98 protein-coding genes, 1 tRNA gene and 4 pseudogenes (2 of these 103 only partly in view) are annotated in these 114755 nt (G+C 61.5%); 53 read left to right on the top strand and 50 right to left on the bottom strand.

Annotated elements, in window-relative coordinates; all coding sequences use genetic code 11:
* Positions 1 to 1267 carry the 3' portion of an MFS transporter gene (locus tag ACSHT2_RS07030; RefSeq protein WP_440640949.1) on the top strand. Its footprint begins 98 nt before the window's first position, so 1267 of the gene's 1365 nt are visible here — the last part of the coding sequence; the start codon falls outside the window, past its left edge; the stop codon is at positions 1265 to 1267.
* Positions 1268 to 1313: 46 nt separating this feature from the next.
* On the opposite strand, the gene ACSHT2_RS07025 is transcribed toward ACSHT2_RS07030, so the two are convergent.
* From ACSHT2_RS07025 to ACSHT2_RS07010, 4 genes are all read right to left on the bottom strand, one after another.
* Positions 1314 to 1550, bottom strand: a complete 237-nt coding sequence (locus tag ACSHT2_RS07025; protein ID WP_061881312.1) for a hypothetical protein — start codon at positions 1548 to 1550, stop codon at positions 1314 to 1316.
* Between the two features lie 123 nt (positions 1551 to 1673).
* The gene (locus ACSHT2_RS07020) at positions 1674 to 2924 is read right to left on the bottom strand and encodes an arsenic transporter (RefSeq protein WP_440640948.1); all 1251 of its coding nucleotides are present in this window, start codon (positions 2922 to 2924) and stop codon (positions 1674 to 1676) included.
* A gap of 26 nt (positions 2925 to 2950) precedes the next feature.
* Positions 2951 to 4234 carry an MFS transporter gene (locus ACSHT2_RS07015; protein WP_440640947.1) on the bottom strand — a complete coding sequence of 428 codons (1284 nt, stop codon included), beginning with the start codon at positions 4232 to 4234 and terminating at the stop codon, positions 2951 to 2953.
* A gap of 153 nt (positions 4235 to 4387) precedes the next feature.
* Positions 4388 to 6865 (bottom strand): PAS domain S-box protein, encoded by a 2478-nt coding sequence (locus ACSHT2_RS07010; protein ID WP_440640946.1) that lies wholly within the window; start codon positions 6863 to 6865, stop codon positions 4388 to 4390.
* 215 nt (positions 6866 to 7080) lie between these two features.
* Between ACSHT2_RS07010 and ACSHT2_RS07005 the strand changes: the two genes are divergently transcribed.
* The 4 genes from ACSHT2_RS07005 to ACSHT2_RS06990 all read left to right on the top strand — a co-directional run bounded on the left by ACSHT2_RS07005 (position 7081) and on the right by ACSHT2_RS06990 (position 11661).
* Complete coding sequence (locus ACSHT2_RS07005; protein WP_440640945.1) at positions 7081 to 8172, top strand: zinc-binding metallopeptidase family protein; 1092 nt, start codon at positions 7081 to 7083, stop codon at positions 8170 to 8172.
* Between the two features lie 165 nt (positions 8173 to 8337).
* A complete protein-coding gene (locus ACSHT2_RS07000) occupies positions 8338 to 10353 on the top strand; it encodes an acetyl-CoA carboxylase biotin carboxylase subunit (RefSeq protein WP_440640944.1) in 2016 nt (671 codons plus the stop codon).
* Positions 10354 to 10498: 145 nt separating this feature from the next.
* Positions 10499 to 11365, top strand: coding sequence for an isocitrate lyase/PEP mutase family protein (locus ACSHT2_RS06995; protein WP_440640943.1), 867 nt, complete (start codon positions 10499 to 10501; stop codon positions 11363 to 11365).
* A complete protein-coding gene (locus ACSHT2_RS06990) occupies positions 11362 to 11661 on the top strand; it encodes an acylphosphatase (RefSeq protein WP_440640942.1) in 300 nt (99 codons plus the stop codon). Before ACSHT2_RS06995 ends, ACSHT2_RS06990 begins: the two co-directional genes overlap by 4 nt.
* Positions 11662 to 11801: 140 nt before the next feature.
* Here the strand turns inward: ACSHT2_RS06990 and ACSHT2_RS06985 are convergent, their stop codons facing one another.
* Entirely contained in the window at positions 11802 to 13319 is a 1518-nt protein-coding gene (locus ACSHT2_RS06985) for an ATP-binding protein (RefSeq protein WP_440640941.1), read from the bottom strand.
* A 124-nt stretch (positions 13320 to 13443) separates the two neighbouring features.
* Positions 13444 to 14298 (bottom strand): LysR family transcriptional regulator, encoded by an 855-nt coding sequence (locus ACSHT2_RS06980; protein ID WP_440640940.1) that lies wholly within the window; start codon positions 14296 to 14298, stop codon positions 13444 to 13446.
* Positions 14299 to 14412: 114 nt separating this feature from the next.
* Between ACSHT2_RS06980 and ACSHT2_RS06975 the strand changes: the two genes are divergently transcribed.
* Positions 14413 to 14835 carry a tautomerase family protein gene (locus tag ACSHT2_RS06975; RefSeq protein ID WP_440640939.1) on the top strand — a complete coding sequence of 141 codons (423 nt, stop codon included), beginning with the start codon at positions 14413 to 14415 and terminating at the stop codon, positions 14833 to 14835.
* 50 nt (positions 14836 to 14885) lie between these two features.
* On the opposite strand, the gene ACSHT2_RS06970 is transcribed toward ACSHT2_RS06975, so the two are convergent.
* Both ACSHT2_RS06970 and lipB read right to left on the bottom strand, forming a co-directional pair.
* Complete coding sequence (locus tag ACSHT2_RS06970; protein WP_440640938.1) at positions 14886 to 15599, bottom strand: DNA helicase; 714 nt, start codon at positions 15597 to 15599, stop codon at positions 14886 to 14888.
* A 198-nt stretch (positions 15600 to 15797) separates the two neighbouring features.
* Positions 15798 to 16544, bottom strand: a complete 747-nt coding sequence (gene lipB, locus ACSHT2_RS06965) for a lipoyl(octanoyl) transferase LipB (RefSeq protein ID WP_440640937.1) — start codon at positions 16542 to 16544, stop codon at positions 15798 to 15800.
* A 68-nt stretch (positions 16545 to 16612) separates the two neighbouring features.
* Here lipB and ACSHT2_RS06960 point away from each other — a divergent pair, with 68 nt between their 5' ends.
* Together ACSHT2_RS06960 and ACSHT2_RS06955 are read left to right on the top strand one after the other, a co-directional pair.
* A complete protein-coding gene (locus ACSHT2_RS06960) occupies positions 16613 to 16855 on the top strand; it encodes a FliM/FliN family flagellar motor switch protein (protein ID WP_011088012.1) in 243 nt (80 codons plus the stop codon).
* Between the two features lie 178 nt (positions 16856 to 17033).
* Positions 17034 to 17118, top strand: a tRNA-Leu gene (locus ACSHT2_RS06955).
* 23 nt (positions 17119 to 17141) lie between these two features.
* Here ACSHT2_RS06955 and ACSHT2_RS06950 read toward each other — a convergent pair.
* A complete protein-coding gene (locus ACSHT2_RS06950) occupies positions 17142 to 18602 on the bottom strand; it encodes a hypothetical protein (protein WP_440640936.1) in 1461 nt (486 codons plus the stop codon).
* 629 nt (positions 18603 to 19231) lie between these two features.
* Here ACSHT2_RS06950 and ACSHT2_RS06945 point away from each other — a divergent pair.
* Complete coding sequence (locus ACSHT2_RS06945; protein WP_440640935.1) at positions 19232 to 19825, top strand: hypothetical protein; 594 nt, start codon at positions 19232 to 19234, stop codon at positions 19823 to 19825.
* Positions 19826 to 20055: 230 nt separating this feature from the next.
* Here ACSHT2_RS06945 and ACSHT2_RS06940 read toward each other — a convergent pair whose 3' ends face one another.
* On the bottom strand, positions 20056 to 20433 hold the full coding sequence (locus ACSHT2_RS06940) for a hypothetical protein (RefSeq protein ID WP_440640934.1): 378 nt from the start codon (positions 20431 to 20433) through the stop codon (positions 20056 to 20058).
* On the opposite strand from ACSHT2_RS06940, the gene ACSHT2_RS06935 reads away from it, so the two are divergent.
* The 3 genes from ACSHT2_RS06935 (at position 20426) to ACSHT2_RS06925 (ending at position 22428) form a co-directional block, all read left to right on the top strand.
* The gene (locus ACSHT2_RS06935) at positions 20426 to 20920 is read left to right on the top strand and encodes a hypothetical protein (protein ID WP_440640933.1); all 495 of its coding nucleotides are present in this window, start codon (positions 20426 to 20428) and stop codon (positions 20918 to 20920) included. The genes ACSHT2_RS06940 and ACSHT2_RS06935 overlap by 8 nt on opposite strands.
* A gap of 204 nt (positions 20921 to 21124) precedes the next feature.
* Positions 21125 to 21595 (top strand): hypothetical protein, encoded by a 471-nt coding sequence (locus ACSHT2_RS06930; RefSeq protein ID WP_440640932.1) that lies wholly within the window; start codon positions 21125 to 21127, stop codon positions 21593 to 21595.
* 269 nt (positions 21596 to 21864) lie between these two features.
* Positions 21865 to 22428 (top strand): hypothetical protein, encoded by a 564-nt coding sequence (locus ACSHT2_RS06925; protein WP_440642792.1) that lies wholly within the window; start codon positions 21865 to 21867, stop codon positions 22426 to 22428.
* A 26-nt stretch (positions 22429 to 22454) separates the two neighbouring features.
* Here the strand turns inward: ACSHT2_RS06925 and ACSHT2_RS06920 are convergent, their stop codons facing one another.
* From ACSHT2_RS06920 to ACSHT2_RS06910, 3 genes are all read right to left on the bottom strand, one after another.
* Positions 22455 to 23459 (bottom strand): DUF7064 domain-containing protein, encoded by a 1005-nt coding sequence (locus ACSHT2_RS06920; protein WP_440640931.1) that lies wholly within the window; start codon positions 23457 to 23459, stop codon positions 22455 to 22457.
* A gap of 207 nt (positions 23460 to 23666) precedes the next feature.
* Positions 23667 to 24959 (bottom strand): MFS transporter, encoded by a 1293-nt coding sequence (locus ACSHT2_RS06915; RefSeq protein WP_440640930.1) that lies wholly within the window; start codon positions 24957 to 24959, stop codon positions 23667 to 23669.
* Between the two features lie 142 nt (positions 24960 to 25101).
* Positions 25102 to 26196, bottom strand: coding sequence for a phosphotransferase (locus ACSHT2_RS06910; RefSeq protein ID WP_440640929.1), 1095 nt, complete (start codon positions 26194 to 26196; stop codon positions 25102 to 25104).
* Between the two features lie 135 nt (positions 26197 to 26331).
* Between ACSHT2_RS06910 and ACSHT2_RS06905 the strand changes: the two genes are divergently transcribed.
* Positions 26332 to 27234: a LysR family transcriptional regulator gene (locus tag ACSHT2_RS06905; RefSeq protein ID WP_440640928.1), complete on the top strand. Its 903-nt coding sequence runs from the start codon at positions 26332 to 26334 to the stop codon at positions 27232 to 27234.
* Between the two features lie 733 nt (positions 27235 to 27967).
* Here the strand turns inward: ACSHT2_RS06905 and ACSHT2_RS06900 are convergent.
* The 3 genes and pseudogenes from ACSHT2_RS06900 to ACSHT2_RS06890 form a co-directional block, all read right to left on the bottom strand.
* The gene (locus tag ACSHT2_RS06900) at positions 27968 to 28105 is read right to left on the bottom strand and encodes a hypothetical protein (protein ID WP_440640927.1); all 138 of its coding nucleotides are present in this window, start codon (positions 28103 to 28105) and stop codon (positions 27968 to 27970) included.
* A 370-nt stretch (positions 28106 to 28475) separates the two neighbouring features.
* A pseudogene (locus ACSHT2_RS06895) lies at positions 28476 to 28772 on the bottom strand (helix-turn-helix domain-containing protein); the annotation flags it as partial.
* A gap of 449 nt (positions 28773 to 29221) precedes the next feature.
* The gene (locus ACSHT2_RS06890) at positions 29222 to 30118 is read right to left on the bottom strand and encodes a helix-turn-helix domain-containing protein (protein ID WP_440640926.1); all 897 of its coding nucleotides are present in this window, start codon (positions 30116 to 30118) and stop codon (positions 29222 to 29224) included.
* 176 nt (positions 30119 to 30294) lie between these two features.
* Here ACSHT2_RS06890 and ACSHT2_RS06885 point away from each other — a divergent pair, with 176 nt between their 5' ends.
* The 10 genes from ACSHT2_RS06885 to ACSHT2_RS06840 all read left to right on the top strand — a co-directional run bounded on the left by ACSHT2_RS06885 (position 30295) and on the right by ACSHT2_RS06840 (position 43091).
* On the top strand, positions 30295 to 31998 hold the full coding sequence (locus tag ACSHT2_RS06885) for an FAD-dependent oxidoreductase (protein WP_440640925.1): 1704 nt from the start codon (positions 30295 to 30297) through the stop codon (positions 31996 to 31998).
* A 66-nt stretch (positions 31999 to 32064) separates the two neighbouring features.
* A complete protein-coding gene (locus ACSHT2_RS06880) occupies positions 32065 to 33297 on the top strand; it encodes an ABC transporter substrate-binding protein (RefSeq protein WP_440640924.1) in 1233 nt (410 codons plus the stop codon).
* Between the two features lie 26 nt (positions 33298 to 33323).
* A complete protein-coding gene (locus tag ACSHT2_RS06875; RefSeq protein WP_440640923.1) occupies positions 33324 to 33662 on the top strand; it encodes an NIPSNAP family protein in 339 nt (112 codons plus the stop codon).
* 37 nt (positions 33663 to 33699) lie between these two features.
* Positions 33700 to 34494 carry an SDR family NAD(P)-dependent oxidoreductase gene (locus ACSHT2_RS06870; RefSeq protein WP_440640922.1) on the top strand — a complete coding sequence of 265 codons (795 nt, stop codon included), beginning with the start codon at positions 33700 to 33702 and terminating at the stop codon, positions 34492 to 34494.
* A 33-nt stretch (positions 34495 to 34527) separates the two neighbouring features.
* A complete protein-coding gene (locus ACSHT2_RS06865) occupies positions 34528 to 35271 on the top strand; it encodes an SDR family NAD(P)-dependent oxidoreductase (protein ID WP_440640921.1) in 744 nt (247 codons plus the stop codon).
* A 367-nt stretch (positions 35272 to 35638) separates the two neighbouring features.
* Positions 35639 to 37234: a flavin-containing monooxygenase gene (locus ACSHT2_RS06860; protein ID WP_440640920.1), complete on the top strand. Its 1596-nt coding sequence runs from the start codon at positions 35639 to 35641 to the stop codon at positions 37232 to 37234.
* Positions 37235 to 37602: 368 nt separating this feature from the next.
* Positions 37603 to 38472 (top strand): branched-chain amino acid ABC transporter permease, encoded by an 870-nt coding sequence (locus ACSHT2_RS06855; protein WP_440640919.1) that lies wholly within the window; start codon positions 37603 to 37605, stop codon positions 38470 to 38472.
* Entirely contained in the window at positions 38469 to 41012 is a 2544-nt protein-coding gene (locus ACSHT2_RS06850; RefSeq protein ID WP_440640918.1) for a branched-chain amino acid ABC transporter ATP-binding protein/permease, read from the top strand. The genes ACSHT2_RS06855 and ACSHT2_RS06850 overlap by 4 nt, the downstream gene beginning before the upstream one ends.
* 24 nt (positions 41013 to 41036) lie before the next feature.
* Complete coding sequence (locus ACSHT2_RS06845) at positions 41037 to 42296, top strand: ABC transporter substrate-binding protein (RefSeq protein WP_440640917.1); 1260 nt, start codon at positions 41037 to 41039, stop codon at positions 42294 to 42296.
* A 63-nt stretch (positions 42297 to 42359) separates the two neighbouring features.
* A complete protein-coding gene (locus tag ACSHT2_RS06840; protein WP_440640916.1) occupies positions 42360 to 43091 on the top strand; it encodes an SDR family NAD(P)-dependent oxidoreductase in 732 nt (243 codons plus the stop codon).
* A gap of 43 nt (positions 43092 to 43134) precedes the next feature.
* Here ACSHT2_RS06840 and ACSHT2_RS06835 read toward each other — a convergent pair whose 3' ends face one another.
* Positions 43135 to 43617 (bottom strand): MarR family winged helix-turn-helix transcriptional regulator, encoded by a 483-nt coding sequence (locus tag ACSHT2_RS06835; protein ID WP_440640915.1) that lies wholly within the window; start codon positions 43615 to 43617, stop codon positions 43135 to 43137.
* A gap of 263 nt (positions 43618 to 43880) precedes the next feature.
* Between ACSHT2_RS06835 and ACSHT2_RS06830 the strand changes: the two genes are divergently transcribed.
* Positions 43881 to 44810, top strand: a complete 930-nt coding sequence (locus tag ACSHT2_RS06830; RefSeq protein ID WP_440640914.1) for an alpha/beta hydrolase — start codon at positions 43881 to 43883, stop codon at positions 44808 to 44810.
* 173 nt (positions 44811 to 44983) lie between these two features.
* On the opposite strand, the gene ACSHT2_RS06825 is transcribed toward ACSHT2_RS06830, so the two are convergent.
* From ACSHT2_RS06825 to ACSHT2_RS06815, 3 genes and pseudogenes are all read right to left on the bottom strand, one after another.
* Positions 44984 to 45151: a hypothetical protein gene (locus ACSHT2_RS06825; protein WP_440642791.1), complete on the bottom strand. Its 168-nt coding sequence runs from the start codon at positions 45149 to 45151 to the stop codon at positions 44984 to 44986.
* A 372-nt stretch (positions 45152 to 45523) separates the two neighbouring features.
* Positions 45524 to 46362, bottom strand: a pseudogene (locus ACSHT2_RS06820) (IS630 family transposase); the annotation flags it as partial.
* Positions 46363 to 46738: 376 nt separating this feature from the next.
* Entirely contained in the window at positions 46739 to 47965 is a 1227-nt protein-coding gene (locus tag ACSHT2_RS06815) for an MFS transporter (protein WP_440640913.1), read from the bottom strand.
* Between the two features lie 289 nt (positions 47966 to 48254).
* Here ACSHT2_RS06815 and ACSHT2_RS06810 point away from each other — a divergent pair, with 289 nt between their 5' ends.
* Complete coding sequence (locus ACSHT2_RS06810) at positions 48255 to 49292, top strand: zinc-dependent alcohol dehydrogenase family protein (protein WP_440640912.1); 1038 nt, start codon at positions 48255 to 48257, stop codon at positions 49290 to 49292.
* 261 nt (positions 49293 to 49553) lie between these two features.
* On the opposite strand, the pseudogene ACSHT2_RS06805 reads toward ACSHT2_RS06810, so the two are convergent.
* From ACSHT2_RS06805 to ACSHT2_RS06790, 4 genes and pseudogenes are all read right to left on the bottom strand, one after another.
* Positions 49554 to 50726, bottom strand: a pseudogene (locus ACSHT2_RS06805) (acetate/propionate family kinase).
* Positions 50723 to 52129, bottom strand: a complete 1407-nt coding sequence (locus tag ACSHT2_RS06800) for a bifunctional enoyl-CoA hydratase/phosphate acetyltransferase (RefSeq protein WP_440640911.1) — start codon at positions 52127 to 52129, stop codon at positions 50723 to 50725. Before ACSHT2_RS06800 ends, ACSHT2_RS06805 begins: the two are co-directional and overlap by 4 nt.
* A gap of 6 nt (positions 52130 to 52135) precedes the next feature.
* Complete coding sequence (locus ACSHT2_RS06795) at positions 52136 to 53884, bottom strand: PHA/PHB synthase family protein (protein ID WP_440642790.1); 1749 nt, start codon at positions 53882 to 53884, stop codon at positions 52136 to 52138.
* A gap of 72 nt (positions 53885 to 53956) precedes the next feature.
* A complete protein-coding gene (locus ACSHT2_RS06790; protein ID WP_440640910.1) occupies positions 53957 to 54544 on the bottom strand; it encodes a TetR/AcrR family transcriptional regulator in 588 nt (195 codons plus the stop codon).
* A gap of 147 nt (positions 54545 to 54691) precedes the next feature.
* Between ACSHT2_RS06790 and ACSHT2_RS06785 the strand changes: the two genes are divergently transcribed.
* From ACSHT2_RS06785 to ACSHT2_RS06755, 7 genes and pseudogenes are all read left to right on the top strand, one after another.
* The gene (locus tag ACSHT2_RS06785; RefSeq protein ID WP_440640909.1) at positions 54692 to 55024 is read left to right on the top strand and encodes a phasin family protein; all 333 of its coding nucleotides are present in this window, start codon (positions 54692 to 54694) and stop codon (positions 55022 to 55024) included.
* A gap of 141 nt (positions 55025 to 55165) precedes the next feature.
* Positions 55166 to 56236, top strand: coding sequence for an HlyD family secretion protein (locus ACSHT2_RS06780; protein WP_440642789.1), 1071 nt, complete (start codon positions 55166 to 55168; stop codon positions 56234 to 56236).
* Positions 56233 to 59043 (top strand): ribosome-associated ATPase/putative transporter RbbA, encoded by a 2811-nt coding sequence (rbbA, locus tag ACSHT2_RS06775; protein WP_440640908.1) that lies wholly within the window; start codon positions 56233 to 56235, stop codon positions 59041 to 59043. The genes ACSHT2_RS06780 and rbbA overlap by 4 nt, the downstream gene beginning before the upstream one ends.
* Positions 59044 to 59045: 2 nt before the next feature.
* Positions 59046 to 60158, top strand: a complete 1113-nt coding sequence (locus ACSHT2_RS06770) for an ABC transporter permease (protein ID WP_440640907.1) — start codon at positions 59046 to 59048, stop codon at positions 60156 to 60158.
* An 88-nt stretch (positions 60159 to 60246) separates the two neighbouring features.
* A pseudogene (locus tag ACSHT2_RS06765) lies at positions 60247 to 61270 on the top strand (MlaE family ABC transporter permease).
* A 2-nt stretch (positions 61271 to 61272) separates the two neighbouring features.
* Positions 61273 to 62052, top strand: a complete 780-nt coding sequence (locus tag ACSHT2_RS06760; protein WP_440640906.1) for an ABC transporter ATP-binding protein — start codon at positions 61273 to 61275, stop codon at positions 62050 to 62052.
* A 3-nt stretch (positions 62053 to 62055) separates the two neighbouring features.
* Positions 62056 to 63159: an ABC-type transport auxiliary lipoprotein family protein gene (locus ACSHT2_RS06755; RefSeq protein ID WP_440640905.1), complete on the top strand. Its 1104-nt coding sequence runs from the start codon at positions 62056 to 62058 to the stop codon at positions 63157 to 63159.
* Positions 63160 to 63686: 527 nt separating this feature from the next.
* On the opposite strand, the gene ACSHT2_RS06750 is transcribed toward ACSHT2_RS06755, so the two are convergent.
* The 6 genes from ACSHT2_RS06750 to ACSHT2_RS06725 form a co-directional block, all read right to left on the bottom strand.
* Positions 63687 to 64907, bottom strand: coding sequence for an ABC transporter substrate-binding protein (locus tag ACSHT2_RS06750; RefSeq protein ID WP_440640904.1), 1221 nt, complete (start codon positions 64905 to 64907; stop codon positions 63687 to 63689).
* Between the two features lie 92 nt (positions 64908 to 64999).
* The gene (locus ACSHT2_RS06745) at positions 65000 to 65932 is read right to left on the bottom strand and encodes a 3-keto-5-aminohexanoate cleavage protein (RefSeq protein ID WP_440640903.1); all 933 of its coding nucleotides are present in this window, start codon (positions 65930 to 65932) and stop codon (positions 65000 to 65002) included.
* Between the two features lie 120 nt (positions 65933 to 66052).
* Positions 66053 to 66916 (bottom strand): efflux RND transporter periplasmic adaptor subunit, encoded by an 864-nt coding sequence (locus ACSHT2_RS06740; protein ID WP_440640902.1) that lies wholly within the window; start codon positions 66914 to 66916, stop codon positions 66053 to 66055.
* Positions 66913 to 67125, bottom strand: coding sequence for a DUF1656 domain-containing protein (locus ACSHT2_RS06735; protein WP_440640901.1), 213 nt, complete (start codon positions 67123 to 67125; stop codon positions 66913 to 66915). Before ACSHT2_RS06735 ends, ACSHT2_RS06740 begins: the two co-directional genes overlap by 4 nt.
* 4 nt (positions 67126 to 67129) lie before the next feature.
* Positions 67130 to 69214: an FUSC family protein gene (locus tag ACSHT2_RS06730; RefSeq protein ID WP_440640900.1), complete on the bottom strand. Its 2085-nt coding sequence runs from the start codon at positions 69212 to 69214 to the stop codon at positions 67130 to 67132.
* On the bottom strand, positions 69211 to 69690 hold the full coding sequence (locus ACSHT2_RS06725) for a MarR family winged helix-turn-helix transcriptional regulator (protein ID WP_440640899.1): 480 nt from the start codon (positions 69688 to 69690) through the stop codon (positions 69211 to 69213). The genes ACSHT2_RS06730 and ACSHT2_RS06725 overlap by 4 nt, the downstream gene beginning before the upstream one ends.
* A gap of 1099 nt (positions 69691 to 70789) precedes the next feature.
* Here ACSHT2_RS06725 and shc point away from each other — a divergent pair.
* Positions 70790 to 72910, top strand: coding sequence for a squalene--hopene cyclase (gene shc, locus ACSHT2_RS06720; protein WP_440640898.1), 2121 nt, complete (start codon positions 70790 to 70792; stop codon positions 72908 to 72910).
* 222 nt (positions 72911 to 73132) lie between these two features.
* Positions 73133 to 73909: a TetR/AcrR family transcriptional regulator gene (locus ACSHT2_RS06715; protein WP_440640897.1), complete on the top strand. Its 777-nt coding sequence runs from the start codon at positions 73133 to 73135 to the stop codon at positions 73907 to 73909.
* 216 nt (positions 73910 to 74125) lie between these two features.
* Here the strand turns inward: ACSHT2_RS06715 and ACSHT2_RS06710 are convergent, their stop codons facing one another.
* The 5 genes from ACSHT2_RS06710 to ACSHT2_RS06690 all read right to left on the bottom strand — a co-directional run bounded on the left by ACSHT2_RS06710 (position 74126) and on the right by ACSHT2_RS06690 (position 77065).
* A complete protein-coding gene (locus ACSHT2_RS06710) occupies positions 74126 to 74503 on the bottom strand; it encodes a hypothetical protein (RefSeq protein WP_440640896.1) in 378 nt (125 codons plus the stop codon).
* Between the two features lie 100 nt (positions 74504 to 74603).
* Positions 74604 to 74882 carry a hypothetical protein gene (locus tag ACSHT2_RS06705; RefSeq protein ID WP_440640895.1) on the bottom strand — a complete coding sequence of 93 codons (279 nt, stop codon included), beginning with the start codon at positions 74880 to 74882 and terminating at the stop codon, positions 74604 to 74606.
* Between the two features lie 65 nt (positions 74883 to 74947).
* On the bottom strand, positions 74948 to 75670 hold the full coding sequence (locus ACSHT2_RS06700; protein WP_440640894.1) for a hypothetical protein: 723 nt from the start codon (positions 75668 to 75670) through the stop codon (positions 74948 to 74950).
* Between the two features lie 52 nt (positions 75671 to 75722).
* Positions 75723 to 76331, bottom strand: coding sequence for a hypothetical protein (locus tag ACSHT2_RS06695; RefSeq protein WP_440640893.1), 609 nt, complete (start codon positions 76329 to 76331; stop codon positions 75723 to 75725).
* A gap of 53 nt (positions 76332 to 76384) precedes the next feature.
* Positions 76385 to 77065, bottom strand: coding sequence for a CerR family C-terminal domain-containing protein (locus ACSHT2_RS06690; RefSeq protein WP_440640892.1), 681 nt, complete (start codon positions 77063 to 77065; stop codon positions 76385 to 76387).
* A 111-nt stretch (positions 77066 to 77176) separates the two neighbouring features.
* Between ACSHT2_RS06690 and ACSHT2_RS06685 the strand changes: the two genes are divergently transcribed.
* From ACSHT2_RS06685 to ACSHT2_RS06665, 5 genes are all read left to right on the top strand, one after another.
* Complete coding sequence (locus tag ACSHT2_RS06685) at positions 77177 to 77776, top strand: TetR/AcrR family transcriptional regulator (protein WP_440640891.1); 600 nt, start codon at positions 77177 to 77179, stop codon at positions 77774 to 77776.
* Position 77777: 1 nt separating this feature from the next.
* Positions 77778 to 78854 carry an efflux RND transporter periplasmic adaptor subunit gene (locus ACSHT2_RS06680; RefSeq protein WP_440640890.1) on the top strand — a complete coding sequence of 359 codons (1077 nt, stop codon included), beginning with the start codon at positions 77778 to 77780 and terminating at the stop codon, positions 78852 to 78854.
* A complete protein-coding gene (locus ACSHT2_RS06675; RefSeq protein ID WP_440640889.1) occupies positions 78851 to 82159 on the top strand; it encodes an efflux RND transporter permease subunit in 3309 nt (1102 codons plus the stop codon). The genes ACSHT2_RS06680 and ACSHT2_RS06675 overlap by 4 nt, the downstream gene beginning before the upstream one ends.
* Before the next feature lie 132 nt (positions 82160 to 82291).
* Entirely contained in the window at positions 82292 to 82933 is a 642-nt protein-coding gene (locus ACSHT2_RS06670; protein ID WP_440640888.1) for a hypothetical protein, read from the top strand.
* Between the two features lie 75 nt (positions 82934 to 83008).
* Positions 83009 to 83353, top strand: a complete 345-nt coding sequence (locus tag ACSHT2_RS06665; protein WP_440640887.1) for a hypothetical protein — start codon at positions 83009 to 83011, stop codon at positions 83351 to 83353.
* A 132-nt stretch (positions 83354 to 83485) separates the two neighbouring features.
* On the opposite strand, the gene ACSHT2_RS06660 is transcribed toward ACSHT2_RS06665, so the two are convergent.
* Positions 83486 to 83704 carry a hypothetical protein gene (locus ACSHT2_RS06660; protein WP_440640886.1) on the bottom strand — a complete coding sequence of 73 codons (219 nt, stop codon included), beginning with the start codon at positions 83702 to 83704 and terminating at the stop codon, positions 83486 to 83488.
* A 203-nt stretch (positions 83705 to 83907) separates the two neighbouring features.
* On the opposite strand from ACSHT2_RS06660, the gene ACSHT2_RS06655 reads away from it, so the two are divergent.
* Together ACSHT2_RS06655 and ACSHT2_RS06650 are read left to right on the top strand one after the other, a co-directional pair.
* On the top strand, positions 83908 to 85002 hold the full coding sequence (locus tag ACSHT2_RS06655; RefSeq protein ID WP_440640885.1) for a LysR family transcriptional regulator: 1095 nt from the start codon (positions 83908 to 83910) through the stop codon (positions 85000 to 85002).
* Positions 84962 to 85228 (top strand): LysR substrate-binding domain-containing protein, encoded by a 267-nt coding sequence (locus ACSHT2_RS06650; RefSeq protein WP_440642788.1) that lies wholly within the window; start codon positions 84962 to 84964, stop codon positions 85226 to 85228. Before ACSHT2_RS06655 ends, ACSHT2_RS06650 begins: the two co-directional genes overlap by 41 nt.
* A 388-nt stretch (positions 85229 to 85616) precedes the next feature.
* Here ACSHT2_RS06650 and ACSHT2_RS06645 read toward each other — a convergent pair whose 3' ends face one another.
* Together ACSHT2_RS06645 and ACSHT2_RS06640 are read right to left on the bottom strand one after the other, a co-directional pair.
* Entirely contained in the window at positions 85617 to 86327 is a 711-nt protein-coding gene (locus ACSHT2_RS06645) for a TetR/AcrR family transcriptional regulator (RefSeq protein ID WP_440642787.1), read from the bottom strand.
* Between the two features lie 19 nt (positions 86328 to 86346).
* Complete coding sequence (locus tag ACSHT2_RS06640) at positions 86347 to 87012, bottom strand: TetR/AcrR family transcriptional regulator (protein WP_440640884.1); 666 nt, start codon at positions 87010 to 87012, stop codon at positions 86347 to 86349.
* A gap of 130 nt (positions 87013 to 87142) precedes the next feature.
* On the opposite strand from ACSHT2_RS06640, the gene ACSHT2_RS06635 reads away from it, so the two are divergent.
* The 3 genes from ACSHT2_RS06635 to ACSHT2_RS06625 all read left to right on the top strand — a co-directional run bounded on the left by ACSHT2_RS06635 (position 87143) and on the right by ACSHT2_RS06625 (position 92976).
* Positions 87143 to 88297 (top strand): efflux RND transporter periplasmic adaptor subunit, encoded by a 1155-nt coding sequence (locus ACSHT2_RS06635; RefSeq protein WP_440640883.1) that lies wholly within the window; start codon positions 87143 to 87145, stop codon positions 88295 to 88297.
* Positions 88298 to 88300: 3 nt separating this feature from the next.
* Positions 88301 to 91432, top strand: a complete 3132-nt coding sequence (locus tag ACSHT2_RS06630) for an efflux RND transporter permease subunit (RefSeq protein WP_440640882.1) — start codon at positions 88301 to 88303, stop codon at positions 91430 to 91432.
* A 161-nt stretch (positions 91433 to 91593) separates the two neighbouring features.
* Positions 91594 to 92976, top strand: coding sequence for an MFS transporter (locus ACSHT2_RS06625; protein ID WP_440640881.1), 1383 nt, complete (start codon positions 91594 to 91596; stop codon positions 92974 to 92976).
* Positions 92977 to 93354: 378 nt separating this feature from the next.
* On the opposite strand, the gene ACSHT2_RS06620 is transcribed toward ACSHT2_RS06625, so the two are convergent.
* The 11 genes from ACSHT2_RS06620 to ACSHT2_RS06570 all read right to left on the bottom strand — a co-directional run bounded on the left by ACSHT2_RS06620 (position 93355) and on the right by ACSHT2_RS06570 (position 103302).
* Entirely contained in the window at positions 93355 to 94587 is a 1233-nt protein-coding gene (locus ACSHT2_RS06620) for an ABC transporter substrate-binding protein (protein ID WP_440640880.1), read from the bottom strand.
* A 74-nt stretch (positions 94588 to 94661) separates the two neighbouring features.
* On the bottom strand, positions 94662 to 95876 hold the full coding sequence (locus ACSHT2_RS06615) for an FAD-dependent oxidoreductase (RefSeq protein ID WP_440640879.1): 1215 nt from the start codon (positions 95874 to 95876) through the stop codon (positions 94662 to 94664).
* 38 nt (positions 95877 to 95914) lie between these two features.
* Positions 95915 to 96694, bottom strand: a complete 780-nt coding sequence (locus tag ACSHT2_RS06610; protein WP_440640878.1) for an SDR family oxidoreductase — start codon at positions 96692 to 96694, stop codon at positions 95915 to 95917.
* A gap of 53 nt (positions 96695 to 96747) precedes the next feature.
* Positions 96748 to 97608: a VOC family protein gene (locus tag ACSHT2_RS06605; RefSeq protein WP_440640877.1), complete on the bottom strand. Its 861-nt coding sequence runs from the start codon at positions 97606 to 97608 to the stop codon at positions 96748 to 96750.
* Between the two features lie 19 nt (positions 97609 to 97627).
* The gene (locus ACSHT2_RS06600; protein WP_440640876.1) at positions 97628 to 98506 is read right to left on the bottom strand and encodes a VOC family protein; all 879 of its coding nucleotides are present in this window, start codon (positions 98504 to 98506) and stop codon (positions 97628 to 97630) included.
* The gene (locus ACSHT2_RS06595; RefSeq protein ID WP_440640875.1) at positions 98503 to 99186 is read right to left on the bottom strand and encodes a TetR/AcrR family transcriptional regulator; all 684 of its coding nucleotides are present in this window, start codon (positions 99184 to 99186) and stop codon (positions 98503 to 98505) included. Before ACSHT2_RS06595 ends, ACSHT2_RS06600 begins: the two co-directional genes overlap by 4 nt.
* A 1-nt stretch (position 99187) precedes the next feature.
* The gene (locus ACSHT2_RS06590; RefSeq protein WP_440640874.1) at positions 99188 to 99502 is read right to left on the bottom strand and encodes a non-heme iron oxygenase ferredoxin subunit; all 315 of its coding nucleotides are present in this window, start codon (positions 99500 to 99502) and stop codon (positions 99188 to 99190) included.
* A gap of 10 nt (positions 99503 to 99512) precedes the next feature.
* Entirely contained in the window at positions 99513 to 100274 is a 762-nt protein-coding gene (locus ACSHT2_RS06585) for an SDR family oxidoreductase (RefSeq protein ID WP_440640873.1), read from the bottom strand.
* Between the two features lie 13 nt (positions 100275 to 100287).
* A complete protein-coding gene (locus ACSHT2_RS06580; RefSeq protein WP_440640872.1) occupies positions 100288 to 100773 on the bottom strand; it encodes an aromatic-ring-hydroxylating dioxygenase subunit beta in 486 nt (161 codons plus the stop codon).
* Between the two features lie 14 nt (positions 100774 to 100787).
* Positions 100788 to 102059, bottom strand: coding sequence for an aromatic ring-hydroxylating oxygenase subunit alpha (locus tag ACSHT2_RS06575; protein ID WP_440640871.1), 1272 nt, complete (start codon positions 102057 to 102059; stop codon positions 100788 to 100790).
* A 31-nt stretch (positions 102060 to 102090) separates the two neighbouring features.
* The gene (locus ACSHT2_RS06570) at positions 102091 to 103302 is read right to left on the bottom strand and encodes an NAD(P)/FAD-dependent oxidoreductase (RefSeq protein WP_440640870.1); all 1212 of its coding nucleotides are present in this window, start codon (positions 103300 to 103302) and stop codon (positions 102091 to 102093) included.
* 178 nt (positions 103303 to 103480) lie between these two features.
* Here ACSHT2_RS06570 and ACSHT2_RS06565 point away from each other — a divergent pair, with 178 nt between their 5' ends.
* The 6 genes from ACSHT2_RS06565 to ACSHT2_RS06540 all read left to right on the top strand — a co-directional run bounded on the left by ACSHT2_RS06565 (position 103481) and on the right by ACSHT2_RS06540 (position 111580).
* The gene (locus tag ACSHT2_RS06565; RefSeq protein ID WP_440640869.1) at positions 103481 to 104464 is read left to right on the top strand and encodes an amidohydrolase family protein; all 984 of its coding nucleotides are present in this window, start codon (positions 103481 to 103483) and stop codon (positions 104462 to 104464) included.
* A complete protein-coding gene (locus ACSHT2_RS06560) occupies positions 104461 to 104952 on the top strand; it encodes a hypothetical protein (protein WP_440640868.1) in 492 nt (163 codons plus the stop codon). Before ACSHT2_RS06565 ends, ACSHT2_RS06560 begins: the two co-directional genes overlap by 4 nt.
* Positions 104953 to 104989: 37 nt before the next feature.
* Complete coding sequence (locus tag ACSHT2_RS06555; RefSeq protein WP_440640867.1) at positions 104990 to 107317, top strand: indolepyruvate ferredoxin oxidoreductase family protein; 2328 nt, start codon at positions 104990 to 104992, stop codon at positions 107315 to 107317.
* Positions 107318 to 107884: 567 nt separating this feature from the next.
* The gene (locus ACSHT2_RS06550) at positions 107885 to 109033 is read left to right on the top strand and encodes a DUF6537 domain-containing protein (RefSeq protein WP_440640866.1); all 1149 of its coding nucleotides are present in this window, start codon (positions 107885 to 107887) and stop codon (positions 109031 to 109033) included.
* Positions 109034 to 109200: 167 nt separating this feature from the next.
* Positions 109201 to 110412, top strand: a complete 1212-nt coding sequence (locus ACSHT2_RS06545) for an ABC transporter substrate-binding protein (protein ID WP_440640865.1) — start codon at positions 109201 to 109203, stop codon at positions 110410 to 110412.
* A 289-nt stretch (positions 110413 to 110701) separates the two neighbouring features.
* Entirely contained in the window at positions 110702 to 111580 is an 879-nt protein-coding gene (locus ACSHT2_RS06540; RefSeq protein ID WP_440640864.1) for a DUF7064 domain-containing protein, read from the top strand.
* 26 nt (positions 111581 to 111606) lie between these two features.
* On the opposite strand, the gene ACSHT2_RS06535 is transcribed toward ACSHT2_RS06540, so the two are convergent.
* Positions 111607 to 112473 (bottom strand): MaoC/PaaZ C-terminal domain-containing protein, encoded by an 867-nt coding sequence (locus ACSHT2_RS06535; protein ID WP_440640863.1) that lies wholly within the window; start codon positions 112471 to 112473, stop codon positions 111607 to 111609.
* 338 nt (positions 112474 to 112811) lie between these two features.
* Here ACSHT2_RS06535 and ACSHT2_RS06530 point away from each other — a divergent pair, with 338 nt between their 5' ends.
* The 3 genes in view from ACSHT2_RS06530 to ACSHT2_RS06520 are tightly spaced (at most 41 nt apart) and all read left to right on the top strand, a layout consistent with a single transcriptional unit that may run on beyond the window.
* The gene (locus ACSHT2_RS06530) at positions 112812 to 113669 is read left to right on the top strand and encodes a branched-chain amino acid ABC transporter permease (RefSeq protein WP_440640862.1); all 858 of its coding nucleotides are present in this window, start codon (positions 112812 to 112814) and stop codon (positions 113667 to 113669) included.
* A 41-nt stretch (positions 113670 to 113710) separates the two neighbouring features.
* Positions 113711 to 114715 carry a branched-chain amino acid ABC transporter permease gene (locus ACSHT2_RS06525; protein ID WP_440640861.1) on the top strand — a complete coding sequence of 335 codons (1005 nt, stop codon included), beginning with the start codon at positions 113711 to 113713 and terminating at the stop codon, positions 114713 to 114715.
* Positions 114716 to 114717: 2 nt separating this feature from the next.
* Positions 114718 to 114755 carry the 5' portion of an ABC transporter ATP-binding protein gene (locus ACSHT2_RS06520; RefSeq protein WP_197968787.1) on the top strand. Its footprint extends 661 nt past the window's final position, so only the first 38 of its 699 coding nucleotides appear in the window; it begins with the start codon at positions 114718 to 114720; its stop codon lies off the right edge, out of view.

The raw sequence follows: 114755 nt of genomic DNA, 5'->3' as shown, positions 1-114755 counted from the left end.
GATGATGGCCTCGATCCTGGTCGAGGCCTGGGATCTCTATTCGATCGCCTTCGTGCTGATCTTCATCAAGGAGCAGTACAATCCCGATCCGCTGATGCTGGGCCTTGCGGCGGCCGGCACGCAAGGCGGCGCCCTGATCGGCGCGCTGCTCGGCGGCTGGCTGTCCGACAAGATCGGCCGCCGCGTGATGTTCCTGGTGACGATGGTGATGTTCATCGTGCTGGCGCTGGCGCAGGCCTTCGTGCCTGATGTCGCCTGGCTCGTCGTGATCCGCTTCCTGCTCGGCATCCCGCTCGGCTCCGACATCTCGACCGGCTACACCTACATCATGGAATCCATGGCGAAGGGCGAGCGCGAGGTCATGGGCAACCGCTGGCAGTTCATGTTCGCCGTCGGCGAGGTCCTGACCATCGGCGTCATCGTGATCTTCCTCCTGATCGACATGAACCACGAGATGCTGTGGCGCGTGACGCTCGGTCTCGGTGCGGTGCCGGCGTTGATCATCCTGATCATGCGCCATGACGTGCCGGAGACGGCGGTGTGGCTGGTGCAGAAGGGGCGTTACCGCGAGGCCAAGCAGGTCGCGCGCGAGATGTTCAACGACAATCTCGAGATGCTGCCGGATCGGGACGTCCAGGTGCCGAAGGTCTCGACCCGCGCGTTCCTCGCCGACCTCAAGAAGGACCCGATCCGCTGGCGTGCGACGATCTACGGCTGGATCGCCTGCTTCGCGCAAGGCAGCGAATTCTCGACCTTCGCGTTCTACCTGCCGGTGCTGTTCGTGATGGTCGGCGTGTCGAGCGTGCTCGGCAACAACCTGGTGACGATGGGACTGTTCTGCTTCGCCGCGTTGTCCGGCTGGGTCGGTCCGCTGCTGACGCCGAAGATCGGCCATCGCGGTATCGCCATCGCCGGTTTCGGCATCGTCCTGGTTTCGCTTCTGGTCGCGGCCTTCGCGCTCTACACCGACAACAAGATACTGCTGCCGTTCGCGGCCGCCGCCATGCTGTGGGGCCATTATTGGGATGCGTCGAACTGCATGACGATCCCGACCATGGTCGCCAAGCCGAGATATCGCGGCACCGCCAGCGGCTTCGCCTACATGTTCGTGAAGCTGCCGTCGTTCCTGGCGATCTTCCTGTTCCCGTCGCTGTTCGCGGCGATCGGGCAGGCCAACGCCACGCTGTTCGTCGCGATCTTCCCGCTGATCGGATTGCTCGCCGCGATCTTCATCCTGCCGGAAGTCTACGGCTACGAGAACGACTGACGTGTGACCCGGTCGCGGCCTTGTGGCCGCGATCGGGCTCCTTCCGCTACGGGCTCAGGAAGACGGGATCGATTCCGGTGCCATGGCCGAGCAGGCCGATGGCCTGAAGCTGGGCCGTGTGCACGTCGACCTCCAGGATGGCGAACAAGGCCAGCAGCACCACGACGGAGAAGACGAGCAGGGGATGGGACGTCTCCGTGCGGCCTTGGCCGGGCGCGACGAAGCTCTGAATTCCGCGGCGCAGCGAGAACCGCTGCGGCAGCGACTTTGATCGAATCTGCATGATCAACCTTCCTTGCCGCGACCTGTCTGAAGCTCGCGACAGGTGAAGTCTAGCCGCCGCCGCAATGCCGGCATTGATGCACCGCAAACGGCTGGGTACTTATTCAGCCGGCGCGCTTTGCCGCTATCTGATGGCGGCCGCCAGTGCACCGATCAAGGCAGGTGGCGTCACCAGCAGACCGAGCTTGAGGAATGGCCAGGCTCCGACCTCGATCTTCTCCCGCCGGAGCGCGACCAGCCAGAGGATGGTGGCGAGAGATCCGGTCACCGACAGATTAGGCCCGAGATCGACGCCGATCAGGATGGCGCTGACGACCGGTGCGGGCAGATGATCGCTGGCGGCGACCGAGCCGGCGACGAGGCCGACCGGAAGGTTGTTGGCGATGTTGTCGGCGAGCGCGGTGGCGATGCCGACGCTCCAGGCTGCTTGGGGCACCGATTGCGCGACCGCCTGGTGCAGCAGTGCGCTCAACTGCGCGATCACGCCGGTCTTCACCAGCGCTTCCACCATGACAAAGAGCCCACCGACCAGCGGCAGCACGCTCCAGGAGACACCGTGCAGCACGGGCAAGGGCGATTGCCGGTTGATCAGCAGCACGATCGCCGCCGTCGCGACGCCGCAGATGAAGGTCGGCAGGCCCAGTTGCCGGTCCAGCGCTGACGCGGTGACCAGCACGACGCCGATCGCGACGATTCCTATTGCCGCGAGCTTGCCGCCGCGTCCAAGCTTCGGATGCGGCACGCTCCGGGCGATCGTCTCCTCCTTGAGCGCGCGGTGCTGGCTCAGGCGCAGGACCACGTAAGTGAGCAGGATCGAGGCCGCCGAGGGCAGGGCGAACAGGCGCAGCCATTCGGTGAGCTCAGGCATGCGCGCGCCGAACACGACGAGATTGGCCGGATTTGAGATCGGCAGCACGAAGCTTGCGGCATTGGCAATGAAGGCGCAGACGAACAGATAGGGCAGCGGCTTTGCGCCGGCCGCGCGCGTCGCGGCATAGACGGCCGGTGTCAGCACGATCGCGGTGGCATCGTTGGAGAGCAGCACGGTGACGAGCGTGCCGACGAGGTAGATCAGCAGGAAGAGCCGCTGCGGGGAGCCACGTGCATACTCCACTGCAAGCGCGGCGAGATAATCGAACAGGCCTTCGAGCCTCGCCAGCTCTGCGATCAGCATCATGCCGATCAGGAAGAGATAGACGTCGACGCCCTTCTCGATACCGGTCAACGCATCGGGCCACGGCAGCAAACCAAACAGCAGCAGCGCGCCGGCGCCGATCACGGCCCAGAGCGCCTCGGGCAGGCGAAAGGGCCGGACGATGACGCCTGCGGTCGCGACGACGATGATGCTCCAGGTCCAGATGGCGTCAGACGGCACGGTTCAGTTCTCGAATGGGAATGGAGTCATTCGGCAGCGATAGCCGATGCGGGCGCCGCTGTCTTCCCCCGCGGGCGCGGATCGCCGTCGTCGCCTTGCCGCGTTTCGGGCAAGGCGAGGAGGCAGATCACCGCACCGATCGTCGCCACGGCGCCGAGGGTGATGAATGCTGCGCTGTAACCGGCGCCGACCACGACCAGGCCCGCCAGTGTCGTCGACAGCGCCGCACCAATGCTCTGGGCCGTGATGACGGCACCCTGTGCGACGTTGAAGCGGCCGGTGTTGCGCATGAGATCGGCGACGATGACGGGGAAGATTGCCCCGAAAATGCCGGCTCCGACGCCGTCCAGCAGCTGCACGCCGACCAGCCAGAACGGATTGTCGGAGAGCGTATAGAGCGCACCGCGGACCGGCAGGATCAACAATGCGGCAAGGAAGAACCGCTTGTGCCCCCAGCGGTCGGCCCGTGCGCCAACCAGCATCGCGAACGGAACCATCACCACTTGCGCCGCAACGATGCATGCCGACATCAGGCTGGTGCCGATGTTCTTGTCCTGGAGCGCGAGCTTTTGTCCGACCAGCGGCAGCATCGCCGCGTTGGAGAGGTGAAACAGAACGACGCAGATAGCGAATATGAGCAGCGGACGGCAGGTCAGGAGCACGCCAAGGCCCGAGGGTTGTTCGGGCGCGCCATTGATACGAGAGTGGTGCAGTCCGCGCGCGAGATCGTGGTCGATGGCCCGTTCGGGAATCGTCAGGATGCTGACGAGGCTCGCGATCGCCATGGCGCCGAGAAGGTAGAACACGACGGTCGGTCCGCACCAATAGGCGGAGAGGCCGGCGATGCCCGCCGCGACAGCGTTGCCGGCGTGGTTGAAAGTCTCGTTGCGGCCGATGCGCCGGGTAAATGCGGCATGCCCGAAGATGCCAAGCGAGACAGCGGCGATCGCCGGCGGGAAAACCACGGCAGCGGCTTGTGCGATGCCTTGCGAGATTATCACCGGCAGGAGGTTGGGGAACAACGGCAGCGAGAGCGAGGCGAGTGTCACCAGAATCGCAGCGGCCACCATCACCAGCCGCTTCGCCCGCGTGCCGTCAACCAGCGCACCGGCCGGCGTCTGCGCGACGATGCCGGCGATCGTCGCGATCGACATCACGAGGCCAATGCGAGCCTCGTTCCAACGCTGCTCGGTGAGAAGATAGACCGCGAGATAGGGACCGAGCCCGTCGCGGACGTCGGCGAGGAAGAAATTGGCCGCGTCCAGCGCGCGGCCGGCGCGCCTCGTCTGATCGGGATCTTGGCTCGACATGCATCTCTCGATCGAGGCTCAAATTCGTCCGGCCGGCACCGACGGTACTGCTTGAGCTGTGAACGTTTTGTCTGCGAAGGGCGGTCCGCCGAATGCACCGCTATCGTCCCGGACAAGCGGCCGCGCTTATCCGGGACGACGGGGGAGAATTAATCACCGTGCCACCGACAGCTTTTCCGTGATCGCCTTGCGCAATATGCGCGACAGCGACTCCACAGAGTAGGGCTTCTGGATCAGCTCGAAGCCGCGATGGGCGCTTTCGGCGAGCACGTTGCTGTAGCCGCTGGTGAGCACCACGGGCAGGCCCGGATAGCGCTCGCGGATGATGCCGGCAAGCTCGACGCCGTTCATTCCGGGCATGATCACGTCGGAGAACACGAGGTCGACGGCAAATTCGTTCTCGCTGAGGATCGCCAGTGCCGCGTTGGCGTTGGCGACGCGGCGGACGACATAGCCGAGATCCTCCAGGAGTTCGGTGGAGAAGCGACCGACTTCGTCGTCGTCCTCGACCACGAGCACGCGATAGCCGCGTCCGGTCGCCGCGACCTCATGGGTCAGTGCCGCGGCTTCCTTGTCCGTCGCGGGGCTTTGGGCCTGCGGCAGATAGATGGTGAAGGTTGCGCCTTTGCCTTGCGTGCTCGTCACCGCGATGTCGCCCTCGGACTGTTTTGCGAAGCCGAAGGCCTGGCTGAGGCCGAGGCCGGTACCCTTGCCGACCTCCTTGGTGGTGAAGAACGGCTCGAAGATCGAATCGAGATGTTCCGGCGCGATGCCGCTTCCGGTGTCGGTGACGGAGATGGCGACGTAGTCGCCGCTGCGTGCCAATTGCGCGCGCAGCTGAGGGATACCCTGGACCTTGCGCACGGCGATGGTGAGGTGGCCTTCGCCATTCATCGCATCGCGGGCGTTGATGGCGAGGTTGATCAGCGCGGTCTCGAACTGGGCGATGTCGGCCACGGTGAAGCAATCGGGATCCTGAACCTCCACGGCGATCTCGATGCGACCGCCGACCAGCGGCCGGACCAGCTGCGCCACGCCTTCGACCTGGCTGCCGACGTTGAAGATCTGCGGCTTCAGCGGCTGCCGGCGCGCGAACGCCAGAAGCTGCGCGGTCAGCTTGGAGGCGCGCTCGACCGTCTCGGATATGGCATCGACATAGCGGCGGCGGCGTTCCTCCGGCAACTCGCGGCGGCGCAGGAAGTCGGTGGCAGAGCGGATGATGGTGAGGAGATTGTTGAAGTCGTGCGCGACGCCGCCGGTGAGCTGGCCGATCGCCTCCATCTTCTGCGATTGCCGCAGCGCTTCCTCGCCGCGGCGGCGCTCGGTGACGTCGACTGCCTCGGGCACCGCGCCGGTGATGTTGCCGTGGCGGTCGAGCACGGGACGCACGCCGAAGTCGAAATCGCGCTCGCCGATGGGAAGGTGCAGGCGCATCTCCAGCCGCACCGCTTCGCCTTTGAGCACCTTGTCGAAGGCCTCTCGCACGGCGGCACTCATGCCGTCCGTGCCAGTGAACCAGGGCGTGTCCCAGAACGGCTTTCCGATCACATCCGAGGAGAGCGCCTTGATGCCATCCAGCGCGGTCTTGTTGGCGTAAAGCAGCTCACCTCTGAGATTGACCAGGCCCTGATACTGATTGCTGGTCTCCAGGATCGCGCGCAGCCGTGCCTCGTTGGATTCGAGCTCGGCGGTGCGCTCGGCAATGCGCAGTTCAAGTGTCTCGTTGAGCTGCCTGAGCTCGATCTCGGCCTGCTTGGCGACGGTGATGTCGTGGGCGACGCCGATGAAGCCGATATGCTTGCCTGTCGCGTCCCAGCGCGGCTGCGATTCCGATCTAAGCCACCGCCATTCGCCGCTGGCGTTCTTGTAACGCGCTTCCAGCACGAAGGGTTTGAGGGATGCTTCACCCTGGACGGATTGCTGGAGCACGTGCGGCAGGTCGTCGGGATGCAGCACCTTGCGCCAGTCAAAGTCGATGGCCTGATCGTAGGGCAGGCCGACGAAATCGACATAGGCCTGGTTGGCGAAGGAGCGCTTGCGATCGAGCTTGGTGACCCAGATCGGCACCGGCGCGCTGTCGGCGATCAGCCGAAAGCGCTCCTCGCTCTCGCGCAGCGTCGCGCGCGCCAGCGCCTGGTCGGTGATGTCGATATGGGCGCCGACGAGGCGGATGGCGCGGCCGTCCTTGTCGCGCTCGATCTTGGCGACGACCCGGATCCAGCGGGTCTCGCCGTCGCTGGGACGGATGATGCGGTATTCGGCGCTGTAGTCTTCGCTCGTTCCGGCGAGAGCCTCGAAGAAATGCTTGACGGTTGCCTCGCGGTCGTCGGGATGGATGCGATTGACCCAATCCTCGTGCGACTCCTCGGCAGCTTCCGGCGGCAGGCCGTGGATGATCAGATATTCGGGCGATCGACGGTTCTTGAAGCCTTCGCGGAAATCGACCTCGACGCCGCCGACCTTGCCGATGCGCTGGATGCGCGCCAGCTCGGCCTCGCGTTCCTGGAGCGCGCGATAGGCGTTATCGCGCTCGCGCGCGACGTCTTCGAGGTGCTGGCGCAGCCTTTCGGCGGCGATGGTCTCGGGCAAGGGATCGTTCAAGGCATCGGCCGTTGTGATGCGGGTGCGCACGTGCCGGACCGATATTCACACAGACGGAACGTGATGGCCATTGTTTAGAGGGCAGAGTATCGGAAAATAGGAGCGCGTGCCTGCACGCGAAGAACGACGCGGTGGCAACGTCTGGTCTGGCAATTTGTTCCGGAGACTGGAACGATCGGCTGATCGAGGCGTCTTCGCGAGGTGCCAACTCTCTCGTAAGAATCCCTTTCCAAAGAGGCTAAATCTTGAAGCTCTTCGTCTGTCAGGCCTGCGGCAACGTTCTCTATTTCGAGAACCGTGCCTGCGAACGTTGCGGCCATCGTGTCGCCTTCCTGCCGGAGAAGGAGACAATGTCGGCGATCGAGCCCGACGGAGAAGCCTGGAGGACATTGGCCGACGATGGCGAAAGCCGGATGCTGTGCCGCAATGCCGAGTACGACGCCTGCAACTGGCTGACAGACACGGACGATACCACCGGCTATTGCCGCGCCTGCCGTCACAACGGGACCGTGCCGAACCTCTCCGATCCAGCGCAGCTTGCTGGATGGCGTGAGCTGGAGGTGGCCAAGCACCGTCTGCTCTATTCCCTGATCCGCTGGAGGCTGCCGCTCCAGACGCGGCAGGATAATCCCGGGCACGGGCTGATCTTCAATTTCCTTGCCGACGATCCGAACAGCGGACAGAAGGTCATGACTGGCCACGACAGCGGCCTGATCACGATCGCGCTCAAGGAGGCGGACGACATCGAGCGCGAGCGGCGCAGGCTCGAAATGGGCGAGCCCTATCGGACGCCGCTCGGGCATTTCCGCCACGAGGTCGGGCACTATTTTTGGGATGTGCTGGTGCGGGACGGCGGCAAGCTGGACCAATGTCGCGCCGTGTTCGGCGACGATTCCGTTGATTACGGTCAGGCCTTGCAGCGGCACTATGCCGAAGGCCCGCCGCCGGACTGGCGGCAGAGCTACGTCTCGGCCTACGCCACGACGCATCCCTGGGAAGACTTTGCCGAGACTTGGGCGCACTACCTCCACATCGTCGACACGCTGGAGATGGCCGCCGAGTTTGGCATGGAGGTGCGTCCCAGGGTCGACCGCGATGGGGAACTGACGGCGCGCATCCGCTTCAACCCTTACGAGGCGAGGGATATCGAGGCGCTGGTCAACGCATGGCTGCCCTTCACCTTCGCCATGAACAGCGTCAACCGCGCCATGGGCCTGCGCGACCTCTATCCCTTCATCCTGTCGTTCGCGGTGGTTGCCAAGCTCGGCTTCATTCACGGCTTGGTCCGGGACGCGGCCAAGGCCGGGAAGCCCCGGGAAGCGGCACGGCGTCCCTAGGGCTCGCCGGGCCCATTTCGGTCTTGCGCTGGTACGCCAGAGGCCCCGGATTTAGACCGTTGCCTCCGGCCCATTTTGATGTACCACGGAGGCCACACGGCCCGTCCCCATAGGCCCCAACGGCCAGGAGACGGGTCCCGCCCAAGGTCGAGACTCAAGAAAAGCATGTTCAAACGGATTCTGATCGCCAATCGCGGCGAAATCGCCTGCCGGGTCATCAAGACCGCCCGCAAGATGGGAATTCAAACGGTTGCGGTCTATTCCGAGGCCGACCGCGATGCCCTCCATGTCGAGATGGCCGACGAGGCGGTGCTGATTGGTCCGCCGGCTGCGGCCGAGAGCTATCTGGTGATCGAGAAGATCGTTGAAGCCTGCCGCAAGACGGGCGCCGAGGCGGTGCATCCCGGCTACGGCTTCCTGTCCGAGCGCGAGGCGTTTCCGCGCGCGCTGGAGGCGGCCGGAATCGTCTTCATCGGCCCCAACCCCGGCGCGATCGCGGCGATGGGCGACAAGATCGAATCCAAGAAGGCGGCGGCGAACGCCGACGTTTCGACCGTGCCAGGCTTTCTCGGCGTGATCGAAGACGCCAAGCATGCGGTCAGGATCGCCGACGCGATCGGCTATCCCGTGATGATCAAGGCCTCCGCCGGCGGTGGCGGCAAGGGCATGCGGATCGCCCACTCGACCCAGGAGGTCGAGGAGGGATTTGGGTTGGCAAAAGCGGAAGCAAAGGCCTCGTTCGGCGACGACCGCGTCTTCATCGAAAAGTTCATCGTCGATCCCCGCCACATCGAGATTCAGGTGCTGGGCGACAAGCACGGCAACGTGATCTATCTCGGCGAGCGCGAATGCTCGATCCAGCGCCGCAACCAGAAGGTCATCGAGGAAGCGCCGTCGCCGCTGCTCGACGAGGCCACCCGCCGCAAGATGGGCGAGCAGGCGGTCGCGCTGGCCAAGGCCGTGAATTACGACTCCGCCGGCACGGTCGAGTTCGTCGCAGGGCAGGACAAGAGCTTCTACTTCCTGGAGATGAACACGCGTCTCCAGGTCGAGCATCCCGTCACGGAACTCGTCACCGGCATCGACCTCGTCGAGCAGATGATCCGCGTCGCCGCCGGCGAGAAGCTCGCCATCGCGCAGAAGGACGTCACGCTGACGGGTTGGGCGGTGGAATCCCGCCTCTACGCCGAAGATCCGTTCCGCAACTTCCTGCCCTCGATCGGGCGGCTCGTGAAGTATCGCCCGCCGGCGGAAGCCAGCAAGGACGGCATCACCATCCGCAACGACACCGGCGTGCAGGAGGGCGGCGAGATTTCCATCCATTACGATCCCATGATCGCCAAGCTCGTCACGCATGCGCCGTCGCGCGCGGCTGCGATCGAGGCGCAGGCCACCGCGCTGGACTCGTTCTACGTCGACGGCATCAGGCACAACATTCCGTTCCTGTCGGCGCTGATGCACCATCCGCGCTGGCGCGAGGGACGGCTCTCGACCGGCTTCATCGCCGAGGAATTCCCCAGGGGCTTTGCAGTGCGCGTGCCCGAAGGCGAGGTCGCGCGGCGGATCGCCGCGGTCGGCGCTGCCATCGATCACGTGCTCGGCGAGCGCAAGCGGCAGATCTCCGGCCAGATGGGCGGCCGCGTCGTGCAGCGCGAGCGGCGCCGCGCGGTCTGGCTCGATCGCGAGGAGATCTTGCTGGAAGTCGGACGCGAGGGCGAGGCGATCGCGATCCGCTTCATCGATCCCGACGGCAAGGCCGGCGATGCGCATCTGTTGCAGTCGCCGTGGAAGCCGGGCGATCTGGTCTGGCAGGGCACCATCGACGGCCAGTTCGTCGCGGTGCAGGCGCGTCCGATAGCGAACGGCATCCGCCTCGCGCATCAGGGCGTCGAGGTGCCGGTCTATGTCTGGACCGAGGCCGAGGCCGCCTCCGCGCGGCTGATGCCGGTGACGACGGCTTCCGACACCGGCAAGAAGCTGCTCTGCCCGATGCCCGGCCTCGTGGTCTCGATCGCGGTGACCGAGGGGCAGGAGGTCAAGGCCGGCGAGACGCTGGCGGTGGTCGAAGCCATGAAGATGCAGAACGTGCTGCGCGCCGAGCAGGACGGCACCGTGAAGAAGATCCACGCCAGCGCGGGCGCGACACTCGCGGTGGACGCGTTGATCCTGGAGTTTGCGTAGGCGCCGAAGCACGAAGCCGACCCTCACCCTGAGGAGCCGCGCTTGCGTGGCGTCTCGAAGGGTGAGGCCACCAGCCGGGCCTTCATCCTTCGAGACGCGCGCAAAAGCGCGCTCCTCAGGACGAGGAACTGAGAGTGAGGCAACCATGGCCTTTCGTTCCCGCCGCGAGAAACTTCGCTCCATCCTGTCGGGCGGGACCTGTGTCCATCCCGGCTCGGTCTACGACGCCATTTCGATCCGCATTGCCGAGGACCTCGGGTTTCCGCTCGGCATGTTCGGGGGATCAGTGGCTTCGCTCGCCGTGCTCGGCGACCCCGATATCACGCTGATCACGCTCACCGAGCTTGCCGAGCAGATGCGGCGGATGTCGCGCGCCGCAACACTCCCCGTTCTGGTCGATGCCGATCACGGGTACGGCAATGCGCTCAACGTGCGCCGCACGGTGCAGGAGCTGGAGATGGCGGGCGCGGCCGGCCTCACCATCGAGGACACGCTGCTGCCGGCTGCCTTTGGCGAGACGAAGACGCAGCTGATCTCGCTCGAGGAAGGCGTCGGCAAGATGAAGGCGGCGCTTGGCGGCCGCAGCGATCCGTCGCTGGTGATCATGGGCCGGACGGGCGCTGCCGCGATCACCTCGATCGAGGATGCTGTTCGCCGCGCCAAGGCTTATGAGGCGACCGGAGTCGATGCGTTGTTCTTCACAGGCATCAAGTCGCGCGCCGCGCTCGAGGCCATCGCATCTGACACGCGCCTGCCGATCGTGCTCGGCGGTGCGCCGGACGAATTGAACGCGCTCGATTACCTTGCGAGCCAGCGCGTACGCATCGCACTCCAGGGCCATGCGCCGATCGCCGCCGCGACGCAGGCCGTCTACGAGACGCAGAGGGCGCTGCGCGAGGGCACGGCGCCGAAAAGCCTCAGGGGCTTGGCATCGTCGGAGCTGATGGCCCGTGTCATGCGCGAGGGCGAGGCCAGGGTGCGCAGCGCCGATGTCCTCGGACTGAACAAGTGAGCCGGGCAATTCTGCAGGTCATGATCCGCGGACGCGTGCAGGGCGTCGGCTATCGGGCCTGGGTCGAGTATCAGGCGACGACGAGCGGCCTCGAAGGCTGGGTCCGCAACCGTCGCGACGGCAGCGTGGAAGCGCTGTTCGCTGGCGCGCCGAAGCACGTTGCCGACATGGTCGCGCTGTGCCGCCACGGCCCGCCGTCCTCGCGCGTCGACAGTGTCACGAGTGAAACCGCGAGCGTGGATGAGCTGAATCTGCGCCGGGCAGGAGAGGCGTTCTCGGTGCTGCCGACGGCGTAGCTTCAGAGAAGACCGTCATGCCCGGGCGCTGTCCCGGGCATCCACGTTCTTCGCGCCGTGTGGTTATGCGCGGATGGCCGGGACAAGCCCCGCCATGACAACGTAGAGGCTGAGGTGCCCCAAGCTCTCGAAGGGAAATTTCACCTTGGCAGCTTGGCGATCGCCTCGCTCAGCTCGTGGATCTCATAGGGCTTGCGCAGGATCGGGAAATCGCCGCGCACGCCGGCGGCGACCTCGCTGTAACCGGTGGCAAGCAGGATCGGCAGGCCGGGGCGGATCTGGCGGAGGCGATGGGCGAGGCTGAGCCCATCCATCTTGCCGGGCATGACGATGTCCGAGAACACGAAGTCGACGCCGTTGCTCTCGATCTCGCGCAATGCCGCTTCGGCATCGGCGACCCGGCGCACTTGATAGCCGAGCTGCTCCAGAAGACCGATGCTGACCAGAGCAACGTCGGGATTGTCCTCGACCAGCAGCACCGTGCCGCTGCCGCGGAGAGGCGTCCCCGATGTCTCGCGCGACGGCGCATCTGTGCCGCGCGGCAGGATGATGGTGAATGTCGTGCCCTTTCCGAGCTCGCTTGCAACCGCTATGGTGCCGCCGGCCTGATGAGCGAAGCCGTGCACCTGCGAAAGGCCGAGGCCCGTGCCTTTTCCGATCGGCTTGGTCGTGAAGAACGGCTCGAAGATCTTGTCGAGAACGTCGGAGGGAATTCCGAGCCCGGTATCTGTGACGTCGATTGCGACGAAGTCGCCGGCGAGGGGAGGTTCGTTAAGCACGACGTTGCGCGTGCCGATCGTCACCGTGCCACCGTCCGGCATCGCGTCGCGGGCATTGATGACGAGGTTGAGCAGCGCGGTCTCGAGCTCGGAGACGTCGGCCTTGATCGGCCAGGCGTCGGAGCCGATGTCGAAAGCGAGACGCACGGAACTGCCCACGCCGGCGTCGAGCACCTCGCGGATGGCCGCGACGCGTTCGGCGAAATCGATCGCCTGCGGGTTGACGCTCTGCCGCCGCGCGAAGGTGAGGAGCTGGTTCGTCAGCGCGGCGCCGCGTTTGGTCGCGGTCTCGATCGCGGACATGGCGCGCTCGAGCTTGGGGTCGTCGGCGGCGCTCTTCTTCAGGATGTGAAGGCTGCCGCTGATGATCATCAGAAGATTGTTGAAGTCGTGGGCAACGCCGCCGGTGAGCTGTCCGAGCGCATCGAATTTCTGCGACTCGGCGAGTTGCTTCTGCATTGCCTCGAGCTTGAGCTGGGAATTGCGGCGCTCGGTGATGTCGCGCGTGATCTTGGCGAAGCCGATCAGCGCGCCGCCCTCGTAGATCGGGTCGATCACCACGCTGGCCCAGAAGAACGTGCCGTCCTTTCGGACGCGCCAGCCTTCCTCCTCATATCGGCCCTTTTCCCGCGCAATACCGAGCGCCCGCGCGGGCTTGCCATTGGCGCGGTCGGTCTCGGTGTAGAAACGGGAAAAATGCTGGCCGAGGATTTCCTCGGGCGAATAGCCCTTGATGCGTTCGCCGCCGACGTTCCAGCTGGTGATGATCCCCTTGGGATCAAGCATGTAGAGGGCGTAGTCGGCGACTCCCTCAACCAACAGCCGGAAACTGCGCTCGCTTTCGAACAAGTCTCTCTGTTGACTGAACTTTTCGGACATTCCGGACCCGCCTCGACGGGGACAAACGCCGCACATGGCAGATTTGTTCCCATTGTATGGGACATTTTTAGGCAATATCGCGCACCGAATACAGAGGCCGCCGGGCGATCAGGCGGGGTGGCCGCTAGCTCGTCGCCAGGCTCCGGAACGTCGCGGCCACCGCGCGCAGGGCCGCGAGCTTGGCGGGATCGCCGACTTTCGAATGCAGCATCACCTTCGATCTGCCGAGTCTTGGCAGCTTGTGCGCCGGCCCGAGATCGACCAAGCCCGGAGGCGCGATCCGCCGCGCCAGCGGCGCAATTGCAAGTCCGGCAAGCGCAGCCGCGACCACCGCCGTGACACCGCCGCCGACAAATCGCTCGCGCCAGGCGATGCCTGCCTTGTCCAGCGCGCGCACGGCGATGGCGCGGACGCCACAGGGCGGGGCGAGCGTTGCGAGCGGCAGTGCTTCGCCCTTCGGGAACGTGAAACGCCGCGATGCGAACCAGCCGAACTCGTCATCTGCCAGCTTCTCGCCGCCACGGCGGCTGCCCTCCTGGCGGACGATCACGGCGTCCAGCTCGCCCGCGTCATAGGCATCCTGCATCTCGCGCGAGAAGCCGATCGTGACGGCGAGCTTGAGATTCGCGGACATCGCGTGCAGCCGTTCGAGCAGCGGCACCAGTTCGGGGCCCGCGGCATGGTCGGAGATGCCGAGCGAAAGCGACTGCGGGGCGGAAGCCTCGCCGGAGAGCGCACGGTCATGCGCGTCCATGAGTGAGCGGGCGCGATCGAGGAAATCAGCACCATCGGCAGTGAGCCGAACCGCGCGCGGCGAGCGTTCGACGAGGCGTTTTCCCAGCAACGTCTCCAGGCGTTGGAGCTTGAGGCTGACAGCCGCCTGCGTCGTGCCGAGCGCTTCGGCCGCGCGGGTAAAGCTCTGGAGGTTGGCAACCAGCAGGAAGGCCCGGACCGTGGCGATGTCGAGTGTTCCTATCATTAGAAACTATTATCACTGATATCAGTATAGATAAGATACCAAAATCATGCCCCCAGGTCTAGCTTCTCACCAACGCCGCGCAAGACCCTGCGCCGCGTCTTGAGGAGAGCCACCATGCCCCTGATCACCGTGTCCTACGCCACGTCCCGCCAGTCGCGGTCGCTGAAGGCCGACGTCGCCAATGCCGTGTCCGAGCTCACGGCAAAGATCCTGCACAAGGATCCCAGGGTCACCGCCATCATCGTGAAGTCCGTGGATGCGGGCGACTGGTTCGCGGGCGGCAAGTCGCTCGCCGAGCAGAAGCTCGCAAGCTACTGGATCGACATCCACGTCACGGAAGGCACCAACACCAAGGACGAGAAGGCGGCCTATCTCGCTGCCATGTTCGAGCGCATGGCCGATATCCTGGGCCCGCTGCATCCCGAGACCTATCTGCATGTCGACGAGGTCAAGGGCGATGCCTACGGCTTTGGCGGCCTGACCCAGGAGCGGCGCTACATCGCCGGCAAGCTCGAGGTTTCGCTGCAGGCGGCGTGATGCCCGATCGCGGGTGAGCAATCTCACCCGCGACCGGTTGCAAGGGATCGTCAGCTCGCAGCCCGGAACTGGACTTCTGAATTGCTGATGAAGCACGTCTTGTCGAACAGATTCAGGTCCAGCGGGTTCGGCAAGCGAACGTCGCTGAGATCAGGACAGGGCTTGACTGCGGGATCATAGGATCGGTCGATCTGCGAGATGAAGACGACGATCAGCCCCTTGTCGCGTGCGAACGATTTCAGTGCGCGCACCTGAACGGTCAGGTCGGGGTTTTCCCGCCGCTGGTCGAGCAGTTGCAGATAGTCGATCACCACGAATGTACCGCGCGGGGCGGGGGCCATCTGCTTGACGACGTAATCGGCGCTGATCGCGTCGGAACAATCGACCTCGAACAATCTGTCGAACTGCGCGGGATCTACGCCGATCGCCCGCAAGCGATCCAGAACGTCTCTCTCGGTGTATTCGAGCGAGAAGAGCGCGGCGCGGCTACCCTTCCTCATGGCCTCCACCGCAAGTTCGAGACTCATCAGGGTCTTGCCATGACCGGGCCGCGCACCGAGCAGCACCAGCTCGCCCGGCCGGAATTGAGGAAACAGCTTGCCGGCCGGCGTCTCCGCCGCGGCTTTCGCCGCGAGCAAGCTCCAGGCGGAAAACCCTTCCGCTGTGGCGACGCGGTCAAGCGCGTCGTGGAGTGGAACGCCTTCCTCGCGGGACAGGCGCTTCGCCTTGCGCTTGAGATGATAGATCGGCGCAGACAATCTCATCGTGAGAACCTCCCATTGCGAGCATGATCGCAATCCCTCCTTATGCCGAGCGCTCGAACAGTCGGTCCGATGATCAATTCGCCCGGCATGAAGTCTGCTTTCCCGGCGGAGGGGGGAGGCGTGGGCGGCACCGGAATAAAGCTAGCTGATTCCGCGGCCACAGAGAAAGAGAGCCGCGCACGGCGAACAGGAAAGCGCTTAGGCGACCACTTCCGGCAATGCGCGGGTCGATCCGAACAACTCCTCGAACGCCTGCCGGAGCGCGATGTCGACGTCGGCCATGGTCACGAGCTGCCCGAGGTCGACGAGAGAGGTCACGCCGTAGCGGGGATCGGCGACGCCGCAGGGCACGATGCCGGCGAAATGCGACAGCTCCGGCTCGACATTGATGGCGATGCCGTGGAACGACACCCAGCGCTTCAGGCGGACGCCGATCGCCGCAATCTTGTCCTCGTGGTCCGCTCCCTTGTCGGGCCGCCTGACCCAGACGCCAACCCGGTCCTCGCGCCGCTCGCCGCGAATATTGAAGGCGGCCAGCGTGCGCAGAATCAATTCCTCCAGGCTCGCGACATAGGCCCGAACGTCCGGCCGGCGGCGCTTGAGGTCCAGCATGACATAGGCCACCCGCTGGCCCGGCCCGTGATAGGTGAGCTGCCCGCCGCGCCCGGTCGCGAAAGTCGGGAATCGCGCATCGAGCAGGTCGGATTGCTTGCCCGAGGTGCCCGAGGTGTAGAGCGGGGGATGTTCGAGCAGCCACACCAATTCCGGGGCCTCGCCTGCCGCAATCGCGGCGACCCGGGCCTCCATGGCGGCCACCGCATCCGGATAGGGCACCGGAGCATCCGAGATGAGCCATTCGACGGGCTCGCCTCCTGCGGCGGAAAACGATGTCAGATCGAGCTCTTGACGCTGGTTTTGACGGGGGTTTTCAGGCGAATTAACCATTGGCTAACCATAACGTGGTGATGATCGCAGGCGCAAATGAAGAGTCCCATGTCGCGGCGGTCCTGACAGTGCCCACTCTCGATAAAGTCACCGTGGATCTCATGGTCGTCCTGGGGACCACCACCATGCCGATCCATCAAGTATTGCGTCTTTCCCGCGGCGCCATCATCGAGCTGGATGCTACCGAGGCCGACGAGGTCAAGGTTCTGGCCAATAATCTGCCCGTCGCCTCCGGCGTCGTGCTGGTCGACCGCAACCGGATCGCGGTCGAGGTCAAACAGATGCTGCCGCGCACGCCGGGGACCCGGTAGGGCCCCGGGGCGATAGCGTCCTGGGGACCAGCACGGGCCGATTCGGGCAGAGGGTCGGAACTTTCCTGCAAAGCTTGTGGAATTCAGGGCCTTTGCAGGCTTGTACCCCTCTGATGGATTTGTTAGATCGGCGCCGTTGATCCGGTCGGCCCTCAAGCCTCAGGCCGGCATCCCCAAAGCGCTCGTGGCGGAACTGGTAGACGCGCTGCCTTGAGGTGGCAGTGAGTAAAATCGTGGGGGTTCGAGTCCCTCCGAGCGCACCATACCCACGCCTAATCCATTGAAATTACGGCGTTTTTCTTCCAAAATTACTACGCAAAGTTACTACTCTGTTCTCGGCCGACGTTCCGGACCTGTTCGCGCCAGGTAAAGCCGTGATATCGTCAAATAACTGGCTCTGATCGAACGCTACGATCTTCTCCATGCCACTGATTCCGAGTTTTTCCCGGTTTGCCTTGGCGATGTAGTGCGCCGGCATCTTTGGATCAGTCCAGCCGAACATCGCCATCATCTGGCTTTCGGTACAGTCGGCGTAGGCCGCGACCTCGGCGCGGGCCTTCCGCACCCCATGGCAGCTTTTCTTGGGTTCGTTGACGCCCGCCAGGACCGCGTACTTCTTGAATTTCGCCGCCCACGCCTTCTTGTTCATCGGCAGCACGCGGCCCTTCACGATCTTCCCGGTGAAAACGTCAGCGCCGATGATCCCGGCCGCACGCGCCGCGCGGAGGCTATCAGCAAACTCCGGATGCACCGGCACCGTGACGGTCGTGTTGCCACGGCTTTTTTCGGTTGAGATCTGTACCGCCATCTTGCGCACGATTTGGCGCAGATGAGACGGCCCGAAGCGATGCGCGTCCCCCAGCCGCAGGAAAGTGTGGTGCAGGATGTCGAACATCAGCCGCGCCTCGGTGCCGAGCGGCCACTTCGCGCGGTACATCGCCATATCTTCTTCCGTCCAGGGCATGAAACCGCCGCTCTCGCGGCTCGCCTTCGCCTTGCCGGACTTCAACCCGATCGTCGGATCGTCGTCCTCGTCGAGATGGCTTTCATCGATCATCCAGCGGATCATACCACGTAGCGCCGACAACAGATTGCCCGCCTGTGACGGCGTGCGTGCCTTCATCTCGGCTTTGATGACCTTACGTGTCAGCACCCCAAACGGCTTCTCGCCATTCTCGGGCAGGAGCGACTCGATCAACCCGGTGCGCTGGAGCCGTGTCGAGTCCGACAGTCCTGCCTCGCCAACGGCAAGGTCGCCCAGCCAATGGTCGCTATGTTTGTAAAGTGTCCAGTACCAGCGCAGCGTGTGAGGCTTCGGCGGCTCGGTCGGCAGTTCCGGACGCGGTTCGTTGCGCTGCTTCTGCGCGTTGACGTAATCGGTAGCGTCGCCATAAAGCGCGATCTGCGAAACAATGGCCGCGTCGCACTCGTCGTCGAACGCCCTGGTGCCGAACTCCGCCTTGATCCTGATCTTCGGCAATCCGTTGCGAATCTGGACATAATAGCGCGTCTGTCCGCGTTGAGAGCGATCGGCCAGCACATAGCGACGTTCCGGCTGCACCAACGGATCGGGTTCGGTTCGCCGTTTACGCATCACTCCTCCGAGCGCCGCAACCGCCGCATCATAGGCGGCATCGAAGGGTTCGGTGCCATATCGCTCTCTGATCCCGATCCGCCGACCCTTGCGGCTCACCTTCACGTACCAGCGCAGCGCGCCGAGCGGGGAATAGTCGAAGTAAAGGTACATTCGCGTGTCCCCGGGGGCGCGGGGATCGCGTCGCTGCATTCCAAGCATTGGCTTACTCCGTGGACCAATGCTTGGAGTCTAACGGTGCGGTGACTCCGCATCAATTGTATAAGGTGCGTTTCACCCGCTTTCGGTGCGTTTCAGGTAACGCTGCAGCGCCTCCGATGGCACCCATATTTCGTCTACACCTGCTGTGGGTTTGGTCCGCGCGGGGCCCGTCGTCAGCGCAATCCGAATAACACCGTCTGCATCAACGCTGACCGCGCTCGCGCCGGCTTCTTTGGCCGCACGGATTGCTCGAGCTAGGTCGGCTTGTGTAACCTTTGCCGGACGCCGCGGCATGACGTTTCTCCTAACGCGTGAAAGTTCAGGCTGCGCGCTTCCCCCATCACGCGACACCAATCATTCCGAGTACGACCCCAGCGCGTTTGGTATCCTTCCGCGCTGGCGACCGCAAAATCGGATGCGGATTGACACGGGGAGAGCGCCTCGCTGACTTAGTCAAGCACGGCGTTCAGTAGTCCTTCCAGAGAAAGGAGATAAAACTTGGAGTATTGTGAGATGCCCAAGAGAGGCAAAAATCATCGTGAGGTAGTGAAGTCGAAGAAGAAGACAGCGATCATTTTCTCTTGAGCGACTTAGCTGAGGCCGATCAGGATCAAAACGCTAACGAAGACTCTTTGGACGAACGAGCCTACAGGCTGGCGCGGCTGCTGCTCGCAAAGCTCGAACTTGCGCTGTCGAATGAGGAGGTTCTGCAGGTGCTGGGGCGGCCGCACAATGTCTCTAAATCGAAAGCAGCCCTGCTGCTCTTCGATTTGGATGCAACGAAGGATCAGCCCGCCGCTGCAACGCTCATCGAGCGCCTGACAAAGAGGATGTCGCCGGAATTTTGCGACGTAGACCAGCCGTACAGCAAAGATCGTACATCGGTCAACTGCGTTGAATTTGCGCACCAACTCGCGATTGGCGCGATCGACCACAGATTGGTCAGTTACGGCTATGAGTTCCTCTCGCGTACTTCGGTGCAGGCCATCAAATCTGGAAAGAAAGATGACGAGGCAATCGACGCTTTCATTGATGTGCTGGCTTACTACGGAGACTTCCGAGCCGCGCAAGTGCTTCTCAACAAGAGCTCCGCGGGGCCGAGCACGCATACAGCTCGCAACCACGGTGATCGCGCGACTGCTGTCGCAACCGCCGCTGAAGACGCCGCGCCTTAACGAACTGCAGAGCTTCTTGCAATTGTCAGCTGAGCGTGGCTATGAGGACGCGAATATCTTCCTTGAGATACTCAAGAACAAGATACAGCCCGTCAGCGAAAAGCCCGCGGTCGGTGAATTCGACCACTACGCGGCGTGATATCGCGACCAGGCCGCTCGGGGGGTGTGAGTGCCGGGTTGGTGTCGGCAACCCGTAACTATTCCCAACGGTTGAGCTCGAACTTGCGAGCCTAAATTCGGAAATCCAACTCGAAGGCGTGAGCGCCATTTTCAATGGGCCAATTCCGAGCGCTCTCGCTCGGGTGTGTCTCTATGCCAAATCGAGCCGGCGGATTTTTGAGTTTGGCGATGGAAATTTGGCGCTTGTCCTGGCTAAAACAGCCGTCAACGAGTTGCAAAAGGTTCGCAGTGATCTTCAGCAGCTTCCACAGCAACTGCAACTTTGCTTTGCGGATGTTGTGTCCAATCATTATCGCTGGCTGGCCGATCAACGGCACGCCTTGGACGGTAAACCAGGATAAAGCAATCAGCGATGAACTCGTTGTTGGCATGGGCTTCGCGGAATTTTCAGGCAGTCGATTTGAGGATCGATAGAGTTTTGTGGACATCACGACTGTCTTCAGTGGAGACGGCACGTATCTGCTCGGCAATGTGTCAAAGGAATGTAATTACGCCGATTATCCAAAGATGGTCCGGGACTCGATGCTGTCCGTGCTGCGTGAGCTCAAGGCGAGAGATAACTGGAGGCCGGGAGACACGGTACGCGTAATGTTTCATGCGCATCGACCATTAAAGCGCATCGATGTGGGCAAGATTGTCTTCGCGTGTGTGCGAGAAATCGGCGCGGAGCAGGTCCTGCAAATGGCATTCGTTACCGTCTCGCACGATCACCCATTTTGCATTATGGATCGCGCCGAAAAGGGCAAAACCCGTGAAGCGCGAAAGCAACATAGTAAAAGGGAGTTCGCACCGGTCCGTGGCACAATAGCGCGGATTGGTCCGTCCACGCGATTGCTCGCGACAAATTCTCACAAGCTCATAAAGCGGGCGAACTCCCCGCTTCCCGCGCCGCTACTTACTTTGCCTGCATCCTGATTCGACCTTCAAGGATGTGGATCATATTGCGGAGCAGGCGCTAAAGTTCACGAGCTTATCCTGGCGGTCAACCCTGCCCGCGCGCAGCCCCGTGACGATATTCTATTCGGAGCGTATCGCCGAGTTGCTCGGGCGTCTCAAGGACGTACCGGATTTCTCCACTACGGCGCTGTCGGTGAAGCTAAAATGGAGCCGATGGTTCCTATGAGCGCGGTTGTGCTGAGCGCAATTGCGGCTGTACCCGAAGAAGCTCGCCGCGTCTTGCGGAGTTCTGAAGCCTGGCCGACCGCCTCCTCTCGATTGGCATCCAAGATTCTGCAGCGCGACGCCTCACTATCGGTCGGGCTGTTCGACCGACCGATTTTGAGCTGCGCGGCAAGACTTTTGCGACGCAAACCTGTCTTAGCCGCCTATGGCTATGTGATTGATGCTGCACCGGAGGAGACCGTCGCGCTGTGGATCGAAGAGCTTGAACACCTGCGCGGTCGAGAGATTTACCCAGCTGATCGCAATTCGTTCATATTCGACCCAGTGGAAATTCTAGGCGTATGTTTTGGTGTCTGCTCGCCGCGAATGCCAGCAGCGCACCGGGATTGGCTGGCCGGAACGAGCGTGCGGGGCTTCGGGAAAAGCCAGTTCAAAACAAGTGCGTCGCGGCTGGCGGCGCTCCATTAGATAGAGAGAAGGCCAGCACGGTGAGCGCGTCAGCCGTTGCGGTGAGCGAGCTTCCGACGAATGAAGCAATCATGGCGGCCTGTATCGACCACGCGGTGGGCGTCAGTGCATGCATGCTCGTCGGTGATTTGGAGGACGAGCTCGTGCGAAGGCTGCTCTCAGGCCCCGTTGGCATCGCTGACGAGGCAGAGGCTGCCGCTCTTGCTGTGTTGACAGGTCGCATTCTGGACAGGACTAACCTTGGGAAGCCCGAAAGTGCCGTGGAGTAGATTGTTGCTCTGTGTCGGCGTTTTTCGCTGTTCGCAGAACGGCTACGTAGCCGTCAGAGACAACGGGCGCCGTTCGATATAAAGGACGAATATGACGTTCAAGATCTACTCCACGCAATACTGAAGCTGCATTTCGATGATCTAAGACCAGAAGAGGTGACGCCGAGCTACGCGGGATCATCCTCCAGAGTTGACTTCCATCTGCCGACGGAGCGCGTCGTCGTTGAGGCGAAAATGACGAGAGCCAATCTAGATGCCCCGTTTGCGCTTAAGGGCGAGCCCGGATTTGAGGTCTATCGACAACGCTCCCTGCGCTTTTATTGGCGCAATCCTCGGAAGGTCTGCTTATCCTTGCTTTTCGTAGATTGTCTCGAGATTGATCAATCTCTCGGCCCGTCGTCCTGCGAGGCAAGTGGCAGCTATTGGCTTTGGCTGTATGAACACGCTGTAAGGGTGCGCGGTGCGCTGGAGCCGGCTGAGATCGCCGTCGGGGCTGCTGGGTGCCGTCACTCACACAGCAGCCGCTTGTCCTCACCAGGTCCTCGGCTCCGCAGTCGCGGCTAACCCTGCAAGCGCAAGGGCGTCCTGCGCTAGCCCGTCAACGCCGGAATCCTTTCGTCCCACCGTCGCCCACGCAAGCCGGCCTCGATCACGAGCGAATGATTTTCCTGCGCAGAACCATGACCGATCTTTCCGTTGAGCTCCCACCTGATCAGTCCGATCCAACAAATAGCATTGCCGTACGCGCGCCACGGTGCCCCCACGATCGGAACGCCACGTAGCTGGTGCTTACGGCCACGCTGGTCGGTCACCAACGCATCAAAGATGATCGGCGTGACGCCCAACCGCGTCGTCGTCATCTCGACATCCATGATTGCCATCACATCGCCGTTGTCGAGCAGATATCCATGCGCGAATTTCTGATCCTGGCCGGTTGGCCTTGTAGGATCAAGATGCATGTGGAATCGGAAGCCCAGGTCTTCGCCGAACTGGGCCCAAAGAGAATTCATGGGTGGGATATCCAGTTCCGGCCGCGGGCCCCAGCTGTGGTTCATCCTATCGACGATATCGATCTTGTATTCCTTGCCTCGCAGTTTGAGCGTTCCGGTGAAGCGACCATGCATGTCGTAGTGGCCTTTGTAGCCGCTTCCCATTGAAGAACGCGCCCACCGCTCGTCTTCCGTCTTGCCGGCGAGCGGATTTTCCTTGGGATCATGAATATCAAACGGATTCATGATACCGATGATGTCCATCCGCAGCTCGGTGCCGTCGCGCCCAACGTAGTCGATCCGATAGTCGCGCGGCGGCTTGATCGCCTTGATGCTCAGCCCATTCGGGCCCTGAATGTGCGAGAATCTTTTGGGCGCAGGAAGATGGAAACGAGTATCAGCGTATAGTGCCTCGAATTCCGTCTCGCTGACGCAGCCCATGAAGCGGATATCGTTCTGCATGCAGCCCAGAACCGGGCGAACAACAACATAGATGTGCCCGAAGATCCGCTCTTCCGGGATTGATACCGGGATATAGTACGTCTCTCCCCAAGTATAATCGTCCTTGTCGCTGAAGTGATATTCTAGATCCTCAGAAGTGATCATTTCCTCTTCCTTTGCTTTCGCCCAGCGTCAGCTACAGTCGCATCGATGACGAAACATGTGCCCGCCTCGTCGCGGACCTAACGCCGTCAGCGGTGGAAAGTAAATTTGTAAGTCGCGAATTGCAGTTATCGGTTCTGCCGCTATATGCGCTATCATCGGCACTTCACCTGCGCGCGTGACTGCCGCGAGCCGGCCAAAGGCTCGAGGCTATGCCTCAGATCTTCGGAAGGCGATGAACGTCAATACCCCGGAAATCACTATACTTGCTGCAATTGCATACATGCCAAAGACTGGCTTCCCGGTGATGTCGGTAATGACTCCGAGCATGTAGGGACTTACGAAGCCACCGAGATTTCCGATTGAGTTGATCGCGGCGAAGCTGATCGCCGCGGCACCAGCAACATAGATGCGCGCAAGGTTGGCCCAAAAGACCGTCGAAACAGCGAGAATACCGGCGGCAGCTGCCGTCAGCCCGAAAAGAGATGCCGTTATGTTGCTGCTGAAGTAGGCGCTCATCCAGAACCCCACGGCGGTCACGGTCAGCGCAATTGTCTGCACGCGCTTCCTGCGTCCGACGGCATCCGAAAACGGTCCCACAAGAACCACCGAGAGCCCGGCCACCAGCCACGGCAATGCCGACAACCAGCCAATAGCCATCGTGCCGGAGATGCCGGTCTGCTTGATCAGTTGCGGCAGCCAAAAGGCAATTCCGTAGTAACCAATCAGCAGGAAGAAATAGGCCAAGCAGGAAAGAATGGTTTCCGGCTTCCGCAGGGCGTCCTTATAGCTGTGCGCGCCCGCTGCGTTCGCGAGATCCTTTACACCTTCTTCTGCAATCCGCTTTTCATCATCGGTCAGCCAATTTGCATGCTTGATCTCGTTGGCCAGCCCGAAGAAAATCAGCGGCGCAACGAGGACCGTCAACCCTCCCTCAACCAGGAACAGCCATTGCCAGCCAGAATATCCCGATAAGCCGTCAAGCGATGTCATGATGTAGCCAGATAGCGGACCGGACACCACGAACGCTATCGGTACCGAGACCCAATAGAGAGAATTGAACCGACCGCGCTGCCTATTCGGGACCCACTGCGAGAGGTACCACATCACGCCCGGCGCAGCCCCGGCCTCGGCGGCGCCAATGATGAAACGCAAGGCATAGAACCACGTGGCATCCTTCACGAACGCAAGTGCCGCTGTCGCGATGCCCCATGTCAGGACGATCCGTGCGAACCACAGTTTGGCGCCCACCTTCTGCAGAGCAATATTGCTCGGAATCTCAAACAGAAAGTAGCCAAGGAAGAAAATCCCGGCGCCAAGGCCGTAAGCGGCGTTGCTTAGGCCCAGTTCTTCCCGCATTTGCAATGCCGCGAACCCGACATTGGCCCGATCCAGATTGGCAAAGAAGAAGATCGCGATGAGCACGGGCGAAAGTCGCCACGCCATCTTCGTATATAGCCGATCGCTGAAGGCAACAGAGTCTACTTCGATGTACGACGCCACTTGGCACTCCCCCTATCCTGCAATTGTTGCGGACCGGCATATCGGACTCCCAACACGCCGTAGTCTGGCTTCATCGCGCAGCCCCTGCACGCCGCATATCGGCCAGCCGATCGCCCTGCTCGATTTTGCGCGATCTCTTTGTTCACGAAAATTCGCGCAACAGCTCCAGAACGTCCCAATCGAGCATTGAGGTCGTCGCCCGCTGCATCAAGGCGCGCTTGCGCCGCAGAGCGCGCTCATGGGTGTTGATGTTGATGCCGACAATGTAGAGGACCGTGCAGAAATCAAAGAGCATCGCTCTCCGGTAGTCCGACCGGGCGTCCTCGAATGAATACGAAAGTCCGAACGACCGAATATGCTCTGCGTAACGACGCAACAGATCGAGCTCGTTTGCACGCCGTTCTTCCACATTCATGCAGTGACTTACGAGGTAGGCGAAATCGCGTACGCCTTTCGAAGGGCGGGTGGCCTGCCAGTCCAACGCCACGATTGGGTCTTTGTCGGTTTTGCCCGCCGGGCCAAACAGCAAATTGTCTAGGCGCATATCACCATGACCGAGCGTCGATGGCTGCGCGACGAGCCATTTTTGCAGCGGCACGATCGCATCGAGATAGGCGTCGCGTACCTTACGAAACTTATCGGGTACGAATTCCGCGAACGTTTCCTCCATTTCCGCCCAGGCCTTCACATATTTGTCTCGGGGCGGCATGACTAACGGCGCAAGCGCAACCTGAGACATCTTTCCCCAATAAGGACCATGAAGCTGTGCCATGAGATCAACCGCAAGCTCGGCATCAGGGACTGTGAGGCCAACCGTTTCATCGCCTGGGCGATGGTCAGGAAAATCTTCAAGAAGGAGTGCGAAGAACTCACCGTCGGCCTCCGTCTCAGCAAAATAGCAACGAGGGACTCTGACATTCGTGCTCTTCACCAGAACATTGTAGAAGTTAACCTCTCTCTCGTAGATGCCCATGGCCTTTGATGCTTGGCGGCGCGTCGCATTGCTCGTTGCAAACTTTGCAAATAGGCTTGTCGGCGCCATTTCGGGCTTTTCAGACCCGGCATAGTTCAAGATCAACCGCGCTGAGTCCCCAGTTTGGCCAAAACCCAACCCAACTGGCAGCACGTCAAAACTCTCGACAGCCTCGTTCGTCGACAAAAGTCGGTGAGACCTCAAAACGCCCGTGAGCCAAGCAGAATCGACTTCTGCCAGCGACGTCGGAAAGCGTGCAGTCATTTGTTTCCCCCGCGGCTGCTTATGCAGCCTGATTGTTTGATTACGCGCAAAATAGCTGACCGCCGAACGTTGACATACGCGAACCTCAGACAGTACGCTTATCGGATGAGCCGATAAGACGCTCCGAGGTGCCAAATGTCGCCGGTGGAATTGCGCCAGCTTCGCTATTTCCTGCATCTCGCAGACGAGCTGAATTTCTGCCGCGCCGCAAAAAAGGCCCATGTTTCCCAGTCTTCGGTGACTGAGCAACTGCAGCGGCTCGAGGACGTTCTGGGCGTACGCCTTGTTGATCGCAACCGAAGACGGGTCCGCCTGACACCCGCAGGCGAGGTGCTGCAGCAGCAAACCAGGAAGCTGTTTGAGCAGGTCGGAACGCTGGTCGAGAGAACTCGGGAGGCCGGAGGCATCTCCCGGCAGCGACTGCGGATCGGATTTTCCGAGATGGCAGTAAATTCGCCGATGCCCAAGATCATCCAGAACTTCCGCCGCCGTTATCCCGATGCGGACACGGTCCTGCTTGAGCAATCATCGAGTGGATCCGAGAGGGCCTTGCTCAATGGAGTCCTGGACTGCTTGTTTGTACCCAACCTGCAAGCGCATCCGATGATCTCAAGCCTCACCATCGGCGAGGATTTGATCCTGGCATGCTTGCCGGAGTCGTCGCCTTTGATCGCCAGTCCGTCGGTGCGAATTGAACAGCTCCGAGACAATCCTGTGATCCTGCCGGCGGAAGGCAGCCGCGTCAGCGACTTGATTGTTGCAGCCTTCGCGCGTGCAGATATTCGGCCAAATGTGGTAACGCGCATATCGCGCGTGTCGGCGATGCTGGCATTTGCCGCCTCCGAGGGAGCCGTTTGCTTCATCACGCTGTCTCTCGCAGGTCTGGTTCCGGATGGCATCGTCCTTCGGCCCTTTGTCGAACCTGCGCTCACCGTGCCGTTTTCGCTTGTATGGCGAAACCAGCCGAGCAATTGCGCGGTGGATCATTTTGTTGCCATAGCCCGCGAGACGATCGCCCCCGGCGCAAACTCGCATTGAATCTCAATGGATCGTTGAATCTGATGGAGTTTGGCTAACCGGTTATGCGTCGGTCCGCTCCCTCACTTCAATTCGGACATTCCGATCAACGTCGTGTGCCATTCAAGCGACTTCAGGTGCGACCGTCCGTTGGATCAGGGCAATTGACGGAGACTACCTGCCCCAATCGCTGATCCGGGTCGCCGCAACAGAATGATCAAGCGCACGCTCGCCGTCCCTTCGGCGAAAAGTGGCAGCCGCAATTGCGCGGCGGCCAAGTCGCAGGAGAGCAGACTGACCGGCCTGCCAGCGGAACCGGTGTGTGGTTCAAGCTATCTGCATGCACAGCCTTGATACACTGTGCGCTACAGCCTACGATTCAGATAGCGCTCCTGCGGCCCCCAGAGTTCGATACTCCTCGGCAGAAATGCCCCAGTCGTCCAATGCGGTTCGGCCGTCGATGCCCGGCCTGGGAGCCGGCCGGCTTAGCTCCGAGGGCGTGCGGGAAAAGCGGGAGGCTGGGCTCGGATGACGGACGCCGTCGAACAGCGTGGACACATCGCGAGCCATCATTTGCGGATGGGCAGGCTTCGTCAATGGTCAGCACGGGCGCCAGGCACGCATCGTGTCCTGCAGCCGCCGTAACCCATTCGTGGCCGAAGCAACGCTTCGCCAGAGCGACGATCTCGGCACGTTCCGCGTCCGTGAGCCTCATTGGTCCTAACCGGCTTTGCTTGGCGATATTAGCAGCTCATCAGCAACAAGAAAGGGCATCCAACGGTTCGCCAGCCAGCTCTGGAAGGAAGTCTGGAGGGTCTCGGGGATCGTCGAGGAACTGCTCGACCGCCGCAAATTTGGCCGCCTTGATTGCGTCCTCGTTGATGATGAACATCAGTGGCTTCTTGCCCTAGGCACCCTAGGCCCGCTTCCGCTCTTCGGTTCCTTCGTTAACCGCCTTCTTCGCGATCCGGGCCTCCCGATTTCAGCCATTAACTATGAATGAGGTGGGACCGGAAAGCCCTCTTTCGGAATATGTGCTGTCGATCGAAGGTGCTCGGGCTCACCAAGGATCAGGCCGTCTGCCCCCGGGCGCCTTTCGTCTTCGGCTCGTCCTTGGCACCGCCGTGTGTGTATCGGCGCCGAACTGAGCCCCTTGAACCAACTACGGCAATCCCTTGTGGCGAATAAAGGAGTCCGCGTCGCGATGGGGTCCCGATCGGCGCCGATGGTGACCCCATCTCGACTGCCATTTCTCAATAGCCTAGCCGCCTGATCAGCAGTTCCCGGATCTTGCGCGCGCCCCAGTGTGGCTTCTCAGCCTTGAGCTGGACAATCAGGCTCTCGATCTGCTCCGGCAGTTGGTTGGCATAGCGCACCGGCCGCCTCGAGCGATCGCTCAGGGCCTCAAGCCCGTGCTCCTTGTACCGATCGAAAATCTTGTAGCCGGTCTTGCGGGATATCCCGAACTCCCGGCAGACATCCGTCATGGCCTCCCCGTCCAGTACTCGGGCGACAAAGCGAAGGCGCTCTTCCATAACCGAACTCGCTTTCCACGGCATCCACACCTCCCGCTTGCAAAAAAGCGAAAAGTGTAACCCATGTGTCCGGGACGAAATGTCACCTATGTCTCGGGCCGCTCATTTTCCTTCAGGTAGAGCGGCTTGTCATCGTCTCAGGTACGGATTTGGCTGAAGCTCACTTCAGATCCATACAACCACCATACAACGCAAGGTGCGCGAGGAGCTCTCCAACTGCGACGTTAGATCGCCGACAAGGCTCATTGCGGTTCAGGAATGTTGCCGGTTGCTGCATTAGTGCAGCACCGAGGGTAACGTCGGGGTCGTTTTGTCGTTATGCAACAGGGCGCCGTGCCTAGCGACGGGAGAATTGTTTGCGGATGGCCCCCCATGGAGTGCGCCGGCACTATCTCGGGGAAAGTCGTAACCATGCTTGAGGTAAAGAATCTAGAAGTTTGCGCTGGGCGGGCAGTCGATCCTGCGTGGCATATCTAGATCTTCACTAGGCTGGTGCAATTGCTGTCGTTTGACAATAGATCCTTTCGAAAGCGGCCCGGCGACAGGCCGACGTTGCGGGAGAAGAACCGGTTGAAATAGGCCGCATCAGCATAGCCGAGCGCGGCGCCGATCTCGTTCACGGTCATGTCGGAATAGAGCAGGTTGCGCTTGGCTTCGGTGAGCAGCCGGTCGTTGACCAGGACGAGTGACGACTTGCCCGTCGTCATCCGACAGCAGGCGTTGAGCCGCGCCGTCGTCACGCCGAGCTTGTGCGCGTAGACCTCAAGCGAGGCGTGATTGCGGAAATGCTTTTCGACGAGCTCGCGAAAGCGCATCACGGTGTCGGCCTCTCTCGCAGTGGAGACGGGGCGAGCGCGCTCCTGTTCGAGTAGCCGGCGTACCGTCACTGCGAGCAGTTGCAGATAGGCCTTGATGGCCGTGCGGCGGCCAGGGGCTGACCAGACGAACTCGTGCTCGAGGGAAGCGAACAGGTCGACGAGGTCGATGTCGCGGCCGATCTGTTGCGGAAGAAACCGTGTTGGCACGCGAAAGCCGTCGACGAGATCGGCATCGTCGTCGAGCGCGGATTGCAGGAAGGGCGGCGCCACGGTGATGACATAGCCGTCGGTGCCGGGCTTGAAGCGGATAGCATGGATCGTCAGCGCGGGGATAATGACCAGCGACGGCGGTACGACCTCCCAGCTCACGCCCTCGACCTCGATCGCGCCGCCGCCCTTGCTGATCGCCAGGATCTGGTGATGGTCGGGATGCGTGTGGGTCCGGATTGTCCAATTGTGACGGCCGCTGCGCACAGGAATCGGCTCGATATGGAGGAACGAAGGCGCCACCTCCGGAGCCGCTTCCTCATACAAAAAATAGTGTGGAATCATGCCTTCGGTTCCCTCCGCGGCGGCTGCGGCCAGTGCCGGCTGCTGCACGCACGTGCGAAAAGTACAATACAATGGGAGTTTCGTCCATTGGCGGCGTCCGCGGCCGCGGCTATCCAGAGCCTCGCGCGTTCAGAGCTGACAAAGCACAGCGCGCGAGGCCACGGGAGGAAACGGCAATGTCAGGACAGGGGCGCGATCTGTCGTGCGACGTGCTGGTCATTGGCTCGGGCGCGGGCGGATTGTCCACTGCGATCACGGCGCGGAAGTGCGGGCTCGACGTGATCGTCGTCGAGAAGGATCAGTATTTCGGTGGCACGACGGCTTTTTCCGGCGGCGTGCTCTGGATTCCCGGCAATCGACATGCCCGCGATGCGGGCGTCGCGGACAGCCGCGAGGCGGCGCGCACCTATCTCAAGCACGAGACCGGCAATCATTTCGACGACGCGGCGATCGACGCCTTTCTCGACGTCGGCCCGCGCATGCTCGACTTTTTCGAGACAGAGACCGAAGCGAAGTTCGTGCTGTCGGCCTATCCCGACTATCACCCCGACGTCGATGGCGGCGCGAAGCTCGGCCGTTCGGTGACGGTGGCGCCTTACGATGCCCGCGCGCTGGGCGAGGAGATCCGGCGGCTGCGACCGCCGCTCGAGACCATCACCTTCATTGGCATGATGTTCAATTCGTCCAACGACGAGCTGAAGCACTTCTTCCGCGTGACCAGCTCGCTCGGTTCCGCGATCTACGTGGCCAAACGGCTTGCGAGTCACCTCTGGGATCTCGCGCGCTATCGCCGCGGCGTGAAGATCACCAGCGGCAACGCGCTTGCCGCGCGTCTCGCCAGAACAGTCTTCGACCTCGGCATCCCGCTGCTGACGGCAACGCCGGCGCTACGGCTGATCAGCTGCAACGGCGTTATCGCGGGCGCGGTCGTCAGCGATGCGAAGGGGGAGTACGAGATCACGGCGCGCCGCGCGGTGGTTCTGGCGAGCGGCGGATTTCCTCACGACGAGGCGCGCATTGCGCGCGCATATCCGCATCTTGCCCGAGGCGGAGAGCATCTGTCGCCAGCCCCCTCGTCCAATACCGGCGACGGCATCCGGATGGCGGAGGAGGCGGGCGGCAGCTGCGACATTCGTTTTTCGAACGCGGCGGCCTGGATGCCGGTGTCGCGCGTGCCGCTCGGCAATCGCACCGGCGCGTTTCCGCATCTCGTGGACCGCTACAAACCCGGCGTGATCGCCGTGAACCGGCACGGGCGCCGCTTCACCAACGAGTCGGACTCCTATCACGACGTCGGCGCGGCGATGATCGCCGATGGCGCCGGGGGCAGGGAGACAGCGGCGTGGCTGATCTGCGACCACGCGACGATCCGCAAGTATGGGCTCGGCTACGCCAAGCCGGCGCCGGTGCCGGTCGGAACCTTCGTGCGCAACGGCTATCTGAAGCGCGGCGCGACGCTGCGCGAGCTCGCCATGGCCGCGGGCATCGATGCCGGCGGCCTGGAAGCAACTGTGGGCGAGTACAACGAAGGAGCCGCTCAGGGCATCGACCGCGCATTCAAGCGCGGCAGCACGGCCTTCAATCGTTATCTTGGCGATGGCGAGCACAAGCCCAATCCGAACGTCGCTCCAATCGGTGCCGGGCCCTACTACGCGCTGAAGATCATCATGGGCGATCTCGGCACGTTCGACGGTCTGACCACGGACGTGGTCGGCCGCGTCGTTCGCCATGACGGCTCGGCGATCGCTGGGCTCTATGCCGTCGGCAATGATCGCGCCTCGATCATGGGCGGCAACTATCCCGGGGCCGGCATCACGCTCGGGCCGATCATGACCTTCGGCTACATCACCGGCCGTCATCTCGCCGGCCAGCAAGCCTGATCAACATTCCTCAATCGCATCAACGGCGGCCCGTAAAGCAAAGCCGGCCAGGTAGGGAGAAACGACATGACCTTGACACGCCGCGGTTTCGTCGGTGCCGGTTTCGCGACAGCGCTGGCGCCCCGCCTCGTCCGGGCGCAATCCGACCACACAATCCGGATCGGCGTGATCACCGACATGTCCGGCATCTATCGCGACGTATCGGGGCCCACGACGGTTGCCTGCGCGCAGCAGGCGGCGGCCGAATTCATGGCGGCCAATCCCTCCATCAGGGTCGAGGTCCTGGTTGCTGACCATCAGAACAAGGCCGATGTCGGGCTGGCGCTCATCCGCAAATGGTTCGATCAGGACGGCGTCGACGTCATCGAGAATGTCGGCAACTCTTCGATCGCGCTCGGCGCCAAATACCTGATCGAGGACAAGAACAAGGTCGCGCTGATCACCACCGCCGGCTCGTCGGACCTGACCGGCAAGAGCTGCAGCGCCAATCTCGTGCACTGGTCCTGGGATTCCTGGTGCCTCGCCCATTCGACGGCGACCTCGCTCGTGCGCACCGGCGGCTCGAAATGGTTTTTCGTCACCGCCGACTATGCCTTTGGCCATGCTGCCGAAGCTGACGCGGCGAAATTCGTCAAGGCGGCCGGCGGCACGGTGCTCGGCTCGGTGCGCTATCCCTTCGGCTCGACCTCGGACTTCTCGTCGTTCCTGCTGCAGGCCCAGTCGAGCGGCGCGAATGTCATCGCCTTCGCCAATTCCGGCAACGAGCTGATCAACTGCCTGAAACAGGCCCAGGAGTTCGGCCTCGACCAGGGCGGCACGCGCATGGCGGCCCTGGTCGGCTATGTCACCGACGTCATCGGCATGGGACTGTCGACGGCCAAGGGCCTGTCGCTCACCGAGACCTTCTACTGGGATCTCAACGACCGGACCCGCGCCTTCATGAATCGCGTGAAGCCGCGCCTGGCCTCCAATGTCTATCCCAACATGAGCCAGGCTGGCGACTACGCCTGCGTGCTGCACTACCTCAAGGCGGTGAAGGAGCTTGGCGTCGAACAGGCCAAGCGCAACGGCCGCGGCGTGGTCGAACTGATGAAGAAGATGCCGACCGATGATGACTGCTTCGGTCAGGGTCTGATCCGCGCCGACGGCCGCAAGATTCATCCGGCCTATCTGTTCGAAGTAAAGAAGCCGACGGAGAGCAGTTCGACCGGCGACGTCTACAAGCTGGTCTCGACGCTGAGCGCGGACGAGGCGTTCCGCCCCCTCGAGGAGGGGAATTGCGCACTCGTGCGCAGTTGATTGCCCAAAGCCGGATGAGAGAGCCAATGACCGAGCACGCCATTGTCGACTTGCGGGTCTACACCATTCGCCTGCGAAAGATGGGGGAGTTCATCGATGTCTTCGATCGTCTCGCAATGCCGGTCCAGCTCAGATATCTGGGGCGACCGCTCGGGATGTTCACGAGCGCGGTTGGCCCGCTGAATCAGGTCGTCCATCTCTGGGGCTTCCCCGACATGGGCGAATTCGAGCGGGCGCACGTCGCGCGCGACAAGGATTCGGAGTGGCCGGCTTACCTGCATGCCTCCCAGCATCTCATTGTCGCCCAGGAGAACCGTCTGATCCGGAGGATCGAGCTGCCGTCCCTGGCAGACCTCGCCACCTGAGGCGGCGGTCTCGTTCTTTGAACCCTCGGAGCTCTACATGGCATGGATCGATCTCACGGCGAAAGTCGCAGTCGTCACCGGCGGTGGCGCCGGCATCGGGCGCGGCATTGCGCTCGGTCTTGCGGAAGTCGGCGCCACTGTTGTCGTGCTCGACCGCGACGAGGCCGGCGCGGCCGTGGCAGCGGAGATTCGGGCAAATGGCGGCCGCGCAGAGTTCCTTGCCTGCGATGTCACCAGTGATGACAGCGTCGCGCGGGCCGCCAGCGAGGTGGCGGCGAAGGTCGGCGAGACTGAGATCCTCGTCAACAATGCCGGCACGATGCTGCCCGGCGGGCTCGAGACCACGAGCATGGGCAATTGGGAACGCATCCTGTCGCTCAATCTGACCGGCTACTTGCGCTGCGCGCGGATCTTCGGCGAGCCGATGTTGGCGCGGGGCTCCGGCGCTATCGTTCACGTGGCATCGATCTCGGCCTCGTTTCCGCAGAGCTACAGTGGCGCCTACAGCGCGAGCAAGGCCGGCGTGGTCATGTTGTCCCGTCAACTCGCTGTGGAATGGGGACCGCGCGGCGTGCGCAGCAATGTCGTCAGTCCGGGCATGATCCGCACGCCGATGACCGAGGCGATCTATCAGGCCCCCGGCGTGCATGGCGCGCGGCGGGTCTTGGTGCCAGCGCAGCGGATCGGGCGGCCCGAGGACATCGCAGATGCGGTCGTCTTCCTCGCGAGCGAACGCGCAAGCTACATCACCGGCGAGGAGATCGTCGTGGACGGTGGTTTCACCCGAACCCTCATGGGCACAATTCCCCGTCCGGGCTTCGAGAAGAACTGAATGTCAAGCAGGCAACAACGCCGGGTGGGGGACATGCTGCTAGAGGGAAAAGTTGCCGTCATCACCGGCGCCGGCTCCGGGATCGGAGCCGCGATCGCACGGCTGTTCGCCGCCGAAGGGGCGAACGTCTTGCTCGGAGATCTCACCGAGAGCGGCGCTGCGCTTGCGGCCGAGCTTGTCGCAACCGGACATGCGGCCGCGTTTCAACCGGTCGACGTCACCGATGAGGCGGCCGTTGCCGCGCTGATGGAGGCGGCCGTCAACCGCTTCGACCGGCTCGACATCCTCGTTGCCAACGCCGGCATTCCCGAGCGCAAGTCGCCGATCCACGAGCTCGATCTCGCCGACTGGCGGCACGTGATCGATGTCGATCTCACGGGCGTGGCGATCTGCAACAAGTTCGCCGCAGGCGCCATGCTCGCGACGGGCGGCGGAGCCATCGTCAACATGGCATCGATCCTCGCCCATGTCGGCCAGGAGAACAGCAACGCCTATTCGGCCGCGAAAGCTGCAGTCGTCAATCTCACGCGCTCAGTGGCGCTGACTTATGCGCGTCAGGGGATCCGGGCCAATTGCGTCTCTCCCGGCTATGTCGATACGTCGTTGTTGGCAAAGCTGCCGGAGGCGACCCGCCAGATGATGCTGCTGCGGCAGCCGATCGGGCGGTTGGCGCGGCCCGAGGAGATTGCAGAGGTCGTGGCCTTTCTCGCCAGCGACAGGGCCTCGATCATCACCGGCGCCTGTATCAACGCCGACGGAGGCTATACGGCGATCTAGATTCCTCAATTCCGCTGTTGCAGATGGTTGAACGTCTCACGGATTGATGAAGCTATCCGAGGGAGGTCGCGGCTCGCCATCGTCGGACCGGATTCGCGGTTGCTCCTGGTTGGGTTCGCGGTCTGTTGTTCCAGCCCGGCAACTTGGCTCGGGCGTCGACGGGCGGTTGCTTGTGATGGCGGAGCTCTGCTGCGCATTCGACACCGTGAGACATCACAAGTATTGCGATATCAACATCTTGTCGTCCATCGATCTCCCGCGCATGGATCGGCATCCAATTTCTATGTTGCGATCGCAACATAGTGCGTATATACGCTCTCCAAAGCCGTTTAGGCTGAGCAATGAAGAATACTCGGAGGATACCGAAATGACTGCCAAAGTTGACGTGATCGTGGTGGGGGCCGGATTTGGCGGTCTCTATGCGCTGCACCGACTGCGTCAGGACGGTTATTCGGTCAAGGTGCTGGAAGCGGCAGAGTCGATCGGGGGGACCTGGTACTGGAATCGGTATCCCGGGGCGCGATGCGACGTCGAGAGCATGCAGTATTCCTACTCGTTCTCGAACGAGATCCAGCAGGAATGGAAGTGGTCCGAGCTCTATGCCGCGCAGCCGGAAATTCTCGCCTATATCAACTTCGTCGCCGACAGGCTCGACCTGAAGCGCGACGTGCAGCTCAACACGCGCGTGGTGTCGGCGCGCTTCGACGAGACAAGCAGCACCTGGGAGGTCAGGACCGAGGCCGGCGAGGTCCTTGTCGCGCCTTATTGCATCATGGCCACGGGCTGCCTGTCGATCCCGATGGTGCCCGATTTCCCGGGCCTGAAGGACTTCAAGGGACCGGTCTACCGGACGTCGGACTGGCCGCACGAGGGCGTCGACATGACCGGCAAGCGGGTCGGTCTGATCGGCACCGGCTCGTCGGGCATCCAGGCGACGCCGATCCTCGCCGCCCAAGCATCGCATCTGTATGTCTTCCAGCGCACCCCCAACTACTCGATCCCGGCGCTGAACCGGCCGATGACCAGGGAGTACGAGCGCTCCTGGAAAGACGAATATCCGGAGCGCCGCCTCGCTGCGCGCAAGACGCGCAACAACACGCTCAACATGGCAGGCTCCAAGCCCGGACGTGACGTCAGCAGGGACGAGCGCGAGGCCGAGTTCGAGCGACGCTGGACGCAGATCGGTGGCATCAGCTTCATGTATGCCTATCCGGACATGACCAGCGACCCCGAGGTCAATGCGCATGCCTCCGAATTTGTGCGGCGCAAGATCGGCGCATTGGTGCACGATCCGGACGTGGCCGAGAAACTCATGCCGAGCGACTACGGCATTGGCGGCAAGCGGATCTGCGTCGATACGGCTTATTTCGAGACCTTCAATCGCAGCAACGTCACGCTGGTCGACATCCGGTCCGATCCGATCGAGCGGCTGACGGCGACGGGGGTGAAGACGAAGTCACAGTCGTTCGAGCTCGACGTCATCGTCATGGCCACGGGCTTCGACGCCATGACGGGCGCGCTCAAGCGGATCGATATCACGGGGCGGGCGGGCGTGAAGCTCGCCGATCGCTGGGCCGAAGGCCCGAAGACCTATATCGGCATGGCGGTCGCGGGCTTCCCGAACATGTTCCTCATCACGGGGCCGCAGAGTCCGTCCGTGTTCACGAACATGGTCACGTCGGTAGAGCAGCACGTCGACTGGATTGCGGACTGTATCGCCCATTTGAAGACGAACCGGCGAAAGGCGATCGAGGCGACCGCCGAAGCGGAGGCAAGGTGGGTCGCCCATTCGAATGACCTTGCCAGCAAGACGATGATGCCCAACGCCAACTCTTGGTATGTGGGAGCGAACATTCCGGGCAAGCCGCGAATCTTCATGCCGTATCTAGGCGGTGCGGCCGTGTATCAGGACTACATCGCCGATGTCGCCAGAAAGAACTATGAGGGCTTCAGCCTTGCATAGGGCGCGGGCTCGGCGAGTGGCGCCGACCGGCTGACGCCCGGCCGGCGTAGCAGGCTGGGCGGATCGTGCCGCGCGGAGGGCACGGAATTTGAAATCTGAGATTGTCGCGACGTCGTGACGCGGCGAGGGCATCTTGCGCCGTCAGCATTATGTTGCGACCTCAAGTCGGCATTGTGTTGCGACCTCAACATGATTGTGAATAATGGCGGTGTCAGAGGGAGGAGTTTTGATGCGTGTGACTCGCGGCGCTCTTGCGCGCGTCGTGTTCCGCGGAGGGGACGTCAGGACCGCGCCAGCGCGGGACGGGCGGCCGCATGAGATGGATGTGACGACGCAGTCCGGCGCCGCGGCGGTTGGACATCGCGCCGATGCTTGAAGCCATCGTATCGCAGCTCGCCAACGGACTGGTGCTCGGGGTTCTCTACATCCTGATAGCGATCGGCCTGTCGATCATCTTCGGCCTGCTCGGCATCATCAATTTCGCGCACGGCGCCTTCTTCGTCCTCGGGGCCTATATCGCGGTGACAATCATCGGATTGTTCGGCTGGTCCGCCGTGATCCTCGCGCCGATCGGCGTCGCCATCGTTGGCGTCCTTTGCGAAAAACTCGTGGTCAGGCGTCTCTACAGCGAGGGGCCGCTGCTGAGCCTGGTCGTGACGTTTGCGCTCGCGCTGCTGATCGAGGCGACGATCCGCTCGGTCTGGGGTACCATGGCGCTGCCGATGAGCCCACCGTCGGCCTTCGCGGGCATCGTCGAGATCGGACCGATCCTGCTGACGACTTACCGTCTCGCCGTGCTCGGAATCACCGTCGTCATTCTCGGTCTCCTCTGGGCCTTCTTTGCGCTCACGCCCTACGGCAGGATTCTGCGCGCGGGCAGCCGCGATCCCGAGATGCTGGGCTGGATCGGGATCGACTTTCCGAAAGTTCGCACCGGGGCATTCGCGCTCGGCTGCTTTCTCGCCGGCGCCGGCGGCGTGCTCGCCGGGCCGCTGTGGACCGTGACGCCTGCGATGTCGTCGGCGGCCAGCATGCCTGCTTTCGTGATCGTGACGATCGGGGGGCTGGGGTCCTATCCCGGCGCGATCGTGGCCGGGCTCCTGGTCGGTGTCGTCACCGCCTTGTCGGTGCAGTTTGCGCCCGAGCTCTCCGGCATCGCGATGTATGTGCTGATGGCGGTCGTGCTGCTGTTGCGGCCGCGGGGATTGTTCGGAACGGCGTGGGAGCGGTTCGAATGATCCGTGCCGCGCTGAAGAATCCAATCCTGATGCTCGTGGTCGTGCTTGGCGGGCTGACGGCTTACGCCTTCGTCACGGACGCGCATCTGTCGATCGTTACCGAGATCGTCATCTACGTGCTTTACGCCGCCGGGCTCAACATCATGTTGGGGTATACCGGCCTCGTGCCCTTCGGCGCGTCGGTGTTCTTTGGCACAGGCACCTACATCGCGGCGATCGCCGCGCTGCGCTACGTCGGCAACGAGGTGGAGGCTCTGCTGCTCGCGGTGCTGCTCACGGCCCTGGTGGCGGTCGTTCTCGGCGCCGTGGTGCTGCTCAGGCGGGGCCTGTATTTTTCGCTTCTGACGCTCGCCTGCTCGCAGATCGCGTTCGAGATCGCATTCAAGTGGACCGACGTGACGGGCGGCGAGAATGGACTTCAGGACGTTCCGCGCGTGCTGATCAGGGACCCGCGGGCCTTTCATCTGCTGTGCCTCGGTATCGCGGTCAGCGTGCTCTGGGGAATCTGGCGGTTCGGCCACTCGCCGCTTGGTCGCACTTTCCAGGCGCTCCGGGAGAACGAGACCCGGGCGAGGAGTCTCGGCTACAACGTCTATGGGCTGAAACTCTGCTCCTTCGTGATGTCGGGCGCCGTGATCGGGCTCGCGGGTGGCCTGCTCGCCTTTCTGGTCCAGGGCGCCTACGCCAACAATCTGAGCTGGCAGCATGCCGGCGATGCGCTGCTCGCCAACGTGCTGGGCGGCGTTCATCATTTCCTTGGGCCCCTGTGGGGCGTGATCACGTTCCTGCTGCTGCAGGACGCGCTGAGCTCGATCATCGAGAACTGGTGGTTGCTGTTCGCGCCGATCGTGATGATGCTGGCGCTGTTCTCGCCCCAGGGATTACACGGGCTCTATCAGCGGCTGTTCGGTCGGCAGCGCCATACGCTGGTGAAGGACGGCATCCCGCCGCGGCCCGCAACGATCAGGCCCTACGATCCCGGCAGCTTCGATGGTGTGGCGACGGGCCCAATCCTCGAGGTGAGGAGGCTGTCACGCAATTTCGGAGCGGTGGTCACCGCGCGAGAGATCGACCTGCAGATCAAGTCGCGCGGCTTGCACAGCCTCATCGGCCCCAACGGCGCCGGCAAGACGACGTTCTTCAACATGCTCTCCGGCGTGCTGTCGCCGAGTGGGGGCCGTATCTTCTTCGAGGGACGCGACATCACGCGAACCTCGGTCCATCAACGCGCCCGCATGGGGATCGGGCGATCGTTCCAGATCGTTCGCATCTTCCCGCAATTGTCGGCCTACGAGAACGTGAGGATTGCCGCCCAGGCCGGCGCATCGAGCAGGTTCGTCTTCTGGAAGGACGCCTACGGGTTCGATGACCTGAATCAGCACACATGGACGCTCCTCGACACCGTCGGACTCGCGGACAGGGCGGACACGCTGTGCGAAAATCTCGCCCATGGCGAGCAGCGTCTGCTCGAGATCGCGGTGACGCTGGCGACGAGGTCGAAGGTGCTCCTGCTGGACGAGCCGCTGGCGGGTCTCGCCGAGCACGACCGTCAGATCATCACCGATCTGATCGTGCGCCTGAGCAAGGAGCACGCGGTGTTTCTCGTCGAGCATGACATCGATCGTGTGCTGGCGATCTCTGATCGGATCACGGTTCTGCACAATGGCCGTCTCATCGCTGACGGTGCGCCGGCTGAAATTGCGCGAGATCCGGCGGTGATCGCCGCGTATCTCGGCAAGCGGCACGGTGCCCGCCGTGCGGGCGCGGTGGCAGGTCAAGCTGTCCCGGTGCCGGCCACAGCCGTTTCGGCTCCGATCCTCCTTCTGTCCGATCTGACTGGTGGCTACGCGGGCAGCCGGATTCTCAACGGCGTCGACCTGGAGGTGAGGGAGGGCGAGGTGGTCGCCATCCTCGGCCGCAACGGTGTCGGCAAGACGACGATGCTCCGCGCCATTCTCGGATCCTGCGATGTCAACGCCGGTGACATCCGCTTTGACGGCCAGTCGTTGCTCGGCATGCCGTCCCACGAGATCAATCGCAGGGGAGTCTCTATCGTTCCCGAGGGGCGTCGGCTGTTTCCGAACCTGACGGTCGCGGAAAACCTGCGGCTTGCCGTGCGCCCGGGTGGAGCGTCGGTCGAGGAGATCTTCGGGCTGTTTCCGAGGCTGCGGGAGCGCCGCGACACCAAGGCGCAGAACCTGTCGGGCGGTGAGCGGCAGATGGTGGCGATTGCACGCGTGCTCATGGCTCCGAGCCGCCTCATCCTGCTCGACGAGCCCTTCGAGGGACTGGCGCCCGCAGTCGTCGACGACATCATGGCGGCCATCATCAAGCTTCGCGAACGGGCCAGCCTCGTGATCGTCGAGCATGACGCGTCGGCAATCCTCGATATGGCCGACCGCGCATATGTCCTGGTCAATGGCCGCGTCGTGTTTGAGGGCGCGGCAGCCACGCTTGCCGCCGATCATGCGCTCCAGGCCAAGTACCTCGGCATTGCGCACGAGGAGGCCGACATCGCTCAAAGCCGGGCTCGGAACTAGCAACAACAAAGCAGAGGAAACGACATGGAAGGCCAGGGACGGAAATCAGGACTGCGTGGGAGCGGAATCTCCCGACGAACATTGCTGGGCGCGGCGGCTGCCTCCGGCGGTGCGCTCACGTTTGGAGCCCCCTTCATCAGCAGAGCGCTCGCGGAAGAGCCGGTACGCATCGGTGTCATGATCGCAAAGCAGGGCGCCTTCGTGCAGCAGGGTGCGGATCTCGTGGCCGGCCTCCAGCTCGCGCTGAAGGAAGCGAATAACAGTGCAATCGGCCGGAACATCGAGATGACGTGGCTCGACGAGTCCGATCCGCAGAGCGCAACGCAGAACATCACCAAACTGATCCAGGACAACAAGGTATCGATCGTCCTGGGCGGGACCTCAAGCGCCAACACGCTCGCGATGGGAGCAGTCGCAAAGCGAAGCCGCATCCCCTTCATCGGCCTGAACGCGGCGGCGCGGGAAGTGACCGGCAAGGCGTGCAACCGGTTCATGTTCCGCGCCCCGGCGTCGGTGCCGGTCTACGCCCGTGCGATGGCACCCGAGCTTCTTGCCGTCGGCAAGAAGTGGTACTTCCTGATCGCGAATTTCGCGTTCGGCGACGACGTGTTGTCGACCTACAGCGAAATTCTCAAGGCTGCGGGTGGAACGATCGCCGGCGTGGATCGCGTGCCTGTCGAGACCACGGACATCAGCTCGTTCATCCTGAAGGTCAGGCAGGCCAAGCCCGATGTTCTCGTCAGCGGTCTGGCCAATGTCGGTCCAATCCTGAAGCAGTTGAAGGAATTCAACATGACCGCCCAGGTGACCGTTGCCGGTCCGGCGGTGAGCGACACCGACCTCTGGAGCGTCCCGCGCGAAGCGCTGACCGGCATCTATGGCAAGACCTGGTATTTCAACGACCCCGCGAATCCGCCTGAAGACAGGCACATGGTCGAGACCTACCGCAAGGTCAACAACAAGCCGCCGACGGATCGTGTCTGGATGGGCTGGTTCATGGCCCGCTTCGTCCTTGCGGCGATCGAGCAAGCCAAATCGACCGATAGCAACAAGCTCGTCGAGTCGCTGGAGAGCCTGAAGTTCAAGGTCGGATCGTCGACCGCCTCGTTCCGCGAATGGGACCACCAGCTGATCAACCGGCCGGTGATGGGGACCGCCCAGGCCAATCCCGCCGATCAGTGGGATACGCTGAAGATGAAAGCCCAGGCGGAAGCCAGCGCTGGCGAGCTGGAGAAGCTGTTCGGCTCAAAGGACGAGATCGGCTGCGCGATGGAGGCGCTTTGAGCGAACGAGCGGCCCCCTGCGGAATACGTTCGCAGGGGGGCTCACCTTGATCGGGAGGCGAGAATGGGCCGGTTCGACAACAAGATCGTGCTGATCACGGGGGCCGCTCGTGGTCAGGGGGCGGAGGAAGCGCGTCTGCTCGTGGCAGAAGGTGCACGGGTCGTGCTCGCCGATGTGCGCGAGGAAGAGGGGCATGCGCTTGCGGCAAGTCTGGGCGCGGGCGCCAAGTTCCAGCACCTCGATGTGTCCGAAGAAGCGAGCTGGCAGTCCGCGATGAAGCGTTGCGAGGACATGGGCGGTCTCGACGGCCTCGTCAACAATGCCGGGATATACCGGCCCACGACGATCCAGGAGACCGACGCGGCGCTGATGGAAGCACACTTTCGCGTCAATCAGCTCGGAGTGTTTCTCGGCCTCAAGATGGCCGCGCCCTTGCTGAAGCGCCGCAGTGGCGGCTCGATCGTCAACATATCGTCCACGGCCGGATTGCAGGGAATTCCCAACGCCATCGCCTATGTCGGCACGAAATGGGCCGTGCGCGGGATGACAAAGACAGCCGCGCTCGAGCTCGCGCCGTCCAACATCCGTGTCAATTCCGTCCATCCCGGCCTGATCGACACTGAAATGCTGAGCGCACGGTCGCGCGAGGACCTGGAGCGTCGGGCTGCGCTCATTCCGCTGAAGCGAATGGGCACCGCGGCGGATGTTGCGCATCTCGTGCTGTATCTGCTCTCCGACGAAAGCGCGTACATCTCCGGTGCTGAAATCTCAATCGACGGCGCGCTATCGCTGTAGGGCGGATCGGGACATGCATCCGCAGGTGCGCTCAGGGCGGCCCCTAGTACTTGCTGGCGTCGATCGCCTCGACGGCCGGCAGGTTGCGCAAGAGGACATTGAGAGAAGCGATCAGGTCGTCGACCTGGCTCTTGCTCAGCCCGGTCAGCAGGGCATCCTGGCGGGCGAGGGCCAGGCGGATCATGCGGTCATGCATGGCCTCGCCCTTCGCCGTCAGCATGAACACGAGATTTCGTCCCCGCCCCTGCTGGCTCTTGATCAGCTTCTTCTCCTGAAGGATGGCCGCTCCCCGGCTGAGTCCGGCCTTGTCGGATCCCATCAGCTGGCTCATCTGCGCACCCGTGCCGGTCTCATAGACGGCGAGGTAGGACAGAATGCGCCACTCCACGATGTTGATTCCGAATTGTCTCCGATAGACCTGCGAAGCGCTCCCCGCGAGCTTGTTCGAAAGCCACAGCAGCAGACCGGGTACATACCTCTCGAGATGGAGATGGGTCTGCCTGCGGGTGGTCGTCCTGATCGTCATGCACTTGGGTCCCGGGTTGCCAATGGAAGGGGCGTCGCTCCGGACAACTATTGGCCGGATAATTCAAAGGCGACAAGTGGAGGCGGTGGACAAATCCGCATTCGATTTGCGACGCGCCCGTCGCTCGTGGCGAAACCGGTCGAGGGAAGCTCTTCGAGGCACAAGTCGGGCCGTGGTGATCCGTCCATCCCGCCATGGAGTTCGATGACAGACCCATGCGTGTCCTGATGGCAAATTTTGAATTGTGGAAGGAACCTTAGATCATGCCGTTCGATCCGGATTGCGCCGCGCTCGTTACGCGTCTTCGCGACCTTAATCTCCCGCGCTATGAAACGATGACGCCGCTGCAAGCCCGTGAAGCGATGGCCGCTGCCCGAAAGGCGGCTGCACTTGTGCCGCCTGCAATCGCCGAAACTCGCGACATGGTGGCGAAGACCGCGGATGGAAGCCTGCCCGCTCGCCTCTATCGCCCGGCCGCCGACGCGGAACTGCGGCCCACGTTGGTTTTCTTCCACGGCGGCGGATGGGTGCTCGGCGATCTCGACTCGCACGACATTCTCTGCCGCAGGCTGTCGCTAGCGGGCAAGTGCAATGTCATTGCGTTTGATTACCGGCTGGCGCCTGAGAGCAAATTCCCGGCAGCGGTCAGCGACGCGATTGCCGCCGTGAAATGGGTGATTGAAAATGCTTCGGCCTTGCAGCTCGATCCTGCCAGAATTGGCGTCGGAGGCGACAGTGCCGGAGCCAATCTCGCGGCCGCTGCCACTCATCAGTGTCGCGACGAGGAATCCCACAAGATCGCGTTCCAGCTTTTGATCTACCCGGCGGTCGAAATGACCTGCAGTCATCCGTCTCACAGGCTCGACGAGGTCGGCCTGCCTGTACTTGGAAGCACGATGTTGTGGTTCCGAGATCTCTACCTCAGCTCGGTCGACGAACAGAGGGACTGGCGCGCATCGCCGCTGCTCGCGCGGCGCTTCTCGGGTCTTCCGCCGGCCTACGTGTTGACAGCGGGTTTCGATCCGCTCGCGGACGAAGGAGCGGCCTATGTCTCAAAGCTATTCGATGCAGGCGTACCCGTGCTTCATCGTCACTTCTCTGGACAGATTCATGGATTCATGACTATCGGCGCACAGTTTCCCACGACGGAGGAAGCGCTATTCAACATCGGAGCATGGATGCAGAGCTTCTAGTAGAGATCGTGACCTCAGAAACGCGCACAGGCTTCGCCGTTCGAGTTAGGACACTGGATCTGACAAGATCAGGATGCCGCTAAGCTGATGCCCGACCCGGCTGCTTGGTCAGTCCAGAGGTTGGTGGACAGTCCAGGAATAGTTGCGAAACCGTCACCAATTGCTACGAGAGTTCAGGACTCCGCCAAATGCACCATGAGAGTCTCCTGGATCGCTGTCGCGATCATCGTTCCGGTGGAGTCGTGAACACGTGCGACGGACAGTCCGTGGCCTCCCTCGGCACAAGGACTTTCGGTTTCGAAATGCATCCAGCCATCGGCGAGAAGGCGTGGTGAAACCAGATGCAGTGATTGAGGCCTGAAAGATAGAGCGGCTCCTTCGATGTAGATCGCGAAGATGGCCGCCGACGCTGCCGAAATTCAGACACCAGTCCGAGAGATACGCAAAGACCGCCTGTTGGGCCCGCGAGTTGGCAGCCAGGAGATGCCGTCCTCTAAGCCAGAACTGAGGCGTGATTGCGCGGTCGCGGCAGAAAGCTGCTGCTCGATGTCTGGAACGCGAAAATCCATGCTCGGCTTCACATGGCGAGAGTAGGGGGCCGAGCGTCCGCAATTGCCGCATGGGGACATCCGGAATCGTTGTCAGCTCCGGCAAACTCTCTGGGTCCTCCGTCAATGCCGACGACGAGATGGCGTGTCGCGGCCCCGGCTGCCGCGCGCAGAACGTCGCATGCGCGTCGAGCACAAGGCGGCCGCCTGCTCGATCGGATTAAGGTCGGGTGAGTAAGATGGCAGGTACCAGAGCCTGGCCCCGGCCCCGCGGCAGAGGCGGCGCAGAGCAGCCGACTTGTGGCTGCCGAGATTATCCATGATGACGATGTCGCCGGGTCTGAGAACTGGAACGAGCTGCTGTTCGACATATGCTCGGAAGCACTCGCAGTTGATCGGCCCGTCGAAGACGCGAGGGGCGATGAGGCTGTCGCAGCGCAGAGCGCCGAGAAAGGTCAGCGTCTGCCAATGGCAGTGCGGGGCAAAACCCCGCACCCGCTCGCCCTTCGGTCCCCACCCGCGTAACGGGGCCATGCTGGCCTTGATCCAGGTCTCGTCGATGAAGACGAGGCGCCGGGGATCCAAGCTGGCTTGCCACGACCGTCAGCGGCGACGCCGGTGCGCAACGTCAGAGCGCGCCTGCTCGAGGGGCGAATAGTGTTTTTTTTGAACCCCAGTCCCTCGCGCCGCAGGAACATCCAGACCGTGTTGTGCGAGACCTTAACTCCCCGCGCGGCCAGTTCGTCCTTCAGCTTGTGCAGGGTCAGATGCGGCGTCTGGCTGATACGCTCCTTGATGAACGCGCGATGGGGTTCCAGCACCGGCTTGCGGTCCCCGCCCATCTTGCCCGGTGCTACCGAACCAGTCGCCCGATGGCGCTGCGACCACTTCACCACCGAGGACACTGCAACGCCAAATCGAGTCGCCGCCGCCCGGCAGCTCTCGCCACCAATCACCGTTACAACCACCCGCTCACGTAGATCACTGGAAAGAGGTCGGCTCATCAGATGCTGGCCCCCCGGCCCAGCTAACATCTTGAATCACAAGCCGACCCTCATGGGAATCCCTACCGATTCAACCTAGCCATGAAGTGCTCCAGGAAGCCAAGGGCCTGCATTGCCGCGGCGGTTTGAAGGATCAATCCGTGCGTGTCCAAGTGATCAAAGCACACCGACCTTGCCAGCATGATCCTCGAAGCCATCCTGTCGCCAGAGCGATGTCGAGATCAACGCCGATAACGAGCCCATCAAGACGCGGTGGGTGATGGGAGCGAAGTTTGGGGCAGCTACGAGGTAAACCGCGAGAGAACGAAATTTGAGAAAGGCGTTGGGTAGTTGGAACCGAAACTTTAGCGTTCCGTTGTCTGGACTCTCTTGAGTATCAACCTTTGCGAGAATCAAAGGGCATTTCGTGTCCTCTGCCTAGGACTAGCGTCAGACCAATCAACGCGACGGCGGTGAATCCTGCGCCCGCCAAAAAAGTTGCCGCCGGTCCATAAGCATCCCACAATCCACCTGCGAGGACGCTTGCAACCAGCATCGCGATGCCTCCGGCGAAGTTGAACATGCCGAACGCCGTCCCCCGAAGGTCTTCCGGTGCGGTGTCAGCCACCAGACTTGCGAAAAGACCTTGAGTAAGTGCCATGTGGAGCCCCCAGAATACGACGCCGAGCATCAAAAGCGAAATGGTCGGGCCGAGGGCGAGAATAAGATCTGCTACGATCAGGCACACAAAGCCGACCGCGAGCAGCCCACCGCGGCCAAGCCGGTCGGAAAGCACGCCGGCCGGATAGGCCGCGAGCGCATAAACGACGTTCATCACAACCATGACGGCTGGCACGAGCGTGATCGGAAGCCCGACATTTTGTGAACGTAGGATAAGAAACGCCTCGGAGAACCGGGCAAGAGTCAGGATCGTGGCGACGGCGACCACGGCCCAGAACCGGCCGGGCAGACGCCTGACATCCGCTAGACGTAGGCGCGGCTTAGTATCTGTTTCGTGCCGAGACGGTTCCTGGACGACGAATACCATCACGGCCAACGAGATGAAGGCCGGCAGCACCGCGATCCAGAACACGAAGCGGAAATTGTCGGAGCTGAGCGCCATGAGGGCGATGGCGGCGAGCGGCCCGACAACAGCGCCGATCGTATCGAGCGACTGACGCAAGCCGAAGCTCGCGCCCCGCAGGTCCTCTGGCGCAATGTCCGCAACGAGCGCATCCCGAGGGGCGTCGCGGATGCCCTTCCCGATGCGATCAACGAAGCGCGCCGTGACGACCCAACCGACGCTAGCCGCAAGCGGAAAGACGGGCTTGGTAAAAGCTGCAAGACCATAGCCAATCGCCGTCAGCAGCTTGCGCTTGCCGAGCCAGTCGGACAGTGCGCCCGAGAAGATCTTTGTGATGTTTGCAGTCGCTTCCGCGATGCCTTCGATGAAGCCGACCGCCAATGTCGACGTACCGAGCACGGTTACGAGATAGACGGGGAGCAGCGCGTGGACCATCTCGGACGAAATGTCCATGAACATGCTAACGAAGCCGAGCGCCCAGATGCCTCGCGGCAGCCCGGCGCTCAGCTTCTGTCCTGGTCGAGGGATATCGCCTGCCATTTTACGTTTCCCGGACGGATGACATGTGGTCCGAGCTCTCCTGCTAACCGATTTCTTGGGGGCGCGTGATCGACCCCTGCACCTGTTGGGTCTCCCATTCCGACGCGGCACCAGCTGTCACGTAGTCATGCTTTGGGCACGCGTGGTTTGATCGAGGTCAAGCCCGTCACTTGGATTTCAATTCATACAGGTAATGCATATTTGCGTGCTGAAGTCGTGCAGGCATTGTGCAAAAACATGGTCGTAGCTAACGCGTCGTCGGTCGCCGTCAGATTCGTAGGAGAATGTTATGAGGGCACTCGTTTATCACGGTCCAGCGGCGAAATCCGTCAAAGACCATCCGATGCCCAAAATCCAGGCCCCCGGCGATGCGATCGTCAAGATGGTGAAGACTACTATCTGCGGCACGGACTTGCATATTCTCAAAGGCGACGTGGCCACCTGTGCGCCGGGGCGCGTCCTCGGGCACGAGGGCGTCGGGGTCATTGACTCCGTCGGCGCCGGCGTCACAGCATTCCGCCCGGGCGATCGCGTGCTGATCTCGTGCATTTCCTCCTGCGGCAAGTGCGAGTATTGCCGACGTGGCATGTATTCGCATTGTACGACGGGAGGCTGGATTCTCGGCAACGAGATCGATGGCACACAGGCCCAGTATGTCCGCACCCCGCACGCTGAAACCAGTCTCTATCGGATTCCGGACGGCGCGGACGAAGAGGCGCTGGTGATGCTGAGCGATATTTTGCCCACCGGCTTCGAGTGTGGCGTCATCAACGGAAAGGTCGCGCCGGGTTCGTCGGTTGCGATCGTGGGCGCCGGACCGATCGGATTGGCCGCCTTGCTGACAGCCCAGTTCTACTCGCCGGCGGAAATCATCATGATCGATCTGGACGACAGTCGCCTTGGGATGGCGCGGCAGTTTGGCGCGACGCATACGATCAACAGCAAGGACGGAAAGGCGGCCGAGACGGTGAAAGCTCTGACCGGCAATCGCGGCGTCGACACGGCCATCGAGGCGGTCGGCATCCCCGCGACCTTCGCTCTCTGCGAGGAACTGATCGCTCCCGGAGGCGTCATCGCCAACGTAGGCGTGCATGGCCAGAAGGTCGATCTTCATCTCGAGCGGCTATGGTCGCAGAATATCACAATCACCACGCGGCTGGTCGATACGGTGACGACTCCGATGCTTTTGAAAACAGTACAATCCAAGAAGATCGACCCGACGCGCCTGATCACGCATCATTTCGGCTTCGACAACATTCTCGATGCCTATGACGCATTCGCCCGCGCCGCCGATACCCAGGCACTGAAGGTGATCATCACCTTTTAGTTTTGGTTTCTCGCGCCAAGACTGGGAATTACAACCTTTATACGTCTCGAGTCGCCCCCCGTTGTTTCCGATCGTCTCGAATACGCTATCCAACTGACCGGGAATACGTACATCGTAGGAGACAATGATCGGCACCAATTGACTCGCCAACAGGCCGCACGTAGGGCTCGGCGTTCTCGTTCGAATAGGTGATCGGCGAGTTCTCTTCGGCCTTCACCACAAAGTCGCATTTGCCGGCAAGATCGACAACGGCGGGCAGTGTCATTCCTTCCTGTTCGATACGGAAAGAGCCTCGTCCGCGATCACCTGCTCCTCATCGGTCGGAATGATGAAGGCAATGATCCGGCTTGATGCGGAGCTAATTGTTTCGGCGTTCGCGGCGTTGGCGGCGGTATCAATTTCGAGGCCGAGCCAAGCCAAGCGTTCGCATATCGCCATGCGGATCTGCGGCTGGTTCTCGCCGATGCCCGCCGTGAAGACGATGCTATCGAGACCTCCAAGCGTCGTTGCGAGCCGCGCGATTTCGCCCGCGGTGCGGGAGGTGAAAAGGTCGAGCGCCTCCTCGGCCTCCGGCTGATCGCTCGCCAGCAACTCGCGACTGTCGGCGCTGATGCCCGACACTCCGAGAAGGCCACAGCGATGATAAAGAATGTCCTCGACCTCCGCCACGGTGCGACCGCCGGGACCGAGCAGATGCAGCAGAACGCCTGGGTCGAGCGCGCCGCAGCGGGTCGCCATGGGAACGCCGTCGAGCGTGGAAAAACCCATACTGGTGTCGCGGCTGACACCCGCTTCAAGCGCACACAGGCTGGCGCCGCTGCCGAGATGTGCGACGACCATTTTGCCTTGGGCTGCGTTGGGTGCGCGGCGCATCAGTTCACCGGCGATAAATTTGTAAGATAGTCCGTGAAAGCCGTAGCGCTTGATGCCGTCATCGTGAAGCCTGCGCGGAATGGCGAAGCGCCGGACGACCTCCGCATTCGTGCGATGGAATGCCGTATCGAAGGAAGCCGCCTGTACGAGTTCCGGCCGAAGATGCTTGATCGCACGGATCAGCCGAAGGCTCTGGGGTTGATGCAGCGGCGCGAGCATCGTCAGCTTGTCGATCGTCTCGATCGTCGGATCGTCGATTCTGACCGGTCCGGCGAACGTATCACCACCGTGAACCACGCGGTGGCCGATAGTAGTGAGGCGGCCCATGTCGAAATGCTTGCCGAGCCAGCCAAAGGTCTCCGCCATGACCTCCCGCAGCTACGGCCTCAAGATCAACTTCAAAGGTCGCGGGCCCTTCCGTGACGCGGAAGCTCAGTGGCTTCCGGCGAAAGTCGATCACTCCCTTAGCCACCCGGCAGACAATGGTCGTATGACCTCGAAGAGGCCGATCTTGACCGTCGAGGAACCGGCATTGAACGTAAGCAGCAGCTCAGGGTTCATGATGATGATAGTCCTTTCACGAGTCGCGGCGCGGCGACCAATTTGGCGAGCGCCGCCGACGTGATCCGCGCGGCCAGGGAATCGGCGCGGCTGGTCAGCACGATAGGAACGCGCGCGCCGAGCACGAGACCGGCGGCGATAGCGCCGGCGAAATAGATCAGTTGCTTGGCCAGCATATTGCCGGCTTCGAGATCTGGCACCAGCAAGACGTCGGCATAGCCCGCGACAGGCGAGACGATGCCCTTGGTCCGGGCTGCGTCCGGGTTGATGGCATTGTCGAAGGCCAGCGGCCCGTCCACCTTGGCGCCGCTGATCTGGCCGCGCGCCGCCATTACGGTCAGCGCGGCGGCATCAAGCGTTGCCGGCATCTTGGGGTTGACCGTCTCGACAGCGGCGAGCACGGCCACCAGTGGCTCTGCCATGCCTAATTTGTGCAGGAGATCGATCGCATTCTGGCAGATGTCGCGCTTTTGAGCCAGCGTCGGCTGGATGTTGATCGCCGCGTCAGTGATGATGAGCGGCTTGGGATAGGCCGGCACATCCATGGCGTAGACGTGACTGATCCGCCGTTCCGTCCGGAGCCCCGAGCCGGGAGCCACTACCGCGCCAAGCAACTCGTCGGTGTGCAGGCTGCCCTTCACCAGCAAGGAGACCCTGCCGGCGACCGCGAGTTCGACGGCCCGCGCCGCAGCAGCATGGCTGTGCGTGACGGTTTCGATGGCGATGCCGTCCAGCGAAACCTTTGCAGCTTCCGCAGCCGCGCGAATCTTCGCCCCCGGTCCGATCAACAGTGGCTCGAGCAAGCCCTCGTCCCGAACCTCGATGGCGGCAAGGATCGCTTCCGGCGAGCAAGGATGCACGATGGCCGCCGGAATCATCGGAAGATCGCGTGCCATCTTCATGAAGGCCTCGTAACGGTCGTGCCGACGGAGCGAAACGTCAGGTAACTTTGTTCGCGGCCATTCGATCGAGTGGTCAGGAGCAATCACGGTCGCGATACCCGTCAGCACTGGATCGCCTTTCTGATTGGTACAGACAGTCTCGAGGCGCACGATGTGCTTCTCCGACCTCTTCTCCTTGACCGTGACGGTCGCGGTGATGGTATCGCCGGGTGCGGCCGGCCTCAGGAATTTCAGGTCCTGCTCGAGATAGATCGTGCCCGGGCCGGGCAGCTTCGTCCCCAACACGGCCGATACGAGCGCGCCGGTCCACATGCCGTGAGCAACGATGTGACCGAACAGGTCTGTGGCCGCGAATGCCGCATCGAGATGCGCCGGGTTCGTATCGCCGGAGACGGCCGCAAAAAGATCGATGTCATCCCGTCCGACGATGCGCACAATCGAGGCCGCATCGCCCACCTGCAGTTCGTCGAAAGTCCGGTTCTTGACGAATATCTCGGCCATATAGCATCACCGCTGGAAGACGTAGGTGCCGGGGGCATCCTCGATCGGCGCATAGTCCTTTTCGGCGGAGCGCAGGGCCGGCGGCGGCACGGGTTCCGGCGCGGAATGGGTGGCGAGCCAATCGGCCCAATCCACCCACCATGACCCATCTTTCGATACGGCGGCAGCAGCCCATTCATCCGCTCCGAGGCAGGGATCGGCGGTACGCTTCAAAGCGACGCGAAAACGGCGGCGTTGATGGCCAGGCTCGCTGACGATGCCGGCATTGTGCCCGCCGCTTGTGAGCACGAAGGTGACGTCGGTATCGGTGAGATAGTGGATCTTATAGACCGACCGCCACGGCGCGACATGGTCGCGTTCCGTCCCGACGACGAACATCGGCGCGCGGATGTTCTGAAGCGCCGCCGGCCGCCCATCGACCATGAAGCGCCCAGCTGCCAGCTCATTATTGAGATAGAGGCGCTGGAGATATTCCGCATGCATTTTGTAGGGCATACGTGTGGAGTCCGCATTCCACGCCATGAGGTCGACCATCGGCGTGCGCTCGCCCATCAGGTAATCGTGCACAAGCCGCGACCAGACGAGGTCGTTGGTGCGCAAGAGGGAAAAGGCCCCCGCCATCTGGTCGGCGGAGAGATAGCCTCTGTTCCACATCATGCTTTCGAGGAAATGCATCTGGCTGTGGTCGATGAACAGCGCGAGTTCGCCGGGCTCGGTAAAATCTGTCTGGGCGGCGAATAGTGTGACGGAAGCCAGTCGGTCATCACCGGCGCGCGCCATGGCGGCGGTCGCAATAGATAGAAGTGTACCTCCCAGGCAGTATCCCGTTGCATGGATTTTGCGGTCTGGAACAATGGCGCCGACGGCATCGACCGCCGCCATGATACCCAATCTCCGGTAATCGTCCATGGTGAGATCGCGATCATCAGCAGTCGGATTGAGCCATGATATACAGAAGACCGTGTGGCCTCGTCCCACGAGGTAGCGGACCAGAGAATTCTGCGGTGAAAGGTCGAGAATGTAGTATTTCATGATCCATGCCGGCACGATCAGCACTGGTTCAGCGAGCACCGTCTCCGTGGTCGGCGCATACTGGATCAGCTCGATCAGATGATTTCGGTAGACGACCTTTCCGGGCGTAACAGCGACGTCCTTGCCAACTTGGAAAAGCTCGGTGCCTACCGGCGGCTGCCCCGTGGCGAGTCGATTTATGTCCTCCAGCCAATTTTGCCCCCCTTGAATGAAATTCGCTCCGCCGGTCTCGATCGTCTTCTCGACCACTTCGGGGTTGGTGAAGGGATTGTTCGACGGCGAAAATATGTCGAGGAGCTGGCGAGCGGCAAAAGACACCACATCCTCATGATGCGGCATGATGCCAGGCACTTCGTGAGTGACGTTGTGCCACCATTGCTGATTCAGCAAGAAGGCCTGTGCCCAGAAACTATAGGGTTGTTTTCTCCATCCTTCCGCGCGAAACCGATAATCCCCGGGTAGCGGCTCGATGCACGGCGGCGTGCCAGAGTGGGCGCCCGCTGCAGCCACGTGGGACAGCAACCGGATTGTCTTGCGCGACGCTTTGTCAACGAGTTCCAGTCGCTTGCCGGGGGCCGACGCCAGATGGATCGACCAATCGAAGAAGGCAAGTGCGAGAGAGGCAGGCGATAAACCTCCTGTCGTCTGTGCGGCCAAGGCTTCGCGCATCCGGTCGATCGAACGGAACGCCTCGCTGCCGACGCTTTCCTCGAGCCGAGGCATCCGTGCGGGCCGGGCCAGACTCCTGTCCATATTTGTCGTTGGGCTCATTTGCGGGTCCCTTTTATCTTTGGCTTATGCGCACCGCTTGACAGCGGTAGATTTCATCATGTCCTCAAGGGTCTTTGCGATGAGGCTTTCGAGGTCGCCGCCCTCGGCCTCAAGCAGCGGTGCGACGCCAAGCACGTTCCTCAGAATGCCTACTCCGGCCAGGAATGCGGCGATTAGAGCGGCCCGCCGCGCCGCCGGTTGATCGAGCTTGCTGGCGAGTGGGGTGATGAAATCGTTCAGCATGAAATCCCGCAAGACGGGCGACGCTTCCGGACTTGAAAGCGAGCGGATGATGATGTCGAGAGGGCCGACCTCGTCTCGAGCCTGGGTGGCGTCGCGTGCGAAAACGTGCTTGGCGAGCGTACCGGGGAGGTCGCCCGCGGTGCCGGTGAGAAGGCGGGCGGGGTGCACCGTGGCCTCGACCGCTTCGGCGAAAAGCTGCTCTTTCGAGCCAAAGCAGCGGTGCACGTAAGAAACATCGATGCCGACGTCAGCCGCAATGTCCCGCAGCCCAGTCTGTTCATAGGAATGGCTCGAAAATCGCAGCACTGCAGCATTGAGAATGCGATCGCGCGTGGCGACCTTGGGCTGCACTGCGGACTTACGGCGCATGGAACCTCGCAAGAAATCTATTGCCAGCAACCAATGTCATCTTACTATATACTGAAGTCAACATCTGTTGACTTGGATCAAGTTGCTGTCGTGCGAAGCGCATAAACTTTCATTGCGATAGATTGAAACCGGTAATGGAGAGTTTTCATGGGAATCGAAAAAAATGCGAATGGTGCGCAGTCAGAGGCGGTCAGCTTCCAGTTTCCGGTGCCAGGCAGCACTGAATGGATGAAATCGTTCACTCAGGTGCCGACCGGGCTTTTCGCCTCTAAATGGAAGGATGCGCTTGAGTTTACGGCTTGCTTCCTAAAGGACCAGGCCGATTACGTTACCAAGCTTGCCGAATGCACCGATCCAGCGCAAGTGCTGAAGTGTCAGGCCGAGTTCGCGCAAAAATCCTGGACCAGATGTTGCGACGAAGGATCAAAAATCATCGAAAGCGCGCGTACGAAGCTTTCGTCTGCCATGCCTCCCGCTTAGTTTCCCATCAGTGGGGATTCTCCCAAGTCTTACAATGGCTGAGAGCGTTCGTGATCATTGTCGACCCTGGTCGCTTCTCACTTCTGCGCCAGCGAAGACCATTCGCTGCGCACTGCTCCTAAGCTGGAGGCAGGCTCATCAATGATGAAGACATGGAAGAGTTGGCTTGTTGTCGCCCTCGTCGTGATTGTCGCCGGGGGCGGCTACTATGCTTGGCAGAGATTTGGAAGAAGCGATCTCCCACCGGGGATCGCCAGCGGAAACGGGCGTATCGAAGCGATTGAAATAGACGTTTCGACCAAGACACCTGGGCGGATCAGGGAAATCCTGGTCACTGAGGGCGATTTCGTCACAGCCGGACAAGTGCTCGCCCGCATGGACACGGACCAGTTGGAAGCTCAGCGCCGCCAGGCCGCAGCGCAGTTGCACCGGGCGACTGTCAACGTTGATACCGCCAAGAGCCTCGTCACTCAGCGCGAAGCCGAACGAGAGTCGGCCGTGGCCGTACTGGCGCAGCGCGAAGCGCAGCTAGACAGCGTGGATAGGAAGCTTGCGCGCTCAGAGCAATTGATCAAGACCAGCGCCGTTTCCCAGCAGGTGCTCGACGATGACCGCGCAGCCGCTCAAGGAATGAAGGCCGCAGTCGCTGCGGCCAAAGCCCAGATCGCCGCGTCGGAGGCTGCGATCACCGCCTCCAAGGCTCTGGTCATCGACGCAGGAGCCGCGATTGACGCGGCCCAGGCCGCGGTCGAGAGCATCACCGTCGAAATCAACGACAGCACGCTGAAATCCCCGCGTGATGGGCGTGTGCAATACCGGGTTGCGCAGCCCGGCGAAATGCTTTCCTCCGGAGGGCGAGTTCTCAATCTCGTCGATCTTGGCGATGTCTATATGACGTTCTTCCTGCCGACTGCGCAGGCGGGCCGTGTTGCGATCGGAGCCGATGTTCGTCTGGTGCTAGACGCCGCTCCGCAATACGTGATTCCCGCCAGAGCCACCTTCGTCGCAGACGTTGCCCAGTTCACGCCCAAAACCGTCGAGACCGAAGAAGAGCGCCAGAAGCTCATGTTCCGGGTCAAGGCGCATATTTCGCCGGAACTGCTCCAGAAATATATCAAGCAGGTCAAAACCGGTCTTCCCGGCATGGCCTATGTCCAGCTTGATCCTAAAGCTGAATGGCCGGCGAGCCTCAAGGGAACGCTGATGCAATGAGCGATCGCTCCACCGAAGAAGCGTCTGTTGCTGCGGCGCCCGTGGTGCGCCTGGACGCGGTCGGGCTGACTTACGGCAAAACCGTGGCGCTCGAGGCCGTCACCTTGGACATGCCAGCGGGCCGCATGGTCGGACTGATCGGTCCCGATGGCGTAGGCAAGTCTAGTCTTCTCTCGCTGATTGCTGGTGCGCGCGTCATCCAGGTAGGGCATGTCCAGGTCCTCGGGGGCGATATGGCCGATGCCAGGCATCGGGGGCTTACTTGCCCGCGCATCGCTTACATGCCGCAGGGGCTCGGCAAGAATCTTTATCCCACGCTGTCCGTCTTCGAGAATGTCGACTTCTTCGGCCGCCTGTTCGGGCACAACAAGCGCGAGCGGGAGCGCCGAATCAAGGAGCTTCTGCAAAACACGGGGCTCGCTCCGTTCGCGGATCGGCCAGCGGGCAAACTCTCGGGCGGCATGAAGCAGAAGCTCGGCCTGTGCTGCGCACTTATCCACGATCCTGATCTTCTGATCCTCGACGAACCAACGACGGGCGTCGATCCACTGTCGCGCCGGCAGTTCTGGGAATTGATCGACGATATCCGCAGCAAGCGTGCGGGCATGAGCGTCATTGTTGCCACAGCGTACATGGAGGAGGCCGCCGGTTTCGACTGGCTGGTGGCGATGGACGCCGGCCGGGTGCTCGCTACCGGCGCGCCGGCGGAGCTGCTCCGGCAGACCGGCGCGGCCACGCTCGACGCGGCTTTCATTGCCCTGCTCCCCGAAGAAGAACGCCGAGGCTACTCGGAGGTGGTGATCCCGCCCCGATCCGCGGATCTCGACGGCGATGTCGCCATCGAGGCCGAGCATCTCACCATGCGCTTCGACGATTTCATCGCCGTCGATGATGTGAGCTTCCGCATCGAGCGCGGTGAAATCTTTGGCTTTCTCGGCTCCAACGGCTGCGGCAAGACAACGACAATGAAAATGCTGACCGGACTTTTGCCGGCCAGTGAAGGCAATGCGAAGCTGTTCGGGCACGAGATCGATCCGAACGATATGGATGTCCGTCGCCGTGTCGGTTACATGTCGCAGGCCTTCTCGCTTTATTCCGAGCTTACGGTACAACAGAACCTCGATCTGCACGCGCGTTTATTCGGCATGTCTTCCGAAGCCATTCCCGCGCGGATCGAAGAAATGGCGCAGCGTTTCGATCTCGACGATGTCATGGATTCGCTACCCGATCCTTTGCCCCTCGGAATCCGCCAGCGCCTGTCGCTTGCCGTGGCGATGATCCATTCACCCGATATGTTGATCCTTGACGAGCCGACTTCCGGCGTCGATCCGGTGGCGCGCGACGGTTTCTGGCAGATCCTCTCGGACCTTTCTCGCAAGGACAACGTCACCATTTTCATTTCGACGCATTTCATGAATGAAGCAGAGCGCTGCGATCGCATTTCGCTCATGCATGCGGGCAGGGTGCTTGTCAGCGACACGCCTGCCAGAATTGTCGAAGGGCGGTCTGCCAGCAACCTCGAAGAGGCTTTCGTCGCCTATCTGGAAGACGCGATCGGCGAGGCGGAAAGAAATGTGACACCAAAGGCCGGGCCGGCGGCGACGTCTACGGCCGCAGCAGTGCCCGACGAAGCAATGTCTGCCGGCAATAAGGCCGCGTCGCAGGGCCCGACGAAGCGGCTCTTCGATCTCCGCCGCATGTTAGCCTACACAATGCGAGAGACGCTTGAACTGCGCCGCGATCCGATCCGCGCCACGCTCGCTACCGTCGGCAGCGTCATCCTAATGTTCGTCATGGGTTACGGCATCAATATCGATATCGAGAACCTGACTTTCGCCGCTCTAGATCGCGACGACACAACCATCAGCCGCGATTACATCCTGCAGATCGCCGGTTCGCGCTATTTTACGGAAAAGCCGGCCATTATTGACTACGCCGATCTCGACCGACGCATGCGTAGCGGCGAACTGAGCCTGGCGATTGAAATACCGCCTGGATTCGGGCGTGACGTGGCCCGCGGCCGCAACGTCGAAATCGGCGCCTGGATCGACGGCGCCATGCCCACCAGGGCAGAGACCGTCCGCGGCTATGTGCAGGGGATGCACGCGATCTGGCTGACGCAGAAAGCGCGCGAGTTGTATGGCGACGCCGCAACTCTCGGCAATTTCCGGCTGGAGCTGCGTTACCGGTATAACCCCGACATCAAGAGTCTCGTTGCCATGGCACCGGCGGTGATCCCACTCCTCCTGATGATGATACCGGCCATGCTGGCGGTGCTCAGCGTGGTTCGGGAGAAAGAACTCGGATCAATCATCAATTTCTATGCAACTCCGGTCACGCGGCTCGAATTCCTCATCGGCAAGCAGATTCCCTATGTTGCGCTTGCCATGCTGAACTCCTTCCTGCTGGCCGCCTTCGCCATCTTCGCGTTTCGCGTGCCGTTTACTGGAAGCCTTCTCACCTTCACATGCGGCGCATTTCTCTACGTCGTTGTCGCCACGAGCATGGGGCTCGTCCTCTCGACGTTCATGAGCAGTCAGATCGCCGCCATTTTCGGGACCGCGCTCCTGACCTTGATTCCCGCCATCCAGTATTCGGGGCTGATTGACCCAGTGTCGTCGCTTCAGGGGTTCGGCGCCATCATTGGGCGAATCTACCCGGCCACCTATTTTGTCAACATCACGCGGGGCACGTTCTCGAAAGGACTCGGCTTTGCTGAATTGTGGGATTCGTTTCTGCCGCTGCTCATTACCATTCCGGTCTTGCTGGGTCTCGGCGCAGCTCTCCTCAAGAAACAGGCGAACTGAGCATGCGTCTGGCCAATATTCTCCAACTCGGCGTCAAGGAACTGCGGGGCCTCGTCCGGGATCCGATCCTGATGGTCCTGATCGGCTACGCCTTCACGTTCTCCATCTATACAGCATCGAAAGCGATACCCGAGACCCTCAACCATGCGGCGATCGCCGTGGTCGACGAGGATCAGTCACCGGTGTCGTCCCGGATCATCACTGCATTCAATCCGCCATATTTTTCGATACCCAGGCTCATCACACAGCGAGAGATGGACAGCCGCATGGACGCCGGTCTCGACACTTTCGCGCTCGACATTCCGCCGGATTTCCAACGCGACCTTCTGGCGCGCAAATCGCCGACCATCCAGCTCAACATCGACGCGACCCGTATGTCGCAGGCCTTTACCGGCGGAGGCTATATCCAATCCATCGTGTCGAGCGAAGTTAGTGAGTTTTTGAACCACTATCGCGGCACGACCACTGTGCCGGTCGACCTGGCGCTGCGCGCGCGTTTTAACCCGCAGCTTAACAAGGGCTGGTTTGGCGCCATCAATCAGGTCATCACCTCTATCACGATGCTGTCGATCATCCTGACCGGCGCCGCGCTGATCCGAGAGCGAGAGCACGGCACCATCGAACATCTGCTAGTTATGCCGGTCACGCCGTTCGAGATCATGGCGAGCAAGATCTGGTCGATGGGCCTCGTCGTTCTCGTCGCTTCCAGCGTAGCCCTACTGCTGGTCGTCCAGGGCCTCCTGTCCGTCCCGATCAGAGGTTCGATGACGCTGTTTCTCCTGGGTGCGACGCTGCATCTGTTCGCCACGACCTGCATGGGCATCTTCCTTGCGACTATGGCGGGCACTATGCCGCAGTTCGGCCTGCTACTGATGCTCACTCTTCTACCACTACAGGCATTGTCAGGCGCCGTGACACCGCGCGAAAGCATGCCCGAGATCATCCAGAACATCATGCTCGCTGCGCCCAATACCCACTTCGTGATGCTGGCACAGTCTGTCCTGTTCCGAGGCGCCGGCATTGATGTCGTCTGGCCGCAGCTCCTGGCACTGCTCGGAATTGGAGCAACACTTTTCGTTCTGTCGCTCCGGCGCTTCAGGCAGTTCTTGAGGTAGCGCAAGAACAAGTACTTCGCATGCACAAGCATTCTGGATGCGACATAGAAGGTCGCCGAAAGCCACTTCACTCAAAGGGATAAGAATTTTGGCAACTGCACCTCAGTTAATGGCTACGCCATCGGGCGACGTGCTTGAGCTACGCCCGGGCGGCTCGTGGACCGCGGCCAATGTGACCGTCTTGGAAAACCTCTCGAACGGTGTTGCGGCCGAGCTTGAGCGCTCGCGGGCCGTGAAGCTCAACATGGCCGGCGTCACCGAACTCGACACGCTTGGCGCCTGGTTGCTCGAGAAGATTACGACGCGCTCCTCGTGCCGAAATGGTCGGCGTGCCCGACAACTATGCCGGCCTGATCGAGGAGGTTCGTCAGGTCAACCGCCACAACCCGGCGCCGGCGCCGGCTCAAAACCCCGTCGTGGCCAAGGTCGGTGACATCGGTCGCGCCGCCATCGGTTCGATGGAGGACGTGACGGTTTTCCTGCAGATGCTGGGTTTGCTGTTTTGGGCGTTTGCCGGCGTGCTGCGCCGGCCGCGATCGTTGCGCCTGACCTCGCTGGTCTATCAGCTGTATCGGGTCGGCTTTCGGGCGATCCCGATCATCGTGCTGATCACGTTCCTGATCGGGGCGATTATTGCGCAGCAGGGCTTCTTCCACTTCCGGAAATTCGGTGCGGAATCCTATACCGTCGACATGGTGGGCATCCTGGTGCTGCGCGAACTCGGCGTGTTGATCGTCGCCATCATGGTGGCGGGTCGTTCGGGCAGCGCCTACACCGCCGAACTCGCGCTGCCTATCCTGGCCTTCATCGGCTCGATGGCGGCGCTTTATGGCGGCGGCCTGGTGGCCGAATTCTATGGCGGCATGGGGCCGGCGATCTTCATCGCGCGATTGCATGAGGCGGTCTCGGTGACCAGCTTTCAGGTCGGCATCACCAAGGCACCGTTCATGGCGCTGGCGATCGGCATCGTCGCCTGCAGCGAGGGACTGCGGGTGAAGGGCAGCGCCGAGTCGCTCGGCAAGCAGACCACGACGTCCGTCGTCAAATCGATCTTTCTTGTGATCGTGCTCGACGGGCTGTTCGCGGTGTTCTTTGCATCGATCGGAATGTAGCGATGCAGGAACAGGATGTGCAGTTCGCCATCCGTGTCCACGATCTCGTGGTTGGATTCGGCAGGCACCTCGTGATCGATCATCTCACGCTGGACGTCCGAAAGGGCGAGATCCTAGGGCTGGTCGGCGCTTCCGGCGGCGGCAAGTCGGTATTGATGCGAACCATTATCGGCCTCATTCCGCGGCAGAGCGGGGAGATCGAGGTGATGGGCAACGCGATCGGGCGCAGCGAGGACCGCAGTACCCAGAGCGCCGCGGGCCGATGGGGCATCCTATTCCAGCAGGGCGCGCTGTTCTCTTCGCTCACCGTGCGGCAGAACATCCAGTTTCCGTTGCGCGAGAACCTCCTGCTGTCTCAAGCGTTGATGGACGAGATTGCGACCGCGAAACTCGAAATGGTCGGGCTGACCGCGGAGGACGGCGACAAGTTTCCGTCCGAACTGTCGGGCGGGATGACAAAACGCGTAGCGCTGGCACGTGCGCTCGCGCTCGATCCCGCGATCGTATTTCTCGACGAGCCGACCTCGGGACTCGACCCGATCGCGGCCGGCGATTTCGACGCCCTGATCAAGACATTGCAGAACACGCTGGGGCTGACGGTGTTCATGGTCACCCATGACCTCGCCAGCCTCAATACTGTTTGTGACCGCGTCGCGGCGCTCGCGGACGGCAAGATCGTCGCCATCGGACCGATGCGCGAGCTCCTTCAATCCGAGCATCCCTGGGTACGGGCCTATTTTCACGGCAAGCGCTCCCAGATGCTGCAGCCAAAAGCGAGTTGAGAAATGGAAACCCGCGCTCCCTTCGTCGTTGTCGGCGCCTTCGTGCTGGCCGCCATCGTCGCCGTGTTCGGCTTCGTCTACTGGCTGGAAAACAGCGCCGGCCTCGGTCGGCGCGCGACCTACCACGTTCAGTTCGAAGGCTCGGTGCCCGGCCTTCTGGTCGGCGCCGCCGTGCTGTTCAACGGCATCCGGGTCGGTGAAGTCACCGAACTCGGACTTGCGCCCGACAACCCGCGTGGCGTCAACGCGACGATCTCGGTGGCGTCAACGACCCCGGTGCGATCCGATACCACGGTCGGCCTGGAATTTCAGGGGCTGACCGGCGTTCCCGTTATCGCGCTGGAAGGTGGCAAGCTCGTCGCGAATTCCGGCCCGGTGCCGACCTTGAAGGCGGAGCCGGGAGCGGGGCAGGGCATGACCCAAGCCGCCCGCGATGCCTTGCGCAAGGTCGACACCGTGCTGAGCGAGAATTCGGACTCGCTGAAGGACACCATCGCGAATTTCAAGGTGTTCTCGGAGGGGCTGGCGCGCAACACCGGCAAGCTCGACGGCATCGTCGCCGGCCTCGAGCGAATGACCGGCGCCACGCCAGCGCCGCAAAAGATCACCCACGATCTTATTGCGCCCAACAATCTCGGTCCCGCGAACAAGACGTTGAAGGGATCCCTGGCAATTCCCGAGCCTACCGCGGTGGCGATGCTCGAGACGCAGCGCTTCCTGTTCCAGCCGGCCGGCGATTACCCGGAATTCAACGAGACGATGTGGGCCGATGCCATTCCAAAATTGCTGCAGGCCCGCCTGATCGAAGGCTTTGAGAACTACGACCTGGCGCATGCGCCGTTGCGCAATGCCGATGTCGGGCAGGCGGACTACCAGATGCTGATCGATGTCCGGCGTCTTCGGATTTCCGTGGAGTCCGAACCGGCGGCCCAGATCGGCTTGTCGGTGAAGCTTGTCGACAAGAACGGAACGGTCGTCGCGTCGCGCCTGTTCGAAGAGAATGAAAAGCTCGCCAAGCTCGATCCGCCGGTGGCGGTGGCCGCCTTCAACGTGGCGTTCGGCCGAATGGCAAAAGACATGATCGCCTGGACCGTGCAGGCGCTGTAGGAGCGCCGGCCGACGGACGGTCACGGACTAGCGGCCGCGACGGATCGCTCTGCAGCCACTTTGTCTGCGATCTATGCGAACCTCAGCTGGGAGCATCCACCATCGTTGGAAGCCTACAGCCGAGATATACAACTCACGGCACCTCGTGGTTGGGCAATCGACCGGGGCGAGTGGTATGTCGGGGTGACGAGCATCTCGGCTCCTATCGATGATGGAGCCGTTAAGCCGCAGTTTTCGATGGGAGTCCTGTTGTTGGCGAACCGGGCGGCCCAGATCGATGTCAACGTAATCGACGAAGATCTCCGCGATCCCTGCGCCGCCATATCTGCCGCTTTATATCCGCGGCTGCCATCCTTTGATTGAGTCTGACGACAACTATCACAATTGGCAAATCAGGCTTGACGGAAAGATTCGCAGGTCGATCGAAGGACGTATCGGCGCGAGTCCTGCGGGCGCCGAAGCAATCCGGTTCGTCCGCATGATCTCCGGGTTGCTCAGCTCGCCCGCAAACCCCCGAGTCGGGTCTTCTATTTCTTCAGAAGCGGACAGGCGCTTTCCGCGAGAGGAAGAAAGGCCTGGTCCGCGGGTATCGTTGCCACGAGGTTGTAGTAATCCCACGGGCCCTTGGATTCGGACGGCTTTTTGACCTGGAACAGATAAGCCGGATGCAGCGCGCGGCCGTTCGGCTGAATGCTGCCTTTGCCGAACAACGCGTCGTCGGTCGGGATCGCTTTCATCTGGGCGACGACCTTGGCGCCATCATGAGGATTGGTGCGGAGCGTTTCGAGCGCTTTGAAATAGTGCAGCAACCCACTGTAGACACCAGCATGGGCCATCGAGGGCATCGGGTGCTTCGAAGCGCGTTCCTGAAAGCGCTTGGAGAATGCGCGGGTCTGGTCGTTCAAATCCCAATAAAAGGTCTCGGTCAGGTTCAGGCCTTGCGCGGCATTCAGCCCGAGAGCGTGAACATCGGGAATGAACATCAGCAGAGCCGCGAGCTTCTGTCCGCCGTCCGTGATGCCGAACTCCGAAGCTTGCTTGATCGCGTTGGTCAGGTCTCCGCCGGCGTTGGCCAGCCCTATGACTTTAGCCTTCGAGGCCTGGGCCTGCAGAAGAAATGATGAGAAATCGGACGAGTTCAGCGGGTGCTTGACGCTGCCCAGCACCTTGCCGCCAGCAGCGGTGACGGCGTTCGCCGTGTCGCGTTCGAGCGCGGCGCCAAAGGCATAGTCCGCGGTCAGAAAGAACCAGCTGTCTCCTCCACTCTTCGCGATCGCGGTGCCCGTGCCGTGGGCGAGCATATAAGTATCGTAGGTCCAATGGACCGTGTTCGGTGAACACTGTGCATTCGTCAGATCGGAACTGCCTCCGCCGGAAACGATGAATACGCCGTTCTTCTCCTTGACAATATTGTTGACCGCCAGCGCCACGCCCGAATTCGGGACATCGACGATGACGTCGACATTGTCGACGTCAAACCACTTCCTTGCGATGGTTGCTCCGACGTCGGGCTTGTTGAGATGATCACCGGAGGTCAGATCGATCTTCCAACCCTTTGCCAGCAGACCCGAATCCTCAATGGCCATCTGGGCCGCAAGCATCGAACCTGGCCCGGTCAGATCGGCATAGACGCCGGATTGATCGCTCAGCGCGCCGATTTTGACATTCTTGTCCTGCGCCCAAACACCCGATGCCACCCCGAGTGAAAGGAAGGCGGCCCCGGCGAAGGCAAATGCCAATCGTCTCATTTTATTCTCCTTGTTCTTGAACTGTTGTTAATTCGAACATCTGCACCCGCCGGCTTCGCTTGAATGGGCATCCTGTCCGGCGCGCATTTCTTCTAGAAGGCGACTTGGTCACCTCCCTTTAAATCGAGAAGCGCGCGCGCTTCATCCGGCGAGGCGATCTCGAGCCCCAGTCCCTCGATTACCTTCCGGATGGCCGCAACCTGCTGCGCATTGGTCTCGGCGAGTTTGCCTCGGCCGATCCAGAGGGAATCCTCAAGTCCGACCCGCACGTTGCCGCCCAGCGCGGCAGCCATCGTGGCGATTGGCATCTGATTGCGGCCGGCGCCGAGCACGGACCACTTGTAGTCACTGCCGAAGAGACGATCGGCTGTCCGCTTCATATGCATGACATCTTCGTGGTGCGCGCCGATTCCACCGAGCAATCCGAAAACCGTCTGAACGAACAGTGGTGGCTTCACCAGGCCACGTTGGAGGAAGTGATGCAGATTGTAGAGATGAGAAGTGTCATAGCATTCGAACTCGAAGCGCGTGCCGGATCTGGACATCGTGGTCAGAGCGTACTCGATCTCCTTGAACGAGTTCCGGAAGACGAGGTCGCGGGACGCCTCCAGCATCTCCGGTTCCCAGGCATATTTGAACTCGCTGTAGCGCTGAAGCATCGGAAACAAGCCGAAATTCATTGATCCCATGTTGAGGGACGCGACCTCGGGAAGGAAGGTCGATGCGGGCCTCAGACGCTCTTCCACCGACATAAAGGGGCTTCCGCCGGTGGTCAGATTGACGATGCAGTTAGAGCCCTGCTTGATGATCTTCAGGAACGGTTCGAAGGCTGCGGGGCTTTGATCCGGCTTGCCGTTTCTTGGTTCGCGTGCATGCAGGTGAATAATCGCGGCGCCGGCCTGCGCCGCGCCGATCGCAGCGTCGGCGATCTCCTCGGCTGTCACGGGAAGATAGGGCGACATCGTCGGCGTGTGGATTGAGCCGGTGACGGCACAGGTGATGATGACCTTGTTGGATGTGGACATGCGTTGTTCCTTTTGTTGATCTGGCGAGCAGGAAAAATCTGCACGTGAAACCACCTGAGCGAGGAGGGCTGCCCCCTCGTCCTGTTGACAGTCGGCGCGAATCAGCAACCGATCGCCGCATCATTGGCTCTCTTCGACACGCACTGTTGCGGTTTGCCCAACAACCAGTCTTTCCGCAGCAGAAGCGTCGAGCTTGATGCGGACGGGGATACGCTGGGCGAGACGGACCCACGTGAACGTGGGGTTGATATTGGCCAGCAGACTGGAACTGTCCGAGCGCTCCCTGTCCTCTATTCCGCCGGCAATGCTCTCGATGCAGCCGTGGAGCACGCCGGATCGGCCCATTAGGTAGATTGAAGCGCGGTCGCCGATACGAACCCGGGGAAGTTTAGTTTCCTCAAAATAGCCTTCCACCCGGATTGAATCGGTGTTGATCAACGCCAAGACCGATTTGCCGGTAGATGCATAGTCGCCAGGCTGAAGGGACAGGTTGGATATGACTCCATTGACGGGGGCTCTCACCTCAGACCGGGCGAGATTAAGCTTGGCGAGAGCGAGGTCGGCCAGAGCCTGTTGGTACGCTGCCTCGGCCTGATCGGCAGCGGTGGTTGCCTGCTCGACTTGCTGGCGCGACGCAAATTCCTTGAGAGTCCGCGCGCGCGCCAGCTCGCGTTGGGATTGATCCATGGCTGCTTGACGGCCGGACACCGCAGCTTCGGCCTGTTTTTCTGCGATCTGGAATCTGTTGCGATCTACCTGGAAGAGCACGTCGCCCCGATGGACGGCGCTATTGTCCCTGACGAGAACCTGCTCCACGAGTCCTGAAACATCAGGCGCGACCTGAACGACGTCTGCCCGCACATGGGCATCACGTGTCCACGGTGTGTTCATATAGTAGTCCCACAATCCGTACGCGACGAATGCAGCAGCCGTTGCGACAGCCAGGGTCAGGATGATCCGTCCAGTACTTGCGAGATATTTCATTGGCTGATCAGGTTGGAGGCGAGTGAGAAGAGCGCCCCGAGGACGAGCACGTAGATGGAAAGATCGAACAGGGCACGATGCCAGACCAGCGCGTAGAATCCTGCCCGGCTTGCGAAGTATCGGATGCCCAAGGTCACGACATGCGCCGCCAGCATCAGTCCGAAGAAACCAGGCAAGTAAACTCCGTAGAGATCGAGCTCCAAAGGCATGGGTCTACTCGGCAGCCACCGGCATCAGATGCAGCGCATCCCGACGAGCGGTTCCAGGGGCATCGTCAGTCGGACCTATCGCCAGGGGAAAGAGGGCACGCCTTAGCCCGACCAGCGGGTCCAATGATGTGCGAAGGAGTTGCCCCTGCTGGACATGCAGGACCACACGCAGCGCCCGATCGATGTCGTGCAGCAGAGCTTCGGGTGCTGGCAGTCTTTCACCCTCAGCCGCGCATTGGCGGAAATATTCGGCTATGCCTTGAAGCAGGGAGTCGATGAGCGCCCTGACGTCACCTGGTAGCGCCCTACGATTCCGCTGCAAGGCGAGGACATTGTAACCTATTCTCAATTCCGCCAGGCCGTCCACTCCTCTGAGCGACGAGGTCTCGTCTGAAGCAAGTCGCGGCACAAGCTGTCCCAGCCGATCAAGCATGCGACCGGTCAACCTCGCATGGTCGGGCGCGTGCGTCCCTGCTGCCAGTTCGGCCAGATCATCCCAGCCGGCCCGAATGAGACGTCGAGCGGCAAGCTCGGCCCCGAACGGTCTCGTGACCAGTGTCCATATCAGGGCGAAGAGAACGCCTGCGCCGATCGCAATTCCTCCCTCCGCGTAGGATATGAAATCCGCGCTGTAACGGCCCTGCAGTGCAAGATCGCCTGCGAGATTTGTCGCCAGCAGAAGAGTGATGAGCGACAGTTCCGGCCGCGGTATGAACGCGCCGATCAAGAGGAACGGCGGCGCGAGCACCAATGCAAGCAGCTCGAAGTCGTTGACGTACGGCAGGATGACAAAAACATAGATGCTTGTCAGGACAGAGGTGACACAGCACCAGATGAGCATGGCACGCACGAAAGGGGCGGGCCGATCCACGCCACCAAAAAAACAGCATGCGATGGCGACGAACGCGACCGCGTTTGCGCCGCCGGACCATCCGCTCCAGATCCAGAGCAAGCCCGCCGTGAAGGTCGCCAATATCGTCGAGGCGACGGAAAACAGCATGAGACCTTGGTCGTAGTGCTGTTCACGTGCGACAATTGGACGGTGACGGAGCATCGGCCGCCAGCGGGCGGAAGCCCGTCCTAGGCGGATTTGCTTCTGCAAGATCAGGCAATCCTGCCAGAGATCGATCAACTCACCGAGCCTGGCAACGAGGCTCAGGCGAATAAGTCCAGGCCAAAGGTGGGGGTCTCCGACGGGCGGCTTGAGATCACTCAGGCCCGCCCGAAGCCGATCGGGGATTTGCGGGTCGGCGGTCTCGGAGGGAGCCTTGAGCCAGGCCGCGATGCATCCGGTCAGCGCCTGCAAATCCGGCGGGAGTTCTTTCAATTCGAGCTTGAGGGCATGGAGGCGATCGGCGATCGAAGAAAGGATGGGCAGGAGAAAGAGCAGGCGTCCTCTCAGCTCCTCCGCATGCCGCCTGACATCGCGTGTGCCGGCGTCGTGGGCGAGCTGGCTGATCAAGGCGGCAAGCGGCGATATGTCGGCGGCGAGTTGCTGGCGAGCGAGGGGCGTAAAGTGTTCCGCGCCACCGGCAAGTAGAATTTCCCGAGTCCAGGCGCCAGCGTCGCTCAACCATTTCGTGATACGCGCATTGAGCGCCGAGCCGACGCTCACTGGAAACACCGTTGTCCCGATGGCGGCGGTCACGACGATGCCGACAGTAATTTCCTCGGTTCGCGCCACGGCGACATCGAAGATGGACTCGGGCGCGCCAACGCTCGGCAAAGCGATCAGCGGCAAGGTGTAGCCGGCCAGCAAGAACACATAGTTGCGCGGCGTCCGGTCGTGAAGCGCTATGTAAAGGAATGTGCCAGCCCAGGCTGCAATCGCGAATGTCAGAAGTTCGGGCGCGTTGACGAGCAGCGGCACAAGGATGACGGTACCGGTGGCGCCAAGAAGCGTCCCCAGCGTGCGATCAAGCGCTTTCGAAACCGTCGCGCCGGAAATGGGATTGGCCACGACATAGACGGCCGTCATCGCCCAATACGGCCGCGGCAAGCCAAAGGCTAACGCGATGTAAAGGGCCAGCATCGCAGCCATGTAGGTTTTGGCCGAGAAGAGCCAGTCTCGCCGGGTCGGCAAAATCATGGCGTCAGTTCCGGGTCGGGCAGGACAGCCAGCGCGCGAAAACCTCCAGCGGCGTGATCAAGGACCGCGAAGACCCTCAAGGCGGCTTCCACGTCAGCGTCAGGTATGTCTCCAAGAACACGCTCCCTCAAGTTGGAGAGAGCAGCCTCTATCTGTTCTGCCAGTTGTTCTCCGGCAGGCGTTAGCCAGATGAGATTGGCGCGCCGGTCGTCAGGATCGGGTCTCCGTTCGATCAGGCCGATCGCGCCGAGCTCGTCCAATAGCCGCACGACGGAAGTCCCTCGTATGCCGACATAGCTGGCCAAGATCACTTGCCGCACGCCTCCGCCGAGACGCCGCACCCAGATCAGCGTCGCGGCGCGTGCCTCCGAAATGTCGTGCGCCGCAAGGACTTGCTGGGCGAGGCGGCGCCACTGCCGGCCGGCCAGAAGCAGGGACGAAGTCAGGCGAAAGCGCGGGTTTTCGATGTTATCCACGACAAGATAATTCACATACTAATGATCCGTATGCAATCTATCTCTCGAAAAAGACTTCTTCTCTCGCTTGGTACAGCGCACCGGCGTCATTCGTTCAGGCGCCCTGCTTGGCGGGGTTCATTCCACTATTGTTGGATTTAGGCCCACACAGGCACGCGATAGCCGCCGCCAATCGCCGAACGGGCGGCATGAGATGTGGTGTCTCCAAAGTTCGGATACCTCGTACCGGGTTCGGTAAGAAGCTGTTGTTGGGTGATCCTTCCAGCCCCTCTGGAGCCGATGTCGGAATGAGGCGGAATGCCATTGACAGAAACAAAACGATACGGTACTGTTTTGTTTGTAAAATGGTTGCAGAAGGCCCCCTGATTGCAAACTTCGTTTGTCGCAACAGTCCACCCGCCGGCTTGCGCCGTCCGGCCGACCGATCGGGACTTTTCCAGGTGGGGCGCCTTCTCTTTTCAAGAGGGGTGGCAAGCGCTGGCGGTGTGCGCGGCCATGAAGCGCACGCTGCTGTATGCTGGCTGGAGTGAGCAGTCGCCGTGAGCGACACCATTGATCGGCGCGGGGCAGGCTTGACGTAGGAAGGGCCGTACGTGCGAGGAAGTACCGAGCGACAAACACAGAAGATCGACCATAGCAAGCAAGAGAGCCATCGCTTTGGAAGCTACGAAACACCACAGCAGGTCAGACGGTTGATCATCGGTCTCGCGATTGTGCTGATCTTCAATGTCGCGTCCGCCGCGGAAGCCGAAGACAGGCAAGGGACGTTGGAGGAGCGAGAAGCTTGTACACCGGATGTGTTCCGCCTCTGTAGCAGCTACATACCAAGTGTGGACCGCATCGTCGTATGCCTCAAGGAGAACCTCCAGAGCTTGAGCGAACCATGCCGCGTAGTCATGTCAGATCGGGATTCCGCCAGGAAAAAGCCAAACCCGAAATGAGGTATCCAGCACTATCCGAATTTCGTCGTGATGGTGCCGCTGCGGATATGACACCCGAAGAAAAGCGCGCGGGAAATCCATCGCTCGCTCGACATGGAAAGCACCGGCCGATTCTTCAAATGGAACGGCGAGAACACCCTGCTGAAAGCTGACGAAAAATGAAAGTTTTGGCCGAAGCGGCCTTGCCGAGTTCAAGCGCGCACAGCGACGACCTCGTGCTGCGGGCAACCGTGAGCGCGGCGATTGAATGGCTGCTGCGGCGGCAGAAGCCCGACGGCCATTGGGTCGGCCATGTCGAATCCAACGCCTGCATGGAAGCCCAATGGTGCCTCGCGCTCTGGTTTCTGGAGCTTGAGGATCACCCGCTGCGTCCGCGCCTTGCCCGCTCGCTGCTGGAGACGCAGCGGACGGATGGCTCGTGGCACGTCTATCATGGAGCCCCGAACGGCGACATCAACGCGACGGTCGAAGCCTATGCGGCGCTTCGCTCGATGGGCTGGTCCGACAATGAGCCCGCCCTTGCGCGCGCCCGCGAGTGGATCGCGCGCAAGGGCGGGCTGCGCAACGTCCGGGTGTTCACCCGCTACTGGCTGGCGCTGATCGGCGAATGGCCCTGGGAGCAGACGCCCAACCTGCCGCCGGAAGTGATATGGCTTCCGCATTGGTTCGCCTTCTCCATCTACAATTTCGCGCAATGGGCGCGGGCGACAATGATGCCGCTGTCGATCCTGTCGGCGCGGCGCCGGTCGCGGCCACTGCCACACGGCAATGGGCTCGATGCCCTGTTCCCCGAGGGACGCGACCGGTTCGATTACCGCCTTCCAGCAAGATTGGGGGCGGGCCTGACGGACGGTCTGTTCAGGTGGATCGACAGGGTGCTGCATGGAGTGCAGTCGTTGGGAGGACGGCTGGGCTGGAAAAAGCCGCGCGAGGCCGCCATTCGCCGTGTCTTGGAGTGGATCATCCGGCATCAAGATGCCGACGGTGCATGGGGCGGCATCCAGCCGCCGTGGATTTACGGTATGATGGCGTTGCATGTCGAAGGCTATTCGCTGGATCATCCGGTGATGGCCAAGGCTGTAGCCGCCCTCGACGATCCGGGCTGGCGGAGGGATCGGGGCAAAGCAAGCTGGATTCAGGCAACCAACAGCCCCGTCTGGGACACGATACTCGCGCTTGTCGCGCTGGATGACGCGGGTGCGGGCGGTGCACACCTGGAAGCGGTTGAGAAGGCAGTCCAGTGGCTTCTGGATCGTCAGGTGAGAGTGCCGGGTGACTGGGCGATCAAGCTGCCTCATCTGGCGCCGGGTGGCTGGGCGTTCGAATATGCAAACGATCACTATCCTGACACCGACGACACCGCTGTGGCTCTCATCGCGCTGGCGCCGTTTCGTGACGAGCCGAAATGGCGCGAGGGCGGAATAGACGAGGCGATCCGGCGCGGGATCGACTGGCTGATCGGCATGCAGAGCGAGGAAGGCGGCTGGGGTGCGTTCGACAAGGATAGCAATAGGCGAATCCTGACCAAAATTCCGTTCTGCGATTTCGGGGAGGCGCTTGATCCACCGTCGGTGGACGTGACGGCCCATGTTGTTGAGGCATTCGGCAAGCTCGGCCTGTCCCGGTGCCACCCCGCCATGGTGCGTGCCCTCGACTATATTCGGCGCGAGCAGGAGTGTAACGGGCCCTGGTTCGGCCGATGGGGCGTCAACTACCTCTATGGCACTGGAACGGTGCTGCCGGCCCTGGCGGCGATCGGAGAGGATATGCGCCAGCCCTATATTGCGCGCGCCTGCGACTGGCTGACCAAGCGTCAGCAGTTGGACGGCGGCTGGGGTGAGAGCTGCGCGTCCTATGTGGATGCGAGTCTGGCTGGGCACGGTACGACGACGGCCTCGCAGACTGCATGGGCGTTGATGGCGCTTCTCGCCGCCAATCGCCCGCAGGACCGTGACGGTATCCGGCGCGGTTGTCTGTTCCTCGTCGAACGGCAGTCCGCTGGTGGTTGGGACGAGGCAGAGTTCACCGGAACCGGCTTCCCCGGTTATGGCGTCGGCCAGTCGATCCGGCCCGACGACTCGCGACTTCGGGAGCAACTTGTGCAGGGGCCGGAACTCTCTCGCGCCTTCATGCTGCGATACGACCTCTACCGTCATTATTTCCCGCTGATGGCCCTCGGTCGCGCGCTCCGCGGTCACGAGCGGGAATCGAACGATGCGTCGGCTCAAGCGGCTTCACTTGGGAGTTCACCTGGCGCGACCGCCTCGGCCTCCATCTGATTTCTGTCGATCGAGGAGTTCTTCACCGGCCCCGTCCGGATTCAGACCGGCAATATGCGGAACTCTATTGGAAGGCCGAGAGAAGGTCGGCGCAGGCGTGCCTTGTTCCTTGACGTCTCTTCGGCTTTTCCCTATCGAACGGCATCTACCCAAGTCTTAGTAAGCCCGGTCAGCCCTTGCAATTTCTGTCGACTCACGCTGACAGTTCCGTGAAGGCAAGGCATGAACGCGGACGGATCTAGCAAGAAAGCCAGTCGTGCGGGGAAAGGCTTGATGCCATCGGTGGCCAAGACGGCGAGGGCGAGGAGGTCCAAGTCACATGGTGGGCGTCCGACCAAGAGCGACGCCGCGGAGCGTGATCGACGGCTGATCGATGTAGCCACTGCGCTGTTTCTGGAACGAGGATTTGACGCGACATCGATCGATGCGGTTGCCGCGGCCGCTAGGGTCAGCAAGCTCACGCTCTACTCCCAGTATCATGACAAGCGCGGCCTGTTTGGGGCCGTGCTGAGACAGGAGATCGAACGTTGGCTTGCGCCGTTAGCGACTGCCGCGGAAATGCCGGTTAGCAATCGCTCGGGACTGTCCATCGAGAAGAGCCTTGTCGACTTGGGGCGTAAGCTGCAGGCGGTAAGCGGCGAAGCGGGCGCTTGGTCTGTCGGACGCATTCTCGCTGCGCAGGCCGGCAATTTTCCCGAGCTAGCGTCGCTGGCCAATGAGGAAGGTTGGCTGAAGGCCGTTGTGACGACGGCGCAACTCTTTGATCGTCTTGCAGCCAAAGGCCTGCTGGAGATCGCGGACGGCAAGATCGTGGCGGAAGCTTTCCTTCACATCGTACTCGGTCACAACATGCGCTGTGCCATGTACGGCATACCAATCGATCCCAAAGGGCAGGACAAGCGGCTGCGATTGTCTATCAGGATGCTTTTGACCGGACTTTTGCCAAAGTCACAGCAGGGGTACGGCTATCCACTGGCCGCCCAGGAAATCGAATCATAGCATGTACACGGGCGCTTTGGCGAAGCAGGCGAGGTGGTCGGTTTGAATCCAATACGTTGGGCTCTTGCCTGCTCGACTACGTCGTTCTCATATCGACGCGCGGCAGCCCGTTTCTAAACGCTATGCAAGGTTTCGTTCTTGGATCGCTGATTGCTGCTGTGTTCGTTGCTATCTGGTTGTCGGTCATAGACGTGAACCAATGATCCTCTGGTCGGTTCACGATTTCCGAGACGCCAACAGTTTGCGCAGCGCAGACAGGATGCCGATGCCGAGCGTGACGCTGCTGCCGAGGTTCTCGATGCGATGTCCTGTGGCGCTGAACATTTGCACCGCACCTTGTGCGTCGGCCGCAATCTCTTCAAGCGCTGCCGCCTCCATCTCAGATAGCGCTTCGAGTTCGGGGGACGTTGTCTCCCGCATGGTGTAGACCAGCAAGATGACAGCTACGGCGAGATAGAGCGCCGCAATCGCCAAGGTTGCGCCAAGATCTCCGAACGGAGCCCGGATCGTAAGAAACAGGACATAGGTCGCAAGGCCAGCGGCGACGATGAGCGCGGCGATCGACAGTGCGCCCGCGATCGCGCGCCGGACCAATTGCCGAAGAAGAACCTGGCGGCGGAGTAGTGCCACCCGGCCATATATTTTGCTGAACTGAGGGCGGACATGGGTGCCTTTCGAACAATGCGGCGGATGCCTAACGGAGTTGACGGCCGATGATGATCCCGACCGCAAGGCCGACGCCGAGCGCGGCAAGCGCTGTCAATCGGGGAAATTTATCCAGTTCTTCGGAAAACTCGTCGAGCGTTTCGTTCATTAACTTCAAGAGTTCTTCGGTTCCGAGCCGGTCATCCGGGCTCTGCAGCCCGTGCGCACTGGGCGAGGAGTTGCTAGGGCCCGTTGCCTCGGCGCGCGCTCTGTGAGGTCGGGCGGCAATTTCCGCGCGCAGCGCCGAGATTTCATCTCTGAGACTCATTCGTATTCTCCGTAGCGTTTAGGCGGCGCAGGGTTGGACGCCGCCCGAGCGCGCGGGATAAGGAGCTACTTCGACGCGTCCTCTATGGATTTGCGGATCGAAGCATAGGTGTCGAAAAAGAGCTTCTGCGTGTCCGCATAGCTTTTCTTCGCCGTATTCCACGTCTCGCTGGAGGCATCCTTCAGGCGTCCGATCCGGACCTTCGCTTCGTCTGCCTGCGCTTTGAGGGCATCGATGCGGGCTTCGATGGCCACTCGCTGCTCGGCGGAGAGCTTGTTTGCCTGGGCGCGCAACTCATCGATCGATTTCTGCCACACCTTCTGGCGCGCCTCGAGTTCGGCCTCCAGCACGGCCCGACGGGTCGCGAGATCGGCCTTTGTCGCTTCGAGATACTTATCCGTCGCGGTCTGGAACGCGGTCCAGCTTTCATCGAGTGACTTGCGCGCGTCGGCCGCCTGGGTATCCGTCCAAGTTTTGGCATTGGCAACGGCTTCCTCAGCTTTAGTCCGATAGGCGTCGCGCCTGTCGCGAAGTTCGTTCAGTGCGCTCTCGGCCTTTGCGCGGGCATCTTCCTGGAGCTTGGCAGCGTCCCGTTCCAGGACGGCGATGGTGGCGTCGAATTCGGCGAGCCGATCCTGCGACCATTGTATGGCCTGCCGCGCAGGTGACGGCTTGCCCTGACTGGAAGAGGGGTGCGAGGTCGAGTCTTGTGCGAAGGTGACTGGAGCCGCGAATAGAGTAGCCTGAGCGAGGATCGCAAGGCCAGTGGCCGATGAAGGGATTTTCATGTCTGTTTCCTTCTTAGGATAGCTTGAAAAGCTGCTGGTCGAAGCGGCTCGACTAGAGCAGGCCCGCGAAGGCGTCTTTGATCCTCTGGATCGTCCGGTCGTGCACGGCCTTGGCCTCGGCAAGCCCGCTCTTTACGGCCTTCCAAGATTCGTCGCCGGCGTCTTTGGCCTCGCCAATCCGACTCTGGAATGTTTCGGCTTGATCCGACAGGCGCTTGATTGCGGCATCCAGATCGAAACGTGCTTTTTCCACTGTTTCGGTCGCGCGGTGACGCAAGTCCTTCAGAGATGCCTCCCATGACTGGCGTTGGGTCTTCACACGCGCGGCAACGATGTCGCGAGCCGTATTGGCGTGTCCCTCGACAGCGGAGAGGAAGGACCGAAATGCGGTTTCGACCTCAACCCATTCGGCCTCAATCACATCCTGAATGTTCTCTGCGCCCCGCTTCGCTCCATCAGCTTGGGCGAGCAGCTCTTCATGGTATTTCTGCAACTTGTGACGAGATTCCAGTAGGCTGGCGAGCGCGATCTCGGCTTCCTTGCTCGCGCTTGCCTTCAGCTTGTCGGCGGTCTTCTCGCCTTCCGATATCATCGTGTCGAGATCATCGAGGCGCTGCTTCGCCCAGATGACGGCTTCGTGCGCATTGGATTGATCGCTCATCGGAAATTTCCTTCTCTGGCGTGTGTGAAAACTGTTGTCGAGCCGAGCCTGTTTCAGGCGGTCTCTTGGGAATGCCGCACGTCAAGAAACTCGCTGCGGCACAAGTCGCGGATCAGTTCTTCGATTTGGCGAGCATAGTTACCCTGGATGCTCTTCCAACCCATGCCACGAAGCATGACGCCGCGAAGAAATCTAAAACTGATGACCGCCGTGACAATTGCGCTGATGCGCAGCCGCAGCGCCTCATCTTCCGAATTGCGTCGGGACAAATCGGTTGCAGCGCGGACAAGGCGCTCAAGCAAGGGGGCGATCGCCTGCTCATGGATCAGGGCGAAAGCATCGTCGTTGTCGTAGACGCAACGTCCAACGAAAGACGTCCAGGAATGTGGCTCAGCATCGTCTAGCATGATGTGCAGGAGGCCTATCAAGGCCTCCTCGAGGTGGGCGCCTCCGTCGGCGGCCGACCCACTTTCCAGAATGTCTGTTATTTCCTCGAAGCGCCCACGAGCATATTCCGCGATCATCTGAGCGGCCGCGAGATAGAGCTCTTTCTTCCCTCCGAAATGGTAGGGAATGGCCGACAGTGTGGTGCTCGCAGCCTTCGCGAGCGCACGGGTGCTGGCACCTTCGTAGCCGACGGCCCCGATCACCTCGATCGCAGCCTCGATTAACTGCGAGCGCGTTTTGGCGCTGCGTGCCCCGTGTCCACTTAGTGATGGCTCTTTTACGATCACTGACTGTCCCTCTCCGGCCAAATATAGTTCGTTCGAACGAACTTACAAGATTGACCGCAGTGAAACCTCGAGCTACACTTAACGAACGTTCAGTAACTGACCGAGGCCGTTATGCATGCCGTCGATACCCGCGGCGAGATATTGGATGTCGCCGCCCGCCTTTATGCTGATCTCGGGTACAGCGCTGTCTCGATGCGGGACCTGGCGGGTGAGGTGGGGGTCACGCAGGCCAATCTCTACCACCACTTCAGGAGCAAGGATGATCTCATCCGCGAGACGCTTGCCCACGTCTTTGCCCAGAAGACCGCTCCGATGGTGGAACTCCTAGAGGGGGCGGGCACATCCAGCCAGCGGCTCACGGCCTTCGTCAATTGGTTCGTTCGGTTGCTGGTGGAGGATCGCGTTTTCTTTCGCCTGCTTGTGCGCGAACTGGTCGATGGTGACGGGGCGCGTCTGAAAGCTCTCGCCGACTCGGTACTCGAACGTCCTTTTAGGCTCGTGAGTAGTCTTGCCGATCCGCAGAGGTCGGAAAACCAGCGTTTTCTCACTGCGGTGTCGATCATCAGCCTGATGCTCGGCCATGTGCAGCTCGCGGCGCTGCTCCCTTACCTATCGGGCGGACGCCCTGAGCACGCGGACCCGTCGATCATTGCCCGACACGTCACGGTCGTGCTGCAACGCGCGTTTCACAACGTGGCAGGCGAGAAATGAAATGACCAAGCCTGCGCGCAGCTTCTTCGTTCTCTCTCTTCTTATCCTTCTCGCCGCCTGTAACGAAAAGGCGGTGAACGATCAGACTTCAGGCAAACCGATCGGCGCTCCCGTGACCACGGTCGAGGTGGTGGATATTCCCGTCAGCTACACTGTTCCGGGCTCGGTCATCTCCGACGGACGCATCGTCGTGTCCTCCCGTGTGGTTGGTTTTATCGAGCAACTCGATGTCCGGGAGGGGCAGAAAGTCTCGCGTGGCGACTTGCTCGTGCGCATCGACCCATCCGATATCGACGAGGCCATCCGCCAAGCGCAGGCCGGCGTTCGCGCGAGCCAGGAAGATTTGGAGGATGCTGAGAGGGACGCCCAGAGATACGCCACGCTTGCGCCGTCTGGCGCGGTGGCGTCCGAGACGCTACGCAAGTCAAGGGTGAGAGCCGACATCGCCCGCGCGGCGCTCGATAAGGCTCGGTCGGCTCTCGCCGCCGCGGAAGCGCAGAGGAGCTATGCCACGATCACGAGTCCGGTGGACGGCGTCATCGTCTCTGTCGCCAGGCGCCGCGGCGAGATGGCGACGGCGGGATCCACCATCCTCATTGTGGAATCCCGCGAGGTTCTGCTGTTCAAGGCGTTCGTTTCGGAGCGCAATCTCGCGTTGATCAACCCTAATACGCCGGTCGTGGTGCGGATCGACACGCTGAGTGATACCCCGTTCGCGGGCCACATCCGAGGTATCGTGCCTTCGGGCGACGAAATCACCCGCCGCTATGAGATCAACATTGTCCTGCCGAACGACCCATCTCTCGTGCCGGGCATGTTCGGTCGCACGGAAATCGTTCTTGGCATGCAGAAGACGCCGACGATTCCGCGCGGCGCCTTGGTCCGCCGTGGCGGAATCGACGGCGTGTTCGTGCTTGACGGCAAGATCGCGCGCTTCCGCTGGCTGCGCACCGGCCGCGACCTCGGCGATTCCGTCGAGGTTGTTGCGGGATTGGCGGGCGGGGAGACGATTCTCGCCGTTGTGAACGATACGGTGCGCGACGGTTCGGTAGTTGAGAAGGTGGAGCGCGCACGATGAACGAGCCCCGCCTGAACATTGCCGGACGCCTCGCTCAGGCCTTCATCACCTCGAAGTTGACGATCGTCTTCATCGTTGCAGTGGCTTTGACGGGCGTCCTGGCGGTCGTAAAGGCGCCGCGCGAGGAAAACCCTCAGATCGTGGTGCCTGCCGCGCTGATCACGGTGAGCCTGCCGGGTGCCTCGGCGGCGGAGGTCGAGGAGCTGATCATTACGCCTCTTGAAGGCATCATGAGCGAAATACCTGGCGTCGATCACGTCGAGAGCACGGCGCAAAACTCTCTCGGCATGGTTCAGGTGCAGTTCAAGGTGGGCCAGCCGAAGGAAGAGTCGCTGGTGAAGCTCTATGACCGTGTGCTTGCGAGCCGGAGCCGCCTGCCTTCCGATGCCGGCGGGCCAGTCGTGCGGAGCGTCGATGCCGACGATGTTCCCATCGTGACCTTCACGTTGGCCTCGTCGCAATATGACGATTACGCGCTGAGGCGGGTGGCCGAGCGTATGGCCGAACGGCTGCGCAGCACGGACAACGTCTCGGTGGTGAACGTCAAGGGCGGGCGCGCGCGCGAAATCGCCATCGAGCTCGATCCGGATCGTCTACAGGCCTTCGGGGTGACGTTGAGCCAGGCCTATGCGGCGTTTGCCGCCAGCAATCTTTCCGTGCCGATGCAGCCGACCGTGCGCGACGGCAAGGTCGAGGCCATCAAGCTTTCGGCCTCCTTTACGTCGGCGGAGGACGTCCTCAACCAGATCGTCGCCATCCATGACGGCCGCCCCGTCTATGTGCGCGACGTGGCGACGGTGACGGATGGCCCACCGTCGGAGGTGACCGCGTTGAGCCGGTTTTCATTCGGACGCGGCGATTCCCGTTTCGGCAAAGCGGACTCAGCGGATCTCCCGGCGGTGACCATCGCCGTCGCCAAGAAGAAGGGCGCCAATGCGGTCGTGGTCGCCAATGCCGTGATCGACCGTGTCGAACGCATGCAGGCCTCCTTCGTGCCCAAGGACGTCCAGATCGTCGTCACGCGCAATGACGGAGAGAAGGCGGATGCCGCCGTAAACCTGCTGCTTGAACACCTCCTCGTTGCGCTTGGAACGGTCGGTCTGGTGCTGATCTTCTTCCTTGGCTGGCGCGAGGCGATGATCGTCATGGTCACCGTCCCGCTCATCCTCTCAATTACGCTTGCCGCGGACCTGCTCGGAGGGGTGACCATCAACCGGGTAACCCTGTTCGCATTCATCCTGGCCCTCGGCCTCTTGGTGGACGCCGCAATCGTTGTGATCGAGAACATCCATCGGCACTATGGCATCAGGCGGTCCCAATCCACCAAGGAAGCAACCACGATCCGGGCCACGAATGAGATTGGCAACGCCACCAACCTTGCAACCTTCGCGGTGATGCTGGTGTTCGCTGCCCTGTTCCTCATCACCGGAATGCCAGGGCAATATTTCTATCCTATCGCCTACAACGTGCCGATCGCCATGGCGGCCTCGGTCGTTGTGGCCTACATCGTCACGCCCTGGGCGGCCAATCGCTGGCTCCACCGGCACACCGTTCAGGAGGAGGACGCGCACACCCAGGAGGCGAGCCACGGCGAACCAGGATGGATGGAGCGTCTCTATCTGCGTCTCATCGCGCCTTTGCAACAGCACCGCTCAACGCGACTGGCCTTCGGGGCCGTGATCTTCCTCTTGATGGGGGCTTCCATCATGCAGGGCGCCTGGCAATTCGTTCGCCCCGCCGGAGTGGGCGGGGCGGTCTCACCGTTGGGCGTCGCCATCGGCTTCCTGCCGAAGGACAACAAGAATACCTTCAATGTCGTGGTCTCCCTGCCGGAAACCGCTCCGGTCGAAACCACGGACAGATTCGTCCGCGAGATCACAGCGCTGCTCGCGACGGAAAGGAACGTCATCAACTACCAGACCTGGATAGGGCAGGCGGGCGTCGACGATTTCAACGGCCTGTTCAAAGGAACGGCCGGGCGCACGGGCAATCACGTGGCCGAAATCCGCGTGAACCTGACCGATAAACACGACAGGTCGGAGACTTCGATCGATATCGTACGGAAGCTGAGACCGAAGGTCGACGCAATCCGCAAATCCTATCCGGGCGCCAAGGTTGCCCTCGTTGAGGACCCACCCGGCCCGCCGCTTCGCTCGACCGTGCTTGCAGAGCTGTACGGCCCGGATTCCAAAGGATTGCGGTCCTTGTCGGCCGAAGTCTTCAAGGCGTTCGAGGAAACCTACGACACCGTCGACCTCTCCAACACCGAGCCGGTCGACGTGTCGGAGCACCGCGTCATTCCGGACAAGGAGAAAGCCGCGCTGTCCAAGGTCTCTCCGGCCCAGATCGCCGAGGCGTTGTCTCTCGTCTATGGCGGCAAGGACCTGAGCCGGGCTCATCTGCCGAATGAGAAAAATCCGGTCGACGTCAGGGCCTTCGTGCCGCGTCGCTTCGCGGTCGACCCGGCCCGTCTCGACCGGATCTTCGTCGACAATGTCGATGGCAAGCCTGTGCCGCTGTCTGAATTGGTCAAGATCCAGCCTGCCGCAGCGGACCGGCCGATCCAGCATCGCGACGACGAAAAGGTCACCTTCGTCGGGGCCGAACTGTCACATTCCGTGCCGCTCTACGCTGTGCTCGATCTCCAGCGGCGACTTGCGGGCATTACCGCGCCGGACGGCCGGGCGCTGAAGACCGGCAATCTCGGTTTCAATCAGGACGCACCAGATACCATTGACGGCTACCAACTGCTTTGGGGCGGCGAGATGCGCATGACCCTCGACATCTACCGCGACATGGGGATCGCGCTCGGCGGCGCCTTGCTGCTCGTCTATTTCCTTCTCGTCGCCTACTACCGCTCCTTCCTTGTGCCCATGATCGCCATGTCGTCGGTGCCGCTCGGCATCATCGGGATCTTTCCGGGACACTGGCTGGTGGGTGCGGACTTCTCCGCGACTTCCATGGTCGGCATTATCGCGCTGTCTGGCGTCGTCATCCGCAATTCGCTGCTGATCATCGATTTCATCCAGGACAATCTCAAGCACGGGATGCCGCTCGATGTTGCCGTTCGGCAGGCCGGCGCGGTGCGCCTTCGCCCGATCCTGCTGACGACGCTCGCCATCGTTCTCGGTTCAGCGGTCATGGTGACCGATCCTGTGTTCGGCGGGCTCGCCATATCGCTGATCTTCGGAACGGTGGTCTCGACCGCGCTCACCGTCTTTGTCGTACCGATCCTCTACGACCTCGACGCGCAGCGGAGGCTTAGGAGTGCGAGCACACCGCCGGAAACTCCAGCGGAAGCATAATGCAGAAAAGGTCGGCGTCGTGCAGAGTCGGAATTCTCGTAACGTCGCCCGCGAGCGAGACCGCGGCAGGATTTCGCAATGAGTCGAAGAGCCTCACGAGGCTCCTGGTCAAATCAAGAGGTGAGGTGTTCCATGATGGCTCAGAATGGTAAGGCGAACGTCGCCCGATTTCTTCGGTCATGGGCGATGTCAAATGCAAGCGGAAACGAAACCGCAACCGAACGAAGCCGGCGGATATTCAAGGACCGGTTTGGCAACGACCGCGATTGGCTGAGAGTTGTGTTTCTCGGTGTAATCCTTATCACGCTAAGCACTGTTGCGATCGCCGATGCGCTCGCTGATGAACATCCTCCGGGACACTTTGGAGGAAGTTCGGCCATATTTGGGGGAATTGCAGTCGTACTCTTTGTAGTTAAGATTGCACGGGGAGCGCTCTATTGGGACTGGTTGCTGAGCGCTGTACTTTATTTCCTCGCGGGGTTGGCGCTTTCTTGGGACGAGAATCTTACGTCTGCCTCGTCACTGTTTTGCGTGTGCTCTCTCATGATTTCATGCGGTGCCATCCGAATTTGGATCGGTTTGACGGCGTTTCCCGAGGAGGGAGCAAGCTGGATCTTGTGCTCCGGCCTGGTTGACGTCTGCACCGGACTCTGGATCGCGCTCTTGTGGCTTCTCTCCACGCAGACGACGGTCGCTCTCATCTTCGCTTTCGATACGCTGTTTCAAGGCATGGCAATCGCCGGATACGGCCTCTCGTTGAAGGAGGAACGATGAGTCAGGTGTGCAGGTCGCAGATGTCGGCTGTTGCGGCGACGATCCAAAGCGGTGTTGGTTGCGGGCTGCTGGCAGGTGGCAGTCGCGACGATCACTGCCTTCATCCTCTCGCTCTCTTTCTCGACATTGCCTTCAGCGCTTTCTGAGACGGGCGAACGACGATGTGCGGATGAGGTTCGACACCACTGTTTGGCCGGGGGCGCGGATCAGGTTGCTTTCACCGTCCCTTGGAAGACCGGCGACCAAGTTCGCGCCGGCCGTGGGTCTCGTTCGGCTGCATCGCCGAATAGTACCTATGCGCTGGCCCTTGAGAAGTCGTCGCTGGATGACAGTTCGGAATGGAGGCAGGGCTGGACCATCGCGACCCTTTTTGAATTGGCGCACCACCAACGCGAACTGCTGATCGAACCGCTGCCTTAAGCGCTGTCCTGGAAAGACGGGTCAGAGACCGCACATTGGGCAACAGACCCTGCGCAATGCTGCGAGCCTTGCCACTATCCGTTGAGCAACCAGTCGAGCGGCGACTCGTTCGCCATATCCGACAAGGCGATTTCAGATGCCCCAGGGTCTCGGATGTTCTCGAGCGAGGTCGACGTCGAGATATCCGCTGTCGTTCACCCAATCCCTTGGACAGAGGTTAATTGACCTTTGGTCCACGGAAAAGCCATCACGCTCAAGCGCAGCACGGGTGCCCGTCAGTCCTGTCCAAACGGCCCTTCCGGTGTCCGGATCAACGCGGATGACATCAAAGACCTCAACAACGTCCAGCATCCAAGCAATCCTTCACTTTTTCGATGGGGCGGTTCGCTTGACATCGTCAAACACAACGATACCGTCTCGTTTTGTTGGCTTTCTGTGAAGATGGAGAGGGCACCTACTCAAACGACGACGGGGGAGGCGCTCGACCTATCAGGACCGATTTCGAGACGGGCGTGAGGCTACGAGTCCCGATCGGTCCCGCTTCGAGCCCGGCAATGAAGTCCGGGCTCGAAGCGCGGCACAGGGCTTTATTCGACCGAATGCTTGTTTTGCAGATGGTTTCGCTTCGGCGAGTACGCCAGCGGAGTCGTGCCGTCCAGATAGAGAGGGTTACGCACACAAGTGCCGCCCGTTCCGGAATTGGAGGCCCGACACTGCGCCAGCGTTTCGTAGCCGCACCCTTTGAATATCAAACTGTCGCTGATGCAGTACGCTCCCGCAAGGGCTGGCGACAGGGCGGTGGCAACGCTGCAGACAAGGCAATCAACTTAAGAGCTTTCATTCTCTTCTTTCTTTCGCAAGGGGACCAGCGCGATGACCTCGTCATCGCCTCAAATTCACTTTTGAAGAGTGAGCGAGAGTTTGAGAATGCCTCAGAAGTCAAAGAGCCTATTTGGATGTTTGGAAGAATGGTGCACCCACAGCTCGTCGAATTAACTGCCTTTGTCGCAGTTGCCGAGCAACTCAGTTTCACGAAGGCAGCGGTCCAGGTCGGGAGTTCGCTACCCACGATAAGTCAGAGGATCCGGTCCCTTGAGGAGAGGCTTGGCGTGCGGCTCTTCAATCGCACGACGCGCAGCGTCGCGCTGACCGAAGCTGGAGAGCGGCTCTTCGGTGAAATAAAACCTATCATCGATGGCCTTGATCACGCGATTGAGAGCGTCAACTTCTATCGGGACAAACCAATAGGTGCGTTGCGACTGGCCGTCTCTCGACCGGCCGCAATTCGACAGCTTGCTCCACTGATCTCACCGTTTCTTGCGGAGTATCCCGCTATTCGCCTCGATGTTGTCGTTGACGACACGGACCGTGATATGGTGAGCGGCCGGTTCGATGCTGGGATCCGGGTCGGTCGGAGCATCGAACAGGACATGACGATCTTGCGCCTTTCCGACGACCCCAAGATGATCGTCGTGGCCGCTCCTAGATACCTGGAGAGTCGCCCTGTTCCCTTCGTTCCGAAGGATCTGCACGGCCACAACTGCATCCGTTTCCGATGGCCTTGGGACGGCACGATGCAGCCGTGGATTTTCCGCAAGGGCCGCGAAAATATCGAGGTCAGAGTTCGAAGGCTCTCTCACCGTCAATGACGTTGATCTCCTGCTGAGCGCGACCCTCGACGGGATCGGCATTTCCTTCATGGCGGAGTCGGTGGTGGAGAGCTATATCGCGGAAGCTCGGCTGCTCGAGTTGCTGGTCGACTGGAGCAGCTCTATTCCGGGCATGTTCCTTTACTATCCAAGCCGGCGGCAACAGCCTATGCCGTTGCAGGTGTTTGTCGATTTCGTTAGGAAGAGGGGGCGATATCGCCTGTGAGGTCCAACGCGGGCCCTCATGGTTGCACGTGGATCAGAAATCTCTCACTGCCCAGCCGGTGAGGAGAACGGGGCCTTGGCGGGCTAGCCGCACCACGCACGAAGTTCCTGGCGAGGCGCCTTCAACGCTCGGGCGAGATCGACCGCTCGTGCCAAGCGGGCACGATTGGGCCGGGTTCTGCGATTCAATATGCAATCAATTCTGAACCATACACTGCGTCGTTGTTGTTGCCTCGGGCGGTTTTGAAAATCGATCGCTTCTCGCGGCCGGCGGAACTTGCATGCCTTGCCACATCTTTTCAACGAATGGCGTATCGCATCAGCGATGCTATCGTCGCTACGATCGCCGCCACGGTGGCTTCATCAAGAGTTCAGTCGTCCGGCATGACTTATCCGGAGGAGCGACTAGAACACGGGACCACAAAGGCGCTCTCGAGCGCCTGAACCAAATCAGAAAGGAACTGCGTTTCAGGAAACGCTTCCTTCGAGCCGAAGAAAAAGTGACGAAATACACGACGGAAGCATGGGCCGAGCAGCATTTCGGCGATGACCGACGACTCGCATTCGGTTCGGAGTCGTCCCAGGCGTTGTTCTTCGGCTACGTACCCACTGAGTCGGTCATAGATGATGTCCTGGTTTCCGGATTGAAGATCGAGGATCCATCGTCGATGCTCGGAAAGCAGAGTGGTATCCGCAAACGATGCTGCGATCGATGGCACGATTTGCTGGTAGTAGCGTAGCGCCGCTTGTGCGCTTCTTTTCAGGTGATTTCGAACCTCGTCGGTACCCGCGGACTCGCGCCCCGATACAACGACAATTGCACTGTTCTCGCCTCGAAGGGCCGCCAAAAGTAAATCGTTCTTTTGCCCGAAGTGCTTGAAGATGAGCGCTTCAGAAACGCCCGCAGTTTGCGCGATCAATCTTGTGGTTGTGCGCGCCAAGCCGAGTTCGCGAATTAGGCATCGGGCCGCGCTTACAATGAGGTTCCGTGTGTTGACAGATCTTTCATGCGGCGTCGGGCATACCACGTCGCCGGCTCTCGAGCCGGGTTTCCGTTGACGATGTGATCGTCGCGCTACTGTACGCCGCAGGTTCGACATACGATAAGAGCCTTGCCGGTTAATCTCGGTGCGGGAGTCCACCAAGAAAGAGCTTCACGGATGCGCGAACCCATACGTCGACGTTCTCGGATGCGGACTCTACGCCGCCGAGATGGGCTGAAAGCATAATGCTGTCGACGGTAAGGCTCATGAAATGCTTCGCGGCGAGTTCGAGATCGGTCTCGCGCAAGCGCCCGCGATGCCGGAACAGGATCGATTTGATCACCTGAATTGCCGGCTTTCTCGCCCTCTCCGTGACCAGCCGTCCAAACTCCGGCCAACGTTGAGCTTCGGATATCACGACGCGATTGATGTTCAAGGAATGTGGTTGCAATACGAATGTTACGAGGTAGTGGGCAAGCGCAAGTAGCGTCTGCTCTAGATCTCCTTCCTCGGAGCTGAACTGATGGAGCGGTACGAGCCAGCGGTCAATCAAGTCACTGAGGACAGCCCGGAAGAGCGTCGCTTTATCGGTATATCGGTTGTAGAGCGTGCGCTTCGATATTCGGGCTGACGCGGCAATCGCATCGACGGACGTTCGGTCGAACCCGGAAGTCAGGAAAACCTCGCTCGCAACCCGAAGGATGTACTCGTTGCGGTCGACGATCTCGGCGGCCCGCGGTCTGCCCGGGCGCGCAAGACGCGCATGCGGCGAAATAGAAACAGCTACCTTTGCTTTTCGCATGCTTGCACTTCCAATCGACGCGACTCGCCAGAACCAATGTCTCCAAAGTTCTTGACAGGGAGATAAACGGAGGTAGATAAAACGAAACCGTATCGTTTTGTAGGCGGCAGATCAATCCTAAAGTGAGGCCATGCGTTCCCTTCGTCATCTTGTATTGATCGGGTGCGCGGTCGTCGCGCCGACCCAAGCGCAACAGGCGGCGCCTCTGTCGCCGGTAGGTGTCGTAAAGGTGGAGCGTAGGCCCATCACCGAAACATCAGAATTTCTCGGGCGAATACAGGCGGTCGAACGCGTCAACATTCAGCCTCGCCTGACAGCATTTCTGACCAAGCGCCTGTTTACGGAAGGGACGGAGGTCAAGAAGGGCGATCTGTTGTATCAGCTCGAACAGGAGCCTTTCGCCGCCGATCTTCAAAGCAAGCAGGCGTCGGTCAAGCAGGTAGAGGCTCAACTGCAGAACGCCAATCTGACACTGGATCGCGCTCAACAACTGCTAAAAAGCGCCGCCGGAACCGTGGCCACATTCGATACTGCCCAGGCGAACCAGAAGTCCCAGGAAGCACTTCTGTTGGCGGCACAGGCGCAGCTTCGACAGGCCGAGATAAATTTGGCTTACACCGAGATCCGCGCGCCGATCGACGGAAAAATCGGTCAGACATCCGTCACCGAAGGGAACGTCGTCAGTCCCAATTCAGGGGTTTTGACGACCATTGTGAGCCAAGACCCCATGTACGTCGTCTTTCCGGTGTCGGTACGAACGGTCCTTGAGCTTCGCGCGCGAATTTCCGGCGAAGCGGGCTTCGGCGCCCTCAAGGTCAAGATCCGGCTGCCGGACGGGCGCATCTATGGTCAGCCTGGAAAACTCGACTTCCTTAATAACAGCGTCTCTGGCAACACGGATACGGTGACGCTTCGCGCGGTGGTGCCGAACCCGACGGTTGCGGGCTCTCGCGCCGAACCGGGCGCGCAGCGCCAACTGATTGACGCCGAGTTGGTCACCGTGCTGCTGGAGGGGGCCGAACCGGTCAACATGCTGACCATTCCTCGTGCAGCCGTCCTCACTGACCAGGGCGGCGACTACGTTTACATCGTCGATGGCGATGGAAAAGCACAGAGGCGCGGAATCAAGCTGGATCCCTCTACGACTCCAACCCTAGCCGTTCTCGCGAGCGGCCCTGACGAGGGCCAGCAGGTAATCGTAGAAGGCCTGCAACGTGTCCGCCCGGGCGTGGCGGTACTGGCGACGCCGGCCACGCCAAGTCCAGCCTCTGAGCCGCGGAGATAATCGATGATCTCCGCCGTTTTTGTCGATCGCCCACGGCTGGCGATCGTGATCGCGATCGTGATGACCCTTGCCGGCGCGATCGCCATGATGAGGATGCCGGTTGCACAGTTTCCCGACATCGTTCCTCCGCAGGTTCAGGTCTCCGCGAACTTCCCCGGCGCGTCAGCTGCTGTGGTGGAGACGAGTGTGGCACAGCCGCTCGAAGCCCAAATCGTCGGCGTCGACAAGATGCTTTACATGAAGTCGACGAGCGGAAATGACGGCAGCTACAACCTGACCATCAGCTTCGCGCTGGGGACCGACCCCGACGTCAACACCGTCAACGTCAACAATCGGGTTCAAACCGCGCTTCCCCAACTGCCACAGGAAATTCAGCGCCAGGGCATTACCGTCAGAAAGCGTTCGTCCGCGATCCTGCAGTTTATCGCCTTCTCCAGCGAGAAGCACGATACCTTGTTCATCGCGAACTATATGACCATCAATATTCTGGACGAGCTTTCGCGCATTCCAGGCGTGGGACAGGCCCAACTCTTTGCCCGCCTGAAATATTCGATGCGCGTGTGGTTCGACGTACAGAGGCTGATCAGCCTCAATCTTACGCCGTCGGACGTCGCGGCGGCCATTCAGGCGCAAAACGTTCAGGCTCCGACGGGGAGAATCGGAGCGCCGCCCATCGGCAAGGACCAGCAGGTCCAAATGAACGTCCAGACCCAGGGCCGTCTGACGACGGCGGAGCAGTTCGGGGATATCGTGCTGCGCGCCAATCCGGACGGATCGGTGCTGCGGGTGAAGGATGTCGCGCGGGTCGAGATCGGAGCCCAGAACGAGGATATCGACAGCCGTCTCAATGGCCAGCCCACGGTGGCCGCGGCCATCTTTCTGGCGCCCGACGCCAATGCGGTAAAAACGTCGGCGCTTGTTAATCAGGCTTTGGAGCGGTTGAGCAAGCGATTCCCGGAAGGCATGACTGCGCGGGTGGTGCACGACTCCACGACCTTCGTGAACGATACGATCAGCGAGGTGCTGCATACGCTGTTCGAGGCATTCCTGCTCGTCGTCGTCGTCGTTTACCTGTTTCTCGGCAATCTGCGCGCGACGATCATCCCGACCGTCGCAGTGCCGGTGAGCCTGATCGGCACCTTCGTTGTGCTCCTCGCGATGGGGTACTCGGCCAATACCGTTTCGCTGCTGGCGATGGTGCTGGCGATCGGCATCGTTGTCGATGACGCGATCGTCGTGGTGGAGAACGTGGAACGCGTCATGGAAGAGGAACCGGACCTCAGTCCGGCGGACGCGACCAAGAAGGCGATGCGGCAGATCACGGCGCCGGTCATCGCGATCACGCTTGTACTCCTCTCGGTCTTCGTTCCCATCGCATTCGTGCCCGGATTGTCGGGACAGCTCTTCCGGCAATTCGCGGTAACGATCAGTGCGGCTATGTTGATCTCGGCAGTCAATGCATTGACGCTGTCGCCGGCGTTGTGCGCCGTGTTCTTGCGCCATTCCGGCCCCCGCCGGGGGCTGATCGCCCGTGTCATGCGCGGAATTGATATCGTGCAGAATGGCTATGCATCGGTAGTCAAACGGCTCGTGCGAGTCGCCGCGCTGTCGCTCGTTGCGGTCGCCCTGAGCGGTGTTGGCATCTTCGGTCTGGCGAAGATCACGCCGACCAGCTTTCTTCCCGAGGAGGATCAAGGCGCATTCTTCATCGCGGTCCAATTGCCGGACGGCGCGTCGCTGGCGCGGACCAGTGATGCGGTAAGGACAGTGGAGAGGCTTGTCTCTTCCATGCCCCAAGTCAAGGATACCTTCTCCATCCTGGGCTACTCGCTTTTGGATTCGGCGGCGGCATCCAATGCGGCTTTCGTTGTCGCCAAGCTGAAGCCGTTCGAGGATCGGCGGTCGGCAAGTGATTCGGCCCAAGCACTGATCGGAAAGGTGTTCCGTGACGGATCGCTGATCCGAAGCGCCACGGTCCTGCCGTTCAATTTGCCGCCGATCATCGGCCTTTCGACCAGCGGCGGGTTTGAATACATGCTAGAAGCCTTGGAAGGCCAAGATCCGGTTGTCTTGGGCAGCACGATGCAGGGTCTGATTGGTGCCGCCAATCAGGACCCGCGGCTTGCCCGGGTGTTTTCGACCTACACGACGGTTACCCCCTCGCTCTTTCTCAACATTGATCGCGAAAAGGCACAAGCCCTGGGCCTAAGCTTAAGCGATATCTTCGCATCGCTGCAGGCTACGCTCGGAGGCCTCTACGCCAACGACTTCAACCTCTTTGGTCGTGCCTGGCAGGTCAACATCCAGGGAGAGGCGGCAAATCGCCAGGATATTTCGGCGCTCTGGCAGATCCAGATCAGAAACAAGGACGGCGAGATGGTACCGCTTAGATCGATCGCGGACCTCGGCATCGTTCTCGGTCCTCAAGTCATTACCCGATACAACAATTATCGCTCCGTAACCATCAACGGCAGCCCCGCGCCAGGCGCGTCCTCAGGGTCGGCCCTCGAGGCCATGCAGCAGGTGTCGGCCAAGACCCTTCCGCAGTCGTACTCCTTCGAGTGGACTGGCTCCGCATATCAGGAACAACAGGCCGCCGGGCAGGCGGGAATCATCTTGGCTCTCGCGCTGTTGTTCGCGTTCCTGTTTCTGGTTGCGCTCTATGAAAGTTGGATGATCCCGGTGCCGGTACTGCTCTCCGTCGTGGTAGGCGTGCTCGCTGCGTTCATTGGCATTCTGCTCGCCGGCCTCACACTTGATCTGTACGCTCAGATCGGGCTCGTCGTCCTTATCGCCCTTGCCGCCAAGAACGGTATCCTCATCGTGGAGTTCGCCAAGGAGCAGCGCGAGCAAGGGAGAGAAATCGAAGAGGCCGCGGTGCTCGGCGCGCGAATGCGCTTTCGTGCGGTAATCATGACCTCGATCGCCTTCATCCTTGGATTGGCCCCGCTGGTGGTTGCGCATGGCGCCGCCGAAATCAGCCGCCGCGGTGTAGGAACGTCGGTCTTTGCAGGGATGATAGGTGCGAGCACGATAGGCATCTTCCTGATTCCGATGCTGTACGTTGTGTTTCAGAGAATCCGAGAGCAACGATTTCGCGCGAGGAAAGACAACGCCGTCAAGCAAGTCGGTTGACACCAATTGCTCCGAGAAAAAATGCACATTGTTCGAATATTCAGCAGTTTCCCCGCACTAAGAGACAAAATACCCAATGACAGTCACAGGGGGCACCGAGCTCGGGCCCCACGAACAAGCATGTTGGTTCGCACTCTAGATATGATCAGCTGAGGCAGGATATGGAACACGAGCGCATTGCCAATTTGTCGTACCTGAAGAAAATCGTGGGCGCTTCCATGGCTGGTACGGTGGTCGAATGGTACGAATTCTTTCTCTACGGCACGGCCGCAACGCTAGCGTTCGGCAAGCTCTTCTTCCCCACAACGGCTAGTGAGTTGGATGGAATCATTGCTGCTTTCGCAACTTATGCCGTGGGGTTCATCTCGCGCCCCTTAGGTGGCATAGTATTCGGTCACATCGGTGACAAGATTGGGCGCAAATCGCTGCTACAGTTCAGTCTCGTGCTCATCGGCGGCTCCACGTTCCTGATGGGATGCCTGCCTAGCTTCTCTTCGATCGGTTATTGGGCGCCGGTCTTGCTAGTCACTTTGCGTTTCATTCAGGGCTTTGCTCTCGGTGGCGAATGGGGCGGTGCGGTGTTGCTTGTGACAGAACACAGCCCCAATAGGAGCCGCGGCTTTTGGGGAAGCTTTCCCCAGGCAGGGGTACCGCTTGGCAATCTTCTGGCCACGATAGTACTGCTGGTGCTGTCTGCCAGTCTGTCTCAGGAGGCGTTCCTGTCGTGGGGCTGGCGTGTCGGTTTCTGGCTGTCCGTGGTCATCGTCGGCATCGGTTATTATATTCGCACCCAGGTGACCGACTCCCCGATCTTCCACGCTGCCAAGCAACAGGTCGAGAAGCAGGCGGACGCCGGTTACGGCCTGGTCGAGGTATTTAGGCGCTACCCGCGCGGGGTTTTCACCGCCATGGGACTGCGCTTCGGAGAGAACATCCTTTATTACATGGTCGTTACGTTCTCGATAACCTATCTCGGCTATCTCAAGTTAAACACCACGCGGATACTGACGCTTTTACTCTTTGCGCACATTGTCCATGCCATCGCAATTCCGCTCGTTGGTCATCTGACCGACCAGCGAGGCCGCAAGCCGATATATATTCTTGGCGCGACACTTGGGATGATTTGGCCGTTCGTCGCCTTCCCGATCTTTGGCACGGGGAGCACATGGCTGATCCTCGTCGCGATTATGCTTGGGTTGGTCGTTCACGCCATGATGTATGCTCCTCAGCCGGCGATCATGGCCGAGATGTTTCCTACCCGAATGCGATACTCCGGTGTCTCACTTGGTTATCAGGTAACGGCAATTGTCGCTGGTTCATGGGCTCCGCTGATCGGCACGGCGCTGCTACGGCGCTTCGATACGTGGATGCCCATCGCGACGTACATCCTACTCGCGAGCGCGGTCAGTCTCGTCGCGGCAGTGTATATGAGTGAGAGCAGGGGCGCGTCTCTGGTGTCAATTGACCAGGAGGATATGCGCCGCATGGTTGGTTGCCGAGAGGACCGGGGCCGGTTACCTGGGCCTTGGCCGCTGAATCAGTAAAGGCCACTCTCACATGGCCCAGCGTATCGTCTTTCGCGGGGCGCGACTGGCCGCCAGACAGGCTATTACTACAGTGCAGACAAGGACGAAAATCCGAGGTGATGATCCGATCAAGCGAGGGAACGGGCATACAGGATGTGGAACAGAAAGCGGAGTGTCGTCTCCTCGCCAGTACTCTGTAGTGACCCGCGTGGCGGTTCGCGCGTTTAGTCTCCGACGATCGTTGCTGCACGATGTCTCCACGCGAAATCCGAGGTTTGCGCGCCCTAACAATTGGCTGGCATTTGTGAAACTGGAGCGCAGCTACTAGCAGGGCTCGATCAGCCTTCTGATGCTCTTATCAAAGGTTGGGATCTTCAGGATCAGAGAAACTCGGAATCACCCGAGATGATCGATAAGTTCTGGACTCCCGATTGGGGCCAGTGTGCTGCCGTCAAACCGGGTCAGCTGCAGGTGATGGATTGCACGATAATCGGTCGGGGAATTCGATACGCCAATCCCGTCAATGAACATTGGCGGAATTATGTCGCGAAGAGTGGTTGATTGCTTCAGCAAATTTTCGCGCGATAGTTCAGTTCCGCAGCGCTTCAGCGCCTGTTCGATCATGTACGCATTGTTGTAGCCCGGGACCGCCGCAGCGTTATTGAGGTCAAGGTTCGGCATGTATTTGGCGGCGAAAGCTTTGAAGTCCTTCACCGCCGGATGATCTGCTTGGGTCGGATCCGCGGGATTGCGCTCCCATATCGCCGTGATCACGCCTTTGGAAGCCTCGATGCCAGCCGGAATGAAGGTGGTGCCGATTGAGCCTGCATTGGAGGCGACGATGTGCATCGGGTGCCAATCCATGCCAGCGGCAGCGCGAATGCCTTGCGCGGCGAACTTGGATTGCGTGAACTGGATTAGCACGTCAGCTCCGGAAGCTTTGAAATCGACAATCTGCGCGTCGATCGTTGGATCGGAGAGCTCGTGGCTCAGCTCCTTAACGATCATGCTGGATGCCTTGTCGCCGAGGCCCTGCTTCAAACCCTTCACATAGTCGCGGCCCAGGTCGTCATTCTCATATTGGATGGCGAGTTTCGCCGAAGGGCGCTCTCGTAAGATGTGCTTCGCGAACAACGCTCCTTGGGCGGCATAGATAGGGTAGAATGGAACGATCCAGGGAAACGTCTTGGGATCGTTAAACCGCTCGGCGCCCGAAGTCAGGAAAAGGTTTGGTACGCCTTTGCTATTCAGGTACTTTTGAATGGCGACGTTGGTGGGCGTACCGAGCGAACCGGCGATAGCAAAAACATCTTCGGACTCGACAAGTTTGCGCGTTTGCTCCAGCGCTTTGGGCGGGCTGAATGCATTGTCGAGAGAGATCAGATTGACCTTGCGTCCGTTTATTCCGCCCCTTTCGTTGACCATCTGAAAGTAGGCTACCTGCGCCTGGCCATAGGCGGCCGCAGTTGAGGCGGGGCCGCTATAATAGGCCGTCGTCCCGAGTTTTATTTCGGAGTCGGTGACGCCAGGACCGGCACTTGTCGCGGCTTTAGTGCTTCTGGGGATGCCGGCGAGAGCAGCCGTAGCAGCGCCAAGGCGAATAACTGAACGGCGGGAAAGAGCTTTCATCCTTGGTCCTCTTCTCAATAAGTTCAATCAAAGTCAAACGCTGGCTCAGATGATCCAAGACGCCAACTACGCGGCTAGAGCCGTTTTTCCTTCACGCGCTGGACCAGCGTTTGCCCCGAGATCAATGAGGGGGTCTCGAGCCCGGCCGGTGCGGATAAGAACTTCCGCATCGCTTCAGGATCGTGTTTGCGCGCTCGCAAGACAGAAAGGTCTCGCTCTAGGCGGGCCTCATCGGTAGAGTTGAAGACCAAGCGAAGACTTTCGCTCGATATGGGTGAAGTGACTTCGTGATAAATCTTCAGGCGTTGCTCGGAATAGCGATCGAGTACTTGGTCGCCGGTACGTCCGTCGACGACGGATGCCAGCGCCTCACTCAATACAAATGAATCGTACAAACCGCCCATGAGCCCGAACCCGCTCGTTGGGTTGGTTATGTGAGCGGCATCACCCGCGAGGACTACTCGCCCGACGCGATAGGTCGCGGCGGAGCGCTGGTGCATGTTGTAGGCTGTGTGAAGCACCAGCTCATAGTGTTGGTCACCCGGGAGGGTTGCCTTAATGAAACTACGGATCCGGTTGCCAACCGTCTCCAAAGGCTGAGTCGTCTGCTCTGCGAACGTAAAGCGCCACAGGCCGTCGAGAGTGATCTTGTAGACGACCGCGCCATAGACCGGATCGACCAGATACCCCGAACTCCAGCCGTATTTCTCGAAGTCGTAATAGATGTTGGTCACCACGAAACGCTGCGGCCAGGTGAAGCCGTCCATGGTCAGGCCAATGGCCTTGCGCACGGCGCTGCGGCCGCCATCCGCGCCGACGACCCAGCGGGCGTCGTATTCGACGGGCGTACCGGCTTTCTCGGCGCGGATAACGACCTTGTCCGTCGTCTGGGTCAGGCCGATGAATTTCGTGCTCCAATCGATCGTGACGTTCGGATAGCGCTGGATATGTTGCAGCACGACCTTTGCGAGCACGTCCTGTCCCAGCGTCAGATTGTAGGGACGGTCGGTGATGTTGCGCACCGCATCGTGGTTGTAGACGATGGTCTCACCGGTCTTGAAGATGCGCCAACAACGGTCGTCGATCGGATGCCCCGCCGCGATCAGGTCGTCGAGCACGCCGAGCAGTTCGAGTCCCGGCAAAATCGTCCAAGCGTAGGAGATAGCCCGCGGCGAATACACGACGCCGTCCTCTGCCTCCAGCAATCGCACCGAGACGCCCTGCTGGGCGAGCCCAAGCGCCGTCATCAGGCCCACTGGCCCGCCGCCCACGATCAGTACGTCAGTCATGCCGTCCCCACCTTCATTCGGTGCCGCTTCCCTCGAAGTCAGAACGTGCCGGGATAAGCGCCGCCGTCGATGAGGATGTTTTGACCCGTGATGTATCCGGCCTGCGCCGAGCACAGGAAGGCGCAGGTTGCGCCGAACTCGTCGGGGTGACCGAACCGCCGGGTCGGATTGGCGGTCCGGATCTCCTTCGTGACCTCCGCGACGTCGCGCGAGGAGTTTCTCGCGAGCGCAGCCAGGTTCGATTTCAACCGGTCGGTCTCGAACGTGCCGGGCAGCAGGTTGTTGATGGTCACGTTGTGCTCGGCCACCGAGCGGGACAGTCCGGCGATAAAGCCAGTCAGGCCGGCACGTGCACCGTTGGACAGCGCGAGCATGGCGACCGGCGCCTTCACCGCGTGAGACGTGACGTTGACGATGCGGCCGAACTTGCGCTCGATCATGCCGTCCAGGGTCGCCTTGATCAGCGCGATCGGCGCCAGCATGTTGCCGTCGAGCGCCTTGATCCAGTCGTCCCGCTCGAATTTGCGGAAGTCGCCGGGGGGAGGGCCGCCGGCATTGTTGACCAGGATGTCAGGCGCGGGACACGCCGCCAGCAGCGCATCCCGCCCTTCCTTCATCGTCACGTCGGCGACGACCGGCGTGGGACGATTTCCCGTCAGCTTGCCAATCTCGTCGGCCGTCGCCTCCAGCACTTCGCGCCGGCGGGCCGCGATGAACAGCTCGACGCCCTCTCGTGCCAGCGCGACGGCGCTGGCACGACCAAGTCCTTGGCTCGCCGCACAGACGACGGCCTTGCGACCCTTCAATCCCAGATCCATATGTCCTCGCCTGATATGCCCACGCCGTTGTTCGGCGCCGCGTGTCGTTTCTTCTATTTGTTCGGCAGCGTCATCCCGGCGGGCTTGGCGCCCCACATGCAGAAGCTGGTCGGCTCGAAGCCGAACTGCCGCGGCCGGTGCGTCGCTTCGTCTTCGATCTCGTCCACGCCTACCGAGTATTCGAAGATCATGCCGTTCGGACCCTTGAAATAGAGGAAGCGGGCACCCGAGGTCGGATGCCGGCCGGGGCCGAACACGATCGGCACGCGCTTGTCGTTGAGGAAGTAGTAGGAGCGCAGCACGTCGTCGCTGCTCTCGACCTGGTGGTTGATGTGCTGGATGCCGGCGTTCGGCGCCCGCACCAAAGCGATCGTGTGATGGATCGCGTTGACGCGCATCAGCGGAATGTCGCCGATGCGGTCGCTGACACGGGCGTTGCAGACCTGGGTCCAGAACCGCTCGTCGCGGGCGGGATCGGTCGAGTTAAGTCCGATATGGCTGAAGCCGGTGATGCCGGCATCGCGGCTGGCGAAGTAGCGTCGCCCGCTGCGTTCGGGCCGCACCACCAGCTCGATGTGGTTGCCGGTCGGATCGCGGAAGCCGATGAAGGCCTTCACTTTGCGCTGCTCGGCTTCCTCGGACGTTCCGGCATGGACAGGGTGCCCGAGCGTTTCGAGGGTGGATGCGGCATCCTGCAGGCTCGCCTCGTCTTCGACCTCGAAGCCGACGGTCTGGCTGCGCGCATCGCCTTCCGAATAGCACAGCGTGTGCGCCCGATCGTCGGAGCGCAGATAGAGCTCCTTCCGGCCGCGTTCCGCGATCTGCAGGCCGAGGCAGGTCGTCGCAAAGGTCTCGGCGGATTCGAGATCGGGCGAGCCTAGACGGACGTAGCTGACATCCTTGAGCTGGATCATGCTGCTTCTCTCTTTTCGTTCAGACGGACGCGCTCAGTTCCGGCACGTCCTTACTCTCGCTGCCCCAGTCGCACAGTGATGCCGCCGTCAGCGGAAACTGCCGCGCCAGCCGCGGCTTGTCGCCGTGCTCCGCCATGCCGTTGACGTAGGAAAAGATCAGCCCGTCCGGGCCTTCGACGTGAAGGAATATCTGGCGCGAGGCAGCTTCACGGCCGGGCCCCTGCACGATCCTGATCTGGCTTTCCTGCATGAAATAGCTGTTCTGCATGATCTGATCGAGCGCCTCGACCTCAAACGCGGCATAGAGCAACCCGTTGCGCGTCGACGGATAAAGCGCGACGCGGTGGTGCATTCCGTCGATGCGGAGGTACGCGATGTCGCCGACCCAGTCGCTGACCTCGGCCCCGAGCGCCTTCCAAAACGCGAGATCGCGCGCGTTGTCGGTGGTCCGGAGTCCGACGCTATGGAACTGCACGATGCCGGCGTCGCGGGACGGGAAATAGCGCTTGCCGCTACGGGTGGGGCGCACCACCAGATCGATCCGGTTGTTCGAGGCATCCTCGGCCAGCAGCGCGGACTGGACGTAGCGGCGCCGGCACTCCTCGGGTTCCGCGCGATTCACCGTGAAGCCGAGATCGCCGAGGCGTTCGCCGATCGTTGCGAGCGCATGGTCGTCCCACACCTCGATCCCGACGCTGGCGGCGTCGCTCGCATTGCTGGCGAGGCTGACCGTGCGGTAGCGGTCGTCCGAGCGGAACGCGAGTTCGCCGTCCTCTGCCGCGACCTGCTGCAGGCCGAAGATGTCGGACACGAAGCGGGCACCGGCATGCAGTTCGCTGACCGCAAGACGGACGTAGCAGACAGAGGTGACGAGGGGCGTAGCATGGCCGTTCTTCATCTCGTCCGCGCCTTCGCAGGTTGCGAGTCCAGGAAAATCTTGATCATGCGCCGCCACACCGAGAACAGCTCGTCGAACCATTTCGGGTCGTTGTCCCAGAGCGTGCGCAGCGCCATGCCCCGGACAAGGCTCAGAGTGAGAGCGACGATATCCGCCGCCAGGGCTGCGGGGACGCCGCTGGCCGTCAGGGCTTCGGTCCAGGCGGTCTCGACCGGGCGGCGCGCCTTCCGGGAGATTTCGAAGATCTGCTTGCGCACGGCATCGTCCGTGGAGGTCGATAGCACGATGTCAATCGCCACCATGAAGTGCTCGCTGAAGAAGAACTCGCGCGCGTCCTCGATCACGGCCTCGATCAGATCGCGCGGGCGGTTGACCGCCGCGGCGCGCCGCCGGCTCATGATCTGCGCCTGCTCGAACACATATTCGAGCGTGGCGACGACGAGCGAATCCTTGGTCGGGAAATGATGCAGCTGCGCGCCGCGCGACATGCCGGCTTCTGCGGCGACGTCGGCGGTTCGGAACCTGGCGTAGCCGCGCCTGCGAATGAGGTTGGCGGCCGCCTTCAGGATCTGCGTGCGGGTTGCTTCGGTGCGTTCAGCCTGCGTGCGCCGCCGCGTGGCGCCGAGCGACCGGCGGGCGGATTTCTGCGAGGATGCGAAACGGTCGGGGCGTGTTGCCATGTCAGACCTCGATCTGGACCTTTCCGTCGACGATGGTCACCGGATAGGTTTTCAGGGGGATGTCACAAGGCATACCGGTCGGCTCGCCGGTGGTCACGTCGAAGGTCCCGAAATGGAAGGTGCACTCCACGATTTTCCCGTTCAGGAGCCCTTCCAGCGACAGCGAGGCTTCGCCATGCGTGCACATGTCGGCGGTCGCGTAGATTAACCCCTCGACGCGGTAGAGCGCGACGTTGGAGCCGTCGGGCAGGGGCGCCTGCTTGATTTCGCCTTCAGTGACGTCGTCCGCGGCGCAGAGAACAATCGTTTCAGCCATCCGGATCGACCTAGAGCATCGCGCTGCCGCCATTGACGCTGATGACCTGACCGGTCACGAACGACGCCTCGGCGGAAGCCAGATAGGACACCATGGACGCGACTTCCTCCATCTCGGCCGGACGGCCCATGGGAATGACGCTGACAAATTTGGCGGCGAGCGCCGGATCACTCTTGGTGATCGCCACCATCTGAGGTGTATTCACGGCGCAGGGGGCGACCGTGTTGACGGTGATGCCGTCCCTGGCGAATTCGCGCGCCATGCCGGTAGTGAGGCCGTGCACGCCGCCCTTGGCCGCGTTGTAGGCGGCGTGGTCCCACAGCCCGTTGCGCACCGAATCCGCACCGAGATTGACGATGCGGCCGTAGCGTTGCGCTCGCATATTCGCAACCGCGTACCAGGAGCACCAAAGCACGGTCCAGAGATTGCGGTCGATCGTTGTCTTGAGCGTCTCGGGCGTGTGCTCGGCGAACGGCTTGATGATGCCGCCGCCGGCATTGTTGACGAGGATGTCGAGCCGTCCGAAGGCATCGCTCGCCAGATTGACGGTCTTCTCGGCCACGCTCTGCTCGGAAAGATCGCCGGCGCAGCTCGCGACATCGGCGTCGAATGTCGACTTCAGATGGCTCGCGGCCTGCTTCAGCCCGTTGTCATCGACGTCGGCGATGACGAGTTTTGCGCCGTCGCGCGCCAGCCGCTCCGCGATGGCGAGCCCTATGCCCTTAGCCGCGCCTGTCACGATGGCAACGTTGTTGTGGAGTTTCTTGTCCATTGATCCGGCTTCTCTAGAGGATGATGCTGACGCGGCCCTGCGTGCGGAGGCCTTCGCTGTCAAGGAGGCAGCGCTTTTCCTTGATGCGGAGGCGGCCGCCCTCGACCACGATGCGATAGCGGTTGCTGCCGAAATAGGTGTCGGTCACGCCGTCCTTGGTGCGATAAGTGATGAAGGCGGAGCCCACCTCGATCTCGGAATCGCTGCGATTGCGGATCCGAACGTTGCTGACGAGATGCCGGGTGCGCGAGTGCGGAAACTCGGCGTGCGCCGTTCGTTTCATCAGGCGCTTGACACGCTCGGACAGGCGGAAGCGATCATCGGCGACATAGAACAGGGTCTTGTCGGGCGAGGAATCCGCAGCCACGTCGGTCGAGGGGACGTAATAGATTGCGTCCTCCGTGAACAATTCGAGCCATTCCGGCAGCCGCCATTCGTCGAGCAGATCGGCTTCCGTGAACAGGAAGTCCTCGATATCGGAGCGGGAGACGTCTTGCATGTCCTGTTCCCCTCTCAGATCGGCGTCTGGAACACGTGCCTGTTCCAGTTCGACCAGAACGCACGCATCTGCAATTCGTCGTCATAGGCCGGCACGGGCTTGCCCATGCCCTTGGAGATGTCGTTCCACTGTGCTTCGGCGGAGTTGCGGAAGCCGCGCTGGCACTGCTCCAGCGCCTCGACGTCGTCGGGCGTTGCGAAGCCGCCGGGGCCCAGGAATTCGAGGAAATTGTAGAGCCGGTATTTGCGGGCCCAGTCGGTCTCCTCCTTCGGCGCCAGCGCCCAGGCGCTGATATTCATGAAGTCGGGCGCGATCGGGTAGTAGGTCCGGACGGTCACCGCCATGATGTCGTTGACGACGAGATTGGGGAAGACGAACAGATTGCGGTTGAACAGCGCGATGCGCTTGGCCCGCTCCTCGCCATGTCTTGCCACCAGGTTCTGGAAGAGCCGGTCGACTTCCTTCTTGCCGTCCTCGCCCCACATCGGCACCCATTGCGCGACCGGACGCCCCCAGGGCGCCTTGTATTCGAGCACTGCGTGGCCGTTGCCGAGATCACGCGCCGCGCCTTCGAGCGGGACGGGGGCGAGACCGCCATTGGTGGCCTTCAGATAGTCGAAGTAGGTCGCATGCGTGGTCAGTGCGTGGTAGCCGTCGATCGAATTTTCCGTGAGCAACTTCCAGTTGGCGCGCATGGAATATTCCTGCGTGCCGCCGACGATGGTCATGCCGGCTTCGGCTTGGTCGGCGATGACATCGAGATATTCCTTCACCGCGCCGAGATAGCTGTCGAGGCTGTCGGCATTTTTGTCGAAGCAGATGAAGTTGAAGTCGCGGTAACCCTCAAAGCGCGCGACCTGCTGCATGTTTGAGGTGCTCCGCTCCTTGAAATCGGGTGCGTAGGAGGCTTCGCCCGGCTGGCTGCGCAGGGCACCGTCGAGCCCGAACACCCAGCCATGGTAGAAGCACTGAAACGACTTCGCGCTGCCGTGCTTCTCGCGGCACACCTGCGCGCCGCGATGCGGACAGGTGTTGAGCATCGCGCGCAGCGTGCTCTTGGCATCGCGCGCGAACAGGATGTTGCGGCCGCCGACCTGACGGGTGACGAAATCGCCGGGCTTGGGGACTTCCGAGCTGTGACCGAGATACAGCCAGCATTTGTCGAAGATCTGGCTGCGCTCGGCCGCGAGGATGTCGGGGTCGACGAAAGCCTGGCGCGACACCCTGAAGATCTGCTTGGTCTCGTCGACCATCAGCGCCGTGTTCATCCGCTCGAACGCGTTCATTGGCGGTCTCTCCCTCGGAAACGAATGTTCTTCATTTCAATGCAGCCCGCAGATCGAAGGCGGGTGATTCCAGGTCGGTGCGGGCAGGGCGCTTGTTGGCCGCGAGCAGCCGGCGCAGCATCGCCATGTCCTTGGCGGCGTTGACCGACAGCGCTCCGACCAGGTCGGCGCCGCGCATCGCGATGACGGAGAAGCGGCCGGAGGCCGGCTCGCCGCGGACGATGTGGTCGCTGTCGCACATGTCGCCGGCGACCTGGATGTTGAGATCGTACTGGTCGGTCCAGAACCAGGGCGGATCGACATAATCCTTCTGCTCGCCGAGCATGTTGCCGGCAACGGCAATGGCCTGGTTCTGGGCGTTGGCCCAGGTCTCGACGCGGATGTCGCGGCCGTGGCAGCGGCTCCATTGCAGGGCGGCATCGCCCGCGCAGAACACGTCCGGCACCGCCGTGCGTCCGCACGCATCGACCGCGATACCCGCAGTGGCGAGGAGCCCGAGCCGCTCGGCGACGGTTGCGACCGGTTCGACGCCGATCCCGACCAGGATCAGATCGGCGGGGATCTCCGCGCCGTTGCCGAGTTGGACACCGCCCGCCGTCGCGCCGGTCACGGTCGTTCCGAAAATGAAATCAACGCCGTGGCTGCGATGTCTGTCGGCGACGATATCGCTGACGAGGGAGGGCAGCGCGCGGGCGAGCAGCTGCGGTTCGTTCTCGATCACCGTGGTGCGGCAGCCATGCTTCGCCGCGGCGCAGGCCGCCTCCAGCCCGATCACGCCGCCGCCGACGATGACGATGCGCGACTTGTCGCGGATCGATTTGCGGAAGCGCAGCGCATCCTCGACGTTGCGCAGATATTGCACCTTGGGCCCGCGTCCCTCGAGTCCATCCAGGCGGCGCGGCCGGGTCCCGGTTGCGATCAGTAAGCGGTCGAAGCCGAAGACGCGGCCGTCGGCCGTCGTCACGGTGCGGCGGTCCGCATCGCAATCGGCGACCGGCGCGCCGGTTTCGAGCCGCACGTCCAGAACGCTGCTCCAATCCCGCGCCTGCTTAATAAAGGTGACCGGCTTGTCCGCAGTCCCCAGCATGTCCTTCGAGAGTTGCGGGCGTTCATAGGGCGGGTGCGCTTCCTCGCCCAGCATCGTGATCCCGCCCTGGAACCCGCGGGCCCGCAAGGCCTCGGCCGCGCGGCCGCCGGCCTGTCCGGCGCCTGCAATCACGATATGGGCTGATGCGGCCAGCAACTAGATCTTCGCTCCCTGGGGCGGCGATTGCGCGATCGCAACACCCGTCCGTGATTATTCTTCGATTGCTTCCATATTAAAAACAGTCCAACCTGCTTGTAAAGTGAATTGCAGTGCGGTCCCCGGCAATCGGACAAACCGCGCTGCAGTGCATAACAAAAATCAGAGGAAACGAGCCTTGGCTGAGGCGATCGACACCCATACGCATTTCGTGCCGCGCAGCTTTCCTGTCGCAACCGGCCGCAATCCGCTCTGGCCCTCCGTTGAGCTTCGTAGTGGCGATGGTGCCGCGGTGATGGTCGGCGGAAAAGTGTTCCGCGTGATCGATTCCCGGAGCTGGGATGCGAGCCGCCGCATCGACGACATGGCGGCCGACGACGTCGACGTGCAGATCGTCTCGCCGATGCCGGAATTGTTGTCACACTGGTTTCCGGCCGACGATGCAGACGCGATCAGCCGTCACATCAACGAGGGAATCGCCGAGCTCTGCAGCGCCGACCCCCGGCGCTTCATCGGCATTGGCATGTTGCCAATGCAGGATCCCGGGCTTGCCGTGAAGCGGCTGGAGGAGCTGAAATCGCAAGGTTTGCGCGGTTTCGAGATCGGCACGCATATCAACGGTATGGCTCTCGGTGACGTGCAGCTGCAGGAGGTCTATGCGGCGGCCGAGCAGGCGAATCTCGCGATCCTGGTCCATCCCCTGCACCCGGCCGGGCTCGAACGCATGGGCGGCCGCCCGGAGCTGGCGGCCGTAGCGGCCTTTCCACTCGAGACGGCCTTCGCGGCGGTCTCACTGATGACTCATGGCGTGATGGAGCGTTTTCCAAAGCTACGGATCATGCTGAGCCATGGCGGCGGCGCGCTGCCGTCGATCCTGCCGCGGCTGAAGCACGCCCGCGGTATCGGGCCGCCCCTGGACAGCCTGTTCGCCCGCGATCCCGCGGAGACCGTGAAGGCGTTCTATTTCGACAGCATCCTCTACGACCGGGAGGCGCTCGACTATCTCCTGCGCAAGGTGGGCCGGGACCGGATCTTGGTCGGGTCCGACTACCCCTTCACGATCAAGCAGGACCGGCCGGCGGAGTTTGCCGAGCGAGCCCTGGCGATGCCGCGGCAGGAGTTTACGGCGAACGCCCGGCGCTGGCTCGGGCTTGAGGCATGAGCGGCGCGATGACCAATTGCTATTCCTATGCCCAGCTCTGCTCGCTGGGCCCGTTGCCGCCGCGAACGCCGGCGCGGCCGGACGCGCAGGTGCCGAAGGACCGCAAGCTCGGCAAATGCGCCCATGGTGTAATCGGCGCGTTCTATTTTTATGCCGAAGGTTCGGATGACGATGCGGCGTTCGGCTTCTGCGACATCGAGCTGTCGGTCCAGCGGATCGCGGAAGGCAAGGTCCGGGTCGAATTGTATTGCGTGGCGGACGGCTACCAGAGCGCCCGCGGCGTCGGCACGGATCATCCGCTGAAGATCGCCGTCCTCGCCGGAGACAAGGTGCTCGGCGTCGCGCGCTGGCATTTCGCCGACGTGATCTGCGGTCATGCCGATCCCATGCATTTCGCCGCCGACCTCGATATCGACGATGCCATGTTCGATCGCATCGACCGGATCGAGCTGCAGAAGACAGTCGGCCGGTCGCGCCCATGCGAATAGCGTCAGCAGGACAGTCGCGAGGGGGAGACGCGTCACGATGGCACTGATGGACGTCGGGCTAGACGACAAATACCGGCTGGATGCAAAGCGGATCTTTCTCTCCGGCACCCAGGCGCTGGTCCGGCTGCCGATGCTGCAGCGGGAGCGCGACCGCGCGCAGGGGCTGACCACGGGCGGCTTCATCTCTGGCTATCGCGGCTCTCCGCTCGGCATGTACGACAACGCGCTGTGGCAGGCGAAATCGTTCCTTCAGCAGCACGACATCGCCTTCGTGCCCGGCCTTAACGAGGATCTGGCTGCGACGGCAGTGTGGGGCAGCCAGCAGGTCGGCATGTTTCCCGGCGCCAGGGTCGATGGCGTGTTCGGCATCTGGTACGGTAAGGGCCCCGGCGTCGACCGCTCGCTGGACGCGCTCAAGCATGCCAATTCGGCCGGGACCTCGCCGAACGGCGGCGTGCTCGCGCTCGCCGGGGACGATCATGGCTGCCAGTCCTCGACGCTGGCCCATCAGAGCGAGCAGGTGTTCGCCTCGGCGCTGATGCCGGTGATCAATCCGTCGACCTTGCAGGACTACCTCGATCTCGGCATTCTGGGTTTTGCGCTGTCGCGCTTCTCCGGCTGCTGGGTCGGCTTCAAGGCGATCTCGGAAACGGTCGAGAGTTCGGCGTCGATCGTCAGCGACCCCGATCGCATCAGGATCGTCATGCCCGACGATTTCGAGATGCCGCCGGGTGGCCTCTCGATCCGCTGGCCGGACCCGCCGCTGGAGCAGGAACGGCGGCTGCACGGTCCGAAGATGCAGGCGATCGCGGCCTTTGCCCGCGCCAATCGCTTCGATCGCATCGTGCTCGATTCCAAGCCGGCGCGGCTCGGTATCCTGGCGACCGGAAAAGTCTATCTCGATCTGCGTCAGGCGATGGCCGATCTCGGGATCACCGACGAGGAGGCCCGGACGCTGGGCCTGCGCATCTACAAGGTGGCGCTAACCTGGCCGCTGGAGGAAAGCGGCGCACGCGCCTTCGCCGACGGCTTGCAGGACATTCTCGTCGTCGAGGAGAAGCGCGGCTTCATGGAGGACCAGCTTCTGCGCATCCTTTACAACGTGGATGCCGCGAAGCGGCCCTCGGTCGTCGGCAAGCGCGACGAGAGCGGCGCGGTCCTGCTGCCGAGCGAGGGCGAGCTGACGCCGACCATGGTGGCGGCGGCCGTGGTGGCGCGGCTGCGCCGCCTCGGTCACCGTAGCCCCGTGCTGGAGCAGCGACTGGCCAAGCTCGAAGCCCTCGACCGGCCGGCCGCGAGCCCCAGTGCCGCCAAGCTGCAGCGCACGCCGTACTTCTGCTCGGGCTGCCCGCACAACACCTCGACGAAAATCCCGGAGGGCAGCCGCGCCATGGCCGGCATCGGCTGTCATGGAATGGCGCTGTCGGTGCCCAGCCGCCGCACAGCAACAGTCTCGCACATGGGAGCGGAGGGGGTGACGTGGATCGGGCAGTCGCCCTTCACCAATGAACGCCATGTCTTCCAGAATCTCGGCGACGGAACCTATACGCACTCCGGCCTGCTGGCGCTGCGCGCGGCGGCTGTCGCCGGTGTAAACATTACCTACAAGATATTATATAATGATGCGGTTGCGATGACTGGCGGTCAGCCGGCAGAGGGCGGCTTCACTGTATCGCAGATCGCGCACCAGGTCGCCGCCGAAGGTGCCAAACGGCTGGCGATCGTCTCCGACGACCCTGAAAAGTATCCGGCAAGTTACTTCCCGGCCGGCGCCACGGTTCATCATCGTCGCGAGCTCAATGCCGTCCAGCGCGAGTTGCGTGACATCGTAGGCCTGTCTGTCCTGATCTACGACCAAACCTGCGCGGCTGAAAAGCGGCGCCGGCGCAAGCGCGGTCTCTCTCCCGATCCGCCGAAGCGGGTATTCATAAACGAACGAGTCTGTGAGGGGTGCGGCGACTGCTCGGAAGCGTCGAATTGCGTTTCTGTACAGCCGTTAGAAACCGAGCTCGGTCGCAAGCGACGTATCGATCAGTCGAACTGTAACAAGGACTTTTCGTGTAACGAGGGGTTTTGTCCCAGCTTCGTCACCGTTCTAAACCCCAAGCTGCGCAAGAATGATCGTGCCCTAGACGATCCCACAGCGTTGTTCGCCGATCTGCCGGCGCCATCAACGCAATCTCTCACTAATCCCTATAATATATTGATCACCGGCATCGGCGGTACTGGCGTTATCACGATCGGCGCACTGCTTGGGATGGCAGCGCACGTCCAGGGCCTCGCTTGCTCGACGTTGGACTTTACAGGGTTGTCGCAGAAGAACGGCGCGGTAATGAGCCACGTCCGGTTGGCTCCAATGGACTAAACCGCTCGCGCGGTAGGGCACTGCGGCGGGCGGCATGGCCATGGGTGGACGATAGGAGCGTGTTGCCCGACGATGAAGGGCCAGAAGCATATCCCCAGAACCGATGATGGTTCAGCACGATGATCGCGCGGATCTCGCACCGACAGCGTTGGGAGCGCAACTTCGAATACCCGAACCGGTGCGATTGGAGATGCAGTGATGATATATAAGCCGAGCTCGAAACATTTCCGTTGGACGCCATCACGTGGAAATATTTGTTCGACCGATGCGGTACAAAGGCTGCCATCAGGCACATAACGCACAAGTTGTAATATGTGCCTTTTTTACAACGCCTAACTCTCTGAAATTACAGGAGCGGCGAAAGGCGTTTTCACCCATTCGCAAAGTTCGTGCCATATCGCAAAAGTTGTACTCGCACTCACAGCCGCCAAACCCCCACAGCGTCTGACGCGCCACCTCGCCCCACATCCCGCGGTTTCCTCCATTGGAGGTTTGCGTACGCCGGCCCCGGTGTGTGCCGCGCCACCGTCATGGGGCCGGCATCCGCAAACCTTCACAACAGCCGACATGCTTACGACCGTCCGCATAGCGCCAGGGACCGCAAATTTGATACTAGGCTGCGATCTCGTCGTCGCGACCAGCGTTCCTGCGTTGACCCGCGCGGAGCGAGGCTTGACCCGTGCCGTTGTCAATGCCGACCTACTTCCGACCGCCAGCTTCGTCATGAACCCAGACATCGACTTCGAGGCCGGAGCAATGCGTGATGCGCTTCACAGCGCCGTGGCGCCGGGTGATCTCAATATCCTAGATGCAACAGGGCTTGCGACAGCGCTAATGGGAGACAGCATCGCGACAAATGCCTTCATGCTCGGCTTTGCCTTCCAACATGGACTGCTTCCCTTGTCCTTGGATGCAATATTGAGGGCGATCGAGCTCAACGGTGCAGCGATCGAAATGAATAAGATGGCGTTTTCGTGGGGGAGGCTCGCTGCGCACGATCCTCCGCGCGTCGCCAGCGCCGCCCGCTTCAAAAGTGTCGGTGCTGCGCCTAACAAGCTGACGCTAGACGAGACGATTGCCTACCGTGCCAAATTCCTCACGGATTACCAGGACGAGGCCTACGCGAAACGCTATCTCGCCGACGTCGCAAGAGTGCGGGCGGCCGAGGGCGCAGTCGCCTCGGGTTCGCAACCCGAACTTGCGGAAGCCTTTGCGAGAGGTCTCTTCAGGCTCATGGCGTACAAGGACGAGTATGAAGTCGCTCGGCTCTATTCCGATGGCGAGTTCGCCAAGTCTTTGAAGGAGCAGTTCGATGGCAACCCGAAGCTTAAGGTCCTGCTCGCGCCACCGCTGCTGGCGCGCCGAGACAAGGTGACAGGCCGATTGCGGAAGCGAGAGTATGGCGCCTGGATGTTTGGGGCACTCGGCATACTGGCCCGGCTGAAGAGTCTGCGCGGCACGCCGTTCGATATATTTGGCTACACCGCGGAACGACGAATGGAACGCGCGTTGGCGAGCGAGTATTCAGCCATGATACTGCGTCGCGTCGGCAGCAAAGAACCGCTCGATCTAACGCGTCTCGTGGCTTTGGCGAAAGCTGCTGACCTCGTCCGGGGCTATGGGCACGTCAAGGAGGCCGGCGTGGCTCGCTATCACGCCGAATGCAAGCGGATCGTCGACGACATCGACGCTAGGTTTGCCGAAGCAGCCGAATGAAGAAGCGTATGCGGCGCGACAAAAGAAACAGGTCAGCCTGCTTGTAAGTAAAATTTCTGTCTGGTAGCGTTCGTGCGCCTAAAAGCCCGCCAAAAGGGCTGTGCGATAGGGATGTGTAACGCTACTTGCTGCGCCAGATGCGTCGGCAAGCCGCAAGGGAGGGAGGCATGAAGGCAGCGATGAGGGCGCTGGTCTCGATCGTGGCGCTATCGGCGGCAGGGACAGCTTGGTCGGCAGACAAGAAGTACGGGCCGGGTGTGACCGACACCGAGATCAAGCTTGGTCAAACGGTGGCGTATAGTGGTCCGGCTTCGGCTTTCGCGAGCTACGGACGCACCATGATGGGTTACTTCGCGATGATCAACGAAGCTGGCGGCATCAATGGGCGAAAGATCAATCTGATTTCCCTAGACAACGCCTTCAGCCCGCCCAAGGCCATCGAGCAGACGAGAAAGCTTGTGGAAGGTGACGAAGTTTTGGCCGATGTCGGCACCGTGGGCACGACGCCCAACGTCGCCATCCAGAAGTACCTCAATGGCGCGAAGGTGCCTCACATCTTCATCTCCGCAGGCGGGCGCCGTTTCGCCGACAAGAAGAACTTCCCCTGGAGCGTGCCCATGTATCCGGGTTTCGAGATGGAGGGGCGAACTTTCGGCGAGTACATTATGAAGCACAAGCCCGACGCAAAAATCGGAGTGCTTTATCAGAACGACGACTACGGCAAGGACTTCCTCACGGGTCTGAAGGCCGAGCTCGGCGACAAGAACAGGCCTGTCGCGGAAGTCTCGTACGAGATCACGGAGCCGACGATCGATTCCCTGATCGTTCGCCTTAAGGACGCCGGCGCGGATGTCGTCCTGCATTTCTCGACGCCGAAATTTACGGCCCAAGGGCTGCGGAAGATCAAGGAAATTGGCTGGGCGCCACTGCAGTTCCTGGTGAGCCCGTCAAATTCCATCAAAGCGGTCATCGAGCCGGCGGGTTTCGAGAACGCGCAGGGCGTCATCACGACGCAGTTTACCAAGCAAGCTGGGGATCCGGCCTGGGAAAACGATCCCGAAGTAATGGAATATGTCGCGTTCATGAAGAAGTGGGCGCCAAACGATAACCCTGGCGATTTCATAGCCCTGTCGGGTTACGTGATCGCACAGGGCATCGCGCAGGCGCTCAAGCAATGCGGCGACGACTTGACGCGCGAGAACCTTCTGAAGCAGGCAACCATCATGAAAGGTCAGCGCTTCAAGATGATGCTGCCCGGCATCACGCTGAGCACGACGCCGGACGACTACATCCCGTACGAATCCCTGCGGCTCGCGAAGTTCGAGGGAAAGTCCTGGAAACTGCTGGACGCCACCGGAATGTCGGCGAGCGCGAAGTAGATCGATAGCCGAGACGGGGCGCGTGCCGGTCTCGACGGCGCGCCCTCCATATCGCTAGTTGACCTCGCAGCCGGTCATCTCGCGCGCGATCGTCACGAAGCGGTCGACGACCAGGTTGTGGGTTCGCTCCGCCAGACCAGGGAAAACGGAACGGTCAGCGCTGGCGGCGCGACGCACCACACGTACAAGGATGACGACCTGGGCCGAAACCTACTATTCGCCGGTCTCCATCTCGGAAGAGCGCATCTTCGGTCACGTCTATGTCTGTGTCCGGCCGGTTCTTGGCTGCATGCAGAACGACGTCCGCTTCATCGGCTCGGTGAGCGAAACGGAATTTGAGGCGCTCTATGTCGACACGCGCTTCCATCTTCCTGCGCCTGCGCGGTTCTCGCACCTTCACGGACCGAATGGACTGAGCGTCAAGGCGGTCAAGCCGCCCCGGGACTATTTCATCGAGTACAGCGGGCGGGACGGCGTCGAGCCGGAGATGAAGATCGTGGGCATCATGGATCCGTTCGACATCCACGATCCCCGGCAGAACCCGCTTGCAGGAGCCACCGACGAGGAGCGCCTGGCGCGGACCTCGATGGGCAGCGGCTACAAGGAACATTTCGACATGCACGGCCGCTTTACCGGCCGGCTTAGGCTGCGTGGCAAGGACTACAAGATCGACATCGTCGATCGGATGAACCACAGCTGGGGACCGCGTCCTGAACTGGAAATTCCGCCGATGAATTCGCTGTGGGCGCAGTTCGGCGAGGAACTTGGCTTCCGCTTCCACATGCACCTCGATCCCGAGAAGCTCACCGGTGTGGACCAGCGGTTCGCCCACGGGTATTTGCTCGACAAGGGAGAGGTCATGGCGATCATGAATGTCGAGATGACGACCTCGAGGCTTGGCGTCACGCCGATCGTCATCGACGCGCTCGTGACCGACCAACGCGGCCGCAAGCATCAGCTCCGTGGTGTACCGCTGACTGGCGCGCCCTGGCGGGCGTATGGCAATGCCATCTGCTGGTGCGATGGGAGCTCGACGGGCGCATTGGCCACGGCTCGGCGCAGGAGAACCATTCTCTCGCCGTGGAGGCGCGGCCGCGCGGGCGCCGGTGGACCGACAGGATACCGGCCATCACGAGCTAGACCCAGCCGGGCCAGACTTGGTCGATAGCCTGGCCATATCCTGGCGAAGGCTCGTTACCCATCAGAAATTGTGCAGTGGCCGCGGTCGAGCACGAGGGTTTGCCGCCCGACCGCCCATGCGCGAAAGCGTATGCCCTCGGGTCTCCTGAACAGCTCAACCCGAATAGTGTCGCCCGGGAATGCCGGCGAGACGAAACGCACGGCCATCGTTCGCAGGCGGTGAGGCGCGTGCGGCAGGACGAGCTTGAGGATCGCGCGGCAGGCGATGCCCAGCGTATTGAGGCCGTGGGCGATGGGACGGTCGAAGCCGGCGCGGCGCGCGAGTTTGGGATCGGCATGAATCGGCATGTAGTCGTGGCTGGCGAGCCGGTACAGCAGCGCGGCCTGTCCCGACGTGGAATAGTCGATCGCGTGATCAGGGGGATCCCGAGAAGAAAGTGTGGACAAGGCGGCCGGTACGTCTCCGAAATTCCCGCAGCCACCGTCGTCCCGCAAGAAATTGGCGGCCGTCAGGCTCGCCAAGGGCGTTCCGGTCGCGGCGTCCTCGATCTCCGTATCGAAGTATAGCACCGCGCCACGGCCGGCACCCTTGTCGGCGACCGCTCTCACCCGATGGGAGGCTCTTATCGTTGCGCCAAGGGGAAGAGAGCGATGAAGTTCGAACCGTTGCTCGCCGTGGAGTACGCGGGGCCAGTTGATCTCCATTGCCGGTTCGGCGATCCAGAGGGGCGGCCAACCGAGGGTGACGCACATGCTCGGCACGGGTCGTTGATCGCGGCCTTCGTAGATGTAAGGCAGTTCCTCTTCGTCCGTCGAGTCCATCCCCATTCCCAGGCTCAGCGCATAAAGCGCGGCGGACCGCCAGTCGTAGGTTTGGAAAATAGGCGGGAAATGGCGCGTCCTGACGTTCTCGAGGTTCATCCTATCGTCCACTGCAAGGCCGGTGATGCTAGGTGAGATTATTGGTTTATATGCGTATCGATTTGCATTCGTCAGATTGTGTTGTGCTGCGATAAATCCTCAATGCATCGCAAAAACAGCAAAGAATGCGACAAAACATCGTTTGCGAGGAACGCCAAGATATAATAAAGAAGTGTACCAGTTTAGGAGTTATCCCTTCAGCTGGGGAATATAAAGACGGTGCCGGTCCGGTTCGACAAGGCGCAAAGGGAGGCCAAATTGCGAGAGGAAGAAGGCGCGCCTTCGGCGCGGTCATTGAGCATGCGCGACGGTGTCGCCCAGCGGTCTGAGGCTTCACTTTGATCGCGCTTCTTATCGCCAATTCCTTGGCGCTCGCCTCTCTCCTGATCATGCTCGCGAGCGGTCTGGCATTGATCTACGGGTTGCGTGACGTCATCAATTTCGGACATGGCGCGCTCTATATGTTGGGTGCGTACCTTGGCTACACCGTCGCCAAGGTGACGGGGTTCTGGCTCGCGCTGCTGATCGTTCCGATCCTGCTGGCCCTCGTCGGGATCGTTTTCGAATTTCTCGTATTGCGGCCGCTCAAGAGCCGTTCACACATCGAAGTCGCGCTGGTGACGCTCGGTCTCGGTATCATTCTCGGTCAGATCATTATCTTCATCTATGGCGGCGAGGCGCGCAGCATTGATGCGCCGGCGATCCTGTCGGGATCAGTCACAGTGTTGGGCCTGTCCTATCCCGTGTACCGCGTGTTCCTGATCCTGATGGGGCTAGGGTCCTGCGTGTCGCTGGCTGTGTGGCTGAGATTCACGTCGTCGGGTCTGTTTGTCCGGGCCGTCAGCCAGGATCCTGGCGTCGCTCGCATGATGGGGATCAATTCCGATCAGCTGAGCTTGCTGGTCACCAGCCTCAGTGCGGCCTTCGCTGGAATCGCCGGCGTGCTGGCCGGTCCGTATCTGTCGATCGATCCGGGCATGGACATCGTCATGATCGTCGATTGCCTCATCATCGTGGTGATTGGCGGCACCGGGAGCATCGCGGGAGCGATCATTGCCGCTCTGCTGTTCGGCTTCGTCCAGGTTGCGGGCTCGGTATTTCTGCCGAATGTGGCAGCGCTGGTGCCCTATGTGCTGCTCATGATCGTGCTGCTGATCGCGCCCGGGGGGATCGGTCGGGGAAGGGTGTTGAATTGACCAGTGGAACCCCTGTTCAGAAGAATCTGCGTGAGGTCACGATGTTGGTGCACGCGAGTTCGTCCTTTCGTGTGCCAGCTGCGATCGTTGCAGGCGCGATCCTGATCGGCCTGGGAGGCGTGTTGCCGGGATATCTCGCGAGCGATTTCACGCTCAAGCTGGCCAATGAAGGCCTGCTTTTGGGCTTGCTCGCATTGAGTGTCGCCTTCCTGATGAGCGAGGCCGGTCTCGTGGCGCTCGGTGCGGCGAGCATTTACGGCGGCAGCGGATATCTGTTCGCGATCGCGATGAGCGAATGGGGCATGAGCCCGGGCGCTGCGATCGTCTTCGCTTTTCTCGCGGTGGTCGCATATGCGGCTGTGCTGGGCGCATTGATCGTCCGCACCAATCCGCTCGCCTTCATGATGTTGACGCTGGCTGCCGGCGAAATGATCAGGCATGTCGTGATGTTGGAAGCCGTGCACGATTATACCGGCGGCGCCGACGGCCTCGTCGTCAGCTTCAAGGGGTCGATTCTGGGCATGCAAGCGGCCGACTTCGCCAATCCGCAGCATTTCTGGCCGATCGGCTGGACCGCAGTGTGGTTGATAGGAGTGACGCTCTGGAGCGTCTCGCGGTCGAGGCTCGGCGCGACGCTGCGCGCGGTCCGTCAGAACGAGGAGCGCATGCGCTTCTCCGGGTTCAACACCTATGTCCCGCGAGTCGTTGCCTACATCCTGGTCAACGCCGTCGCTGCGGTTTCCGGCCTGCTTCACGTCCTGAACGCCGGCTTCGTGTCGCCGGAAAGCCTTGGTCTCGGGGTGAGCACGAATGCGCTGGTCGCCGCGCTCATGGGCGGCACCGCCGGATCCGTCGGGCCCTTGGCCGGCGGCCTGATCTTTGCGTTCGCGCAGGATGAGTTCGGAGCGCGGGGCGCAACGCAGTTGCTGACCGGTGCAGCGATCGTGCTCTTCATCGTGGTGTTTCCGCGCGGAGTCGTCGGCGGCCTCGTTGCGGCCGTGCGACGCGTCGTGCCGGGTATCGATCGTCCGCGAGGGAAGTCCTGAACATGCTGAAGATCGAGGGACTATCGGTCAACTATGGCTC

It is taken from the genome of Bradyrhizobium sp. PUT101 (assembly GCF_052043945.1).
Lineage (GTDB): Bacteria > Pseudomonadota > Alphaproteobacteria > Rhizobiales > Xanthobacteraceae > Bradyrhizobium.
The sequence above is the reverse complement of the archived record's forward strand: the minus strand, read 5'-3'. Positions and strand labels throughout refer to the sequence as shown.

What these genes read in the sequence shown, in the direction of transcription:
- ACSHT2_RS07025 (WP_061881312.1), bottom strand. Translation starts at nt 1,550, where the DNA reads ATGCAGATTCGATCAAAGTCGCTGCCGCAGCGGTTCTCGCTGCGCCGC.
- ACSHT2_RS07015 (WP_440640947.1), bottom strand. Translation starts at nt 4,234, where the DNA reads ATGTCGAGCCAAGATCCCGATCAGACGAGGCGCGCCGGCCGCGCGCTG.
- ACSHT2_RS07000 (WP_440640944.1), top strand. Translation starts at nt 8,338, where the DNA reads ATGTTCAAACGGATTCTGATCGCCAATCGCGGCGAAATCGCCTGCCGG.
- ACSHT2_RS06995 (WP_440640943.1), top strand. Translation starts at nt 10,499, where the DNA reads ATGGCCTTTCGTTCCCGCCGCGAGAAACTTCGCTCCATCCTGTCGGGC.
- ACSHT2_RS06985 (WP_440640941.1), bottom strand. Translation starts at nt 13,319, where the DNA reads ATGTCCGAAAAGTTCAGTCAACAGAGAGACTTGTTCGAAAGCGAGCGC.
- ACSHT2_RS06980 (WP_440640940.1), bottom strand. Translation starts at nt 14,298, where the DNA reads ATGATAGGAACACTCGACATCGCCACGGTCCGGGCCTTCCTGCTGGTT.
- ACSHT2_RS06975 (WP_440640939.1), top strand. Translation starts at nt 14,413, where the DNA reads ATGCCCCTGATCACCGTGTCCTACGCCACGTCCCGCCAGTCGCGGTCG.
- ACSHT2_RS06970 (WP_440640938.1), bottom strand. Translation starts at nt 15,599, where the DNA reads ATGAGATTGTCTGCGCCGATCTATCATCTCAAGCGCAAGGCGAAGCGC.
- lipB (WP_440640937.1), bottom strand. Translation starts at nt 16,544, where the DNA reads ATGGTTAATTCGCCTGAAAACCCCCGTCAAAACCAGCGTCAAGAGCTC.
- ACSHT2_RS06950 (WP_440640936.1), bottom strand. Translation starts at nt 18,602, where the DNA reads ATGTACCTTTACTTCGACTATTCCCCGCTCGGCGCGCTGCGCTGGTAC.
- ACSHT2_RS06940 (WP_440640934.1), bottom strand. Translation starts at nt 20,433, where the DNA reads ATGTCCACAAAACTCTATCGATCCTCAAATCGACTGCCTGAAAATTCC.
- ACSHT2_RS06930 (WP_440640932.1), top strand. Translation starts at nt 21,125, where the DNA reads ATGAGCGCGGTTGTGCTGAGCGCAATTGCGGCTGTACCCGAAGAAGCT.
- ACSHT2_RS06920 (WP_440640931.1), bottom strand. Translation starts at nt 23,459, where the DNA reads ATGATCACTTCTGAGGATCTAGAATATCACTTCAGCGACAAGGACGAT.
- ACSHT2_RS06910 (WP_440640929.1), bottom strand. Translation starts at nt 26,196, where the DNA reads ATGACTGCACGCTTTCCGACGTCGCTGGCAGAAGTCGATTCTGCTTGG.
- ACSHT2_RS06905 (WP_440640928.1), top strand. Translation starts at nt 26,332, where the DNA reads ATGTCGCCGGTGGAATTGCGCCAGCTTCGCTATTTCCTGCATCTCGCA.
- ACSHT2_RS06900 (WP_440640927.1), bottom strand. Translation starts at nt 28,105, where the DNA reads ATGTTCATCATCAACGAGGACGCAATCAAGGCGGCCAAATTTGCGGCG.
- ACSHT2_RS06890 (WP_440640926.1), bottom strand. Translation starts at nt 30,118, where the DNA reads ATGATTCCACACTATTTTTTGTATGAGGAAGCGGCTCCGGAGGTGGCG.
- ACSHT2_RS06885 (WP_440640925.1), top strand. Translation starts at nt 30,295, where the DNA reads ATGTCAGGACAGGGGCGCGATCTGTCGTGCGACGTGCTGGTCATTGGC.
- ACSHT2_RS06880 (WP_440640924.1), top strand. Translation starts at nt 32,065, where the DNA reads ATGACCTTGACACGCCGCGGTTTCGTCGGTGCCGGTTTCGCGACAGCG.
- ACSHT2_RS06875 (WP_440640923.1), top strand. Translation starts at nt 33,324, where the DNA reads ATGACCGAGCACGCCATTGTCGACTTGCGGGTCTACACCATTCGCCTG.
- ACSHT2_RS06870 (WP_440640922.1), top strand. Translation starts at nt 33,700, where the DNA reads ATGGCATGGATCGATCTCACGGCGAAAGTCGCAGTCGTCACCGGCGGT.
- ACSHT2_RS06865 (WP_440640921.1), top strand. Translation starts at nt 34,528, where the DNA reads ATGCTGCTAGAGGGAAAAGTTGCCGTCATCACCGGCGCCGGCTCCGGG.
- ACSHT2_RS06860 (WP_440640920.1), top strand. Translation starts at nt 35,639, where the DNA reads ATGACTGCCAAAGTTGACGTGATCGTGGTGGGGGCCGGATTTGGCGGT.
- ACSHT2_RS06855 (WP_440640919.1), top strand. Translation starts at nt 37,603, where the DNA reads ATGCTTGAAGCCATCGTATCGCAGCTCGCCAACGGACTGGTGCTCGGG.
- ACSHT2_RS06850 (WP_440640918.1), top strand. Translation starts at nt 38,469, where the DNA reads ATGATCCGTGCCGCGCTGAAGAATCCAATCCTGATGCTCGTGGTCGTG.
- ACSHT2_RS06845 (WP_440640917.1), top strand. Translation starts at nt 41,037, where the DNA reads ATGGAAGGCCAGGGACGGAAATCAGGACTGCGTGGGAGCGGAATCTCC.
- ACSHT2_RS06840 (WP_440640916.1), top strand. Translation starts at nt 42,360, where the DNA reads ATGGGCCGGTTCGACAACAAGATCGTGCTGATCACGGGGGCCGCTCGT.
- ACSHT2_RS06835 (WP_440640915.1), bottom strand. Translation starts at nt 43,617, where the DNA reads ATGACGATCAGGACGACCACCCGCAGGCAGACCCATCTCCATCTCGAG.
- ACSHT2_RS06830 (WP_440640914.1), top strand. Translation starts at nt 43,881, where the DNA reads ATGCCGTTCGATCCGGATTGCGCCGCGCTCGTTACGCGTCTTCGCGAC.
- ACSHT2_RS06815 (WP_440640913.1), bottom strand. Translation starts at nt 47,965, where the DNA reads ATGGCAGGCGATATCCCTCGACCAGGACAGAAGCTGAGCGCCGGGCTG.
- ACSHT2_RS06810 (WP_440640912.1), top strand. Translation starts at nt 48,255, where the DNA reads ATGAGGGCACTCGTTTATCACGGTCCAGCGGCGAAATCCGTCAAAGAC.
- ACSHT2_RS06800 (WP_440640911.1), bottom strand. Translation starts at nt 52,129, where the DNA reads ATGGCCGAGATATTCGTCAAGAACCGGACTTTCGACGAACTGCAGGTG.
- ACSHT2_RS06795 (WP_440642790.1), bottom strand. Translation starts at nt 53,884, where the DNA reads ATGCCTCGGCTCGAGGAAAGCGTCGGCAGCGAGGCGTTCCGTTCGATC.
- ACSHT2_RS06790 (WP_440640910.1), bottom strand. Translation starts at nt 54,544, where the DNA reads ATGCGCCGTAAGTCCGCAGTGCAGCCCAAGGTCGCCACGCGCGATCGC.
- ACSHT2_RS06785 (WP_440640909.1), top strand. Translation starts at nt 54,692, where the DNA reads ATGGGAATCGAAAAAAATGCGAATGGTGCGCAGTCAGAGGCGGTCAGC.
- ACSHT2_RS06780 (WP_440642789.1), top strand. Translation starts at nt 55,166, where the DNA reads ATGATGAAGACATGGAAGAGTTGGCTTGTTGTCGCCCTCGTCGTGATT.
- rbbA (WP_440640908.1), top strand. Translation starts at nt 56,233, where the DNA reads ATGAGCGATCGCTCCACCGAAGAAGCGTCTGTTGCTGCGGCGCCCGTG.
- ACSHT2_RS06770 (WP_440640907.1), top strand. Translation starts at nt 59,046, where the DNA reads ATGCGTCTGGCCAATATTCTCCAACTCGGCGTCAAGGAACTGCGGGGC.
- ACSHT2_RS06760 (WP_440640906.1), top strand. Translation starts at nt 61,273, where the DNA reads ATGCAGGAACAGGATGTGCAGTTCGCCATCCGTGTCCACGATCTCGTG.
- ACSHT2_RS06755 (WP_440640905.1), top strand. Translation starts at nt 62,056, where the DNA reads ATGGAAACCCGCGCTCCCTTCGTCGTTGTCGGCGCCTTCGTGCTGGCC.
- ACSHT2_RS06750 (WP_440640904.1), bottom strand. Translation starts at nt 64,907, where the DNA reads ATGAGACGATTGGCATTTGCCTTCGCCGGGGCCGCCTTCCTTTCACTC.
- ACSHT2_RS06745 (WP_440640903.1), bottom strand. Translation starts at nt 65,932, where the DNA reads ATGTCCACATCCAACAAGGTCATCATCACCTGTGCCGTCACCGGCTCA.
- ACSHT2_RS06740 (WP_440640902.1), bottom strand. Translation starts at nt 66,916, where the DNA reads ATGAAATATCTCGCAAGTACTGGACGGATCATCCTGACCCTGGCTGTC.
- ACSHT2_RS06735 (WP_440640901.1), bottom strand. Translation starts at nt 67,125, where the DNA reads ATGCCTTTGGAGCTCGATCTCTACGGAGTTTACTTGCCTGGTTTCTTC.
- ACSHT2_RS06730 (WP_440640900.1), bottom strand. Translation starts at nt 69,214, where the DNA reads ATGATTTTGCCGACCCGGCGAGACTGGCTCTTCTCGGCCAAAACCTAC.
- shc (WP_440640898.1), top strand. Translation starts at nt 70,790, where the DNA reads ATGAAAGTTTTGGCCGAAGCGGCCTTGCCGAGTTCAAGCGCGCACAGC.
- ACSHT2_RS06715 (WP_440640897.1), top strand. Translation starts at nt 73,133, where the DNA reads ATGAACGCGGACGGATCTAGCAAGAAAGCCAGTCGTGCGGGGAAAGGC.
- ACSHT2_RS06705 (WP_440640895.1), bottom strand. Translation starts at nt 74,882, where the DNA reads ATGAGTCTCAGAGATGAAATCTCGGCGCTGCGCGCGGAAATTGCCGCC.
- ACSHT2_RS06700 (WP_440640894.1), bottom strand. Translation starts at nt 75,670, where the DNA reads ATGAAAATCCCTTCATCGGCCACTGGCCTTGCGATCCTCGCTCAGGCT.
- ACSHT2_RS06695 (WP_440640893.1), bottom strand. Translation starts at nt 76,331, where the DNA reads ATGAGCGATCAATCCAATGCGCACGAAGCCGTCATCTGGGCGAAGCAG.
- ACSHT2_RS06685 (WP_440640891.1), top strand. Translation starts at nt 77,177, where the DNA reads ATGCATGCCGTCGATACCCGCGGCGAGATATTGGATGTCGCCGCCCGC.
- ACSHT2_RS06680 (WP_440640890.1), top strand. Translation starts at nt 77,778, where the DNA reads ATGACCAAGCCTGCGCGCAGCTTCTTCGTTCTCTCTCTTCTTATCCTT.
- ACSHT2_RS06675 (WP_440640889.1), top strand. Translation starts at nt 78,851, where the DNA reads ATGAACGAGCCCCGCCTGAACATTGCCGGACGCCTCGCTCAGGCCTTC.
- ACSHT2_RS06670 (WP_440640888.1), top strand. Translation starts at nt 82,292, where the DNA reads ATGATGGCTCAGAATGGTAAGGCGAACGTCGCCCGATTTCTTCGGTCA.
- ACSHT2_RS06660 (WP_440640886.1), bottom strand. Translation starts at nt 83,704, where the DNA reads ATGCTGGACGTTGTTGAGGTCTTTGATGTCATCCGCGTTGATCCGGAC.
- ACSHT2_RS06655 (WP_440640885.1), top strand. Translation starts at nt 83,908, where the DNA reads ATGAAGTCCGGGCTCGAAGCGCGGCACAGGGCTTTATTCGACCGAATG.
- ACSHT2_RS06645 (WP_440642787.1), bottom strand. Translation starts at nt 86,327, where the DNA reads ATGTCGAACCTGCGGCGTACAGTAGCGCGACGATCACATCGTCAACGG.
- ACSHT2_RS06640 (WP_440640884.1), bottom strand. Translation starts at nt 87,012, where the DNA reads ATGCGAAAAGCAAAGGTAGCTGTTTCTATTTCGCCGCATGCGCGTCTT.
- ACSHT2_RS06635 (WP_440640883.1), top strand. Translation starts at nt 87,143, where the DNA reads ATGCGTTCCCTTCGTCATCTTGTATTGATCGGGTGCGCGGTCGTCGCG.
- ACSHT2_RS06630 (WP_440640882.1), top strand. Translation starts at nt 88,301, where the DNA reads ATGATCTCCGCCGTTTTTGTCGATCGCCCACGGCTGGCGATCGTGATC.
- ACSHT2_RS06625 (WP_440640881.1), top strand. Translation starts at nt 91,594, where the DNA reads ATGGAACACGAGCGCATTGCCAATTTGTCGTACCTGAAGAAAATCGTG.
- ACSHT2_RS06620 (WP_440640880.1), bottom strand. Translation starts at nt 94,587, where the DNA reads ATGAAAGCTCTTTCCCGCCGTTCAGTTATTCGCCTTGGCGCTGCTACG.
- ACSHT2_RS06615 (WP_440640879.1), bottom strand. Translation starts at nt 95,876, where the DNA reads ATGACTGACGTACTGATCGTGGGCGGCGGGCCAGTGGGCCTGATGACG.
- ACSHT2_RS06610 (WP_440640878.1), bottom strand. Translation starts at nt 96,694, where the DNA reads ATGGATCTGGGATTGAAGGGTCGCAAGGCCGTCGTCTGTGCGGCGAGC.
- ACSHT2_RS06605 (WP_440640877.1), bottom strand. Translation starts at nt 97,608, where the DNA reads ATGATCCAGCTCAAGGATGTCAGCTACGTCCGTCTAGGCTCGCCCGAT.
- ACSHT2_RS06600 (WP_440640876.1), bottom strand. Translation starts at nt 98,506, where the DNA reads ATGAAGAACGGCCATGCTACGCCCCTCGTCACCTCTGTCTGCTACGTC.
- ACSHT2_RS06595 (WP_440640875.1), bottom strand. Translation starts at nt 99,186, where the DNA reads ATGGCAACACGCCCCGACCGTTTCGCATCCTCGCAGAAATCCGCCCGC.
- ACSHT2_RS06590 (WP_440640874.1), bottom strand. Translation starts at nt 99,502, where the DNA reads ATGGCTGAAACGATTGTTCTCTGCGCCGCGGACGACGTCACTGAAGGC.
- ACSHT2_RS06585 (WP_440640873.1), bottom strand. Translation starts at nt 100,274, where the DNA reads ATGGACAAGAAACTCCACAACAACGTTGCCATCGTGACAGGCGCGGCT.
- ACSHT2_RS06580 (WP_440640872.1), bottom strand. Translation starts at nt 100,773, where the DNA reads ATGCAAGACGTCTCCCGCTCCGATATCGAGGACTTCCTGTTCACGGAA.
- ACSHT2_RS06575 (WP_440640871.1), bottom strand. Translation starts at nt 102,059, where the DNA reads ATGAACGCGTTCGAGCGGATGAACACGGCGCTGATGGTCGACGAGACC.
- ACSHT2_RS06560 (WP_440640868.1), top strand. Translation starts at nt 104,461, where the DNA reads ATGAGCGGCGCGATGACCAATTGCTATTCCTATGCCCAGCTCTGCTCG.
- ACSHT2_RS06555 (WP_440640867.1), top strand. Translation starts at nt 104,990, where the DNA reads ATGGCACTGATGGACGTCGGGCTAGACGACAAATACCGGCTGGATGCA.
- ACSHT2_RS06550 (WP_440640866.1), top strand. Translation starts at nt 107,885, where the DNA reads ATGCTTACGACCGTCCGCATAGCGCCAGGGACCGCAAATTTGATACTA.
- ACSHT2_RS06545 (WP_440640865.1), top strand. Translation starts at nt 109,201, where the DNA reads ATGAAGGCAGCGATGAGGGCGCTGGTCTCGATCGTGGCGCTATCGGCG.
- ACSHT2_RS06540 (WP_440640864.1), top strand. Translation starts at nt 110,702, where the DNA reads ATGCAGAACGACGTCCGCTTCATCGGCTCGGTGAGCGAAACGGAATTT.
- ACSHT2_RS06535 (WP_440640863.1), bottom strand. Translation starts at nt 112,473, where the DNA reads ATGAACCTCGAGAACGTCAGGACGCGCCATTTCCCGCCTATTTTCCAA.
- ACSHT2_RS06525 (WP_440640861.1), top strand. Translation starts at nt 113,711, where the DNA reads ATGTTGGTGCACGCGAGTTCGTCCTTTCGTGTGCCAGCTGCGATCGTT.